The organism is Desulfuromonas svalbardensis (genome assembly GCF_055389415.1).
This window is the reverse complement of sequence record NZ_AP042416.1, coordinates 747411-862753: the sequence shown is the minus strand read 5'-3', so window position 1 is coordinate 862753 and position 115343 is coordinate 747411. Positions and strand designations below refer to the sequence as shown.

At 43.4% G+C, this 115343-nt stretch carries 104 protein-coding genes, 1 tRNA gene, 1 other RNA gene, 1 pseudogene and 1 riboswitch (2 of these 108 cut by a window edge); of the genes and pseudogenes, 40 read left to right on the top strand and 67 right to left on the bottom strand.

The window, feature by feature from the left end:
• From ACZ5KY_RS03785 to ACZ5KY_RS03775, 3 genes are all read left to right on the top strand, one after another.
• Nucleotides 1–122 carry the 3' portion of a pilus assembly PilX family protein gene (locus ACZ5KY_RS03785; RefSeq protein ID WP_464242575.1) on the top strand. The gene continues 493 nt to the left of window position 1, outside the view, so the window shows 122 of its 615 coding nt (coding positions 494–615); the start codon falls outside the window, past its left edge; its stop codon occupies nt 120–122.
• A gap of 92 nt (nt 123–214) precedes the next feature.
• Nucleotides 215–3481 carry a pilus assembly protein gene (locus ACZ5KY_RS03780; RefSeq protein WP_464242574.1) on the top strand — a complete coding sequence of 1089 codons (3267 nt, stop codon included), beginning with the start codon at nt 215–217 and terminating at the stop codon, nt 3479–3481.
• Nucleotides 3482–3600: 119 nt separating this feature from the next.
• Nucleotides 3601–4041 carry a single stranded DNA-binding domain-containing protein gene (locus tag ACZ5KY_RS03775; protein ID WP_464242573.1) on the top strand — a complete coding sequence of 147 codons (441 nt, stop codon included), beginning with the start codon at nt 3601–3603 and terminating at the stop codon, nt 4039–4041.
• Between the two features lie 1022 nt (nt 4042–5063).
• Here the strand turns inward: ACZ5KY_RS03775 and ACZ5KY_RS03770 are convergent.
• Nucleotides 5064–5540, bottom strand: a complete 477-nt coding sequence (locus tag ACZ5KY_RS03770) for a ferritin family protein (RefSeq protein WP_464242572.1) — start codon at nt 5538–5540, stop codon at nt 5064–5066.
• Between the two features lie 103 nt (nt 5541–5643).
• Between ACZ5KY_RS03770 and ACZ5KY_RS03765 the strand changes: the two are divergent.
• A pseudogene (locus ACZ5KY_RS03765) lies at nt 5644–6392 on the top strand (DUF1847 domain-containing protein).
• 23 nt (nt 6393–6415) lie between these two features.
• On the opposite strand, the gene ACZ5KY_RS03760 reads toward ACZ5KY_RS03765, so the two are convergent.
• Together ACZ5KY_RS03760 and ACZ5KY_RS03755 are read right to left on the bottom strand one after the other, a co-directional pair.
• Nucleotides 6416–6976 carry a GNAT family N-acetyltransferase gene (locus ACZ5KY_RS03760; RefSeq protein ID WP_464242571.1) on the bottom strand — a complete coding sequence of 187 codons (561 nt, stop codon included), beginning with the start codon at nt 6974–6976 and terminating at the stop codon, nt 6416–6418.
• A gap of 33 nt (nt 6977–7009) precedes the next feature.
• A complete protein-coding gene (locus ACZ5KY_RS03755) occupies nt 7010–8482 on the bottom strand; it encodes an RNase H family protein (RefSeq protein WP_464242570.1) in 1473 nt (490 codons plus the stop codon).
• A gap of 346 nt (nt 8483–8828) precedes the next feature.
• On the opposite strand from ACZ5KY_RS03755, the gene ACZ5KY_RS03750 reads away from it, so the two are divergent.
• Nucleotides 8829–9488 carry a hypothetical protein gene (locus ACZ5KY_RS03750; protein WP_464242569.1) on the top strand — a complete coding sequence of 220 codons (660 nt, stop codon included), beginning with the start codon at nt 8829–8831 and terminating at the stop codon, nt 9486–9488.
• Between the two features lie 88 nt (nt 9489–9576).
• Here ACZ5KY_RS03750 and ACZ5KY_RS03745 read toward each other — a convergent pair whose 3' ends face one another.
• The 7 genes from ACZ5KY_RS03745 to ACZ5KY_RS03715 all read right to left on the bottom strand — a co-directional run bounded on the left by ACZ5KY_RS03745 (nt 9577) and on the right by ACZ5KY_RS03715 (nt 16779).
• A complete protein-coding gene (locus ACZ5KY_RS03745) occupies nt 9577–10065 on the bottom strand; it encodes a hypothetical protein (protein WP_464242568.1) in 489 nt (162 codons plus the stop codon).
• A 271-nt stretch (nt 10066–10336) separates the two neighbouring features.
• Nucleotides 10337–10609, bottom strand: a complete 273-nt coding sequence (locus tag ACZ5KY_RS03740; protein WP_464242567.1) for a GIY-YIG nuclease family protein — start codon at nt 10607–10609, stop codon at nt 10337–10339.
• 1 nt (nt 10610) lies between these two features.
• Nucleotides 10611–11087, bottom strand: a complete 477-nt coding sequence (locus ACZ5KY_RS03735; RefSeq protein ID WP_464242566.1) for a hypothetical protein — start codon at nt 11085–11087, stop codon at nt 10611–10613.
• A 201-nt stretch (nt 11088–11288) separates the two neighbouring features.
• Entirely contained in the window at nt 11289–11813 is a 525-nt protein-coding gene (locus ACZ5KY_RS03730; protein WP_464242565.1) for a DUF6691 family protein, read from the bottom strand.
• Nucleotides 11813–12355 carry a YeeE/YedE thiosulfate transporter family protein gene (locus ACZ5KY_RS03725; RefSeq protein WP_464242564.1) on the bottom strand — a complete coding sequence of 181 codons (543 nt, stop codon included), beginning with the start codon at nt 12353–12355 and terminating at the stop codon, nt 11813–11815. Before ACZ5KY_RS03725 ends, ACZ5KY_RS03730 begins: the two co-directional genes overlap by 1 nt.
• A 72-nt stretch (nt 12356–12427) precedes the next feature.
• A complete protein-coding gene (locus ACZ5KY_RS03720) occupies nt 12428–15289 on the bottom strand; it encodes an EAL domain-containing protein (protein ID WP_464242563.1) in 2862 nt (953 codons plus the stop codon).
• A gap of 113 nt (nt 15290–15402) precedes the next feature.
• Entirely contained in the window at nt 15403–16779 is a 1377-nt protein-coding gene (locus tag ACZ5KY_RS03715) for a dihydrolipoyl dehydrogenase family protein (protein WP_464242562.1), read from the bottom strand.
• 335 nt (nt 16780–17114) lie between these two features.
• On the opposite strand from ACZ5KY_RS03715, the gene ACZ5KY_RS03710 reads away from it, so the two are divergent.
• The gene (locus ACZ5KY_RS03710) at nt 17115–17894 is read left to right on the top strand and encodes a lysophospholipid acyltransferase family protein (RefSeq protein WP_464242561.1); all 780 of its coding nucleotides are present in this window, start codon (nt 17115–17117) and stop codon (nt 17892–17894) included.
• Between the two features lie 87 nt (nt 17895–17981).
• Here ACZ5KY_RS03710 and ACZ5KY_RS03705 read toward each other — a convergent pair whose 3' ends face one another.
• The 4 genes from ACZ5KY_RS03705 to ACZ5KY_RS03690 form a co-directional block, all read right to left on the bottom strand.
• Complete coding sequence (locus ACZ5KY_RS03705) at nt 17982–18173, bottom strand: hypothetical protein (protein WP_464242560.1); 192 nt, start codon at nt 18171–18173, stop codon at nt 17982–17984.
• 172 nt (nt 18174–18345) lie between these two features.
• The gene (locus ACZ5KY_RS03700; protein ID WP_464242559.1) at nt 18346–18651 is read right to left on the bottom strand and encodes an ArsC family (seleno)protein; all 306 of its coding nucleotides are present in this window, start codon (nt 18649–18651) and stop codon (nt 18346–18348) included.
• Between the two features lie 175 nt (nt 18652–18826).
• A complete protein-coding gene (locus ACZ5KY_RS03695) occupies nt 18827–19276 on the bottom strand; it encodes an outer membrane lipoprotein (RefSeq protein ID WP_464242558.1) in 450 nt (149 codons plus the stop codon).
• 55 nt (nt 19277–19331) lie between these two features.
• Entirely contained in the window at nt 19332–20162 is an 831-nt protein-coding gene (locus ACZ5KY_RS03690; protein ID WP_464242557.1) for an MBL fold metallo-hydrolase, read from the bottom strand.
• Nucleotides 20163–20411: 249 nt separating this feature from the next.
• On the opposite strand from ACZ5KY_RS03690, the gene ACZ5KY_RS03685 reads away from it, so the two are divergent.
• The 9 genes from ACZ5KY_RS03685 (at nt 20412) to ACZ5KY_RS03645 (ending at nt 28503) form a co-directional block, all read left to right on the top strand.
• Nucleotides 20412–20488 (top strand) — tRNA-Ile (locus ACZ5KY_RS03685).
• Between the two features lie 126 nt (nt 20489–20614).
• The gene (locus tag ACZ5KY_RS03680) at nt 20615–21748 is read left to right on the top strand and encodes a Nif3-like dinuclear metal center hexameric protein (protein ID WP_464242556.1); all 1134 of its coding nucleotides are present in this window, start codon (nt 20615–20617) and stop codon (nt 21746–21748) included.
• A gap of 57 nt (nt 21749–21805) precedes the next feature.
• The gene (locus ACZ5KY_RS03675) at nt 21806–22519 is read left to right on the top strand and encodes a zinc ribbon domain-containing protein (protein ID WP_464242555.1); all 714 of its coding nucleotides are present in this window, start codon (nt 21806–21808) and stop codon (nt 22517–22519) included.
• A gap of 36 nt (nt 22520–22555) precedes the next feature.
• Nucleotides 22556–22928, top strand: an RNA gene (rnpB, locus tag ACZ5KY_RS03670) — RNase P RNA component class A.
• Nucleotides 22929–22982: 54 nt separating this feature from the next.
• Nucleotides 22983–23525: a hypothetical protein gene (locus tag ACZ5KY_RS03665; RefSeq protein WP_464242554.1), complete on the top strand. Its 543-nt coding sequence runs from the start codon at nt 22983–22985 to the stop codon at nt 23523–23525.
• 36 nt (nt 23526–23561) lie between these two features.
• Nucleotides 23562–24590 (top strand): LOG family protein, encoded by a 1029-nt coding sequence (locus ACZ5KY_RS03660; RefSeq protein WP_464242553.1) that lies wholly within the window; start codon nt 23562–23564, stop codon nt 24588–24590.
• Between the two features lie 10 nt (nt 24591–24600).
• On the top strand, nt 24601–26439 hold the full coding sequence (locus ACZ5KY_RS03655; RefSeq protein ID WP_464242552.1) for a UbiD family decarboxylase: 1839 nt from the start codon (nt 24601–24603) through the stop codon (nt 26437–26439).
• Nucleotides 26440–26537: 98 nt separating this feature from the next.
• Entirely contained in the window at nt 26538–27461 is a 924-nt protein-coding gene (locus tag ACZ5KY_RS03650; RefSeq protein WP_464242551.1) for a PLP-dependent cysteine synthase family protein, read from the top strand.
• Between the two features lie 61 nt (nt 27462–27522).
• On the top strand, nt 27523–28503 hold the full coding sequence (locus ACZ5KY_RS03645; protein WP_464242550.1) for a beta-ketoacyl-ACP synthase III: 981 nt from the start codon (nt 27523–27525) through the stop codon (nt 28501–28503).
• Between the two features lie 5 nt (nt 28504–28508).
• Here the strand turns inward: ACZ5KY_RS03645 and ACZ5KY_RS03640 are convergent, their stop codons facing one another.
• The 6 genes from ACZ5KY_RS03640 to ACZ5KY_RS03615 form a co-directional block, all read right to left on the bottom strand.
• Nucleotides 28509–30425, bottom strand: coding sequence for a RecQ family ATP-dependent DNA helicase (locus ACZ5KY_RS03640; protein WP_464242549.1), 1917 nt, complete (start codon nt 30423–30425; stop codon nt 28509–28511).
• Nucleotides 30426–30601: 176 nt separating this feature from the next.
• A complete protein-coding gene (locus ACZ5KY_RS03635) occupies nt 30602–32233 on the bottom strand; it encodes a diguanylate cyclase domain-containing protein (RefSeq protein WP_464242548.1) in 1632 nt (543 codons plus the stop codon).
• A gap of 135 nt (nt 32234–32368) precedes the next feature.
• Nucleotides 32369–32635 (bottom strand): ATP synthase F0 subunit C, encoded by a 267-nt coding sequence (atpE, locus tag ACZ5KY_RS03630; RefSeq protein WP_464242547.1) that lies wholly within the window; start codon nt 32633–32635, stop codon nt 32369–32371.
• An 85-nt stretch (nt 32636–32720) separates the two neighbouring features.
• A complete protein-coding gene (atpB, locus tag ACZ5KY_RS03625) occupies nt 32721–33395 on the bottom strand; it encodes a F0F1 ATP synthase subunit A (RefSeq protein ID WP_464242546.1) in 675 nt (224 codons plus the stop codon).
• A gap of 15 nt (nt 33396–33410) precedes the next feature.
• Entirely contained in the window at nt 33411–33779 is a 369-nt protein-coding gene (locus tag ACZ5KY_RS03620) for an ATP synthase subunit I (RefSeq protein WP_464242545.1), read from the bottom strand.
• Nucleotides 33769–34044 (bottom strand): AtpZ/AtpI family protein, encoded by a 276-nt coding sequence (locus ACZ5KY_RS03615; RefSeq protein ID WP_464242544.1) that lies wholly within the window; start codon nt 34042–34044, stop codon nt 33769–33771. Before ACZ5KY_RS03615 ends, ACZ5KY_RS03620 begins: the two co-directional genes overlap by 11 nt.
• Nucleotides 34045–34309: 265 nt before the next feature.
• On the opposite strand from ACZ5KY_RS03615, the gene mnmH reads away from it, so the two are divergent.
• Nucleotides 34310–35371, top strand: a complete 1062-nt coding sequence (mnmH, locus tag ACZ5KY_RS03610) for a tRNA 2-selenouridine(34) synthase MnmH (RefSeq protein ID WP_464242543.1) — start codon at nt 34310–34312, stop codon at nt 35369–35371.
• Nucleotides 35372–35396: 25 nt separating this feature from the next.
• Nucleotides 35397–35555, top strand: coding sequence for a hypothetical protein (locus ACZ5KY_RS03605; RefSeq protein WP_464242542.1), 159 nt, complete (start codon nt 35397–35399; stop codon nt 35553–35555).
• A gap of 7 nt (nt 35556–35562) precedes the next feature.
• Here ACZ5KY_RS03605 and metX read toward each other — a convergent pair whose 3' ends face one another.
• The 19 genes from metX to ACZ5KY_RS03510 form a co-directional block, all read right to left on the bottom strand.
• Entirely contained in the window at nt 35563–36678 is a 1116-nt protein-coding gene (metX, locus tag ACZ5KY_RS03600; protein ID WP_464242541.1) for a homoserine O-acetyltransferase MetX, read from the bottom strand.
• Between the two features lie 111 nt (nt 36679–36789).
• Nucleotides 36790–36898, bottom strand: a riboswitch (SAM riboswitch).
• 120 nt (nt 36899–37018) lie between these two features.
• A complete protein-coding gene (locus ACZ5KY_RS03595; protein ID WP_464242540.1) occupies nt 37019–37696 on the bottom strand; it encodes a type 1 glutamine amidotransferase domain-containing protein in 678 nt (225 codons plus the stop codon).
• A gap of 1557 nt (nt 37697–39253) precedes the next feature.
• The gene (locus ACZ5KY_RS03590; protein ID WP_464242539.1) at nt 39254–40192 is read right to left on the bottom strand and encodes a GNAT family N-acetyltransferase; all 939 of its coding nucleotides are present in this window, start codon (nt 40190–40192) and stop codon (nt 39254–39256) included.
• A 3-nt stretch (nt 40193–40195) separates the two neighbouring features.
• The gene (locus tag ACZ5KY_RS03585) at nt 40196–41521 is read right to left on the bottom strand and encodes a radical SAM protein (RefSeq protein ID WP_464242538.1); all 1326 of its coding nucleotides are present in this window, start codon (nt 41519–41521) and stop codon (nt 40196–40198) included.
• Nucleotides 41522–41656: 135 nt separating this feature from the next.
• The gene (locus ACZ5KY_RS03580; RefSeq protein ID WP_464242537.1) at nt 41657–41944 is read right to left on the bottom strand and encodes an NHLP leader peptide family RiPP precursor; all 288 of its coding nucleotides are present in this window, start codon (nt 41942–41944) and stop codon (nt 41657–41659) included.
• A gap of 446 nt (nt 41945–42390) precedes the next feature.
• Nucleotides 42391–43620, bottom strand: a complete 1230-nt coding sequence (locus tag ACZ5KY_RS03575) for an ABC transporter substrate-binding protein (protein ID WP_464242536.1) — start codon at nt 43618–43620, stop codon at nt 42391–42393.
• Nucleotides 43621–43643: 23 nt separating this feature from the next.
• Entirely contained in the window at nt 43644–46556 is a 2913-nt protein-coding gene (locus ACZ5KY_RS03570) for an NHLP bacteriocin export ABC transporter permease/ATPase subunit (protein WP_464242535.1), read from the bottom strand.
• A gap of 37 nt (nt 46557–46593) precedes the next feature.
• A complete protein-coding gene (locus ACZ5KY_RS03565) occupies nt 46594–48792 on the bottom strand; it encodes an NHLP family bacteriocin export ABC transporter peptidase/permease/ATPase subunit (protein ID WP_464242534.1) in 2199 nt (732 codons plus the stop codon).
• A 4-nt stretch (nt 48793–48796) separates the two neighbouring features.
• Nucleotides 48797–50050: an NHLP bacteriocin system secretion protein gene (locus ACZ5KY_RS03560; RefSeq protein WP_464242533.1), complete on the bottom strand. Its 1254-nt coding sequence runs from the start codon at nt 50048–50050 to the stop codon at nt 48797–48799.
• 38 nt (nt 50051–50088) lie between these two features.
• Nucleotides 50089–51756, bottom strand: a complete 1668-nt coding sequence (locus ACZ5KY_RS03555; protein WP_464242532.1) for a TolC family protein — start codon at nt 51754–51756, stop codon at nt 50089–50091.
• A gap of 174 nt (nt 51757–51930) precedes the next feature.
• Entirely contained in the window at nt 51931–52311 is a 381-nt protein-coding gene (locus ACZ5KY_RS03550) for an integrase core domain-containing protein (RefSeq protein WP_464242531.1), read from the bottom strand.
• 487 nt (nt 52312–52798) lie between these two features.
• Nucleotides 52799–54100: a Tol-Pal system beta propeller repeat protein TolB gene (tolB, locus tag ACZ5KY_RS03545; protein ID WP_464242530.1), complete on the bottom strand. Its 1302-nt coding sequence runs from the start codon at nt 54098–54100 to the stop codon at nt 52799–52801.
• On the bottom strand, nt 54097–54942 hold the full coding sequence (locus ACZ5KY_RS03540; RefSeq protein WP_464242529.1) for a TonB family protein: 846 nt from the start codon (nt 54940–54942) through the stop codon (nt 54097–54099). The genes tolB and ACZ5KY_RS03540 overlap by 4 nt, the downstream gene beginning before the upstream one ends.
• 18 nt (nt 54943–54960) lie before the next feature.
• Nucleotides 54961–55377, bottom strand: coding sequence for a protein TolR (gene tolR / locus ACZ5KY_RS03535; RefSeq protein WP_464242528.1), 417 nt, complete (start codon nt 55375–55377; stop codon nt 54961–54963).
• Nucleotides 55377–56051 (bottom strand): protein TolQ, encoded by a 675-nt coding sequence (gene tolQ, locus ACZ5KY_RS03530; RefSeq protein WP_464242527.1) that lies wholly within the window; start codon nt 56049–56051, stop codon nt 55377–55379. The genes tolR and tolQ overlap by 1 nt, the downstream gene beginning before the upstream one ends.
• A gap of 63 nt (nt 56052–56114) precedes the next feature.
• Entirely contained in the window at nt 56115–56774 is a 660-nt protein-coding gene (locus ACZ5KY_RS03525) for a TIGR04282 family arsenosugar biosynthesis glycosyltransferase (protein WP_464242526.1), read from the bottom strand.
• A 56-nt stretch (nt 56775–56830) separates the two neighbouring features.
• Complete coding sequence (folE2, locus tag ACZ5KY_RS03520; protein WP_464244621.1) at nt 56831–57604, bottom strand: GTP cyclohydrolase FolE2; 774 nt, start codon at nt 57602–57604, stop codon at nt 56831–56833.
• 5 nt (nt 57605–57609) lie between these two features.
• Complete coding sequence (gene queC / locus ACZ5KY_RS03515; RefSeq protein ID WP_464242525.1) at nt 57610–58296, bottom strand: 7-cyano-7-deazaguanine synthase QueC; 687 nt, start codon at nt 58294–58296, stop codon at nt 57610–57612.
• Between the two features lie 395 nt (nt 58297–58691).
• Entirely contained in the window at nt 58692–59354 is a 663-nt protein-coding gene (locus ACZ5KY_RS03510; protein WP_464242524.1) for a GntR family transcriptional regulator, read from the bottom strand.
• Nucleotides 59355–59569: 215 nt separating this feature from the next.
• Between ACZ5KY_RS03510 and ACZ5KY_RS03505 the strand changes: the two genes are divergently transcribed.
• Entirely contained in the window at nt 59570–60580 is a 1011-nt protein-coding gene (locus tag ACZ5KY_RS03505) for a potassium channel family protein (protein WP_464242523.1), read from the top strand.
• A 79-nt stretch (nt 60581–60659) separates the two neighbouring features.
• On the opposite strand, the gene ACZ5KY_RS03500 is transcribed toward ACZ5KY_RS03505, so the two are convergent.
• The 16 genes from ACZ5KY_RS03500 to rpmH form a co-directional block, all read right to left on the bottom strand.
• Entirely contained in the window at nt 60660–61067 is a 408-nt protein-coding gene (locus tag ACZ5KY_RS03500) for a F0F1 ATP synthase subunit epsilon (protein ID WP_464242522.1), read from the bottom strand.
• A gap of 54 nt (nt 61068–61121) precedes the next feature.
• The gene (atpD, locus tag ACZ5KY_RS03495; RefSeq protein WP_464242521.1) at nt 61122–62528 is read right to left on the bottom strand and encodes a F0F1 ATP synthase subunit beta; all 1407 of its coding nucleotides are present in this window, start codon (nt 62526–62528) and stop codon (nt 61122–61124) included.
• A gap of 41 nt (nt 62529–62569) precedes the next feature.
• Nucleotides 62570–63436, bottom strand: a complete 867-nt coding sequence (gene atpG, locus ACZ5KY_RS03490; RefSeq protein WP_464242520.1) for an ATP synthase F1 subunit gamma — start codon at nt 63434–63436, stop codon at nt 62570–62572.
• 22 nt (nt 63437–63458) lie between these two features.
• Nucleotides 63459–64967, bottom strand: coding sequence for a F0F1 ATP synthase subunit alpha (atpA, locus tag ACZ5KY_RS03485; protein WP_464242519.1), 1509 nt, complete (start codon nt 64965–64967; stop codon nt 63459–63461).
• 9 nt (nt 64968–64976) lie between these two features.
• On the bottom strand, nt 64977–65519 hold the full coding sequence (atpH, locus tag ACZ5KY_RS03480; RefSeq protein WP_464242518.1) for an ATP synthase F1 subunit delta: 543 nt from the start codon (nt 65517–65519) through the stop codon (nt 64977–64979).
• A complete protein-coding gene (locus ACZ5KY_RS03475) occupies nt 65516–66118 on the bottom strand; it encodes an ATP synthase F0 subunit B (protein WP_464242517.1) in 603 nt (200 codons plus the stop codon). Before ACZ5KY_RS03475 ends, atpH begins: the two co-directional genes overlap by 4 nt.
• Complete coding sequence (locus ACZ5KY_RS03470; protein WP_464242516.1) at nt 66118–66546, bottom strand: ATP synthase F0 subunit B; 429 nt, start codon at nt 66544–66546, stop codon at nt 66118–66120. Before ACZ5KY_RS03470 ends, ACZ5KY_RS03475 begins: the two co-directional genes overlap by 1 nt.
• 193 nt (nt 66547–66739) lie before the next feature.
• Nucleotides 66740–67594, bottom strand: coding sequence for a ParB/RepB/Spo0J family partition protein (locus ACZ5KY_RS03465; protein WP_464242515.1), 855 nt, complete (start codon nt 67592–67594; stop codon nt 66740–66742).
• On the bottom strand, nt 67587–68357 hold the full coding sequence (locus ACZ5KY_RS03460) for a ParA family protein (RefSeq protein ID WP_464242514.1): 771 nt from the start codon (nt 68355–68357) through the stop codon (nt 67587–67589). The genes ACZ5KY_RS03465 and ACZ5KY_RS03460 overlap by 8 nt, the downstream gene beginning before the upstream one ends.
• Before the next feature lie 67 nt (nt 68358–68424).
• The gene (gene rsmG / locus ACZ5KY_RS03455; protein WP_464242513.1) at nt 68425–69084 is read right to left on the bottom strand and encodes a 16S rRNA (guanine(527)-N(7))-methyltransferase RsmG; all 660 of its coding nucleotides are present in this window, start codon (nt 69082–69084) and stop codon (nt 68425–68427) included.
• A complete protein-coding gene (gene mnmG / locus ACZ5KY_RS03450) occupies nt 69084–70943 on the bottom strand; it encodes a tRNA uridine-5-carboxymethylaminomethyl(34) synthesis enzyme MnmG (RefSeq protein ID WP_464242512.1) in 1860 nt (619 codons plus the stop codon). Before mnmG ends, rsmG begins: the two co-directional genes overlap by 1 nt.
• A gap of 30 nt (nt 70944–70973) precedes the next feature.
• Nucleotides 70974–72335 (bottom strand): tRNA uridine-5-carboxymethylaminomethyl(34) synthesis GTPase MnmE, encoded by a 1362-nt coding sequence (gene mnmE / locus ACZ5KY_RS03445; RefSeq protein ID WP_464242511.1) that lies wholly within the window; start codon nt 72333–72335, stop codon nt 70974–70976.
• An 89-nt stretch (nt 72336–72424) separates the two neighbouring features.
• Nucleotides 72425–74038, bottom strand: coding sequence for a membrane protein insertase YidC (yidC, locus tag ACZ5KY_RS03440; protein WP_464242510.1), 1614 nt, complete (start codon nt 74036–74038; stop codon nt 72425–72427).
• A gap of 8 nt (nt 74039–74046) precedes the next feature.
• On the bottom strand, nt 74047–74259 hold the full coding sequence (gene yidD / locus ACZ5KY_RS03435) for a membrane protein insertion efficiency factor YidD (RefSeq protein WP_464242509.1): 213 nt from the start codon (nt 74257–74259) through the stop codon (nt 74047–74049).
• Nucleotides 74249–74599, bottom strand: a complete 351-nt coding sequence (gene rnpA, locus ACZ5KY_RS03430; protein ID WP_464242508.1) for a ribonuclease P protein component — start codon at nt 74597–74599, stop codon at nt 74249–74251. The genes yidD and rnpA overlap by 11 nt, the downstream gene beginning before the upstream one ends.
• A 5-nt stretch (nt 74600–74604) precedes the next feature.
• Nucleotides 74605–74754 carry a 50S ribosomal protein L34 gene (gene rpmH / locus ACZ5KY_RS03425; RefSeq protein ID WP_464242507.1) on the bottom strand — a complete coding sequence of 50 codons (150 nt, stop codon included), beginning with the start codon at nt 74752–74754 and terminating at the stop codon, nt 74605–74607.
• A gap of 235 nt (nt 74755–74989) precedes the next feature.
• Between rpmH and dnaA the strand changes: the two genes are divergently transcribed.
• From dnaA to nth, 9 genes are all read left to right on the top strand, one after another.
• Nucleotides 74990–76345: a chromosomal replication initiator protein DnaA gene (gene dnaA, locus ACZ5KY_RS03420; protein WP_464242506.1), complete on the top strand. Its 1356-nt coding sequence runs from the start codon at nt 74990–74992 to the stop codon at nt 76343–76345.
• A gap of 203 nt (nt 76346–76548) precedes the next feature.
• The gene (dnaN, locus tag ACZ5KY_RS03415; RefSeq protein WP_464242505.1) at nt 76549–77655 is read left to right on the top strand and encodes a DNA polymerase III subunit beta; all 1107 of its coding nucleotides are present in this window, start codon (nt 76549–76551) and stop codon (nt 77653–77655) included.
• Entirely contained in the window at nt 77656–78732 is a 1077-nt protein-coding gene (recF, locus tag ACZ5KY_RS03410; RefSeq protein WP_464242504.1) for a DNA replication/repair protein RecF, read from the top strand.
• Nucleotides 78733–78751: 19 nt separating this feature from the next.
• Nucleotides 78752–81136 carry a DNA topoisomerase (ATP-hydrolyzing) subunit B gene (gene gyrB / locus ACZ5KY_RS03405; protein WP_464242503.1) on the top strand — a complete coding sequence of 795 codons (2385 nt, stop codon included), beginning with the start codon at nt 78752–78754 and terminating at the stop codon, nt 81134–81136.
• A gap of 43 nt (nt 81137–81179) precedes the next feature.
• Nucleotides 81180–83708 (top strand): DNA gyrase subunit A, encoded by a 2529-nt coding sequence (gene gyrA, locus ACZ5KY_RS03400; RefSeq protein WP_464242502.1) that lies wholly within the window; start codon nt 81180–81182, stop codon nt 83706–83708.
• A gap of 35 nt (nt 83709–83743) precedes the next feature.
• Nucleotides 83744–84742 (top strand): NAD(P)H-dependent glycerol-3-phosphate dehydrogenase, encoded by a 999-nt coding sequence (locus tag ACZ5KY_RS03395; RefSeq protein WP_464244620.1) that lies wholly within the window; start codon nt 83744–83746, stop codon nt 84740–84742.
• 17 nt (nt 84743–84759) lie between these two features.
• Nucleotides 84760–85320: a peptidylprolyl isomerase gene (locus tag ACZ5KY_RS03390; RefSeq protein WP_464242501.1), complete on the top strand. Its 561-nt coding sequence runs from the start codon at nt 84760–84762 to the stop codon at nt 85318–85320.
• A gap of 36 nt (nt 85321–85356) precedes the next feature.
• Entirely contained in the window at nt 85357–86079 is a 723-nt protein-coding gene (locus tag ACZ5KY_RS03385; RefSeq protein WP_464242500.1) for an endonuclease/exonuclease/phosphatase family protein, read from the top strand.
• A 65-nt stretch (nt 86080–86144) separates the two neighbouring features.
• A complete protein-coding gene (gene nth / locus ACZ5KY_RS03380; protein ID WP_464242499.1) occupies nt 86145–86789 on the top strand; it encodes an endonuclease III in 645 nt (214 codons plus the stop codon).
• A 105-nt stretch (nt 86790–86894) separates the two neighbouring features.
• Here nth and ACZ5KY_RS03375 read toward each other — a convergent pair whose 3' ends face one another.
• The 3 genes from ACZ5KY_RS03375 to glmU are packed head-to-tail and all read right to left on the bottom strand — an operon-like array spanning nt 86895 to nt 92571.
• Complete coding sequence (locus ACZ5KY_RS03375) at nt 86895–89291, bottom strand: penicillin-binding protein 1A (protein WP_464242498.1); 2397 nt, start codon at nt 89289–89291, stop codon at nt 86895–86897.
• A 26-nt stretch (nt 89292–89317) separates the two neighbouring features.
• Complete coding sequence (glmS, locus tag ACZ5KY_RS03370) at nt 89318–91147, bottom strand: glutamine--fructose-6-phosphate transaminase (isomerizing) (protein ID WP_464242497.1); 1830 nt, start codon at nt 91145–91147, stop codon at nt 89318–89320.
• A 47-nt stretch (nt 91148–91194) separates the two neighbouring features.
• Nucleotides 91195–92571, bottom strand: coding sequence for a bifunctional UDP-N-acetylglucosamine diphosphorylase/glucosamine-1-phosphate N-acetyltransferase GlmU (gene glmU / locus ACZ5KY_RS03365; protein WP_464242496.1), 1377 nt, complete (start codon nt 92569–92571; stop codon nt 91195–91197).
• Between the two features lie 119 nt (nt 92572–92690).
• On the opposite strand from glmU, the gene ACZ5KY_RS03360 reads away from it, so the two are divergent.
• Nucleotides 92691–93227, top strand: a complete 537-nt coding sequence (locus ACZ5KY_RS03360; protein ID WP_464242495.1) for a hypothetical protein — start codon at nt 92691–92693, stop codon at nt 93225–93227.
• Nucleotides 93224–95077, top strand: coding sequence for a B12-binding domain-containing radical SAM protein (locus ACZ5KY_RS03355; RefSeq protein ID WP_464242494.1), 1854 nt, complete (start codon nt 93224–93226; stop codon nt 95075–95077). The genes ACZ5KY_RS03360 and ACZ5KY_RS03355 overlap by 4 nt, the downstream gene beginning before the upstream one ends.
• Here the strand turns inward: ACZ5KY_RS03355 and ACZ5KY_RS03350 are convergent.
• From ACZ5KY_RS03350 to pal, 5 genes are all read right to left on the bottom strand, one after another.
• Complete coding sequence (locus ACZ5KY_RS03350; protein WP_464242493.1) at nt 95074–95310, bottom strand: response regulator; 237 nt, start codon at nt 95308–95310, stop codon at nt 95074–95076. The genes ACZ5KY_RS03355 and ACZ5KY_RS03350 overlap by 4 nt on opposite strands.
• Nucleotides 95298–95846 (bottom strand): GspE/PulE/PilB domain-containing protein, encoded by a 549-nt coding sequence (locus tag ACZ5KY_RS03345; RefSeq protein ID WP_464242492.1) that lies wholly within the window; start codon nt 95844–95846, stop codon nt 95298–95300. The genes ACZ5KY_RS03350 and ACZ5KY_RS03345 overlap by 13 nt, the downstream gene beginning before the upstream one ends.
• Nucleotides 95847–95925: 79 nt before the next feature.
• Nucleotides 95926–96825, bottom strand: a complete 900-nt coding sequence (gene hslO, locus ACZ5KY_RS03340) for an Hsp33 family molecular chaperone HslO (protein ID WP_464242491.1) — start codon at nt 96823–96825, stop codon at nt 95926–95928.
• Between the two features lie 7 nt (nt 96826–96832).
• Nucleotides 96833–97747 (bottom strand): tol-pal system protein YbgF, encoded by a 915-nt coding sequence (ybgF, locus tag ACZ5KY_RS03335; protein WP_464242490.1) that lies wholly within the window; start codon nt 97745–97747, stop codon nt 96833–96835.
• A gap of 78 nt (nt 97748–97825) precedes the next feature.
• Nucleotides 97826–98356 (bottom strand): peptidoglycan-associated lipoprotein Pal, encoded by a 531-nt coding sequence (gene pal / locus ACZ5KY_RS03330; RefSeq protein WP_464242489.1) that lies wholly within the window; start codon nt 98354–98356, stop codon nt 97826–97828.
• Between the two features lie 248 nt (nt 98357–98604).
• Here pal and nadA point away from each other — a divergent pair, with 248 nt between their 5' ends.
• The 7 genes from nadA (at nt 98605) to ACZ5KY_RS03295 (ending at nt 108427) form a co-directional block, all read left to right on the top strand.
• The gene (nadA, locus tag ACZ5KY_RS03325; protein ID WP_464242488.1) at nt 98605–99519 is read left to right on the top strand and encodes a quinolinate synthase NadA; all 915 of its coding nucleotides are present in this window, start codon (nt 98605–98607) and stop codon (nt 99517–99519) included.
• Between the two features lie 75 nt (nt 99520–99594).
• On the top strand, nt 99595–103077 hold the full coding sequence (gene mfd, locus ACZ5KY_RS03320; RefSeq protein WP_464242487.1) for a transcription-repair coupling factor: 3483 nt from the start codon (nt 99595–99597) through the stop codon (nt 103075–103077).
• Nucleotides 103078–103152: 75 nt separating this feature from the next.
• Nucleotides 103153–104064, top strand: coding sequence for a SurA N-terminal domain-containing protein (locus ACZ5KY_RS03315; protein ID WP_464242486.1), 912 nt, complete (start codon nt 103153–103155; stop codon nt 104062–104064).
• 199 nt (nt 104065–104263) lie between these two features.
• Complete coding sequence (locus ACZ5KY_RS03310) at nt 104264–105214, top strand: hypothetical protein (RefSeq protein WP_464242485.1); 951 nt, start codon at nt 104264–104266, stop codon at nt 105212–105214.
• Nucleotides 105190–105585 (top strand): hypothetical protein, encoded by a 396-nt coding sequence (locus tag ACZ5KY_RS03305; protein WP_464242484.1) that lies wholly within the window; start codon nt 105190–105192, stop codon nt 105583–105585. Before ACZ5KY_RS03310 ends, ACZ5KY_RS03305 begins: the two co-directional genes overlap by 25 nt.
• On the top strand, nt 105582–107090 hold the full coding sequence (locus ACZ5KY_RS03300; protein ID WP_464242483.1) for a sensor histidine kinase: 1509 nt from the start codon (nt 105582–105584) through the stop codon (nt 107088–107090). Before ACZ5KY_RS03305 ends, ACZ5KY_RS03300 begins: the two co-directional genes overlap by 4 nt.
• The gene (locus ACZ5KY_RS03295) at nt 107087–108427 is read left to right on the top strand and encodes a sigma-54-dependent transcriptional regulator (RefSeq protein WP_464242482.1); all 1341 of its coding nucleotides are present in this window, start codon (nt 107087–107089) and stop codon (nt 108425–108427) included. The genes ACZ5KY_RS03300 and ACZ5KY_RS03295 overlap by 4 nt, the downstream gene beginning before the upstream one ends.
• Before the next feature lie 75 nt (nt 108428–108502).
• Here ACZ5KY_RS03295 and ACZ5KY_RS03290 read toward each other — a convergent pair whose 3' ends face one another.
• From ACZ5KY_RS03290 to ACZ5KY_RS03280, 3 genes are all read right to left on the bottom strand, one after another.
• Nucleotides 108503–109540, bottom strand: a complete 1038-nt coding sequence (locus tag ACZ5KY_RS03290; protein WP_464242481.1) for a TonB-dependent receptor — start codon at nt 109538–109540, stop codon at nt 108503–108505.
• Between the two features lie 97 nt (nt 109541–109637).
• A complete protein-coding gene (locus ACZ5KY_RS03285; protein ID WP_464242480.1) occupies nt 109638–109964 on the bottom strand; it encodes a hypothetical protein in 327 nt (108 codons plus the stop codon).
• Nucleotides 109965–110269: 305 nt separating this feature from the next.
• The gene (locus ACZ5KY_RS03280; RefSeq protein ID WP_464242479.1) at nt 110270–110632 is read right to left on the bottom strand and encodes a diacylglycerol kinase; all 363 of its coding nucleotides are present in this window, start codon (nt 110630–110632) and stop codon (nt 110270–110272) included.
• A 298-nt stretch (nt 110633–110930) separates the two neighbouring features.
• Here ACZ5KY_RS03280 and ACZ5KY_RS03275 point away from each other — a divergent pair, with 298 nt between their 5' ends.
• From ACZ5KY_RS03275 to ACZ5KY_RS03260, 4 genes are all read left to right on the top strand, one after another.
• A complete protein-coding gene (locus tag ACZ5KY_RS03275) occupies nt 110931–111296 on the top strand; it encodes a hypothetical protein (RefSeq protein WP_464242478.1) in 366 nt (121 codons plus the stop codon).
• Between the two features lie 390 nt (nt 111297–111686).
• The gene (locus ACZ5KY_RS03270; RefSeq protein WP_464242477.1) at nt 111687–113336 is read left to right on the top strand and encodes an L-lactate MFS transporter; all 1650 of its coding nucleotides are present in this window, start codon (nt 111687–111689) and stop codon (nt 113334–113336) included.
• A gap of 81 nt (nt 113337–113417) precedes the next feature.
• Nucleotides 113418–113816, top strand: coding sequence for a hypothetical protein (locus ACZ5KY_RS03265; RefSeq protein ID WP_464242476.1), 399 nt, complete (start codon nt 113418–113420; stop codon nt 113814–113816).
• Between the two features lie 116 nt (nt 113817–113932).
• On the top strand, nt 113933–115168 hold the full coding sequence (locus ACZ5KY_RS03260) for a glycosyltransferase (RefSeq protein WP_464242475.1): 1236 nt from the start codon (nt 113933–113935) through the stop codon (nt 115166–115168).
• On the opposite strand, the gene ACZ5KY_RS03255 is transcribed toward ACZ5KY_RS03260, so the two are convergent.
• A protein-coding gene (locus ACZ5KY_RS03255) for an LrgB family protein (protein WP_464242474.1) crosses the window boundary here: on the bottom strand, nt 115165–115343 show its 3' portion. It continues 523 nt past the right edge of the window; only the last 179 of its 702 coding nucleotides appear in the window; its start codon lies beyond the right edge, outside the window; its stop codon occupies nt 115165–115167. The two genes, ACZ5KY_RS03260 and ACZ5KY_RS03255, sit on opposite strands and share 4 nt — an antisense overlap.

Here is a 115343-nt window from a genome sequence, read left to right as displayed (position 1 = left end):
GTGGCTATAGTGCGATACTGATGATTGCCCGCTACGCAATCACCAGTTATTCGAATGACAATAATAGAAATACGGTGCTGCAAGAGGGTGCTTATAAAGTGTACCAACAGAGCAACCAATAGCACGTAAAGTAAGGTAGTAACGCGCGCAGTTGAGTACAACCGTCCAATACGTCGATGAAACGCCATATTTTTACACCGTAGGAGTCTGTAATATGAAGAAATACTTAATTTTGTTGCTGTTGCTTTTCTTTGGGCAACCGGTTAATGCCGATGACGTTGATATTTATGGTGTTTCAACCATCAATGTTAAACCCAACGTTCTCATTATTTTTGACAATTCTGGCAGCATGAGCGAAAACGATATGCCAGTTGACGTGTACGATCCATTAGTAAATTATTCTGGACATTATACTAGTAATAATGTGTATAAGAAAACATGGAGTTATTCAAGGAGGTCTGGTTGGTCGTACAGTTGGGAGTATTTTTTCAGCAGCATCGATACCAACTCTAAATGGCAATGCTCTACGGCAAAAGTTTCCTTAATAGCAGATGGATATTACGCTGGTGATTTATCTAGAACCAGAAGTGGTTATGTTAATTGCGATACGGGAGATGTTCAAGAATATCGGCTGGGTAATTATATTAATTTTGACAATAGCGGTAACGCTTATGAACGGCGTATGGTCGTTGCAAAAACCGTGATAGCCAAGCTTATTTATGACAATTCTGCCAACGTAAATTTTGGTGTCATGAAGTTTCATTACGATGAGGGTGGTTTTATTGTTAAAGGTTGTGGTGCAACCCAAGCTGAGCTTATTGGCAACTACAATCCTGCGACAACAATTTTTACCGATAGCAATCAATCATATTCCTTTGGAGCAATCGGGGGTATGTACCATCAAGGTTGGACCCCTCTAGCAGAAACGATGGCAGAAGCTGGGCTTTATTTTGCTGGCAAGAAAGGTTGGTTTAACAATACTACCTATACTAGCCCAATTGATTACCGATGCCAAAAAAACTACATAATACTAGTAACTGATGGTGAGCCAACAAGAGATGGTCATTACATAAGTGCTACGACTTACTTAAATAACAAAAAAATTCCCGCCTTGGGACACGATGGTGACGGAACCTACGGCAGTGGTTTACCAAGCTATCTTGACGACGTCAGTCACTTTTTAGCTAATGAGGATCTGCGTTCCGATCTAGGCAGTGCTGGTGACTTTGAAGATCAAAATATCACCACATTTACGATAGGAATGCTTGGCACCAAAAGCGTGAGCGGCTCTCTTGATTTTCTGAAACAGGTAGCCACTAACGGTAACGGTCAATTTTATCCTGCAACCTCTGCCGCAACTCTAGGTGAAGCACTCAATAATATCATTACAAATATCGGCGCCCAGAACGAACAATTCTCTTCAGCAGCAGTACCCGTCAATAGTGACGATGGCTTTACTGCAGGTAATTACGTGTATTTTGGCTTATTTCAGCCACTGAATACTGGTGGCTGGGCGGGAAACCTGAAAAAATATGCCCTAAGCAATGGGGTTATCAAGGACGCTAATGACAATGATGCATTGCTTGGAAATGGTAAATTTTCTGACAACGCTATTTCATTTTGGAGTTCAACGGCCGATGGCAATACCGTAACAGCAGGTGGCGCTGGTGAACAAATAAATGGTGTGCTTCCCGACCGTAATATTTATACCTATACTGGCACTAATAATCCACTAACGGATACCAGCAATCTTTTTGTTCCCACGAACACAGTATTAACTGGGGGTACCTTTTCTGGATTGACGACTGAAGTAATTTCGGCAGTACGTCATGATGGAACCAATCCAACTTGGCCGATGGGCAGCCTGATCCACTCCGAACCACTTATTGTGCATTATAGCTCGACCCAGTCCATGATTTATGTCGGCGCCAACGATGGTATGCTACATTGTATTGATGATGAAGATGGCAGTGAACAGTGGGGCTATATTCCGAATGATTTACTGGGCAACCTTAGTGTTCTTGAGGCTCCAACGGGGTTACATTATTTTGTTGATGGTTCGCCCACTTTATACAGTTACGATGAGACAGGAGAAACCCACAGAATATTGATTTTTGGTGAACGACGAGGTGGTTATAGCTACTCAGCACTTGATGTATCTAACCCATTATTGCCACGCTATAAATACTCTATAAATCCTGGTTTTTTAACTGAAGGCTTGGGTCAATCGTGGGGTAAACCACAACGGTGCAAGATATCCAGTGTTGCATCAAGCACGACCACTGATCATTTTTTGCTCTCTGGCGGATATGATACAAATCAGGACAGTTTAACCCCTACAGCGACCGATACCATTGGTCGCGCGGTCTATGCTATAGACAGCAAAACAGGAACACTTTCTACCAGCCTTAATTTCAATAATTCCAATTTTAGCAGTATGACTCATTCTATTGTTGCCGCAACTGCCTTTGAGAATCCATTATCTAGAGTCGTATCAAGGGTTTATGCTGGTGATATGAATGGTAATATGTTTGCCTTTCGTGATGACGATTATTGTAATGTTGACGATACTAGTTGCGTTGCTGCGGCAAATGGCGTTTGGCAGCAAAGATTGAAGTTATTTTCCAGCCCTGGTAAAAAAATATTTTATCCCCCAAATATCACAAATGAATATTTTTGGGTCAAATACCCATTTACTGGTACAAGAAGCGACCCACCCCACCTCAAAAGGGTAGCTGGCGACTATGTTTTTTATGGGACTGGTGACCGTGCTCACCCAACCCGAACGGATATTGTCAATGACTTTTACTCGATTAAGAACAGTTGGCAATGGGAAGACACAATTACTGGCGCAGCAACAGAAACACCTACTATTATCAGAGCGTATGTTGATAAAACTGATGGGAAAATTAAAACGGTAGGCACTACCGCCGAAATCAATACAGACGACTTATTTATTCTCGATGTCACGGATGATTTATACCAAAACACCGAAGCTGACAGCGCGACACAGAGCCGATACTCCAATTACATAAAAAATGCTATTGGTAAGTTAAATAACCGTGGATGGTATTTCCGTTTGGAGGAGATTAGTGGAGCACAATTGGGTGAAAAGGTGGTATCAACACCCATTATATTTGCTGGCTATGTGATTTTTACTACCTATATACCCGACGCTGATACTGGAACAACAAGTAGCGACCCTTGTGCTAACCCTGGAGCTAGTGGCACAGGATATTTATATACTTTAGATTATAAATATGGAGGAGCAGTTCTGAAATTTAGTACCTCTAATCCCGGTAGTGAGGAAGTGCTAGAAAGAAAAGATCGCAGGCTGAAACTAAAAACAACAGGTGTGCCACCCGAGCCGCGAATAATTACGTCGGCAAAAGGTGACCCGTTTCTTATCATCGGTAAGCAAAAAATTGCTTTGCCACCAGCGAAAAGTATGGAGAGTTTTTATTGGCAGCAATTAGACTAACTAAGACCTCGCAAATATTTACACTCATTATGACGACAGGGGCTTATAATTGTGCCCCTGCCGTCATAAACACAGTCAATGATTCATAAAATCACAACCTAAACAAGGAGCGTCTTCCCATGATTGACATACAAAGATATGGAGCTAAATTTTATTTCTGCATAATTATTTATTGTGTAATTTTTTCTGCAACCCCGTGCATTGGTCAGCAATTAAATTTAGCTAACAATCAAGCTGCACAACAAAATAATAATCCTGTAAACGAGCAGTCAATTCTGGCTACGATACCAGTAAACATCAAATCGTTTAAGTTTGATGCTAGAATAATGGAGATTGATTTAAGCAACAGCTTAATCATTGTTGCGGAAAAGGCTATAAAAGTTCCTACGTACATAGATCAAGCAGGGCAGACTCAGTATATGGTAAATTTAGTCAATGATAATGGGAATAAATTAGTTATCTCAGATTTCAAAATTGGAGATCACGTAATTGTTGAAGGTTACAAAACCTCCCCTGATGAACTCACTGCAAATTCTTTAATGTTATTGCCCCAGCGTTAATTATTCGTGGTCTACATAACTGCTGATGTGACCTATTTTGCAATGGTCAACTAATTTCGGATAGTAAGTTAGGTTCTTTTTCTGCAACAACTGGAGCAAGCCCATCATTTCTCTGATGTGACCGTTGCCAACTGTAGTAGTTCATCAAGTATTGACCGATGGCTTTTTTGCCTCGCTGAATGTTGAATAGATTTTTAGTGGTATCCATTCACTTTTATAACAACTAAATACGCGTTATATTGTGGCGTTGTCCCAACAATTTCTTCGCCAATCATGTTTTTCTTTATCTGGTAACGCCATAACCTCTATCAAAAACATTTACTGCTGTATTGACAACCATAATCTGAATGGAACATCACACCCTGTGGTTTTCCCCGTAATTGATATGAATGATCCAGAACTGCAATGGCTAGATCAGCACCGACTTTTTAAGATACACTCCATCCAACGGCTCAGCGCGTACAAAGATCCAAAACGACAGCAAGGTATATCCATCGTCATTGTGCCAAAATATAGGTAGTATCTCCGCACCATACTTGACTTGGCTACTTAACATCGAACTGTCAGTCTAACTGGTTCGAGATGTCTGGCCACTCCACCTTTGCTACTTTTTGTGCGGGTGGTTTATTAACTAAGTTGGCTTCCTTCCTCAAGCGACTAACATTAAACTCATCAATGATTTCTCCCTGTTCACGTAATTTGATGACAATACTCCGACTACCCACTGATTGACGGCTAGCATTGAATGTTTCTATGCTCTATTAATTGGATGATCAACCTGAACGTTTTATATCGTCCGACATCAAGAGAGCGGTAACCCTTTTTGTATCATTTTGTCGGCCCTAACTCTTTGGCACATGCTCGTCTTCCCATAGCTATGAGCACTCATTTTAGGTGGATCAATATACCACTTTAAGTGTGTCCGGCTTTAGTAGACCACTACAACATTATAAAACAACAACGCCGAACTGATGGATATCCTCCAGTTCGGCGTTGTTAATTTGTAGAACAATTCTAAAAACCTAATTCTCAGTCAAAAAGTGCTCCTCATACATGTCTTCAGCTTGCTGTAATTGCCTGCGTACACTCGTACTCAACTGCTTGTAAATCGGAGCCATGGGCGCTCCTTCGCAACTACCAACCAGTTGATCATAAAAATCGATACTGTTTTTTTTCATATGAATGATATATGCCAGAGCCTCACGAGCCGTGGCATCAGCATGAATGCTCTCCTGTTTGAGCAGCATATCAAGTTGCATGATTGGCACCTCTTTTTGCATCTGATGCAAGTACTGGGCGCTCCCTTCAAGAAGAGCAATTTCGAGCTTTTGCTTATGCTCTGAAACTTCGATCGCAGCATCTTTCAATAACGACTGTGCCGCTTTGTCTTTAACAAGACGCAGAGTATTTAAATAAGCTCGATAGCAACGCTCTTCCATCGATATTGCCATATCCAATGCGGTCTCAAAAGTGTAGCAAACTTCTGATGTAGTGGTCATAATACACCTCGCCATAATAATTAAACTTCCACGATTGCTTTTCATTAATTTTATCATGACACAATCCACTGTCAACATAGCGTATCAAATATGGAGAACGAACATGACCACTGAACATAAATTGCAATGTAGTAACTGCAGCACTGTCATGCAGATAAAAGGCAAAACCCACTGCTGGAGCAATGACCCACAATCAAAGGCACCACGTTATTGCCCTGAGGGGCAGCGCCAAATCATCGAGAATTCATTTGCACAGTATCAAAATAAGAAAGGTGGAGAGGAAGAATCTTCGGATGCCAAAATAGCGCGTGTTGCTGCTCGCGTTGAGGGATTATGTTATCAGAAAATACCAGGTAGTAGTGCCATGAACGCACGTTGGACGCGGGTTGAAGATACCATCGCCTTTGCAAGCTGATGGGCTATCGCACCATTGGTATTGCTACCTGCCTTGGCCTACTTGCCGAAACTCAGCAAATGGTCAACATCCTCAAAGCACAAGGATTTGACCCACTCAGCGTATGCTGCAAAGCGGGCCGGATTGATAAAGGTGAACTCGATATCGATGAAAACGATAAAATCAACCCTGGGACATTTGAACCAGCCTGTAACCCTATTGCTCAAGCCGAGTTACTTAATGCGGCGGGAACTGATATGAACATCATTATCGGCCTATGTGTCGGCCACGACATGCTGTTCAGCAAATATTCCCACGCCCCCGTGACAACACTGGTTGTTAAAGATCGCATGACGGGTCACAACCCTGTAAGTGTGTTATATGGTCAAAATACCTATTACAAACGACTACAAACGCAACCGTTGGTGATTGAACCGGATCCAAGCGCTAGCGAATAATGTCAGTCGATGGTAGGTGGCTACTATCGACTTCGTTTCTGTTTTCGGCCGCCCTGATTCGTTGCTTTTGCTTTTCCTGCTGAAGCAGGCTTACTTGACACCATGCTTGCAGCAGTAAACTCTGCCTCATAACCAACAGTGAAGCTATGTTGTGATGGGTTGCGTAAACTAAGAAAGTGGCGATTGTTTTTATCAAACGGGCAGACAGGTTGCTGGCACGGCTCAAAACCGAATTTTTTATAATATGCGGGTTTACCGAGAACAAACAACGGCTGGCTTTTAATTTCACCTTGGCGCAGGGCAAAATTAAGCAGTTCGGTACCAACCCCTTGTTTTTGCAGATCAGGGGCCACCGCCATAGGTGCTAAATGGAGACCACATAAGAGATTGCCATGAAACGCATTTGAAAAGGCGATATAGGCAATCGCTTTATTGCGATGAATACACACCCAATCGTGAATTGGTCGCTTATTCTGATGTAATTTTTCCACCAGCGTTGCTTCATAGTCACTACCTGGAAAAGCTTGACGCAATAGGGCATAAACCTTTGCTTGATTGTCCGCATTGACCTTTTGTATTTTCATATACTATCTACCTATCTGTTGTTTGTAGTACCACTAATAAAGGCTAAATTGGCCCTCATCATCGGAATTAAATTGTTGTTCTCTATCATTATCCTCTGCATCAGACACGCTAGGAATTTCGGGAACCGTCGTCGTACAATCAGCCACCTCAGCTTGACACGGAACAACGGGTGTTGGCTGTTGCTGCTCTTGTCCACGAATTCCATCAACTACAGCCTGCTTGGCCAATTTGTCGCACCGTTCATTGAACGGATGTCCGGCATGACCTTTCACCCAATGCCAACTAACGCGATGTACTTTTGACAATGCGTACAACTGCTTCCACAGATCCTGATTAGCCAGAGCAACAGAACCATCAGGGCCTTCAGAACCATTAAGGCGGCCATTACGTATCCACCCCTCAATCCACTCATTCATTCCGCGTACAAGGTACTGTGAGTCGCTGAACACCTGAACTGTTTGCGGTTTGGTGATCGCTTCTAAACCTCGGATGGCGGCCAATTGCTCCATCCGCTGCGAAGTCGCCTGAGGCTCAAAACCACTGACATCTTTTTCATGTTCACCATAACGCAACACCACACCATAACCACCAGGGCCTGAAGCGGTACCAGAACCATCGCTATACAGTTCAACCACACCAACGGGCGGCGGGGTAAAAGCAACTTCCAGCTCATCAAACTCTAATTTGCGTAGTAGTGGGATTAACTGACCAAGGCTGGGCTTATGGCACCTGAGTTTCTCAAGATCAACAGCCAATTCAACATCGTAGCGCACGGTTGCCAATGTTTTAGATAACAGTGCTTGCTGCTCAAATTCAGTTAAATTTTGTCGCCGTTTTTTTCCATCAACAAAACGTTTAAGTCGTAACACCTCTTCAAGTGAGCCGAACTGTTGAATCAATTTAGCCGCAATTTTTTCACCAATACCGGGCACTCCAGGAATATTATCTGATGTGTCGCCTGCTAAACCTAATACATCGGCAACTAACGCCGCAGGGACTCCAAACCGATCAACCACATCGGCCGGGTAAGAGCGTTTATCCTTCATGGTATCGAGAAGACTGATATGTTCATCAACAATTTGCATCAGGTCTTTATCACCAGTCACCACGGTAACATCAATCCCCTGAGTAGAAAAACGACGCGCTAACGTAGCAATAACATCATCGGCTTCAAATTCTGGAGCTTCTAAGGCTGGAATATTAAACGCTTCTACCATCTGTTTAATATAAGGGATCTGATCGACAAGATCCGTTGGAGTCTCGTCCCGGTTGGCTTTATATTCAGCGTAGAGTTGGCGCCGAAATGTCTCTTCGCGGGGTCGATCAAAGACAACGGCTAGATAATCGGGATTGTTATCCTGCAAGAGCCCAAGAAGCATACGTGTAAAGCCGAAGATGGCATTAGTCGGCAAGCCTGCAGCCGTTGCACGATCTCGAATACCATAATAGGCGCGATAGATAAAACTGGAGCCATCCAATAGATAGAGTTGCGGCGCTATGTTCACATTGGTTCTCGAATTAAAGTTGTAGGGGGCTGTCGGCTTGGCAAAAAAGTGGTGAATCAATGGCCAGAATGAGCCTAACAGGCGGTTAGAATCGCATATTTACCAAAGAAAAAATAGGGGCATGGTTCAAGTGCTCTTTACACCCTTTACATTCTACGATTCAAAACGAGCAAACTCTAATAAGAATTGCACTTTATTGTCTCAAATCACTATCACCGCAATTTCAATAGCTCTCATATTTGTTTAATGGTAGCGTAACCGCGTCGAATAGCCGATAAGTACAGCATATTCTATATTTAATCCACCGAGAATTATCTCCGTTTCACACACTAAGAAAGAAATTGTTTTGCACCTACTAGACAGGCTCCGCACTCTTGACCAAGATCTCTTCTGCTACTTAAACGATGGCCCACTCAAGAGCGCTTTACTCGAAATCTACCTTGATGAAGCAGATGCCCATAGCGATATTATGGAGTTTGAACTCGATACATCGTTGTTGCTCAAACACAACGCAAGTGCATCAACAACAATAACTCTACGTTTAGAATGTGATGAATTCCTTTATCAGACGACCCTCGACCCGAATGAGTTAGATGTGGAGCAGAGCAACGAATTACTTGAACTCCTGGACCTTCATTGGCCGAACCAATCGACAACAAAAACGAGTCCAAGTGAAAATATTATCCGTAAAAAACATGGCGAAAATCTACTCAATATTGCTCAAGCCTCTAAGTCACTCGGTCTGTCTCAGCGACAGATAAAAACGATGATTCCGTGTAGTGAAATTCGCATTGTTGAAAACGATTCCAGCAAGAGCATTGAGGGTTACTACTGGGATACGCGGTTAGTTCAACGCTTTATCCTTATGCGCGAGAATCAGCAACAAGGCTGTCGATACAGCGACGACGACATCAACTATATTGCTGCAAACTGTTGTGAAGACGATGTCAAATGGGCGCGTGACACCATTGCTAACTACCTGAAGCAATGCATCATCTCGACTTGAAGCAGCGGTACAGAAACAAAAATGCTTGCCATCCATTGTTCGGTAGCAAGCATTTATATATACCCATGTGTCAAATTCTAGTGGTGGACTAAAACTGCTGAGTTAATGACACAGGTTCATTCCCATGTAGATGCTGATACGCTTCAGCAAGCCCACTGAGGTGCTGACTATCATAGGTGCCAAGCGACATAAACAAATTACGCAGTTGATCATCGTGAAACTCAACAGAGCTTCGTGAGTGAACCACCATCGCTTCCACTTCAATTTCTACGGCCAATCTTACTGCTTCGCCATCGCAGATAGGTCCATTCTTAATAGAACAATAAATCTTATTGAGATGGTTAAGCAATTCATCCAACAAGCCAAGCGGGATCGAGGTGCTTAAATGCTCATTTTTCAACGAAATACGACTTGCGAGTTCTAAATCAAGAGCATGGCCCTCTTCATCTTGACTTAACTTTGTCCACATCGAACGCCGTGATTCGTCGTAATTTTCATTTTGAGCAAATTGGGCATAAATCGACCCAATAAGTCGTTCAATTTGAATGCATTTTGAAAAGAAATTACCGGGAATCATCTAGTGCCTCCTGAAAGTCATTTATGCAGCCAATAATATCTGACACCACGAAACCAAGCCCAAGTGTAAAAAAAGCACAGGACAAAAATCCCCCACTGTTGCGCCTTCCATGAGCTATAAAACCAAAAGGGCTGGCCTATAAGTCCAAAAACACAGGAATAACGACGACAACTTTCCCGCTTATCCTGACTTAACCAGATCGCGGTAACTCCTGTTAAGGCGATGGCAATTTGTTCCAATGGACAACTCCTGTTACTGCAGAAAGCTCAAATTAACCCGCAAACTTTTCAATCATGCGCCTTTTAGTAACAGGCGATAATTTTTTAATTTGTCCCTCGCGTTTACTGGCGGTACTACGATTATGACCCATCTCTTGGTACACAATCTGTTCAGGTTTGTGTGCACGAAAATACTTGGCCCCAACTCCTGATTCCTGTTGCTTAAAACGCCGCTCTACATCGGTGGTAATACCAGTATAGAGTGAATCGTCATGACAGCGAATCATATAAACATACCAATTTAACGCTGTGGCTGTTGTTGACACCTTACGACTCCGAACATGTCATTTCACTCGCAAGTTTATTGACTGTTTCTATCTCTTTTTCATCAAATTCTTCGACCCACAAAGCGGTCGCTAAATATAAACGGATATATGGATTATCTTTAAATTTACAGCTCAACTGAGCATAAATCGACAGCTTAGTCTCGGGTTCTTCATTGTCGCCACTCTCTAGAATTTCAAGATACTGGCTATTAATTTCGGGAGCCATTCCAGTGAAAAATGCAACCAATAAATCAACGGCAAGATGTCCCTCTTCCGCTTTAAAAAGCACCGCGTCAAGCCGCGATGCAGAACCCGCTTTACGGCTAATCAATGAATCGTGACGGAAACTTTTTAAGCCTGCAGCAGTACTCCAGCGATCAAAAATCATTGGTTGTTGTTTAGCGCACAAACGACAGATCGCGACTTTATTTTTTTCAGGCAGATCGAGCCAAGCAGTCGTAACAGATACTGGAACCATTTGATTGAACCTTTCGTATATAAATTAGTGAGATAAGTAGCGGAAGCAGGAACCTTTACAAGGTGAGAAGAACCACCTTTCTTAACTGTGTACTATGCCACTATCGCGCGTTGAGAACAAGGCCCGATTCGCTACAAACAACACGGGCCCCATTGCTAACAATGTGGCCCGTGTTGTTTCAACTTATTTTATAAAACGACATTACAACCCTTTTTTCTCCGCCCAAACAAAAAAAACAACACCAGCGAAAATCCACGCTAAAATAATAATCCACGGTGAAACACTCAATACTTCAGGCAGGGTCAGCTTGCCATAATTCCCCCACGTTAATACACTCGTTTTCAAGGCAGGATAAACTCGAGCATAGGCGGCAGCACCAACAAACATTCCAACAATCGCCCACAGTGCATGCCAACGTCCTTCTGCCAGAGCCCCAACCGAAGTACCCGGACAAAACCCTGCTATGGCCCAACCTATACCAAAAATCAAACCACCAATCACTAACGCACCGACATTCGTTGCTTTAGGACTCAACGCAATCAAACCTGCCTCATGACACGCATATATACCAACCATACCGACAAGCACAGCTGTCATCATAAATTTAATAATCGTCATATCCTTAAGCAGCATAAAACCAATCTGCTTTTCAAATCTAAGGATTTGCGCCTTTTGTAGTAAAAAACCGAAAAATATTCCGGTGATTACGCCAATGATTAATTCCATTATTGGCCCCCTTTTCGATACAAAATATTGGCGGTGACAACGCCGCCAACAATAAAGAAAATTAAGGCAATTAAGCTACTCAGCGAAAGCTGCATATTGCCAGACATTCCATGTCCACTTGGGCAACCACCGGCAAGCCTGGCACCGAAGAGCAACACCACCCCGCCAACAAAGGCACCAACAGCTCGCACCACAGCGCTTGAACCAAACCGATTGCGCCAAATCGGTGGTACAGATTCATTTTTTGCTGTTTTACCGAGACGAGCTGAAATAAATGCTCCCGCAAAAATCCCCACGACAAACAACATTTGCCAGTCAACCTTGACTTTTTTGCTTTGATAATAAGCATTATCGGCAACCAGTTCCGGTGAAACAGCCTGCTCGACCAATCCAGCTGCGCGAACAAAAGTGGTTGAAGCGCCAAGATACTTACCCTTATTCAACACCGTCGTCGTCACTAGTACCGACGCAAGAGCTAACAGACCAACCAGCGCTCCGGCAACATAAGGGCTCCATACTGGTGACTTTAAATAGTTCAACATTGTTACGGCTCCTTTTATCTTTGTAGTAGAGAGTGTTTCACGTGTTGGAAAAACACTCTTAGTCGGACTAAATTATGAAAGAAGGTATGTACGTTTGATCTCATCGGCATCAAGAGGTCGACTATATAAGAACCCTTGAACCTGGTCACAACCTTGATCGATTAAAAACTGTTTTTGCTCAACCGTTTCAACCCCTTCTGCAATGACTTTCAGTCCTAAACCATGACTCATAGAGATAATCGCTGTGACAATTGAAGCATCATTCTCATCGGCCGGCAAGTCACTGATAAAAGACCGGTCAACTTTCAACTTAGACAGAGGAAAGCGTTTCAAGTAACTCAGAGATGAATAGCCAGTACCAAAATCATCAATTGCCAACATCAAGCCCCGTTGTCGAATCGCTTGCAATGTTGCAACAGACGCATCCAACCGATTCATAATGGTACTTTCGGTGATCTCTAACTCTAAAAATTCAGCTGGAATATCCGAAATTGTCAGCGCATCATCAAGGACATCAATAAAGTCCACTTTTTGCATCTGTAAACTTGAAACGTTAACCGCTACGGGTACGACATTGAACCCCTCAGCGATCCATTGACTTATTTGTCGACACGCTTCACGAAGAACCCACTCACCTAAAGATTGAATCAAACCTGTTTCTTCGGCGAGAAAGATGAAATCGCTAGGTGGTACTGTTCCCTTAACGGGATGTTTCCAGCGAACCAATGCTTCCATACCAACCAGTGAGTTATCCTTTAAGTTAAATTGAGGCTGGTACTGTAAGTAAAGCTCATCTCCTGAAATTGCCTGTTTAAGCTCTGCTTCCATCATTAAAAATTCAGATGCTCTTTCGTCCATCGTATCGAGGTAGTGCACAGCAATATCACCACCTTGATTTTTCGCACTATACATTGCAATATCGGCAAACTTCATCAAATCAGAAGGCGAATCGCTATGATCTGGGAAAATCGAAACACCAACACTAGCGGTGATATTAATTTCACGGCCATTTAAATCAATACTCTTTTTTAGAGCGGATAAAATATTACCAACCACAAGGTCAATGTTTTTCCCATCATCAATACTTTCTAAAACAATAAAAAAATCATCTCCACCCACTCTAGAAACGGTATCACCAATCCTTAAAGTATTCTGTAACCGCCGGGAAATTTCCTGTAGGACCTGATCACCAGCCTGGTGTCCGAGAGTGTCATTTATTTTTTTAAATCGATCCAAATCTAGACACAGCAATCCGACATGTCTACTTTGGTGTTTAGCCCAGTAGATAGCTTGAGATAACCTGTCATTCAATGCTGTCCGATTTGGTAAGTGAGTAAGAGGATCGTAATGAATGAGATCGTGAATCTTACGCTCATTTTCTACCAACACCTTTTCTACATTTAATCGCTGCGTAATATCACGAAAGCACTCAATAATTCCGACAACATTTCCCTCATCATCGAGATAAGGAGATGCCAGAATTTCATATGATTTTTGTACCTTTTCAAAATGACGAATTACTGTTGTTGCCTTACCTGTGGAGAGCACTATTTTTAACGGGCAGCCATCATTTACTTCATCGCATATTAGATGCTTTCCCATTAAGGCTTCGTAGCAACACCTATCCTCTTGTGGCCCGCCCACTTGGCCGACAAGTTTTTCCCCCGCAATATTTGCAACCTTTATTTTATAGTTGAGTCCTAGAACAAATATCGGATCAACAATTCCGTCAATGACTGTTTGGAAAAATTTATGCTCATCATGAACTTTGGTTTCCGCCCGCTTTTGCTCGGTGATATCGTTTACAATGGTAAACAAGCAGGTTGCATCATCTACTTCAACAGGGCAACTCCTAACCTCTACATCGCGGATTTCCCCACTTGATAACCGATGACTATATTGCATATAATTTTTCATTCCCAGCATACTATCGCGCAGTTCTGCACTCACTTGATCAACGGGAAGAAGGTTTATTTCACTTAATTTCTTCTGTCGCAACTCTCGTTTAGTAAATCCATAAAACTGCTCAGCGGCTAGATTCACATCAACAATGGTATGATCATCAGGATTTATCAATAACATGACCGATTTATGATCATGAAACATGCTATACGCTTGACGATGCTTTTTCCCTAAGTCCAACTCCCTTTTTTTAATCGCTTTCTGCATCTTGGCAAAGATGGCCGTCAATTTGTCAATCTGGTTATCACTCTCACCTAAATACTCAGGTAATGATTCAGAATAATCCCCTTGAGTTAATGATTGAGCAGCTTTCGTCAAACGGTCTAGACGACGCATCACTGTTGAATTAAGCAAGGCGGCCAAACCAAAAAATGCAATCAAATAACCCGATCCCGTAATAAGAGCTAAGTTGATAACTTTTGTCTTTTTCTCTGCGCTAACACGATTAAATGGTAGATCAACCATCATTACGGTGTTATCCAAATCATCTGAACCAATACGCTCATGACAGACACGACAACTCTCGCCAAAATGGACGACTTGTGCATAACGCAACAATTCGCTGCCATCGTCCGCAGTAATTATTTTTGAAAATTCGTCTAAATCACGATTTTGTTCAAATTGAGAAAAAAATTCTTGCTCGAGTGCCGAACCGTGATTATGCGGATCAAGGGGATACCTTGAGATATATTTTATCGAAATACTACTATGGTCTAGTTCTGACAGGTTTATTGAAATTTGTGCCACTGGCTGAGAGAGGTGACGAACAGCAGAGACGTCTTGTGGCGAGGGTTGATTTGCTTGGCACTCATATTGAGAGGATTTGAGTAAAGCACAGATTCCACGTGCTTCTGAGACGAGTCTTCCTTCGATATTCTCATTTACCTGTCGATCAAACCAAAACAGAGTCAAACCGAGCGATACAACAAATACCGTTACGAGAACTAAAAAGAACTGACTACGTATACTCATATGCCTTACTCCAAGACCATCCATTAAGTAAACTTTGCCACGATTAATCAGGTTAAACTTATAGTTTAAATTAATCTACACTTATTTCACTATAAGAATAAAGCAATGCTCCTTTACAGTTTTGTGTGCGCATCACGAGCTGCATCGCGAACTAACTCAGGGAGGGCAGGATGGATAAAAATCATGTCAAGCAGATCCTGTATCGTACCGTTTTTTTGCAATAGGACAATAAGCATATGGATCATATCTGAAGCTTCTTCACCAACAATATGGGCCCCTAGAAGATGTTGAGTTTCTCGATCAAACAGTAACTTCACGAAACCATGATCGAGTTGACGCGCCAAGCCCATGTTACTATCTACGTAGTTTGATTTTCCGACCACAAAATCCACATGGTTGTGCAAAAGATCGGCTTCGCTGGCACCGACTGCAGCAACCTCAGGAACGGTAAACACGGCTCTTGGCATCGCGCCGTAACGAATCGGAGTCTCAATGGGAGAGTCAAACACCGTGCGCATCAAATATTCCCCTTCAAAATTTACACTATGGCGGAACATATAATTACCAACACAATCCCCAAGAGCATAAACACCCTCAACCTCTGTTTCAAGGTGCTCGTTAACCGAAATAAAACCCTTTGGGTCACGGGATATTGCTGTATTTTCCAATCCTAATTCAGCCGTCGCAGGCTCAACACCAACACTGATCAATAGTGCTTCAGCCTCTAAAATTTCCTCTTTACCGCTGTTCTGATGACGGACCGTAACCGCAAAAACACCATTTCGCCAGCTAACGGAATGCGGAACAACTCCCTGATGTATCTGATGTTGTTTTTGAAAGCACTGAGTGAATTCGTTGCGAACATCTTCATCCTCTTTGCGCAATAATTTGCTGCGCACCAAGAAATGAGTTTCTGTTCCAAAAGCTCCATATACGTGACCTAATTCACAGGCAATATAGCTTGCCCCAATAACGATCATTCTCTTCGGCAATTCTCGACACCGTAAAGCTTCATTACTCGTCATATAGGGTGTATCTGCCAACCCGTCTATCTCCGGAATAGCTGGAACAGCGCCCGTAGCGATAAAAACTTTATCTGCCTGCAACAACCTTCCATTCACTTGAACAACTTTATCGCTGACAAACTTAGCTTGTCCTTTGATCAGTTCAATATTACTTAATTTGCTGACCTGATCAGCCATCTGATTTGACATTTGAGATACGGTGCTGTTAACTCGCTCTACCATTGCGGTAAAATCTGCACCAATTGGTTGTTTTATTGACAAATTGAGTCGATGCGCTTGCTTCAATAGCAGGATGACATCGGCGGGGTAAATTAACATTTTAGATGGGATGCAGCCTCGATTCAAACACGTGCCACCAAAGGAATCCTGCTCAATTAACGCCGTTTTTAATCCCCGTTTCGCAGCGGGCAGAGCGATCTTTGTCCCACCACCTGAACCAATAACAATGACATCAAAGTTTTCCACACCACCTCCAAGGTTAACTTAACCAACAAAAACTAACAATAACAAGGCTTTGGCCGCCCCCTGTCTTTTATTAAAGATTACCTCAAAACAGACTTGGCGGTCTAATCACTTAGTTCCCCTTACCGTTCCCGAAAAAACCACAAACAGTTTGAGATCAGATTGTTACAAACAACATACCGGCTTCCAGTTCCTTATACTTTAATATAATCGATCTATTGTGAAATGCGAGCATGGGGCGGAAAAAGATGCTAGAATCACATGGCTTAATCTGGCAACAATAAGTTGCTATCTGTTTTAATTTACCGTTATTTGTATTGATCGCGAGGAGAACCACCATGCTAACGCTACCATTAATCGATGGCTCCTATGACTCACCTACCTACGGTGGCATTTGGCCGTGCAACAAAATTCCAACGGCCTGCTTCTATCCTCAAGCATTTTATGTTATCTGGAAAGCAGCTCAAATGGCCAAGCAAGGGATTTATACCGACGGTGATTGGGCGAAAAGTAGCTTTGATATTATTAAAGCACTTGAGAGTTGTGGTGTTCAACTTCAGGTACGAGGAATGGAACATGTCATGGCGAATACAGGTCCTTGTGTTTTCATTGGTAACCACATGAGCACACTAGAAACATTTGTGCTACCCACACTCATTCCGCCGTACAAGCCTGCGACCTTTGTTATAAAGAAAAGCCTTATCGATTATCCGCTCTTTAAGCATGTCATGCGCTCCCGCAACCCTGTTGTAGTCAATCGAACTAACCCTCGCGACGACCTTAAAACAGTATTGAGTCAAGGCTGTGAGAGGCTCGAAGCAGGAACATCGGTGATCGTTTTTCCACAGACAACCCGAACGACCACGTTTGATGCTGAACAATTTAACTCCATCGGTATTAAATTAGCTCGCAAAGCCAAAGTGCCCATTATCCCTTTAGCACTTAAAACAGATGCATGGAGCAATGGCCAACGGTTGAAGGATTTTGGCCCGATTTTGGCGGATAAAAAAGTTTATTTTGAGTTTGGCGCTCCAATTGATTCAACGGGCAACTCAAAAGAGGTTCAAGAAACTATCATTCAATTTATTCAGCAAAACTTAAATGACTGGAAAGAATAGAAGTCTTCAATACACACAAGATCAAAACAAAAAGAGCCGTCCTATTTAAGGACGGCTCTTTTTGTTTAAAACGATATGAGCACGCAATTAGCCGCAGCTTCCGCCACAACTTGAACCACAGCCACCACCCTCTTTTGCGGTAATGGTGAAACCATCTTGTACATAGTGGATCACTTGATCATCGGCAAAACGGACAACCTGAGCATCAAGCAACACTTCAATTTCATTAACAGTAACGACTTTATCTTCATCAGTTGACTCATCCAGAGTCAATCCCAAAGAGGGACCACCTCAACCAAAGCCTGCCATGGTTACCCGTAATGATTTACCTTCATTTTGCTCTAAAATACTTTTCAGCTCAGTACGAGCCTCATCAGTAATGGTCAACATGTTTCTCGTTCCTTTCACGTTATAAAAGTCATCTTACACAGACAGAAGCTTATCATCCATATCACTCTTGTAACTGGGTGACATACATCTCTTCGTTAAATCCAACCACATAATAATCTCCCACCTTAAAGGTTGGAGCACGTAACTTTCCAGAGGGGCCAATCACACTTGCTAAAATTTCTTCGTGGTTTCGTTCTGAAACAAGCAAATCCTTAAGCACGGTTCCCTTAACGACGACAACCCGCTTCGCGTCTAGAATTTTCTGCCAAGCAATTTCAGCATCGATGGGTTCCTTACGAGGGTCAACAGACACCTCAATTTCTACATCATTTTGCTCAAAAAACTTTTGAGCTTTTTTACATGACACTCATCCCTTACGGAAATAGATCCATTCAATTTTTTTCATGGCACTCTCACCCCGTTAGAATAGGCTACACACATCAATATTCATTTTTCTATATATAAAACCGATAGAGCTAAAAAGTCAAATGCATTATTACCTAAATAGTAAGTAATCATAACTCGGCGGACAATCTAAAACATTATTGACGAACACGCGTAACGCCACCAGGCCCACGAATGATTCTTACTCGATCCCCAACCCCATAAATATCATCGGCCTCTTGTACGATCGCAATCACTTCACCACTATCGAGCTCTACGGTAATCTCAACACCATTTTTTCGTGTACTACCCTCTTCCACGGCGGTTCCAATCAACGCACCGCCAATCGCGCCGACAGCTGTTGCTAGAGCACGACCATGTCCACCACCTACAGTGTTACCAGCAATCCCGCCAAGGACTCCGCCCGAAACGGTACCTAGGCCTGTTTGTGAACCTTCAATGGTAACGGTATCAACAACCAAAATTGTGCCATAAAACACTGACAACTGACGTTGAGTTTGTGTGCGACTATAAACATCACCCGATTGACTCGCACAACCAACTAACGAAACAACGCATATGATTAGTAGTAATCCAACTTTTTTCATCTCATTCTCCTCGTCGCTATAGCGGTGACGTTTTATAAATCACCACAATTCGAGTTTAATTTACCTCCAATACAGCGCCAACCGACCCGTAAAAGAACCGCTTACCAAACTCATTACGCAACAGTGCAGCACGGGGTTGACCTGTACAATGCGAAACGCCAATTTTTTGTATATTAAAACGCTTCAGTTCCAACAACGTACGATTAAACTGCTCGGTACTAACAGGGCCAAGGTGCGTACCACCGACAACAGCGTAAACCTCATCACGATTAAATTGGTTACAGACATAGTCAAGAGTATTAATAATTCCTGCATGGGCACAACCGAGAACGACGACCAATCCCTTAGTGCTATCAAACACCACAGCCATATCATCATTGAAAGGATCAGGTTCAAACTGGCCGTCCTTTTTGCGCTGGACAAGATTTGCATCTCCCTGTTCAAAATCATTAACGCGTGGGATTGTACCCGTTACATACAGGTTTGTTGCAATTTGCTGAAATTCTGGCGTGAAAGTAAAGCGAGCACCCAAGGTTTCAAGCAGTTCACGACGCTGCGGTATGCCTAAAAAGCGTAGAGTATGCGATCCCTTTGAATAGCGCTCGGCAAAAATATCTGGATGTGCGAAAACTTCGAGACTATCTACATGACGCAACACCTGATCCAAACCGCCAGCATGATCATAATGTCCATGACTAATAACCGCTGCACTCAATTGAGTGAGTGGTAGATCAAGCACCTGGGCATTTTTAATAATCCCTAAACCTTGACCGCTATCAACAAGATAATGCTTATCATCCATCTCGATCCAACAAGCGAAGCCATGCTCGCCGATTACAGGAATCGCCCGGCCGACACTATTTTCACATAAAATTGTTATTCGCATTAAACCCTCCACTATTACCAATAAAAGTGTACCATCATAGCTTCATACTACAACGGTTCAGGCCATGCGTCAGCCAATTTTGTTTTTCGTTAGCTATGCTAGCAAGCTATTTTTTGCAACAGTTGCCATGTCCGATAGCTCTTTTTAAAAATGAATCCAGAGAAAAATAGCGTTACACGCCGATAAATCGTTATTTTTGTTTGACAATAAGCAATGGAAACATCTACACTCGATCCTCTGTTTTCATGTGGGCCTATAGCTCAGTTGGTCAGAGCCACCGGCTCATAACCGGTTTGTCCCAGGTTCGAGTCCTGGTGGGCCCACCACTTTTGCAGACGGCAAAGGGTAGTAATGGTTAAGATACGAAGGCGATTTCGCCACCAACATAAATGCAACAAAATAAAGGGAGTGCAACCATACCAGAGTTGCACTCTCTTTTTTTGACGAGCACTATGATGAAAAAAACACCCAGCATTCGGCTGCAGGATTTGATCGGTCTCCTCAATAGCCACTACCCACAGGACCTAGCAGAAGACTGGGATAACGTTGGACTGCAAGTCGGTGATCCTAAACAACAAATCAGCAAAACCATGATCGCCCTTGATCCAACCCCTAGCACCATTCAGTCTGCCATAGCGCAGCAATGCCAAGCTCTCATTACTCACCATCCCCTGATATTCAAACCACTCAAAAAAATATCAACCGACAGCGAAACAGGTCAAATTCTCTTCGAAGCCATCCGCAACAACCTTGCTATAATCAGCGTACACACCAACCTTGATCGTGCAGCAGATGGTCTCAACGACTGGTTAGCCCATGCGCTTCAAGTTGAACACTCCAAGCCGCTGTTGATGCCGAAGTCAGGAGATCTTGTTAAGATTGCCGTGTTTGTTCCTCCTGAGAATGTAGAGATGCTTTCTCTGGCACTCTTCAACGCTGGAGCTGGTCATATTGGTCGATACGATCAATGCTCATTTCAGCATGAAGGGTTCGGAACATTCCGCGCCCAAGCGGGATGTACACCCCATATAGGTACTATTGGTGAACAAGAAAAAACAGCTGAGATTCGCCTCGAAACGATTGTGCCACGCGCATTAGTCAATCGAGTGGTGACAAAAATGATTAAAGCACACCCTTATGAAGAGGTTGCCTACGACCTTATCCCCCTAGATAACCAACGCGGCGACATTGGCCTCGGTCGGATTGGCACCATCTCTAAACAAAAAAATCTGGCCGAATTTGCCAATGATTGCATGCAGCAACTCGGCTGCAGTGGAATGCGCCTTGTTGGTGATTCTGATTCGAATGTCCGCAAGGTTGCCGTTTGTGGTGGCAGTGGCGCGATGTTGATTCGCGAAGCAGCCCGTCAGGGCGCCGATGTTCTCGTCACTGGCGATATCAAATATCATGAAGCCCAAACAGCTCAATCTCTCGGTATCTCTCTCATTGATGCTGGACACTTTGCTACTGAACATTTGATGGCAAAAGTATTAGTTGAAAAGCTTGAACAACACGCACTACAACAGGCTTGGCCTGTTCAGTATATTGTCGCACCGAATGAGCGTGATCCATTCACGTTTATCTAAAGATGCGAAACCTATAATTAAGCACGTAAATATACAACCGACCACGGAGGTAACAGGGTGAAAGAAGACGTACTGCTGCTAATTGACTTACAGGAACTTGATCAAGTGATCATCAAGGGGCGCAACCAACAAAAAAAATTGCGCGCTGAGAATGAACTTCTCAATGCTCAAGCAGGAAAGCTCGTGACACTTATTGAGCAACTAGACAAAGAGCTTGATGCGATCAAACAGGATCGGGGCGAAGTAAATCAAGGCCTGTTGCAAGAGATGGACAACGTCGAAAAGGCAGAGTCTCGTCTCCCTGAAATTAAAACCCAAAAAGAATATCTTGCGGTTTTAAAAGAGGTTGATGTTGCTAAAAAACAATGCAAAGACCTGCAAGACCAGCTAGATGGCAGCGAACAAGCATTTGTGACCCTCGAAGAAGATCGTGCTGAAAAGCAACAGCAACTCGACGATTTGCAGCTGAGCAACACCAGTCGTGCCAGTGAGATCAAAGCAGAACTGACCAAAATTGACAACTCTCTCAAATCAGAAGATGGTAAACGAGAAGGCTTGGCAGAAAAAGTTCCAGCTAAAATCCGTAAGAACTATGAGCTGCTTTTGGTTCGTCGTAAAGGCTCTGCCCTTGTTGAAGCACATAAAGGTACTTGTTTGGGCTGCAACATGCACCTGCCACCACAGTTTTTCAACTCAATGCTTAAAAAGAAGGGAATTGACAGCTGCCCACACTGCAATCGTCTCCTTTTTATTCGCCCCATGGAAGGCTAACCACCTCCTGCAGGTAATAAACAAATGAAACATGGTCGAAGAAGCACAGATGATCGCCGGTTTCGCAAGAAACGGGAGGAAAGTCCGGGCTCCATAGGGTAGGATGGTTCTTAACGGGAACCGGGGGTGACCCCAGGGCTAGTGCCACAGAGAGAAGACCGCCTGCCACTGGTAGGTAAGGGTGAAAGGGTGAGGTAAGAGCTCACCAGCTCTGATGGTGACATCAGAGGCTAGGTAAACCCCATCCGGAGCAAGGCCAAATAGAGAAGCGCTTGAAGGCTACCCGCCTGAAGCTTCTGGGTTGGCTGCTTGAGGCCGTCGGCAACGGCGGCCCTAGAGGAATGATCGTCCCCTGATTTTGGGTAACCGAAATCAGGTACAAGACCCGGCTTACGAGCTTCTTCGACCACCTTCAATTAAGAAACGAGCCTGTTCCATTTAGCTCGTTTGATGATATGAATTTATGACTAGTACAGTATCGCCCAGTGAACGCTGGCAGAACATAACCGTTGCGATAAGCAAGGAACTTTCCTGCTTACCCGAATCGGAACGTCAATGGATTGAGCAACAGATCGCCCACATCCATCAATTACAACGACAGCTTCACGCCCTATTTGTTCAAGCACAGGGATTGAAGCACTGTCAAAGTTGCCTAGGTTCGTGTTGCGAACGAGGCAATAACCACATGACCTTGGCTAACGTTCTCAGTTGCCTCCTTGATCACACACTCCCTGCAGCCGACTTTAGTCAAACCTGCCCATTTCTAACCGATCATGGTTGCGCTTTACCTGCCCAATCGCGTCCATTTAACTGCGTTACCTTTATTTGTGACACCATCGAAGAGTGTTTAAGTCCTGAAGACCAACAACAATTTTACTCTTTTGAGCGCCAACTACGGGAACACTATACCGCATTTGATCAACGCTATATTGGCTCAAGCCTGCAAGGGCTGTTAATCCGATCTCAGAGTATGCCAGGCAGCCAATTTCTTGCGCATAGACTTTAACCGGAAACGATCACTTCAGGAGCCAACCTCGTCGCTATGGATATAAAATTCACACGCAATAATGGTAAGCTAGACACCCTCGTCGATGAACTGATTGATCATGTGGGTGTCCACCATCCTTACATTATTCGCGAAATGATCCTCAGCGCCCTCAAGGTTGGCCAAGATAGTGACTATCTCGCCGACCTAAAACTGATCCGAACTACCATGAAAGAGATGCGCTATACCAGTAAGGTTTTTGCTCCGTACCGCTCACGGCGCAAGGTGACCATTTTTGGTTCTGCTCGAACAAAACCTCACCAGCCTATCTACCAAAAATGTTTCAAATTCTCTCAACTACTGGCACAAAATAACTATATGGTCATTACTGGCGGTGGTGGTGGTATTATGCAAGCGGGAAACGAAGGCGCTGGCGCCGAAAACTCCTTTGCCGTTAACATTGAATTACCGTTTGAACAAGACACCAATAGTGTCATGCAAGACAGTGATCGCGTGTTGATGTACAAATATTTTTTCAATCGTAAAGTTGCCTTCTTAAAAGAAGCTGATGCAGTTGCGCTATTTCCTGGTGGCTTCGGTACCATGGATGAGGCGATGGAAACCTTAACCCTGCTGCAAACAGGCAAGAATCCACCGATTCCATTGGTGTTAATCGATGATGATGAGGGCAGCTATTGGGAAGAATGGCTCGAATTTGCCCGCGACACCATGTTAACTAAGGGGTTAATTTCAGGCGAAGATTTCGGCCTATTCACCATCACACGCAGTGCTGAAGAAGCCCTCGAAGTGATCCACTCTTTCTATAAGATCTATCACTCAAGCCGATACGTAGACAAACTTCTTGTGATTCGCTTAAATAGGGCGCTTACCGGCGAACAGATCGAAACACTTGAAAGTGAGTTTGCTGAGATTTTACGGCCAGGCACACGAATAAAAGCAACGGGGGCCTTTGTCAAAGAGAAAGATCAACCCGACTTATGGCATCTACCACGTTTAGCGATTGAATTTAATCGCCGCAGCTACGGCTTGCTGAATTCATTTATTCGTCGCATTAATTCGTTTTAGGAGATTTGTTGTGGGTTATAAAAATCTACAGACTTGCGTTCGCGACTTAGAACAACATGGCAAACTGCTTCGCATTAATGAAGCGATTGATCCACATCTGGAGGCCGGTGCGATCCAACGTCGTGTCTATGCTGCGGGTGGTCCTGCACTGCTATTTAGCAACGTGACAGGCAGTCAGTTTCCGATGCTCGGCAATCTATTTGGCACCCTTGAGCGCACTCGCTTTATCTTTCGTGACACCCTCGACACGGTCCAGCGTCTTGTCGATGCCAAACTCGACCCTGCTGCGGTGATGAAACGGCCATGGCAATTTATGTCGGCACCACGCGGGGCATGGAACCTGTTACCCAAACGGGTCAAAAAGGGACCAAGCCTAGCAAAACAGACCACCATTGATCAACTCCCTCAATTGGTTTCATGGCCAGATGATGGTGGTGCCTTTATCACCCTGCCTCAAGTTTACAGTGAAAATCCTCTGCAACCAGGTCTACGTCACTCAAACCTCGGTATGTACCGTGTTCAACTGGGCGGTAATGACTACATCCAAAACAAAGAGATTGGTCTGCACTACCAAATCCACCGTGGCATTGGCGTTCATCACGACACTGCCAAACAGGGCAATCAACGCTTGCCTGTTAACATTTTTATTGGCGGTGCTCCGAGTATGTCCGTTGCGGCAGTGATGCCTCTGCCCGAAGGGATGCCAGAGTTATCTTTTGCTGGTCTACTTGGTGGCCATCGTATAGCGATGGTTCAACCAGCCGATCTACCGTTTCCCGCCGAAGCTGATTTTGTCATCTGCGGCTCTATCGATCCCACAACTACGCGCCCTGAAGGCCCCTTTGGTGACCATCTGGGATACTATAGTTTAACTCACGAGTTTCCCGTTATGCAGGTTGATGCGGTTTACCACCGTAGCGATGCCATTTGGCCATTCACCTCCGTTGGACGGCCACCACAGGAGGACACCAGTTTTGGCGCTTTCATCCATGAACTTACCGGTGATTTAATTCCCACAGTACTGCCCGGCATTAAAGCCGTTCACGCTGTCGACGCTGCGGGAGTTCATCCGTTGTTACTGGCCCTTGGTAGCGAGCGTTATACACCGTACAGTGCTGACCAGCAGCCACAAGAGTTACTGACCCAGGCCAATGCCATCTTAGGACAAGGGCAACTCTCGTTAGCCAAATACCTGATGATTGCCAACAGTGGCGATTGCCCGCAACTCGACTTGCATCACATTGATCAATTTATCGGCCATGTTCTGCGTCGTTGCGATTGGCGCCGTGATCTCCATTTTCAAACCTGCACCACCATCGATACCCTTGATTACAGCGGCAGCGGCCTCAATCGCGGCTCCAAAGTGGTGATTGCTGCCAGTGGCCCTGAGCTGCGCACTCTACCAACCGAACTCCCTGTTGATTTACGCTTGCCTGACGGTTTTAACGCTCCACATGTCGCGCAACCCGGTATCTTGATTCTCCAAGGTCCAGCCTGCCAAGAGCACGACAGTATTCCGCAGCAGACGATGGATCAACTGAGCACATTCTTCAGCGCGACGGATAGTATCAACCAATTCCCGCTTATTATTGTCAGCGACGACAGTGGTTTTGCCGCGCAAACACTGAACAATTTTTTATGGACCACCTTTACCCGCTCCGACCCAGCTCAAGATATTTACGGCATCGAATCGTTTACCGACAACAAGCATTGGGGTTGTCGTGGTTCATTGCTTATTGATGCACGACGCAAAGCTCACCACGCCCCTCCCCTCATCGACGATCCCGCTATGGAAAAGCGCGTTGATGCTCTCGGGTGTAAGGGTGGACCATTACACGGGATTATTTAGCGCCCGAATCTCGGTCTATCCATTTTATATAAATGCGGTGGATCACTTTTTTCAACCCAGAAGCTGTTTCAACACCAATAACAGCAACGGATGACAGCATGTCAACAAACACTTATTCACTTCCGCAAGCCATTGGCAATACACCACTGGTTGAGCTTAAAAATATCAATCCAAACCCTAACGTATTGATTCTAGCGAAGCTGGAAGGGAGCAATCCCGGTGGCTCGGTTAAAGATCGTCCTGCATGGTATATGATTAAAAATGCCATTGAATCGGGTCAATTAACGCGTGACAAAACAATTTTGGAACCCACCTCAGGCAACACCGGTATTGCGTTGGCAATGATTGGCGCATCGCTGGGCTATAAAGTAAAACTGGTCATGCCCCCCTGTGTCAGTGTTGAGCGCCGTCGTGTTCTTGAGGCTCATGGTGCCGAGGTGGTGCTATCAGCACCAGGGCAAGCAACGGATGGTGCCATCCGCCTCGCTCATCAAATCGTCAATGAATCACCTGAGCAATACTTCATGCCCAATCAATACAGTAACCCTAACAACCCATTGGCCCACTATGAAACAACTGGACCTGAAATTTACCGCCAATGCGATGGCAACATCGATGTCTTTATTGCAGGGATTGGGACCTCGGGCACTCTTATGGGTACCGGTCGCGCTCTGAAAGAACGCAACTCAGCGATCCGCATCATTGGTGTTGAACCGACCCTTGGTCATAAAGTTCAAGGGTTGAAAAATATGAAGGAAGCGATTGTGCCGGCCATCTATCACGAGGAAAACCTTGATGAAAAAATCGTTGTCGAGGATGATGAAGCCTTTGAATGTGCGCGTAAATTAGCCAACGAAGAAGGATTGTTTGTTGGCATGTCGAGCGGCGCAGCGGTTGCTGGCGCACTACGCATCGCTGCAACTATGGAGCGTGGTGTCATTGTCACCTTGCTGCCTGACCGTGGTGACCGCTACCTCAGCACCTCATTGTTTCGCTCAACCTGTGCCTGCTGCCCACCATAAAGAAATCGCTCACAGTTAACATGTTTATTTCAATCATTTTCCTTTGACGGGAGACCTTCACATGCAACCTCACAATCAAATCCTTGGCACGGGTCACGCTGTCCCCGAACGAATACTAACCAATGCCGAACTTGAAACCATGGTCGACACCACCGATCAATGGATTGTTGAGCGCAGTGGAATTCATCAACGTCATATCTGCGAACCGGGCAGTTGCCTCTCCGATCTGGCAACTGCAGCGGCGAAACAAGCACTTGCAGCGGCCGACACCAGCGCCGAAGAGATCGATCTTATTATTGTCGGTACAGTAACGGGTGATATGAAGTTTCCGTCAATGGCCTGCTTAATTCAGCAAAAAATCGGTGCGGCTAACGCTGCCGCTTTTGATCTTTCTGCAGCCTGTAGTGGCTTCCTGTACGGTTTACACTTAGCCGACAGTTTAATGCGTACCAACGACTATCGACGGGTTCTGGTGATTGCTGCCGAAATGCTCTCTAGTATGATCAATTGGCAAGATCGCAATACCTGTGTGTTATTTGGCGATGGCGCTGGTGCGGTGGTCCTTGGCCCAGCGGATAGCTCATGCGGCCTACTCAGTAGTTACATCAAAAGTGATGGTAGCCACCACGCGCTACTTTTTAACCCTGCCGGCAGTCAACATCCGCCGACCCATGAAAATATTGATTCAAATCTAGCCACCATCAACATGGCAGGTCGCGAAGTGTTCCGTCACGCGGTGGTATCGATGACCGATGCGCTCCACGAGGCCCTGAAACGCGCAAATTTAACCCCTGACGACCTCGACCTCCTCATACCACACCAAGCCAACATTCGCATTATTGAGGCCATTGGCAAGAGATTTAAGATCGACAGCAGCAAAGTCTATGTCAATGTCGACCGCTTTGGTAACACCTCAGCGGCAACCATCCCCATTGCCCTCAACGAAGCGATCACCACTGGTCGGATTCAGCCCGGTGATATCGTTGGTCTGGTCACCTTTGGTGCTGGGTTAACGTGGTCATCATGCATTGTTCAATTTTAGCAAACTCACTGACTCTCAATCGCAGCCATCACCTGCGAAAAGAGCAAATGAGCGCAACAACCAAAACGGCGGTCTTTCGTTAACTTCGCTTTGGTTGTTGCCGGGCTGCTGATGCCACACAAAAACCGTCCAAGTTGTCTTGGTTGTTGCAATGCGCCATGTTGTTCGGCGCTAAGCTGATGGATGATTTTTTCATCGTCAGCAGTTAATTTTTTCAGGGTCGGCTTCTGCTGCGGCTCGTCCTCCACGGCTAGACACCGGCTGCATTGACCACAGTCATCACTGAGCTGCTCACCGAAATAATTCAATAGATGACGGACAACACATCCTTTTGCCTCAACCAGAGTTCGAATTTGCTCAGTACGCTGTAAATTTTGTTGCTCTTGACGATAAAACGATTCAACCATTGAATTGATCAACGGTTCTGGATTCTCTGGTGAATTCGCTAACCGATAGCCATAGCGTAATCCCGAGCTTTGCAGCACAATCTCCCCTTTTTCTTCCAAATACGTTAATGCAGCCGTGATCCGATCGCGCGGTTGGTCTATTTGCTGTGCGACCTGATCAGGTATTAAGTGATTCCATACTCGTCCACTTTTAGCGCTGGAAAAAATGGCCGCGAGGAAGGAACTACGGTTTTCATCATAATCGGCACAAATCTGTTGCGCGCTTCGATTGAACTTAAACTTGTATCCTTCATAAAATGGTCCGAGCGGATCAAGGGTGCCATTTAGCTCTAAATAGGTAAGCACAGTTGCTACGACTAAAGGTCGGATATCATAGTCAGAAGACAACTGGTAACGGGAGATATCAAATCGTTGTCCCTGGCTCAGAAGATAACGGATCATGCCATTCAACGCTTCAAATGTTGGCGTGTCACCATAGCTGAAATTTTCCAGCACAGTATAATCGTCATTACATGCCAACATTTCACAGCACGACGGCAAACCATCACGGCCCGCACGACCAATCTCCTGCATATAGTTTTCAATGGTTTTGGGTAAGTTATAATGAATAATAGTGCGGATATCAGCCTTATCAATTCCCATTCCAAAGGCGATCGTAGCAACGATGACAGCACAACGCCCCTGCATGAAGGCTTCCTGTACACGACTGCGTTGCTCATCACCTAAACCGGCATGATACGCCTGAGCATCAAAACCATGTGCCACCAATCGCTGCGCCACCTCTTCGGCGGTACGCTGCAAGGTAACATAAACAATCGTTGCTCCCGATTCCAACGCCTTAAGCCGTTGCACCAGTAACCCGGGTCGCTGATTAGCCGTACACGCAGTGATACTTAACGCGAGGTTTGGACGATTAAAACCCGTCAGGACTTGATCTGCAGAATCAATCGCAAATGCCTTGCGGATATCGTCTGCAACCTGTGGCGTTGCCGTCGCCGTTAAGGCCAAAACACGTCCGACACGCAACTGCTTCGCCAAACGAGCAATTTTCAAATAATCTGGCCGAAAGTTGTGGCCCCATTCTGAAATACAATGCGCTTCATCGACCGCGAGCAAATCAATGGAAACGTTGCGCAATCGAGACAGAAAACGCTCATTTGCCAATCGTTCGGGGGCAATATATAGAATTTTCAAACTTCCATCTGCCATACTGCGATAGATCTGCTGCACCTCATCATAGGCAATACTCGAATCAAGCCGTGCAGCAGCCACACCCGCACTCTTCAGGGCATCCACCTGATCCTTCATCAATGCGATCAGTGGCGAAATAACGACAGTCAAACCATCGAACATCAATGCTGGAAGCTGGTAGCATAAGCTTTTCCCGCCACCTGTTGGGAAAATTGCTAACGCTGATCGCTTAGCCAACAACAGATCAACGACCTCTTCTTGGCCTCGGCGATACACGTCAAATCCAAAGGTATCACGCAAAACCGATACAGCATTTTTCTCCATGGAACATCTCCTACTCTTAAGAAATCAACGAATGAGGTATGGTACTCACACAATGTTTTTGAAAACTCTAATGTATAGTTCGGAAAATAACGCGCGCTTCAGCACCGTTGAAACGATGCAGGTAAGATTTAATCTAACTAGTTATTATAATGGAATAAAACAGCGACTGATTCCGTTCAAACACCATCAAAGGTTTTAAACGATCCCTTGTTGTTCTGTTTGACAAAATACATTGCTTGATCAGAACTCTTGAGAAGTTCTTCGACCGTTTCACCATGAACGGGATAACAACTAATACCAATACTAACGCCAATTTTGACTGGATGTCCCTTAATCGTGAATTGACGACTTAATTCTCGATTTATTTTATCTGCAACAAGTTCGGCGTCCTTCTCGTGTTCAATTTTAGATAGAAGAATAACAAACTCATCACCGCCAATTCGAGCAACGGTATCTGCACGGCGTGTTTGATCAATCATACGAGCTGCAACTTCAATCAAAAGATGGTCGCCAATATCGTGGCCGAGTCCATCATTGACGGCTTTAAATCTATCTAAATCTGCGAATAAAATAGCGAATTTTTTATTATAGCGCTTACTTTGGTGAAAAACTTGCGTTAGACGATCATCAAGCAATGTTCGATTCGGTAAATTAGTTAACTTATCGTAGTTAGCCATACGGACTAACTCAAGTTCTTTCATTTTTCGTTGCGAAATGAATTGGGCAATAAACCACGATGATACTGTTGCTAACAGAAATAGCAGAATAGTTAAAATAGCAAGTCTTGCGAGTAATTTACCACTGTGGGCAAAGAGAACATCAGCAGGAATATATGCGATCAGAATCCAACAATAATCAAAACTTGCTACTTTACCCATTCCGAGAGAACAACTGGTTCCAGAATTGGCTTCATTGAGGATGGGGTAAATTGTCGAATACGTAAATAACCCGTGCTGGTTCACGATCTGACCTGAGCTCTCGCCATTAAGTTGCTGCCATTCTAGCGGAAATTCATCCTTAAATTTCCTCTGTCTCTCTTTGGCATACATAAATCCCCATTCATCGTCTACGGACAATCCACGTAACCAGTAGCCATCGAGATTTACTAGCAACATCTTGCCATACAGCAAACGATCAGCACTAATGAGTTCATCGAGAAGATTTTGGCCAAGATAATTTAAAATCACCACGCCACGTTTGTTGCCATGCCTATCAAACACTGGAGTACCAAAGCGGATCATTGGCTTCAGTGGCAACTCAATGGCACCTTGTTCCATATTGAGATCAAATGGAGAAACAAACACCTGTCCAGCATCTAGTGATAATGTGTCATCAAAATAATACCGTCCGCGCTTATTTTGCAACTGTTCCGCAGGTACAACCACAGCTTTACCATCGACATAGTTCACCCGAACAATCTCATTGCCGTCTAAATCGATATAACGGATCTGATCATAGACACCACGAGCATTAATAAGAGCCGAATATTCGTCTGCACAAGCGTGTTTAATATTTAAATCAGCTGATTCGAGATACGTATGGAGTTCATTTTGTTGCGAGAGGAAAGTAATATCGGAAATGATGGTAGAAAATTTACCTGTAACAATTTGTTCAACAACATCAACAGCGTGCTTTTCTTGCAACTGAGTACGCTTCAAAAAATCATGACTCTCTAAATTATAAAGAATCGTAATCACACCAGTAAGAATTGCACCAGCCAGTAAAAAAATACGAATAAAATAATACAGCACACTTTTATGGCTGCGATTCAATACATCATTATCACTTAAATGTTCTGCGTGCTTCATTCTGAATGCCTCTTAGTCGATTAACTTCACCCTTCAATATTTCATTAAGATAGCACCCAGTTGTATTGTTGTACATCAACAAAAAAAGGCACCCAAATAGGAGTGCCTTTTCCAGTAAAACTATGTTCGTGCTGATTACTTACCAGCTAATGCCATTACCTGCTCGGTAAATGGGTTAGCGAACAAGATGATCATTGCTACAACGAATACGTAGATAGCAAGTGACTCGATCATTGCAAGACCGATCATCATTGTAGTAAGGATTTTACCGCTTGCGCTTGGGTTGCGAGCAACACCTTCAACAGCAGCTTTAATAGCAAGACCTTGACCAAGACCTGTACCGAAAGAACCAATTGCCATACCAAAACCAGCTGCGATCATACACCATGCGAAAAATGTCATGTGAATCTCCTTGAAACAAAAAAAGTGGGTTATTTTTCCTATACAATATAGGACTTATCTAAACGTATAAACGTTAAGAACGAAATTAATGCGCCTCTTCCAACGCGCCAGCGATGTAGATCATTGCCAGCAAGGTGAAAACGAATGCCTGAATAAATGAAACCAGAACACCCATCAACATCATTGGAACAGGTAGGAACAATGGAACCAAAGCAAAGAAAATCATCAGGACAATTTCATGACCGTACATGTTACCAAACAAACGTAACGATAATGAAAGTGGACGAGCCAAGTGGCCAATGATTTCAATAATGAAAATCAACGGAGCTAAGACAGCAATAGGGCCCATAAAGTGCTTGAGGTAGCCGATGCCGTGCTCTTTAATACCAATGATATGGGTCATAGAAAAAGCAGTCAGAGCTAAGGCCGCATTGGTATTAAGATCTGCTGTTGGAGGATACATACCCGGTACCAAACCGATGAGGTTGGATACGAGGATAAACAGTGAAAAGGTTGCGATCAACGGGAAGTACGTCTTCCCCTTAGGCCCCATGGTTTCAACCATTAGGTTTTCAATGCCGCTAACCACACTCTCCATTAGGTTTTGCCAACCACTCGGAACCATTTTGATTCCACGTGATGCGACGAATGCCACCGCAAACAAAATCAGCATAACCAACCACGTATAGGTCACATGCTGGCCAATGTGGGTGTTTAGTTGTTGTTCAACCCATTGTAGTAATAAAAAAGGATGTACCATTTAAGTCGTGCCTCCCTACTTGATAGCGCGCATAACCGTGGTCATCATAATATTGATCACCACAACTGAAAGTCCAATAATAAGTCCCAGTGGATTAACCTTAACCACCGCAATTAGTAATACCAGCATGACTGCAAGTGCACCCAGCCTGAGAATATAACTAACTTGAAACCCTTTAACAGCTGGCTGACCCGACTCAGCAAGAGCCCTTGTCAGCGAGCGATGTAACCATTGATAGCCACATACTGCAACCAAACCACCACTAGCAACACCGATGGTAAGATCTTTATTCCTAAACAGTAAGCTCGCAGCAACAAGCCCGATCAAAATAATCCAATTACGCCGAGCTATTTGCCCCAGCAATTGATCATCGTTATCGGTCACAGTCCACACTGCTTTCCTGTTTCTGACGTCGCAGTTCGCGATTGGTCAGGATGAAAATATTCCGAAAACCAGAGACAATACCAAAACCAAGAAAAATCAACAACATCCAAGGTTCGGTTCCAAGCCACTGATCCAGATAGTACCCCATCGCCATACCGATAAGAATCGAGGCGACCATACAGATACCAACGCTTGAGAGAAATCCGAGAGATTTATATAGCTCCCGACGCTCAACTGCCCTTTTTTCTTTATCATCGCAGGTCATGTGAGCCTTCTTACTCCTCAATTTCAATGTCTAATACAAACGCGGTTTTGTACCACAGCGGCCACTATGTGTCAATTTGTTTTCTGCATTGTATACAGTTTAACGGTGTCTATTCGTGACAACTTCATCATCATAACAACTCCAGAGAGCCAATTAAAATCTGCCCTTTCTTAACGATTAAAGAAAATCGTCCTTTCAACTCGGGTAACCATTCTGCTACACTTCATCAACTTTTATTTGACCCATTCAAGAATGACACCCCACTATGTTTAATGATTCATTTATTGTCGATATTGAAACAGCCCTGAAACGGCGCGCAGATGGTGCTCTGCTTGTTGATGTTCGCACTGCGTTAGAATTTAACGAAGCGTCCATTCCCGGAGCTGTGAACGTCCCTATCCTTAATGATGCCGAACGCGTTGAAATTGGCACCTTATATAAAGAACAAGGCTCTGATATTGCTCGCATTCGCGGTGTCGAACTGGTTGCGCCCAAGATTCCACAATTGATCCAAACGATCAACAGCCTACGTACCAACCAGCGCCGCCCTATTGTTATCTTTTGCTGGCGCGGTGGTCTGCGCAGTCGCGCCATGACCGCATTTTTACAGCTCGCCGGCTTTCCAGCTTTTCAGCTACGCGGTGGGCATAAAGCATTTCGTCGCCATGTGGTAGACTTTTTTGATCATGGTGAGTGGGGCCGCATGTTGGTGTTACGCGGCTTAACAGGTGTTGGCAAAACACGTGTTTTGCAACAACTCTCGAAGCAAGATCAACCGGTGATTGATCTTGAAGGACTCGCCAATCACCGTGGCAGTGCCTTTGGCGGTGTCGGACTTGGTCAACAACCAGGTCAAAAACAATTTGAATCGCTGCTATGGGAGGCCCTACAAAGCGTACCAAAGGGGAGCTGGGCCTTAACTGAAGGGGAAAGCCGTCATATTGGTAAGATTATTTTACCGGCGCGTTTTTTCCAAAGCCTACAAACAGAAAGAACGCTGTGGCTTGAAACAGAGCTCGAAAAGCGGATCCAAATTATTTTAGAAGACTATACGGTATCAGAACTTGCCGAAGAAACATTTATTCAACCGATTCAGTCACTACAGCGCCGATTAGGCATAACTGAAGTTGAAAATATGCTTGAATTGTTGCGCCAGAAGAATTGGCATGAACTGGTTTCTGAGCTGATGTTGAAATATTATGATCCGCTCTATTGCCACACCAAACCTGACAATCGAATCACGGTAGAGATTGACCCCTTTAACGACGACCACACGGAGTTACTAGAGGCCGCTAAAACTGTTTTAGCCACCGATCCGGCAGCATAGCAATCACTATGTCGAGGAGGAAAGTGTGAAATCAGAATGCGTTGATCAATTCAATCCACTGTGCGAAAAATGTATCCGCAGTTGTCGCCAGCCCGCAGGGTGCAAACTGCTCGAATGTCCCCGTTTTTCACCACGGCCGTTCAAATTAAAGCCACAACCGAAAAAGCAGCTCAATCTTTTTTAGACGAAAATTACCCCTCTAAACGGGCAAGGAATTCCGCCACATAGGGGGTGAATTTTTCGGGTTCAACCAAAAAAGAGTCATGGCCATAATCGGACTCGATAAGGTGGTACTCTACCGGCTTCTCTAACTGGCGTAAAACCTCCACCACCTCTTCTGTTTGTTCAGGCCGATACAACCAATCAGAACTAAATGCAAACCATAACGACGGGCACGTCAACGGCTCCAAACCATCCTCTAAACAACCGCTCTCCCACGCCACATCGTACAGATCAAGCGACTTCGCCAAATACAAAAACGAATTGCAATCAAAACGCCCGGGAAAGCTGTTGCCGTTATATTCAAGGTAGCGCTCCACCTCAAACTGACCAAACAGATCAAATAAGCCGTCACGGGCTGAAAAACGGCGGCCAAACTTCAGCGCCATCGACTCTTCCGACAAAAATGAGATATGACCCACGGATCGTGCTAAGGCGAAACCACTCATCGGCGGATGTTCAGGCCTATAGTTACCTTTTTTCCACAGTGGATCATTATAGATCGCCTGTCGCGCCAAGGAATTCAGCGAAATAGCCATCGGCGAGGTGCGTCCTGTGCCAGCAATCGGGATAATGGAACGGACGAAGTCAGGATAAACAAGCCCCCATTCCAACGCTTGCATAGCCCCCATACTGCCACCGATTACCGTCACCAGTTTGGTCACACCGATCTTATCCAGTAACAACTTTTGCGCCCGCACCATGTCGCGCACCATCACAATGGGGAAGTTGAGGCGATAAGGCCGCCCCGTGGCCGGATTAATACTGGTTGGCCCTGTTGAACCTTTACACGAACCGATCACATTCGAACAGATCACCTGATATTTATCGGTATCGAGGACCTTACCTGGACCAATGAGGTTATCCCACCACCCTGGCTTGCGATCATCCTCATGATGACGACCCGCAGCGTGAGCATCACCGGTCCACGCATGAGTGACTAAAATCGCGTTATCACCCTGATCATTCAGTTCACCATACGCTTCATAGGCAAGAGTGAGAGGTCCAAGCAAACGACCGCTCTCCAAGCGAAGCTCTTGATCAATGGTAACAGTTTGAGTTGTAACTAATTCAATCGCTGTAGACACAACCTACTCCCATAACGAAATATATGACGTGGAGTAAATAAAAAAAGCCCCACTCAAAAGATGAATGGGGCCTTGCGAATACGTCGATGGATACGGGTATCGTAAGACTCCGTCTCATCTTTCCCCTATAAACAGGGGTTGGAATTAGCACCTGGCATCCCCTAAGGGATCGGTTGCTGTGGTTTCAAAGGGCCAATCCCTCCACCACTCGAGATAACACGATGTCGATGTCTTTCTAACCTAGAGGATAGCGAATCGGTTGTCAACAGATGTTAAATAGTGTGATCAGGATAATTCATTGCTACGATGAGAGAGCGAACCGCTCTCAGCACCCAAAAATTCAGCCGAAAAATGCCAACAAAGCCCTCGCCGCCGCCGCTGACGATGCCGGATTTTGACCGGTAATCAGCATGCCATCGCAAACCACATGGGAGTGCCAGTCCGCAACTTTTTCATACTCACCACCGTTGTGTTTGAGCATATCCTCCACCAAAAAAGGGACCACTTCGGTCAAACCAACGGCCTTCTCTTCACTGTTGGAGAAACCGGTGACCTTCTTACCCGCCACCACCGAATGACCATCGGCTTTACGTGGGTAGCGCAACACACCGGGCGCATGACATACCGCAGCAACAGGTTTCTCGGCGGCAACCATCGCTTCGATCAAGGCAATAGAATCTGTATCTTCGGCCAGATCCCACAAGGGGCCATGACCACCCGGATAAAAAACACCATCGAAATCATCAGCGATAAGTTCAGATAATTTAACGGTGTGTGCTAAAGCAGCCTGCCCCGTACTATCGGCCTTGAACCGCCGTGTCGCTTCTGTTTCGGCATCGAGATCATCACTCTTAGGGTCGATAGGCGGGTGACCGCCAAGAGGCGAAGCCAGCGTGATCTGCGCGCCCGCATCTTTAAACACGTAGTACGGAGCAGCAAATTCTTCCAGCCAAAAACCGGTTTTTTCTCCGGTATTACCAAGCTTGGCGTGTGAAGTCAGAATCATCAGTATTTTCATGTTATCTCCTAACCTGAGCAACGAACTGTTGTTAACGAGGTGAATATTCAGTTTAGCAGAGATATTACTTATGAGAAGGTTGGGGAGGTTTGCTACTTAGAAGCGTGGGATGTGATCAACGGTGCGATTGTGACAGGCGGTAACTTGGGCTGAAGTAAACTGGGGTTGCGCCCCCAGACCTCGCCCCACTTTTTGCACCGTCAAAAAGTAGACAAAAAACGGCCCACAATTGTCTGGCCCTGCGGGTTCCCTCACTGCAATAGATTACAGCCGAGCGTGCCAAAAAACTCGCGTTGCTCAAACAGTTTTGGCACAAGCAGCTCAGCTGACGCTCATTGCGTTCGGCGGCGGCAAATGGGGGAGTTTGGTTCATAAAAGTCATTCAATTGTTTTCGAATAACGGAGAATGATAAAACAACCAACAGGATCTGGTACTACAGCACCACGGACAGAATAGAAAATACCATCACAACCAAACTATTTAATGCCACAATAAGGCAAAGGAATCAAATCAGTCGGCCGAGAGGTCCGACTTACCGCCATGGTATAGCATTACGGAAACCGACTCATTGTAGGTGGATTGGCGCCCCCCCCGGAGGGAAGAACTTAAAGCCCATTTTTTGCTTACTTTTTTGGGGCCAGTCAAAAAAGTACGTCGGCTGCGGGACGAGACCCGCGAACTTGAACTGGGTTTAATACTTCAATACACCACTCTGTCATACCACAATGAAAAAACGGCTGATGCATTTCTAAATGCATCAGCCGCTTATCTAACAAATCGGTAAAAATAAAAGACTCTTAAGCCACCAGCAACCCTACCAACTTTTAGATCAAGCCGGATGGCTACAATTCCCCTGAACAGTCGAAATCTGCCGCTGGCGTCACCGTCATCGCGCATCGCAACAATTGTCTTCTTTCTTTATTGTTTCAGCCCTTGTTACAGCCAAGCTTTCAATTATTGAGTTCATTGGGGTCTACCATCGGATTATGTAGATGACGGGACCAGTACTATGATGGCGGTTTGCTCTTGCCATATCAGTTACCCCTTTTAAACACCAATTTTCACCCTCAAATGGGCCTTCTAAGGCTGTTTTTGGCCCACATGTTGTACATAATCGCTGTCATATTATTCAGTTGGCTTGGTCCGACCCCACCACACCCAAAGAAAACTGCCCCTTCCGCATAATCTGTGAACAAGAGTTGCCCGCCATTTCCAGACAAGAATCCATAAAAGGACGAGGGAAGCTGATTTGCCCAAGGCGGTTCAGCAACCCATTCTCCAGACCAAAGATGATTGCTAGTGGGCATCGCTACGAAAGTGGCAGCCTGATTGTCACATCCAATCAACCCTTCAGCCAATAGCGGTAACTATTTCCCGATGCATTAATGACCATGGCTACGGTCGATTAAATTATTCACTACACCATTATTATTGAGATCGAAGGAGGGAGTTGTGAGAATAAAACACTTAGCAAAATAGCGAAACACAACCAGTCTTCTTAATTATCGTCAAACCGGACAAGATATTTGACGCGAGAAAGGATCCCTTAATTGAAATCAACAACAGTTCTTTTGTGCAAGAAATACCTTCTTTATCTCAGGATTAAATCCCTTTAAAAAATAATGGAAACGAAATGGTTTAACTCGGGCAGGAGAAATATAAAAGGTTACGTTAGGGTGCCCGCTATCACACCAACGTCTGGCAGAATCTAACAAAAGCAGCATTCCCCATTGTTCACTACGGAATTGCTTATTCACATAAAGTGATTCAAAAACACAAGATCCATCCGATTCCAGTCTAGTTATCATCCATCCGACAATTTTCCCCTTATGGCACAATCCAACGCTGGTGTAAGGATCAATCCTATCTATAAAGGGTGAAAGATACAGTCCGTCATCTTTTCTTATCCTAGACTCTGAATCCTTTAACTGTTTTAGGTTCGCCACACTCAGCTCTGTCCATTTAACTAGCTGGAAAATATCAGATTTTTTTTCACTACCGCCAAAACGTTCCGTGAAGGCCGCAGAAGGATATATTTTAAATAATAGATATTGAATTTGAGGGTCACCCCAACCGCATCTGTTTAATGTGGCCTCGACAGACAGACCTTCATCTTGTTGTGACTTGATAAATCTAAAGTAAATACATTTAGTTCCAGATATGGAAAGGTGTTTTTCTATTTCATTCAATAGCTTCGACCCAACTCCGCGTTTGCGAAATTTTCGTGCAACAGATAGAAAAACAATCAGTGCATCGTTCGATCCTGATTTCTTGCTCGCAATAACAATACCCACAGGTTTTCCAAAACATGTCGCCCCCATCGCAAAGTAGTCTAGACTAGAGGCGTTCGTTTTAACTTTATCGTAAGTTGAACTAGGCAAGAGGATCTTAAAATCATTTAGACCTTCGTCCGAAATCATAAAAACGTCGACCGGCAATTCTACTGTGGATTTTTTTTTTACCGTACTCGCAATGCTACAGTGACCTTTATGCATAACTTACGACTCCGTTGTCATTTTTTTAATGTCGTAGTAAATTGATAGCAAGTCAGAAAGTTTTCCCTTGAAAAACGAACAGGAATATGGCGCATTTTCAATCTCTGCACCCATAAACTTTTTCTGGTAGCGCAGTTCGGGGCAGCCACCATCACAGACCGGCAAGTAAAAGCAACGTCGACACTCATAATCGTTAAAAATATCAGTACCAACAATATAGTTTGCGATAGTGTTAATATCCCAATGAGTATCAGGATTGATGTTTCCTATAATTTTATCTTGCACCCCGACGTCTCGCCAGCAAGAATATGTCTCACCATGTGGGCCAATTATAAAGCCATTATCTTTCGTAGCAACACATCCAGAATTGTCTTGTTTTGGGAAAAACCGAAGATCTTTAATGCCATGTTCTCGGTATTGTTCAATATTAAATTCAGCTGCCTCCTCGCGGTTAAATTGACAACTAGATTTAGAGGAATTCTCTAAAGAACATACAAATCCTGGGGTAATTGTAATATTATTACCTTTGAATTTATCCTTAAACAATGTGTAAACATGGTGGTATTGGTGTTTGTTTGTCTCGTCAATATTAACGCGGATATTAAGCTTGCCGCTCCAAACTTCCAGCAGCTTATCTATATTTGAAATAATTTGATTGTAGGTTCCCCCCCCAGTGCGCGTACGGCGGCGACTGTCATGCATCTCCTTGTCCCCATCAATGGTTATTTGAATATCCCTGATTTTCAACTCATCAAGCCTGTTAATGATCCGACTTGAAAGCAGGTAGCCATTTGTAACAATGGAGGCGACAAAGGGGATATCAAGTTCCTTTATTTTCTTAGTAATGCTTTCTATTCTGTCAAAACAAAGGAGAGGTTCCCCGCCATACCAATTGATGTCAATATATCGTAGTGGCTTAAATCGCTCGATAAAGTTAATAAGCATCCCCTCAACCTCATCATCCATAGAATGATTCAACGTTGATTCTTCGAAACAATATGAACAGTTAAAATTACAGTCAAGTGTTGGGGCGATTGTGAGACTTAAGATTTTATTGTCAAATTTACGTCGTGATCTGTTGTAATTTATCACATTCAGGAGAGTCTCCTCTTCTCCTTCGCTGACAATGACTTTAGCCGTTGAAAGTTGCATAAAAAAAGCTGGGTCTTTGCAAAAATCGATCAGATGAGGAGCGTCTTTAATCCGTAAAAGCTCTGCATGGCTTTCATCGTCAAGCTCTAAAAATGAATTGGTTAGAGAGTTATATAAGAGTTGACCATGTTTTTCACTTTCGAATAAGTGGTTAAATCTCGAATATTTCATAGTCATCTTTATCTCGCTCCCTAGCGTACGACGAATATTAATGAAATGGGCTGCAGATTAATACGACCTGCAGCCCATAGTGTGGCAGCGATGTAAACATTAACAAATGACCACTATTTTAGGATATTATTAATCTCACCATCAGCCCTTATGGGAGAGGCAAATACCATCTCCCCCTGCGATTTTATCCAGATCATTGTCAGAAAGCTCTCCACCCTGAAAATCTGGCAGGACATAGGTTTGATCTATACCAGGTTCGTTTTCTATCACCTTAATATTGAAACCAGCAGGAACCGCTATGCCACCAACACGGGCAATAGCCTCTTGTGGATTGGAAAGAAGTTCCTTCCGGAACTCCATGTCTAGGGCAGATTTTTCCTGAACCTTTTGAATTGCAGCTGCAATTGTTTCTGGTGTTAGTTGGGTCATTGTATAACTCCTTTTGGTATGTATTATACATTTCTTCGTCTTCTAAGCTTACCGGTGCGAAAAAACGCATACGTTTGAATCACATTAAGTCTGTATCTCTCGGGTACGATACGTTTCCCTAGCCTAACCTGACAATTCAATGTTCTGCCATCGTCACCCCCTTTTAAATACCCTGCTGTTTCACCAGGACACGCTTCCTGCCCGTGGTTTGCGAAAAGACCACATTCGGCACTCGTCGCATCAGCAGGTGAACCATAAGTGGAAAAACCTTCTTTAAACGCAACTCACTGTCAATTTTCACCGCTTCCCATTTGTCTTACAGGGGCGCATTGCTATTCCCCTCCAGAAAAAACGCTTAATGACTAGTATTGCTGTGCTTATTTCGGCCAATAATTGTCGGCACTCTCCTCGTTGAGGCCAATGGAAATCAGGCCGCTGTTTTCACATCATTGTTGCCTTTGGTGACCAAATTTTTGACCGTCGACGAGACCAACAAATTGACCATTTCTGACGATCTTTTGTGTAATCGCCTTATTGATCAGATCCCCGTTGGTGGCGAAACTGTGGGCTCCAGTGACCCCTTGCCAGCCCTTGACCGCCCGAAAGGCTTCAGACACTCGTTCAGGTTCTGTTGTCCCAGCCTGCGCCATGGCAAAAACTAGCAGCTTAGCCGCATCATAACCCTGAGCGGCTGTCGAATCAGGCAGAATGTCGTAACGATCCCGGTAGTCTTCATTAAAACACTGGACCTCAGGCCGCGGATCGTCTGGATTGAAAGTCGAGGCGACAATTGTTCCATCGGCCGCTGAATCACCAGAGATGAGCAGCTGATCGGTATCCATACTATCACCGCAGAGTATCGGAACCTCTATCCCCATCTCCCTGACCTGCTGAATAAAGGTCAGGCCTTGCGGAACCATCCCGACAAGAAAGAGGGCATCAAAAGAAAAATTTTGTTTCCAGATTTCAATATCTCTTTGGAAATCGACCTTGTTATAAGTGTTATCGTAAGAAAGGCGGTCGACGACATTGAGGCTCAGATCTTGAGCTTTTTTCTCAAAAGCGTTGGCCAGACTACGACCGTATTCTCCCTGAAGATAATAAATAGCAATTTTTTTGTATCCTCGATCGCGTGCGAAGCAGGCCATTTGTTCACCGATACTCTCGTCACTGGGGACGTTACGGAAAACATGCCTGTAACCCTGTCGGGTGAGCTTGGCGCTGGTTGCCTGAGGCGATAGCATCACCAGTCCATAATATTCATAAATGACGGATACAGGAATCGAGACGCGTGACGTAGGATGACCAATGACGGCCACGACGTCGAGATTTTCTGCTAGTTCCTCAGCGACCCTTCTTCCCTGAGCAACGGAGCCACCATCGTTCTTAACAATAATCTCGATATTTCGCCCCAATACCCCGCCTGCGATATTGATCTCCTGTACAGCCATTTTAATGCCGTGTAAAATCGGTTTTTCGCTCTCATCATCCCAATCTCCGGCGACACCCAACAGAATCGGCCCTGCCGCCTGTAGAGCCCGCTCAGAACGTGCTTCTGCCACGCCACGACGCATGTTTTTGTCGGCAGTTGTTCGAATGACCAAGACACCCAACCAACTGATACAGGTTGCGGTGAGGATTAAGAAAACAGTCCAAAAAATAATTTTCAGTGCCATGTCAAATTCTCCTGCTCTATATTTTAAGCTATCTGCCGCTTGGCCAACTCGGAAAACAGACCTTCTTGACTGACCAAATCCTGATAACTGCCGTTTTGTACAACCTTGCCCTGATCAAGGACATAAATACGATCAGCATTTTTAATCGTACTCAGGCGGTGAGCGATGACTATTCGGGTGGTCTGTAGCTTTTCAATACTCTCATTGACGATGGCCTGAGTTTTATTATCCAGGGCACTGGTCGCCTCATCGAAGAAGAGAATACGCGGCCTGTTTACCAGAGCGCGGGCAATGAGCAGTCGTTGCCGCTGGCCACCAGAAAGTGTGCCACCACCTTGGGAGATAACAGTATTCATCCCCATAGGCATGCTCTCAATATCCTTATCAAGCCCGGCCATACGGGCCGCATCCCAAGCATCGTCAATGGTCATCAGGGTGGCTCCAACGATGTTATTGAAAATATCTCCGGCCATCACCTGCCCATTCTGTAATACCGTCCCCATCTGTCGCCTCACTGAACGCACGTTGATGCCGGACAGCTCCTGTCCATCGTAATAAATCCCGCCATAATTGGGCATTTCGAAGCCGAGAAGCAGGCGAAAGAGGGTCGATTTACCCGAGCCAGAGGAACCGACCAGCGCAATGAACTCGCCGGATTTAATATGCAGTGACACATCATCAAGGATCAGGGGGCTATCATCGCTGTAACGGAACGAAACCTTGCTGACTTCGATCTCACCGGCCAATTCCCCAGGATCGGCCTGCGTCGCATCCACCTCAGGAATCGCTTTAAAAATCGGCTCACAGCGTCGATAGAGGGGAATAATTCCCAAGACCGAAAGCAGGCTGGAGCTTAGCGACATCATGCCGCTTGAAAACTGTACGAAGGCCGCGTTGAATGCCAGAAACTTGCCCGTCGAGAAAGTCCCTACCTCGATGAACCAAACCATACTGGCAAAAATAACGACGCTCGATAATAACGAATAAACACTATTGAAAGTGCTGGTTATATTGCTGACATTGCGTGCCTTGCACGCTAAGCGTCGTTGCAATATGAAGTATTCTGACCACCGGACAAAAGCACGTGACTCTGCACTAGAGATCCTCAACTTAGCAATTCCGCCGATAAGCTCCAAAACCATGCCGGAAATTTTACCCTGAATCGCAATGAGCTGACCTTGATACTGCAATTGAAAATATCCACCTGCCGTGAGGACAATCAGAGCGGCAAAGGTGACAGCAATAGCGATTAAGGCCATCTTTACGCTGTAGTAAAAAAGAAGTGCGAGACTGAAAACCGAAAAGACTCCTGAGAGGATCGCGTTGATGGTTGTTGCAGAGAGGGTTTGCCGAATGCTGTTTATTCCCATGACCCGCTGGGCGAGATCACCCGCGGTATAATCCCGGAAAAATGTAACCGGCAACTCCAGCAGCCGATCAATAACCGCACTCTGAACATGCTGATCTACGCGCCCCTCAAGGCGCAGAACAGCGATATTACGGGTAAACTGGAAAATCATTGTCGCTATAGCACCCACAATCAGGGCCAGGGTCACGACAAGGAGCTGGTTTAGTTCAGCACCAGGAATAATCGTGTCGAACATCACTTCGGTAACCAACGGGGTGACTATCCCCAGTATGCCCACAGCTAATCCCATAAACAGGATCATCATGAAATCACCGCTTCGACCCTGGATGGCAAATTTGAAGAGATCCCATCCTGTTAGAGAGTGTGAGGGCAATGAGCGATAGAGAATTTGGCCGAACGGGCTTAGCTGGCCCGCAAGCTCAGGGGTAATCTTCTTTCGGCCAGTTTCCGCAGGGTTTACAAGTACGTAACTGGTTGCAGATCTCGGAAGTAAGGCTACCGGGTGCTCCCCCTCCGCCAGATAACCGATCATGGGGCCATTGTCTTGCTGCCACCATTTGTCCGACAGAATAACTCTGCGCGTACGAACCCGTGAAGCCTGAGCAATAGCTTCAAGAGGGTTCAGGTTCTCGAAACTGCCGTCACCGCCAATAGCGGGTGTCATCTCAATCCCCAGAGGCTTGGCTACGGCACAACAGACGGCAAAGAGCGCATCGTTGGTTCTGTGATCAATTAGCTCATCTTTTTTCTCTAGAACAGTGGACAGCCTTCCGATTGAGGCTCCAAAGTTTAGGCGGTCGGCTTCATTTTTTCGAAAAACACACTCTCTCTCCTCAGAGCGGGCATCATCGACAGATTGCCGAATTCTCTGCAGTGAAAGACGGTGAAACTCTTCCAACCCTATCCATTCAGGATCCTCCTGTAACCAGGTAGGCGTATCAATCGCATGCAGGCTGTTGTGATCGGCAGCTTCCAGCCAGGACTGACGGGAGAGGGGGAGGTAGCCCCTGATATTGATCGGTTCAAGGCTCTGGTCGCTGCAATAATGGGCTGTCCCTTGTTGGTGGGTAACCCAGAGAACTCCCTGACTTGGCTTGGCGAATTCACCGAGACCGAGCATTAAATCCTGGCCAGCGACCAGTTCTCCCTCAAAAATCTTCGGCATAGCGTTGCGCCGTAATCCCAAAATAAGGCTTTCAACCCAGTTATTCACCAGAGCCGCAACACAACCACAACCCTTTTTGGTTCGGGCTATTGCCTTGAGCTGGTCATGTTTGAAGCCCAGCAATCGGGTGCCGATTGCACCACAGGCCAAAAGTCCAAGTCCCTCACTAGCGATGTTTTCCCGAGGGAAACTGAACATGGCCTGTCCCTTTTTCAGGCGGATAACATGGCGGCGCGCACCGGAGGGCAGACCATGTTCAACTCGCACGGCAAAGATGTCTACCCTTCCCTCCTGAACCACAAAAACGGATTGAGGGTCGTCTAAAAGAAGAGGACTCCCCCCGCTGATATCCAGAGTGACGTTTTCTTCTCCGATGAGGTCTAGAATTTTCTGAATCAACATCCATCTCCAAGTCTATTCACTCTATTCGGCAAACACTTTATCCAGCTTGAACCAAACTGGCATAAAGGCCCTGAATTTCTATAAGATCTGCGTGAGTACCACGTTGGACAACTTGTCCTTTATCCAGAACGATGATCTCGTCACAGTCCCGTATGGTACTAAGTCGATGAGCGACTATAAGGCAAGTGCAGCCCCGACGCCGTAAATTGTCATCGATAATCTTCTCTGTCACCGGATCGAGAGCGCTGGTCGCCTCATCTAGGACCAGAATGGTCGGGTTCTCCACCAGAGCTCTGGCTATCTCAATGCGCTGTCGTTGCCCTCCACTAAAGTTTCGGCCCCCTTCGCTAACGACACCGTCGTATCCTCCGTTACGAGAAGAGATCATGTCATGGATGCAGGCATCCTTTGCGGCGGCAATGATCTGGCGTTCGCGGACAGAGTTATCCCAAAGGGTAAGATTCTCGCTGATGCTCCCTTCGAACATGCAAATGTCCTGATCGACCATGGCCATTGAATTGCTGATCACGGAACGGGGAAATTCACGGCGAGGCTTACCATCAAAAACGACCTCACCTTTCCAGGGTTCGTACAGACCGGCGATAATTTTCGAGATAGTCGATTTTCCGCAGCCAGAGCCACCGACAAGTGCAACACGAGAACCAGGTTGTAATGTCAGACTGAAATTCTTGATCAGCGCTGGTTCTAGACGGTTGTAACCAAAGGTGATATTACGTAACTCCAAAGCTCCGGAGAGCTTGTTATGTAATGTGGATTCAAGCGTGTCCACATCGTCATCGGTTTTGTGACAGGCCTCATCATAGGTCACCTGAGAATCTAGACCATGGGCCAGTACATCGTCGAGCCGATTCAAGTCGCCCTCTACCTCCTGAAGGGTGCTACCCAGTCCGACCAACTGGTTGACTGGATCCAGAAAGCTCAACATCAGGCTCTGAAAAGCCACCAACATCCCCATACTGAGATGACCATCCATTACGCGAATGCCGCCCACACCGAGAATCAATGCAGAATTCAGCGCGGTTAGAAAGAGGGGGACCATATTAAGCATGTGGGACGAGAAACCAAGTCGCTGTTCGGCATCCAGAACTTTAGCGTGACAACCAGCCCATTTTGCAAAAAAATCGGATTCACCTCCCGAGGCTTTAAGGGTCTCAATAAGCTGCAACCCACCCATCGCCGTTCCCATAAGTTTGCCCTTTTCCTGTAACCGCTTTTGATTAGCATCTACACGCTTACGTGACACTAATTTGAGAAAAACGAGGTTCATTGTCGCAACGGCGATGCCTGTCACAGTAAGGACAGCGTCATATTGAAGCATCAGAAGTGAATAGAAACCAACCACCAGGATGTTGAGCAGATTGGTCGCTAGGACCCCGGAGATCAAGTGGGCCAGCTTATCATTTATACCAACGCGGGTGCCGATTTCACCCGCGTAGCGTTGGGTAAAAAAGTCCATCGGCAGCCGCAGCACATGCCAGAAGAACTGACTGGCCGCACTGAGTGCCAGCTTAGTTTCCAACCGCATCAGATAGTACTGCTGGATCCAAGTCAGACCACCTCGCAATGCAGCTGTGAGGGTCATCCCGATCAACAGGGGCTTGAGCCAGTCCTCCATGCCACCTACGAGAATATTGTCGACAAATATACGGGAAAATGTTGGTATCACCAGCCCCGGAATAACCAACATCAAACTGACGAGCATGACAAAGCCAAGCGCCATTCTGGAACCTGGGAGTCGCGAAGTCAGCGACCGGATCAGACTGCGTTTTTTACCGTCCTTCTTAAAACCAACCTCTTTTTCAAAAACCAGCACCACTCCGGTAAAAGATTGGTCGAATTCTTCCTCACTTACCGTCCGTGGCCCCGCAGCAGGGTCATTCAAGTAGACACGCCCCTTGCTAAACCCCTCGACCACCAAGAAGTGGTTGAAGTTCCAAAATACGATCATAGGCAGGGATAGCGATCGCAGCCCCGCTGGCTCTTTGCGATAACCCTTGGCCGACAAACCATACTTGCGGGCGACCTTGAGAATATTGCTTGCCTTGCTGCCATCCCGCGAAACCCCACACTCAACCCGCAGCTCCTCCAGAGGGACGATTCTTCCGAAATAGCCCAAGACGATACCTAGAGCTGCTGCTCCACACTCTACCGCCTCCATCTGAATAACCGTTGGCGTTCTGACTCTTCTGTTTTTCTTAAACTCTCGGGGTTGCATGCTGTTATATCCCCAGAGTTTGCTTGAGGTAAGGAATAACGAAGCTTATAGGTAGACGATTCTCGACAATGATTTCACCGAGGCACAGAGTTCCACCCTGTATGGTCGTATCGGGCCCCTTGCCTGATGACCACTTATAGCCACTAACAGTTTTACTGTCGGGAATCATGTCGGCATAAACAACCATCGGTGCACCGGATTCGGAGAGGGTTTGCACGAGCTGTTCATTGCCGAGCATATGAACCATCCCCCTGTAAGTGGCCGGATATTCGGACACATAAGTGACTAATCCCAGCAGGCTACCATGCTCCTCTTTCTTGACCGTGGAAGGTACCAAGTCAATTTCCATTCCTGATTTGATTTTCTTCCCATCGGCCGAAGGAACAAAGAGTATTGCTTGAAGTGTTTTATCCATGAATTCCATGTTTACGACAGGATCCCCCGCATTGATCACTTGGCCAGCAGATACCAGAACCTCGATCACTCGCCCCGATATTTTGCTGACTACTCTGGATTCAAACGCAAGCCTTTTTTCCAGAAGAGAAACTTTTCTCGCGCAAAGGCTGAGATTTTCCTCACTCTTATGAATCAATTGGCGGTGACGATTTTCCAAGGTATACCTCTGGATCGTAATATCTTCCAGTTTGATGCGCAGACCATCGATCTGTTCCAGAGTCAAATTCAAGTTCTTGCGGGTACCCTCCACCTTGACTGGAATAATGAGCCCTTTTTCAAGCAACCCTTTTTGCTTGAACAGCTGCCCCCTGTAAAATTCAACCTGTTTTTCCAAACTCTCTACCGAAAAGCCAATACTTTTTCGCTGGGCACTGAGCCTTTCAAGTTGGTATCCAATATCTTCATTAGAGAATTTTTGCAGTTGGGCATGTTGGATCTTTGCTTCCTCTTGTTCGCTGCGAGCATTGCGTAGCTCTGCTTGCAACAACGGCTGTGAAAGTCGGGCCACGATCTGACCGTGACGTACAATATCCCCTGGCTCCACCACGACCTCAGAAATCTGCCCTTCCCCCAAGGTAACGACACTCTGAATCCCACCATGACGCATAAAAATGCCTTGGCCTTTCACCTTGACTGGTATATTGCCAACAAATCCCCACATGAGGGCCATGCCCAGAAGCATGCCAAGAGTGAGCAATGCATACCAGCCCGTTGGTGTCGTTACTCGAACTAACATATCGAGTTGCTCAGGCGATGAAAGCCGAGCCAATGAAACCTTGCGGAACAGTTGCTTTTGAACCATGATAAATCTTCTCCTGTGGATTTTTCAGATAGTCAAAATCATCTGCGCGCCGGCAGTGTAGTCAGTTCAGCTAAGTCGAGGGAATATCCTTCTGCAGCGCTGCGGACCAAGGTTCCAGTTTCAAACCGTAGCTGAACCAGGGAACCGGCCAAGCGCTGTCGAGTAGAGATACGGTTCAGCAGGACGGAATCCATGCGATCTTGGATATTTATGAAATCCAGCAGGGTGGCTTCCCCCATTTGAAACCTCAGTCGCTCATTTTCTACTGCCTCCGAGTATGCCTGGGCCGACTCATCCAATTTCTCTAATTCAGCAACAACGTTCGTTAAGCTGTTAACGACAACCATCACATTCGACACGATGATGCGAGCCTGGTTTTCGATCTGCACCTGTTTCTGCCGATATCTGACAAGATCTTGTTCTAAATTCCCCTTAGCGAGGTTATTGCCGAGATTGTATTCGAAATTCAAGCCGACAGACCAATCCATTCCGCCTTGCTTGGACTTGAGCGCATCGATATAATCCTCCCCCCGACTTCCAGAAGAAAAGCCGTTGTAGCCGCCCATCGCCCCTAGGTCGAGTCTCGGTTTGAGGCGATTGCGTGAGGCCTTTATTTGAGCATTTATGGCTTCGACCCGCCTTTTTTCAGCTCGAAGATCACTGCGTTTAGACATGGCCAGATTGGTGTAGGTCGAGAAATTGAAAACCATTTTGGCCTTTGAGCCGTCCTTAAGTTGCGGGAATTTCTCTTTCGGTGCAGGCAACCCTGCAATGACAGCGGCAGGGGTACCCATTGAAATACCAAGTGCAAAGCGGGTTTCAATGGCCACCTGCTCTGCGGCAATGCGCATGCTTGCCTTGTCGGCCAAGTTGGCTAGAACATTCTTGATGTCCGATGCAGGTAGTTGCTCGGCCTGGATCAGATCTTCAGTCTTTTCCGCTAGAAGCCTGGCCCTATCCTCGGACTGTTGAAAGATGGTAAGTCGCTGATAAGATGCAACAAAATCCCAATAGGCCAACGTCGTATCCAGAACCGCCAACGAGACCCTGTGCAGTAAATCATTCTGACTGGCTTCAAGCTCATACGCTGCAGAAATTTCACGAGATGCGACATTTTCCTGGCCGAACCCCTTGAGCAACGGGATAACAACTTGAAACGTGATCCTGCTAGCGTTCTGAAATTCGTCCGCTGAAGATGGCTGCTGGTCGACCTTTGTAAGTTCAAGCCCAGAAATCAGTTGCGGACCGGAACGGAATTGCTTTATCAAGCTCAGGTTAAGTATCGTGGTGTCTCGATTCTCTACAACGCTAGGCGAGTTATTCTCTTCAAATCTGGCTGAAGCTTGCAATCGCAGGTCAAAATCACCAGCAGTGCTCTGTAGGATGCTACGGCTTAAATTCACCTGCTCTTCCTGAATGGTGATTTCCGGCTGTAGCAACAAGGTGGATCTAGCCGCATCCAGCAAACCAATTGCCCCCCCTGTTTCAACTCCTGAAGCAAAAGTAGCTAACGGAAAAAACAGACTCAAAAAAGTAAAAATAAAAAAATATATAGTGGACAGAACTACGCCCCGACTACATGCTGGAAACAGTTCCAATAAGTCGCTGCCAATCGGGTTGGGGGTCAATTCAATAATGGCAGATACGATCCTTGTAGGTTTCTGTCCAGCAAAGATGGTTCTCGCCTTTTCACTCCCTTTTCCCAATTTAATACTGCCTCCTATTGATTTCATGAATCCGTGAGTACTCGACGGCTAAGAACCGTAGTTATTGTCTTGCTTAAGCGTCAAAAAAAAATTAGTGAGCCTGCTATAAACTGTCATAGAGGAACCCAGAGGGGACATTCTCTGTAGAGGTCAAGCAAACTGTCGTATTTTTGCCTATCCATTTGCTCGGAGTAACAACTGCACATTTTCCGTTTGCTCATAGTTCAATGTAACAACTTCAAGTCGTTCCGAATTTCTAAAGTTTCCTGACCATCTCTCTGGTCGTAGGTTTTTAGCTGCAGCGTAAAGTTCTTTCCTTGGTTGCAGAATTTCGCGATCATCACCACGGTGGCGTTGCGCTGGGGTTACAACTTTAATCGCGCTCTGTTGATGTTCCTCATGGTACCAATCTACAAATACTGCTGTCCACTGCCGTGCTTGGCCTACAGAGGCAAATGTTTGTTCTGGAAAGCAGCGGTGATATTTTACCGTTTTAAATAATACTTCAGAATATGGATTATCGTCACTAACAGGTGGACGGCTTAATTCAGGCAATTTATTTTGATCGCCACCACAAATAAATACAATTTTTGGTAGAAAGTAGTGGAGGTTTGTGAGTTACCATGGAAATGGATCTGAAATAAATTTTTGTTTTGCGAGCAGATATTGTGGGTGGGAAACCTAAGTCATAAAAAAAGATCCCTATTATTCACTGCGAACACATATTTGTTGAATACGAGAACCGAAGTCTTTGGCAAACATGTGTTGACGAGATTCAAACAATATATTCGGGTCGGCTATACACCCACCACAGAAAGGACCGCTAATCTTTCCTTTCAACTAAGGACCTTAAATACACTACCATAGTAGATTTAGAATTAAATAAAAATGTATATTAATTAACAAAATAACAACATAGTTTATGTTCAAACTGTTATTGAACTCACGAGAGTAAAACAAAAAACGGCTGATGCATCAAAAAATGCATCAGCCGTATTTTTAGCAGATCAATATAAAGGGTAAGACACTCAAGTCACAAACCCTACCAACTCTTAGACCAAGCCGGATGACTACAATTGCCCTCAACGGTCGAAATCTGCCGCTGACCACTACCATCCACCCGCATCACATAGATCGCCTTCTTGCCTGAAATATCGTTGGAGAAAGCGATAAAGCGACTATCGGGACTCCAGCGCGGATGCTCTTTATTGCCAGCACCAAAAGTCAATTGTCGCTCATCGAAACCGTCGGGATCAATACTGAACAGATTAAAGACTCCACCCTCAAGACGGCTAAAAACGATGAGTTTACCATCGGGACTCCATGCTGGGGTGGCATTGTAGCGGCCTGCATGGGTTAACCGGTGCGTTTGCCCTGACAGGACATCGGTAATGAAAATATGGGGATTGCCTTGGCGGTCGGAAACAAAGGCGAGTTGATCACCAATTGGATTCCAGGTCGGATCAACATCGATACCCCAGGCGTTGGTCATCCGCTTGTGAATTTTGCCATCGAGTCCGATCAGATAAAGTTCTGCATTGCCATCGCGCGACAAGGTGAGCGCAACTTCCTTACCATCACCGCGATAACGACCAGCGATATTCAACCCTTTGTGGCTGGAAATTTTGGCTTCGCGACCAGTGTAGATCTCTTTACGATACAGATCGGGATTGCCCTGATGGTACGAGGTAAAGATCAGTTCGTGACCAAGTGGGGAAAAATCAGGATTAAGGATCAAGTTTGCATGATTGGTCACGCGCTGACTATCGTAACCATCGGATTCGCACAGATACAACTCTTTATTGCCGGTGCGATCACTGATAAAGGCGATGCGGGTATTGAACGAGCCGAGCTTACCGGTGAGTACTTTCATGATTTGATCGGCAAAGCTGTGGCCCATCCGCCGAATTTCGTGCGGTTGACCTTGGTAATTGTGGCCGATAAGCAAGCGCCGTGTCATGACATCGAACAGACGAACTTTTAATTCGAGTTTATTGCGGCGTAATTTATAGGTTCCCTTGAGTAATACTTGGGCGCCAAGCATCCGCCATTGGGGGAAGTTGATATCAGTACTATTTAAATCATCGTTTTGGGCATCATCGAGAAAAGCTCCTTCATCGACAAAGTCAAACAGACCACTGAGGTCGAGATCGGCCTGGATGACGTCGTGAAAGGTTTGTGCTAATGCGGCATCTTCAGCTGATGTTGCTAAAAGTGGTGCATGAGCTAACGGGATGGTCTGCCGTCCCGGTGTGGTAATGACGATCTCTTTGGCTATGGCGAAGGTGTTGAATAACATGAGCAATAACACCCCACCGATACAATAGTTTATTTGTTTCATCATTGGGCTAACATCTCCCTTGGATCAAAGGTCACACTGAGTTCCAATTGTTTTTTAGGTTCGTTGGGTAAGCGTTGTAACTGCTGTACCGCACGTTTGACGCTGGCATCGAAAAAGCCATCACCAGAGGAGCGGAGCATCTCGGTATAGATCAGTTGCCCTTGGCGGTTGAAGCGCAACAACATAGTGGCGACCAAACCGCGCTGACGGTAATGGGCTGGCAGTGCCCAGGCTTGCGACAGGAACGACTTAATCCAGCCATCGAAATCAACACCAGCTTGATCACCGCTACCGCCAACCACGCCAACCGGTGCAGTGGAAGGTTCGGTGGCTAAGCGCGACAGTTTTTCCTTCAAATCGGCAATCCGTTGTTTGCGCCGCATCTGCTCGATGGCATCCATGGGATCGCTGACCACTGGCGCGACAATCGGAGTGAGTGTCGGTTCAACCTTTTTCGGCGGAGTAACCCTCGCTTGCTCCACGGGTACAGTCTCGACCACTTTTTTGACGACAGGGGGCACTTTTTTAACGGGAACTGTTTTCTTCACTGGCGGCTTCTTTACCGGTGGTTTCTTTATGGCCGGTTTCGCCTTTTTCTTCGCTGGTATTTTCTTTTTTACGGCTGGTGCATCGGGGCGGCCAGCACGGGGATTTGCCACGGGAGGGTTGATCAGGTCGACATAGTAGACCGGCTTGTTATTCTCTTTAATACGCGGGACAACGAAACCACCGAAGATAAGAAACACCACCACATGCAAAGTAAATGACAGCAATAGCATGCGGCCAATACCTGGGGTACGATTCTGTGTTCGACTTGTTTTTTTATTGGTTGCGGGCTGCGACATAATGAACCTTGTAGTGACTTATTTTTCTGGTTCCAATGCAACCATTCCAAGACGTGTGACACCAGCACGGCGCACGGCGGCCAAAACCTGAACGACTCGCTCATAGGGTACGACCCGATCAGCCTCAAGGTACACCTGTTTATCGCCATTAGGTTGTAACACCTGTTGCAACACAGCGACCAATTTATCGGTGCTGTCAACTCGCTGTTTACCGACTGAGATCTGGCCTTTGCGATCAATACTGACAATCAAAGAGTTTTCAGAAGCGTCTAGGTTTGGCGCATGGGTGACTTCGGGCAGGTCGACATCTACCCCCTTTTCGAGCATTGGCGCGGTCACCATAAAGATGATCAACAATACCAACATGACATCAACAAAAGGGGTCACGTTGATTTGTGACAGCGAACTTCGTCGTCGCCTTGGTCCGACCTCCATTAGCCCCTCCGTGTCATATGTTCGACAATATTGAGAAACTCTTGGCTAAAATTATCCATCTCACCAATTAACACATCCACTTTATTGAGAAAGTGATTATAGGCGACGACGGCAGGGATCGCTGCCATCAGGCCAATAGCTGTGGCAATGAGTGCTTCGGAGATCCCTGGTGCGACGACAGCCAACGATGCGCTACCCGTTTGACCGATACCATGAAACGAATCCATAATGCCCCACACGGTACCGAACAGGCCAATAAAGGGGGCTGTTGAACCAGTAGTGGCTAAAAAAGTGAGGTACTTTTCAAGACGATGGGTTTCCTGTGTCGTCGCTCGTCGTAACGCGCGGGCAACGTTATCGGCACCACTTAAACCGGAAGTGAAACTCTGCGCTTCACCACCACTTTGGGTTCGCTGGACCTTGAGTAGCTCTTGATACCCTTCGCGAAAGAGGGTCGTCAATGGCGAGTTGGCGTAAAGCTTTACATCTTGAGCAACGGCATCAAGACGTTTTTTTTTCCAAAAGGCCTCAAGAAAGGCATCAGAATCATGGATAGCCCGTTGCACTACTCGAATTTTGTAGAAAATAATTGTCCATGACACGACGGAAAAATAGACAAGAATAAGTAATACCAGTTTTACGACGGGTCCAGCATTCCATATAAGATCTAACAAGGTGATTTCTCCTGTAGGGTGATCAGGTCAGTTGGCTGATTATCTTAGATCTCCGTGTGCAAGTCAATCCTTGCCCAGGGAGCGTAAACAACGCTGTGCATAACGGCCGGTTGGTGTCGAATCACTGCGCTCTATAAATGAACGCAAACTTGGCAGATCATCGATATCCTGCCATTGATCTATTTCTCGGTAGCTATATCCAAATTCTTTAGCCCGTTGACATGTTTGCTGTAAAACCTCAGCGCTACTCCAGCTGATCTGCTCAAACAGTGGTGCGCAATCGCATCGAGCGCCAAGAAGGACATAGCCACCATCAAGTGCTGGAATGGTGACAGTATCGCAACAGTTTAACTGGTCAAAGGCCTTTAACACCCAATCTGGTGGAAGATCTGGGCTATCAGTGCCGACAACACAGATTTTATCCACATTCTGGTTGAATTGGTGGCGAAACATTCGCTGCAGCCGTTGACCTAAATCGCCATCACCCTGAGCCATAAGCTGACACTCTGGATAGCGTTGCTGAAAGTAAGCTTTTTCGCCACTGTAACAGATGACAGTCGAGTAATTCACATGTTGCAGCTGGTGAATGGTTTCACCTTGTGCGAATGCATATAGGGTTGCAGCTTGCGGCCCCGTTAATGGTGGTGTGAGTCGGGTCTTAACCTGACCACTGATCGGTTGTTTTGCAAAGATCAGTAACACCTGTGCATTGCTTGATTTCATTTGAGCGTCAAGACTGCCTGTGGATAACTTTGGGCATATCACAGAGTTATCCACAGCTATCCTTGCTTTTGATATTCGAGTGTGGCATATGCTGAATGATTATGGATTGATTCAAAATTCTCACATTCGACGCAAAACCAATCGACGGCCTCTTTTTGTTTTAACAGCTCTGTCACCGAGCGAACGATATCTTCAACAAACATCGGATTCTCATATGCTTGCTCAGTAACAGCCTTTTCATCTTCACGCTTGAGCAGTGAATAAACGGGTGCACTACCACACTGCTCAATCCAAGAGATAAGGTCTTCGATCCATACCATCTCATGGGCGCGAATCGCAACGGTAACGCAACTACGTTGGTTGTGGGCACCATAGTCACTGATCTCTTTTGAACAGGGGCACAGTGAGGTCATGGGAACTTTGACTTCGAGGACAAAATCTTTAGTTTCGCGTAGAGTACCAATAAAACGGCACTCGTATGACATCAACCCTTTGGCCAATGAGACCGGAGCTGTTTTTTCAATAAAATAGGAAAAGCTCAGTTCCATATGAGCACAATCAGATCCAAGTCGATCCTTCATCTCCTGAAGAATCTTATCCATATTGTGAAAGGTTACTTCGCCGCGATAATGATTTAAAATCTCAACAAAGCGACTCATGTGAGTGCCTTTAAATTGATGGGGTAATTCGACGTACATGTTTACATCGGCAACGGTATGTTGACTGGCGTGATTTTTATCCAAAACCACAATCGGATAGCGCACCCCTTTGACACCCACTTTATCTATGGCAATTTTTCTCGTATCAGCCGATTGTTGCATATCTGGCATTGCCATCAGCAGTTCTCCATATAAGGGACAGGGTCAGCTTGACCGGCTTCACTAAAACCTTTGAGACGTAAGATGCACGAATCACATCTACCACAGGCAAGACCATCATCACTGGGATCGTAGCAGGAATGTGTCATGGCGTAATCAACACCAAGCTGTGTTCCTTGACGAATAATTTCCGCTTTAGTCAAATGAAGTAATGGTGTGTGAATTCTGTATTGTCCTTGCTTGGTAACCCCGGCTTTTGTTGCTAAGTTGGCCAGTGTTTCAAAGGCGCTTATAAACTCAGGTCGACAATCGGGATAACCCGAATAATCAAGCGCGTTTACACCGATATAGATATCAAAAACACCAAGGACTTCTGCCCACGCTAATGCATATGACAGAAAAATAGTATTACGTGCGGGAACGTAAGTAACCGGGATCTCTTCATCTATGGCACGATCTTTCGGCACATCTATTTCTGCGGTTAATGCACTGCCTCCAATTTTACGCATATCAATATCTATAACTAGATGCTGATCAACACCAATGGTTGGAGCAAACTTTTTTGCTTTATCAAGTTCGATACTATGTCGTTGGCCATAACTAAAACTCAATGCATTGGGTTCAAATCCATCGGCTTGAGCCATGGCAATACAGGTCGTTGAATCAAGGCCACCACTGTAAAGTACAATTGCTTTTTTTTTCATATTTATCTTTCATGATCGCTAGCAGGCTGTCGGACTTAACGGGCCGTAGCGAGAGATAGACTGCTTAAGACCAGATTTTCGATAATTTCAGAGCGAATAGTTGGCCTATTTGTCGAAATTATCGGCAATATGGGCCAAGTCATGCTATTTCGCAGTAGGTCCATGTTAAGTCCGACAGTCTGCTAATGGTTAAACATTTCTGACACAATTATCTATTTAACATTTTAGGCCGTGCAACCACACATAAAAATGTCTGCTACTCCACCTTTTACCTAGTTATAACATTTCAGTGTTCTTATCAGCCGATAAACACCATTTTTGTATATATTTTAATACAAAAAAAGGCTTGCTGAGTTTACTCAGCAAGCCCTGATCTTTATTCTTTAATCAAACAATTAATCTTCAGACATGCTCTTGATCAATACTTGACCACCATAAGCTGCATTCTTTTGCACTAATTGGTCAGCGGTATCGCCATCGTGATTCTTAAACGCTTCAATGATTTTTTCGTGTTCTTTGACTGAAATTTCCATGCGTCCAGGAAGAGATAATGATGCCACCCGTAGACGATCAAATTTTTTCAACAATTGTTGGATCAGTTCGAGTAGTTTTTCGTTACCAGAAGCCTTGATAAACAGCTCATGAAACTCATTATGAATCCGAAAAAAAGACTTCACATCTCCAGCAGTTGCTAACCGCCCCAATCGTTCGTTAATTGTCTCGAGACGTTGTAGTTCTTTTACCGTTAACTTTACGGCAGCTAACCGTGCGGCATAACCCTCTAAAATACTTTTTATCGAATAAAATTCCTCAACGTCACGTTCCGACAGAGAGGTCACTACTGCGCCTTTACGCGGTACAACCGTTAGATACCCTTCCGACTCAAGCTGCCTAAATGCTTCACGAATCGGGGTACGACTAATTCCGTAACGTTCAGCAAGATCTGGTTCCGATACGCGCTCTCCAGCCTTTAATGTTCCCTTAAGGATCGCATCACGGATATTTTCTAATATTTTTTCACGTAATGTTTGATGGCGCTCTATTGGTTTCTTTTTCATCTATTCCTCAATGACTTAAATTACTATTTTTACTTAACAACTAATTTTATTGATCTTTTTTATGATTATATATGTATACAGTATACAGCACAACAACTTGTTTACAAAATTAAACTATACTCACCTTTAAATTATTTTATTTGAATTACGTCCTTAACTAAGACAATCCTTGAAAAACGACAATCACACCGTTATTGTCAAAGAATGGAGGTGTTATGAATCCTGTCCGAAATATTATTGTTTCCTTGTTATGCTTAGTATCAATTCTTATATTTGGTACAGTGAGTTACCGGTACATTGAAAACTGGTCGTATCTCGACTCTCTATATATGACAGTTATCACCCTCTCAACTGTTGGTTTTCGTGAAGTACATCAACTTTCTGATGCGGGTCAAATTTTCACCATAATCATTATTTTATGTGGTACTGGAATTGTTGCTTATGCGGCAGGTAGTGTCATTCAATTAATTGTTCAAGGGCAATTTCGCCAAATTTTGGGGAGAAAGAAATTGTTACAGAAAATTTCAAACCTTGAGAATCATTATATTATTTGTGGTTATGGTCGAATTGGAAATTTTATCTGTCATGAATTTCAGGCCAAACCAGTACCATTTGTTGTTGTGGAAAATAATCCAGAATTATGTGAAAAACTTCTTGATGAGGGTATTTTTTTTATTCAAGGGGATGCAACAGTTGACGACACACTTATAAAAGCAGGTATTACACGCGCAAATGGTCTAATTACAGCCGTTACCTCGGATACTGCTAATGTTTTTATCACCCTAACAGCGCGTGGCTTAAATCCGGATCTTTTTATCCTCGCTCGTTCTGGAGAAAAGAGTACTGAAAAGAAACTGATTCGTGCTGGTGCAAGCAAAGTCATATCACCCTATACCATTGGTGCTAATCGAATGGCACAAGCGATATTACGCCCATCTGTTATGGATTTCATTGAAATTGCCACGGCACATCAAAACCTCGAATTACAAATTGAAGAGATCTGTATCCATTCAAGTTCTAACTTAGTCAATCACACTTTGATGAGTTCAGATATTCGAAAGGAACTGGACATCATTATTGTGGCTATTAAAAAATTGGACACGGGGAAAATGCTATTTAATCCATCGTCTCAATCTCTTTTTGAGGATGGCGATACGTTGATTACCCTTGGTGATCCGGTCGCAATTGAAAACTTAGAAAAAAGAGCGAGAGGGATATCTAAATAGGTTTTTTCACTATATTTGTTGCATAAAAAAAGGCAGCCAAGGCTGCCTTTTTTTATTTAAAACTATGTAAAATATACCGTTATTTATGGCCAGCAACTTGAATACGAATAATCGCGCGCTCAAGTGCCGCTTCCATAATACGGAAATCTTTATCTTCAGGCTCAAGCTTCTTCAGTGCATCTTCCGCACGACCTAACGCTGCCTTAGCCCGAGCAAGATCAATTTGATCTGACGGTTCTGCTGTTTCTGCGAGAATAATAACTTTATCATCCTCAATCTCAACATAGCCCCAGTTTAGTGCCACGTAAAACGTGTTACCACCTTGACGATAGGTTAATTCACCAATCTTTAAGGTCGTCAACAAAGGAGTGTGGTTCGGTAAGAAACCGAGCTCGCCAGCAATGCCAGGAGCAATAATTTCGTCAACCTCTTCACTGAGAACTCGTTTGTACGGAGTTACCATCTCCAATTTAAGTGTATCTGCCATGAGCATCATCCTTTATGGTTGCGGGCGACTTAAGCCGCCCTCAAACTCAATCGATTAAGCTTCCAAAGATTTGGCTTTTTCAATAGCCTCTTCAATGGTACCCACGAGATAGAAAGCTTGCTCAGGTAGATCATCGTGCTTACCTTCGAGGATCTCTGTGAAACCCTTGATGGTGTCTTTAAGCTCAACATATTTACCAGGTGAACCGGTAAAGATCTCAGCAACAAAGAATGGCTGCGAGAGGAACTTTTGGATCTTACGTGCACGAGCAACAACTTGCTTATCTTCTTCTGAAAGCTCATCCATACCAAGGATAGCGATGATATCTTGCAGATCCTTATACCGTTGCAGTACGAACTGAACTTCACGAGCAAGCTTATAGTGAGCTTCACCAACAACTTGAGGATCAAGAATACGACTTGATGAATCAAGTGGGTCAACCGCAGGGTAGATGCCAAGCTCGGCAATTTGACGCGAAAGAACTGTGGTCGCATCCAAGTGAGCAAATGCTGTAGCAGGCGCAGGGTCAGTCAAGTCATCAGCAGGAACATAGATCGCTTGAACAGAAGTGATTGAACCTTTATCTGTTGTTGTAATACGCTCTTGAAGCTCACCCATCTCAGTACTAAGAGTTGGTTGGTAACCTACCGCTGAAGGGATACGACCGAGAAGCGCCGAAACCTCAGAACCAGCTTGTGTAAAGCGGAAAATGTTATCAACGAAAAGAAGAACGTCTTGACCTTCTTCGTCACGGAAGTATTCCGCAACAGTCAACGCCGAGAGTGCAACACGAGCACGCGCTCCTGGAGGCTCATTCATCTGACCATAAACAAGGGCAGTTTTATCAAGAACGCCTGACTCTTTCATCTCTTCCCAAAGGTCATTACCTTCACGGGTCCGCTCACCAACACCAGCGAATACAGAGAAACCACCATGTTGCGAAGCGATATTATTGATAAGCTCCATGATAAGTACAGTTTTACCAACACCCGCACCACCAAAGAGACCAATTTTACCACCACGTGCATATGGAGCGAGGAGGTCGATAACCTTAATACCTGTTTCAAACGATTCAACTTTTGTCGATTGACTAACAAAATCGGGCGCAGCACGATGAATGCCCCACTCTTTATCATTGCCAACAGGACCACACTGATCAATCGGCTCACCAACGACATTAAGAATACGACCGAGAGTCTTTTTACCAACCGGCATTACAATTTGCTTGCCAGTATCTAGAACATCCTGACCACGGATGAGACCTTCTGTGGCGTCCATTGCGATCGTACGGACAGTGTTCTCACCTAAATGTTGTGCAACTTCAACAACAAGGTTCCACTCACCACCATCAAGTGACGGATTGGTAATTTTAAGAGCATGATAAATTTCAGGAAGCTTACCCGCTTCAAACTGGACGTCTACGACAGGACCGATGACCTGTACAATCTTACCTTTGTTCATGAGAAGTACTCCTTTTATACCCCAACGTGTGGAGATATTCGTTACTTAATTGATTCAGCACCAGAAATGATTTCCATCAATTCACTGGTTATTGCAGCCTGACGAGCGCGGTTATACTGCAAGGTGAGTTTATCGATCATCTCTGCAGCATTTTTACTTGCACTGTCCATACTACTCATCCGAGCACCTTGCTCCGAAGCAACAGATTCGAGCAATGCTCTAAAAATCTGAACTTCAATGTACTTCGGTAGAATTGATCCAAGAACTTCATCACAACTTGGCTCGTAGATATAATCTGCTACATAACCTTGCTCCTCAGAAAGTTGCGGATTAATCGGCAACAATTGAGTAGTTGTGACTTCCTGGTTTAAAACACTGAAAAAATGGTTATAGATCATGAAAACGCCATCGAACTGACCATCGATGTAATCTTCAACAATCTCACGGCCCAGCAACGAAGCCGTTGCATACGTGATATTACCCGTCAAATTCTCATAGACTTTGTCGATCACAATATTAGGACGATTTTTTAGTGCTTCTTTGCCTTTACGACCAATGATCCGTACAGAGTACTCATCAAACCCTTCGGTCTTCTCTTTTACGAATGCCTCGGCTGCCTTGGCAATGCTGCTATTAAAACCGCCACAAAGACCACGATCCGCTGTCATAATGACAATAAGCGCACGCTTTTTTTCACGCGTTTCTAATAGAGGGTGCTCGCTCTCAGTATTTCTCTGCGCCAAGCTGGACAGTACGTCCTGCATTTTATTGGCATAAGGGCGAGCAGCGACTACTGCTTCTTGTGCGCGTCGCAATTTTGCAGCAGAAACCATTTTCATAGCTTTGGTTATCTGCTGTGTATTTTTAACGGATCCGATCCGTTTTTTTATGTCCTTCAGATTTGCCATTTTTGCATCCTCAGGTAATAGTCTAAGCTACAAACTGACTTTTGAATTCGTTAAGTGCAGATTTAATGCGCTCTTCTAACTCGGCATTAATTGCTTTCTTTTCATCAAGTTCAGCCATAACTGCAGCATGCTTACTATCCATAAAGGACAACAATTCTGCTTCGTAGCGTTGAACTGACGTCACTTCATACTCATCAACGAAACCATTGTTTACCGCATAAATAGCGATAACCTGTTTGGTTACAGTCAAGGGCTGATATTGACCTTGTTTGAGAATTTCGACCAAACGCTCACCACGGAACAACTGTTGCTGAGTTGCCGCATCAAGATCAGAACCAAACTGAGCAAACGCTGCCATTTCACGATATTGAGCCAAGGCGAGACGCAAGGTACCAGCAACTTGTTTCATCGCCTTAACCTGAGCACTACCACCAACACGAGATACGGACAGACCAACGTTGATTGCTGGACGAACACCGGAATAGAACAGATCAGTTTCGAGGAAGATCTGACCATCTGTGATCGAGATTACGTTCGTTGGGATATATGCAGAAACATCACCCGCTTGGGTTTCGATAATTGGTAGAGCTGTCATTGAACCAGCACCTAACTCATCATTAACCTTACAAGCACGCTCTAGTAGTCTACTATGGAGATAGAAAACATCACCAGGGAACGCTTCACGTCCAGGTGGGCGACGGAGCAACAATGACAACTGACGATAAGCAACAGCTTGTTTAGAAAGATCATCATATACAATCAATGCATGCTTGCCGCTATCACGGAAGAATTCACCCATGGTAACACCAGTATATGGTGCGATAAATTGAAGCGGTGCAGGGTCTGAAGCTGTCGCAGCAACAACAATGGTGTAATCCATTGCGCCGTGTTGTTTCAGCTTATCAACCACCTGAGCAACCGTTGAACGCTTTTGACCAATCGCGACATAGATACAAACAACATCTTGTCCCTTTTGGTTAATAATCGTATCAACAGCAACGGCTGTCTTACCTGTTTGACGGTCACCGATAATCAACTCACGTTGGCCACGGCCGATTGGTACCATTGCATCAATCGCTTTAAGGCCAGTTTGCATTGGCTCATGAACCGACTTACGAGCAACAATACCAGGAGCCTTAACTTCGACCTGACTGTAGGTGTCTGATTGAATCTCACCTTTGCCATCGATAGCAATACCGATACCATTAACAACTCGACCAATCAAAGACTCACCAACAGGAACACGAACAATTTGTTCGGTTCGCTTAACAGTGTCACCCTCTTTGATATGCTCAGAATCACCAAGGATCGCAGCACCGACATTGTCAGCTTCAAGGTTAAGAACCATACCCATGGTACCACCAGGGAACTCAAGAAGCTCACCCGACATCGCTTTGTCCAAGCCATGAATACGAGCGATACCATCACCAACTGAGATAATGGTGCCTGTTTCACTTACTTCAACCTCACGGCCAAAGTCCTGAATCTGCTTCTTAATGATTGCGCTAATTTCTTCTGCTTTAATTTCCATGAGTACTTCCTAACCCTTCTTTAAGGTATCTTCAATCCGCTTTAACTGGGTTTTAATGCTACCATCAAATACTTTGCCACCGACTTCAGCTTTCATGCCCCCTAGCAATGTTGCATCAACCTTTGTTTGCAGATCAATTTTTTTGCCAGTTTGCAGTTCAAGTCCTTCTTTAATGCTATCGGACTGAGCTTTAGTCATTTCAACTGCTGAGGTGACACATGCCCGAACAACTCCGGAGATCTCATCAGCAAGGGCTGTATAATTATCATAAATTTGTCCGACATACTTGAGGCGGTCTTTAACCGTCAATAAGCCAACAAATTTTTTCATACCATCTGACAACTCTAGTTTAATGCCGATATCGGACATTATTGCTGATTTACTTTCAACCGCAACAGTCGGACTCTCCATTAAAGATTTCAAGTCATCTTCACGAGCTAACAGGGCACTGACACTACCTAACTCAGTACCGTATTGCTCTACCAATTTTCCTTCAACAGCTAACTCGACAAGAGCCTGAGCATACCGTTTTGCTATCGCGCTAGTACTCAATGTAGTTCTCCTACCTTAAGCTTATATTCATCAACCAATCGAGATTGATCTTCCTTAGTAACCGCTTTTTTCAATACATCTTCAGCAATCTGCACTGCCATGGTGACAGCTTCCTGCTGTAGTTGCAGACGAGCTTTTGCAATCTCATTTTCAGATGTATTTTTTGCTTCTTGTTTAATCTTATCTGCCATCTCACGTGCTTCAGCAATAATACGCAGTTTTTCGACTTCAGCTTCTTCTTTAATTGAAGCCTTGATAGCTTCAATTTCAGATTCCGCAGCGGTGAGTTTTGCATCATATTCTGCATATTTAGTTTCAGCAGCTGATGCTGCATCACTTGAAACCTTCAATGCTGTCTCGATCCCCTCGCGGCGACCAGCCAATGCATTTTTTAAGGGCTTTGATACAAAATAAATTAGAATTCCAGCTGTGATCCCAAAGTTAAAGACACGCCATAAAAAATCTTTGAGTAAAACGCCACTATCAACATGGTGTGCATCACCTGACGCAATGGCTACGCTAGCTCCAGCAGCAAGAAATCCAAAGCTTGCCGCTGCTGTCAGGGCTTTTTTACGTCCCACAATCTTATCAGCAAACATTACTTAACATTCCTTCCTAGAACTTTAGATGCAATCGCACTGGCAATAGACTTTGACTCTTTTGTCAAAATCTTACGCGCTTGATCGGCTTCTACAGCAACACTACCCTTAAGGTCTGACACACTTTTGTCAGCAGCACTACGTGCCTCACCAAGAATAACTGATTCCTCTTTAGCTGCTTCAGCACGTAATGTTGCGGCCTGAATACTGCCCTCAACTTTAGCTTGTTGCAACTTGGTTTCGTAACGTTCCATTTTCTCGTTTATTGAATCTTCGAGATCACTTGCTTTTTTGTGACCACCATCAATTGCATCCTGCCGTGCACTCATCACACTGCGTAAAGGACGATACAATAGAATATTGAGTACTGCCATCAGTACCAGGAAATTTACGAACTGCACCAACATGGTCCAATCAATGCTTATCACTACGTTACCTCTTTTCTTCCTTTTTCATTCAACTTGATTTAAATTTACTAGAAATACTCTAGGAACGCTCCACTACAATAGTTGATACAAAAATACCCTACTGATTAGAGCAGGGCATTCCTATCATGCAGTAACGTCTTTTGTCAACATATTTTGAATATTGTATACAGTTTAACATCGCGTAAACGCTTATCTACACAACATTCATGTAATCCAAAATTCGCTGTAGTTCTTCATTATTGTAATAACTGATCTCGATTTTGCCACCATCGTTTTTTTCTTTTATTTTCACCTGTGTTCCAAGGTTCTTTTTTAAAATATTTTCTAAATGCTGAATTTGGGGATCAATTACGACTTTCTGTTTGGGCTCATCCTCTAATTTTTCAAAATTTTTTATTTTTGCCACCAGAGCTTCTGCTGCACGTACTGACAATTTTTTGCTTTGGATCTGACTACCCACTTCAACCATATCATCGTGCTCATCGAGAGAGAGTAAGCATCGAGCATGGCCCATACTCAACTGGCCATTCAAAACGCTTTCCTGTATCGATTCTGGCAAATTGAGTAGCCGTAAAGTATTGGCCACAGCTGATCGACTTTTACCCACCCGCTTAGCCACCGCTTCTTGCGATAATTCAAAGTTATCGATTAAGTATTTATAAGCAATTGCCTCTTCAATAACATTTAAATCTTCACGTTGAATATTTTCGATCAGGGCAATCTCTAAAGCCCAATCTTCAGATACGTCTTGTATGGTAACCGGAAGTTCCGTTAAACCAGCTTTTTGCGCGGCACGCCAGCGTCGTTCGCCAGCGATAATCTGATAGTGATCGTCAACCCTGCGAACGACCAAAGGCTGAATAACCCCTTTTTCACGTATCGAAGCAACAAGTTCATCCATTTTTGTGTCGCAAAAAAACTTTCGCGGTTGATTAGAGTGCGGTTTTAGCTCCTCAATTGCACACAAAAAGAAACGACCGTTGGTATCTGGAGTTGCGGCACTAAGCAGTGCCCCCATCCCTTTTCCTAATGCAGGTCTTTTAGCCATGACTTCCTCCAACGAGAACCTCTCCTGCTAGCTCCAGATAGGCCTGTGCTCCACGAGAGTTGATATCATAAAGCAACACTGGCTTTCCATGGCTTGGTGCCTCAGACAGCCTAACATTGCGAGGGATAACGGACGTAAAAACTTTAGGTCCAAAATGATTACGAACTTCCTCACTGACCTGATGCGACAGATTATTCCGTTTATCAAACATCGTCAGAACAATTCCTCTTAATGTCAATTTGGAATTAAGTCCTCGCTGTATTAAATCAATCGTTTTCATCAACTGACTCAATCCCTCCATTGCGTAGTATTCGCATTGCAACGGAACAAGAACAGAACGTGCAACAACCAGACAATTAATTGTTATCAACCCAAGTGAAGGTGGACAATCTATAATTATATATTCGTAATCATCCTGTATTAATTCTATTGCCTGCTTTAAGCGATACTCTCGTTCACCAGCATTAACCAATTCCAACTCTGCGCCAATTAAATCTGTATTTGAGGGCAGTACAGTTAAGCAGGACAATTCCGTTGGAACGAGGCACTTTTTTACCAAGGAAGAATCATGAAGAGCATCATACACAGTATACTCAAGTGTATCCGTTACTACTCCAACACCACTACAGGCGTTACCCTGAGGATCCATATCAATCAGGAGAGTTTTTTTTTCGGCCGCAGCAAGAGAGGCAGCAAGATTGACAGCGGTTGTGGTTTTACCCACCCCACCTTTTTGATTCGCAACGGCTATAATATCCGCCATAATTGGCTCCTATAAAAGTGATAGGTTCCGATATTAACACACTCGTGTTTTCGAAAACACATAAAAGCTATTGAAAGGCTGGCTCGTCTATACGCTTAATTTCAATCAAAACTCTCTTACTTTTTGAAGGTGACAAAACGACCTCTTTACGGCTCACTACCGTCAACCCTAAACGCTGTAGCGAGACTTGTGCGAGCAACAGTTCATCATCAGCAGCGGAACCTTTCATTGCTAAGATCTTCCCTTTAGAATTCAAAAAAGGAGCCGCTATCTCTACAAATTGAATCAGTGAAGTAAATGCTCGCGATATAACGACATCAAACTTTCCCGCCATCTCTTCCTGCAAGGCTTCAATTCGTTCGGCATGAGCACTAAAATTTTTAACACCCAAATTACGAATGCAATGACGCTGAAAACTTATTTTTTTACTAACGGAATCAACGGAATCAACAACCAAACCTTCATATACAATTTTTAAAGGAATCGAAGGAAACCCTGCTCCTGAACCAATATCTAGAACATGTTCATTTCCATCAATAAAACAACTCGCCAACAAGGAATCGACAATATGTTTCTCCCAACACTGATCTATATCAACAATTGACGTCAGATTTATTTTACGGTTCCACTTCAACAATTCAACTAGGTACCATTGCAACTTTTCAAATTGTTGAGGGTCCACAGTTACATTCGGCTCTAGCTGTTCATTTAGTTTCTGAATATCCATCATCGCGACCTAAGCATCACTGACAAAATAGAAATAGCAGCGGGTGTTACTCCAGGAATCCTTCCCGCCTGCCCTAAAGAAATAGGCCTTACCTTTTCAAGTTTTTCTCTTACCTCAGCTGACAAACTACTCACGGCAGAATAGTCAAATTCAGCAGGTATTCTTACAGACTCAATCTTACTATACTTTGCAACCTGATCTACCTGTCGCTTTATATAGCCTTCATATTTTGTCGCAATCTGCAATTGTTCCGTAACTTCACTAGATAATTTTGCTAAGTCATCACACCGTTCGACCAATTGAGAGATGGTTACATCTGGGCGTTTCAAAACATCACGATACGACTGACCATTACTAATAGCATCAATACCCAAATGTTTAAGCATTCCTTTATCACTAGGCACAATCCGAGCTTCAGACAATATTCTATTGCCAACCTCAAGTTGTTCCATTTTGGTTTGAAACAACCGCCAACGTTTATCGCAAACCAGTCCCAATTTTCGACCTATTTCGGTTAAGCGTTGATCAGCATTATCCTCACGCAACAATAGCCGATATTCTGCACGTGAAGTAAACATACGATAAGGCTCCTTTGAGCCCAAACTAACGAGATCATCGATAAGAACGCCAATATAACCCTGATCCCTTTTTAAAACTAAAGGGTCCTTATCTTGTATTTTCATTACCGCATTAATTCCAGCAATCAATCCTTGTGCCGCAGCTTCTTCATAACCTGAGGTTCCGTTTATCTGACCGGCATTAAACAGACCACTAACAGCTTTTGTTTCCAAACTAGGTTTTAATTGAATAGGATCGACATAATCATATTCTATGGCATAACCAGGCCGCATTATTTCGGTATTTTCAAGTCCAGGGATCGTACGCAAGAACCTTAATTGAACATCAGCCGGCAAAGACGTAGGCAGTCCATTTGGATAAATTTCAGCCGTATTCATACCTTCAGGTTCTAGGAATATCTGATGGGTATTCTTTTCAGGAAACCGAACAACCTTATCTTCAATTGATGGACAATATCGTGGACCAATTCCCTCAATAACTCCGCTATATAATGGCGACCTATCTAGGCCAGCACGTATTTCATCATGAGTTTGCTCATTTGTCGCAGTGATAAAGCAAGACACTTGTTTGGTATTTATTTCATTAGTTAAAAATGAAAAAGGACGAATAGGCACATCACCTGGCTGTTCTTCCGTTTTTGAAAAATCAATACTACCACTATATAATCGTGGTGGAGTTCCAGTTTTAAGCCTACCAACATCGAGACCCAATACTCGTAACTGCTCAGATATTCCAAAAGACGGCGGTTCACCAGCCCTACCCCCAGAATAATTATTTAAACCAACATGAATAAGTCCTCGCATAAAGGTCCCAGTCGTTAAAATAACAGAACTTCCAGAGAAAACAATACCATCCCTTGTTTCAACCCCAGTTACACAATCATCATCAATCAGCAATTTGACAACTGACCCCTGCTTAAGGTCAAGTAACTTCTGATTTTCTACAATTTGTTTCATCCGCTGTGAATACTTAGCTCTATCCGCCTGAGCTCGAAGAGCTCGAACTGCTGGGCCCTTTTTAGTATTTAATGTTCGAAACTGAATGCCCGTTGCGTCTATATTGTGGGCCATCTCACCACCCAATGCATCAATCTCTCGCACGAGGTGCCCTTTAGCTAAACCACCAATTGCGGGATTACATGACATTTGAGCCACAGCATCTAAACTCAAATTCAACAATAATGTTTTACAACCCAGACGAGCAGAAGCTAGAGCAGCTTCACAACCAGCATGACCTGCACCAACAACAATCACATCATATTTAACGCCATACGTTGACATACTTCACCCTCCATGTTTCACGTGAAACACTTATTTACCTACGCAAAATCTAGAAAAAATAGTGTTCAATATTTCATCAGGTGTGGTTTCACCGGTAATATCACCCAAAGCAGATAAGGCATCCCGTAGGTGAATCGATAAAAATTCAGGTGAACAACTGTGAAGAAAATCCTGCTTAAATTGAAGCAAATATTGCTGACAGCCAAAAAGAGCATCACGATGTCTCCGATCTGAAACCAGATAACTTTCTCGTTCTTCAGAGCCACTAATTTTAAAAACATCTAAAATCTCATCAGCAAGATGATCAAATCCTGAACCATCTTTTGCCGAAAGCAATAAGGAACGATGCTTACTTAAAAAACCAGGGGTAGCACAACCTACAACATCGGCCTTATTAACCAAAACAATCACAGGAACATCACTTAGTAATCCATAAACTTCATTAAAGCCAGCTAAATCTTCTCGCGTTCCATCAACAACATACAAAACAAGATCAGCACTATCTATCTGTGACTTAGCACGATCAACACCGACACTCTCAACAGGATCATCCGTATCTCGAATACCAGCAGTATCTATGAAGCGTAAAGACAAACCTGATAATGTGACACTTTCTTCTATAAGATCACGAGTAGTACCTGCAATATCAGTTACAATCGCCCGCTCTTGACCTACTAAACGATTTAAAATAGAACTCTTACCAACATTAGGTTTACCCAATATCAAGACAGACAAACCATCTTTTATAATACGTCCCTCTTCAAAACCACATATAAGAGAATCAATATCGCAAAGCAAAACCGATAGATCAGATTCAATACTATCAATATGAGGAGCATCCATATCATCTTCAGGAAAGTCAATATAGGCTTCAACTAAAGATAAAATACCGATAATAATATCTCTAAACTCATATATTTTCTTAGATAAACAGCCTGATAACTGATCAGCAGCGATTGAAGCAGACAACTCAGAACGTGACGCAATAATATCTGCTACCGCTTCAGCTTTTGATAAATCAATTCGACCATTTAAAAAAGCACGCTGGGTAAATTCACCAGAGTGAGCCATACGACAACCATTTTCCAACAATGTATCAAGAATAAGTCTAACAACTACCCGACCACCATGACAATGAATCTCAACTACATCTTCGCCAGTATAAGATCTAGGCGCAAACATACACACACACATTACCTCATCTAATACATTGCCAACAACATTGTGGAAATGACCATAATAAAGGGTGTGACTACAAAAATCACAAGATCCAGATGGTGTGCGAAAAAATGGTTTAACAGAAGATAAACAGTTGATTCCAGATAGTCGTATTATAGCAATACCACCATCACTTACAGGGGTAGCTGGAGCAACAATAATATCAGTCATCATTTATCGCCTCTCTATAATAATGATAAATAAAAAAGCCGACTTAGATACAAGATCTAAATCGGCCATTAATTATAAACAAGAAACCGACACTAAGCGGGTTTTTTGTAAATTAAGTACTGTTGGAAAATAGTAAGTAAATTATTAACAAGCCAGTAAATTACAAGACCCGCAGGGAAATTTAAGAACATGAACGTAAAAACAACAGGCATTGCCATCATCATTTTAGCCTGCATAGGATCCATTGTACTTGGAGTTAGTTTCTGCTGAATAAACATGGTAAGCCCCATAACCAGAGGCGTAATATAATAAGGATCTTTTATAGATAAATCGGTGAGCCAAAACATAAAAGGTGCGTGACGTAACTCAATTGTATCGAGTAGCACTTTATATAAAGCAAAAAATACAGGTATTTGTACGAACATCGGCAAGCAACCCCCTAAAGGGTTAACTCGATGTTCTTTGTACAATTCCATCATCTTTCTATTTAAACCTTCTTTATCATTCTTAAATTTCTCACGCAATTTCTTCATCTCAGGCTGCAAAGTTTGCATCGCCTTCATAGAGACATAACTTTTTTGAGTTAATGGCCAAAAAATCAATTTAAGAATCACAGTAAGTAGGATTATTGCGATACCATAATTACCCACATACTTATAAAAGAAATTTAAAACAATATGTAAAGGCTTTGCTAAAATTTTGAAAAAACCAAAATCAATGGCTTCTGACAAATTAGAACCAACCGACTTGAGTATGGTTACATCTTTAGGTCCATAATATAATGTGAAATCATATGATTGAATCTGAGATGAAGATAAATTTATAGGTGTAAAATCAAATGAATTTACAATTTTTCCATTCTTTTTAAAAACTGTAAGTTGAACCAAATCATCATTATTGGAAACGATCATAGCTGAAATAAAATATTTATTTTCAAAACCAGACCACTGAACTAAATTAGTGTAATTAACTGCTTGTTCGGCAATATCTTCCACATCATCAGTCGATAATTCGTCATTTGAAAAGCTAACAGGACCAACAAATTCCAGCCTATTACCCTCCATTTCATCATTCCAGAATGAATTTAACGATATTTCAACCGATCCATTTAATGGCATAGTTGAAGTATTTTCTAAAAATACTTCATATTTCATATCATAAGTATCAGAATTAAATTTATAGATTTTAGTAACGAGTAAACCGGAAGATGTAAGTGCCCTAAACTGAAGAGTCTCAGTATTTTTTACAATTATATTTTCAACAGATTCAACTTCATAAACAAGTTTATCGTGAATAGATAAATTTCCCGTAGAAATCATAGCTGTTGAGGGTACCTGGTTCGAAATATCTATAACCGAAACCAAATCAGAATCTAAATCATTAGCAACGCGATAATCTTTAAGTTGTAAAGAAACAATCCGACCGCCAACAGTTGAAAATGTCGCAATAAACTTTTCATTTTCTACAGAAAAAGTTGTTTCAATTACTGGTAACGTTGAAACTACAGGTACTGATTCAACAATAGTTTTATCTGAAATACCTGTAAGAGATTGTTGCGCCTCGACTAATGTAACATCAGACACGGTGTCTGCAATTGAACCATTATCACTAATAGAATCAACAGTATTAGGAGGAAACAGATACGTAAAACCAGACCAAACAAGAAGCATTAAAACAAGTGCAACAATTGTATTTTTATTTTCCATATTATCCTCTAATCGACCGGATCATATCCGCCTTTAAACAGTGGGTTACATCTCAATATACGAAAAATGGACTTATACAAGCCCATTAATAAACCAAATTTTTTAAACGATTGCAGTGAGTATTCTGAGCAGGTAGGGGTAAAACGACAAGCTGGAATAGTAAAGGGTGAAATTGCTTTTTGATAAAAGACTATTATTAATACAAAAAACTTAGCTAACATTGTAATTTTTCACCCGACTACATATGGCAAAAAGTTCTTGATTCAGTTGTTGATAATCAAGGAAACTTGCATTTTTTTTTACTACTATCATTATATCGGTATTTATAAGACTAGATGATATTGATAATCTGAAAAGTTCTCTCAACTGTCTTTTAATTCTGTTTCGTACAACAGCCCCACCAACTTTACGGCTAACCGTTAAACCAAGTCGAGTGGGGCCATCATTTTTTTTCATAGTAAAAACTATCAAATGTTTTGAATGTTGTTTAACACCCTTATCGAATAATATTTTATACTCAGACGATTTACGCAAACGCATAGAAGGTGTAAAACTGAACATAAATTCTACTTAACTGGGATAGTTACTACCAAATTTTTTCTACCACGACTACGACGACGCTTGATTGCATTTCTACCATTACTAGTAGACATCCGTTGACGGAAACCATGGGTTCTTTTTCTACATACACGACTTGGTTGATACGTACGTTTCATTTTAAACTTCCTCCAATTATTTTTTTTCTAAGAACTGATTATTATATTCCCAATTATAAAATAAAGTCAAATACAAAAAACTATCCACTTTATAAAAATATTAAACCTTGCTAGGTTAGGTCTTGTTTGGTAATTTTATTCACAGGAAACGTCAAAACAGAATAACATACTGAATTTAAGTATAAATATAAAAAGATAAGCTGTTTATAACTTGTTGATAACTAGGTAAAATAATATGTCGAACACGCAATTATGGAACAAAGTAATTATAGAAATTGAAAAAAAAATAAGCCCACAGCACTTTAAAACCTGGATATCACCAATAAAATGTAAATCAACAGATAAAGAATCAATAACTATTACAGTAAACAATAAATTTATAAAAGATTGGGTACTTAAAAATTTCAACACAATTATAATCGAAACAATTAAAGAAATAACAGGCTTAAATTACGATATTATTATTGAAATAGATATAAACAATAATATTGTTAGGGAAGATAAAACAAATAAGCCAATTGAAAAAAAAACAATTGTAGAAAACAATAATATTAAACCACAAAATAAAATTTATAATATAAATAGAGAATATACATTCAGTAAATTTATTTCTGGTTCATCAAATCAATTTGCATCAGCTGCTGCTATGGCTGTGGCCAATAGTCCTGCCACTATATACAATCCGCTATTTATTTATGGTGGAGTTGGTCTTGGTAAAACTCATCTCATAAATGCAATTGGTAATGAGATAATAAAAAATCATAAAAATATAAATGTAAGTTATTATTCATCGGAAAAATTTACAAATGAACTTATCAATTCAATAAGATATGGAAAAATGGATGAATTTAGAAATAAATTTAGATCCATAGATGTTTTATTAATAGATGATATCCAATTCATAGCAGGTAAAGAAAGAACTCAAGAAGAATTTTTTCACACATTTAATTCACTATATGAATCACATAAACAAATTGTAGTTACTTCCGACAAATTTCCAAAAGAAATTCCAGGATTAGAAGAAAGACTAAGGTCTCGATTTGAATGGGGTCTTATTGCAGATATTCAACCACCTGATATTGAAACCAAGCAAGCTATCCTTGAAGCAAAAGCAGATCAAAATAAAATAATACTACCTAAAGATGTTTCTCTATTTTTATCTAATTCTGTTATAAATAATATTAGAGAATTAGAAGGTTATTTAGTGAGGATTGGTGCTTATTCAAGTTTAACATCAACACCAATAACCATTGAAATGACAAAAAACATTCTTAAAGATATTATAGTTGAATCAAGTAAAGAATTAACAATAGAAGACATACAAAAAAAAGTATCAATCCATTTCAATATAAAAGTATCAGAAATGAAATCTGCAAAAAGAATAAAAAGCATTGTCATGCCAAGACAAATAGCAATGTACCTATGTCGCCAATTAACTACGAGTTCCTTTCCTGAAATTGGTGACCATTTCGGAGGTAAAGACCATTCAACCGTTATTCATGCTATACGCAAAATAGAAAAGAATATGGAAGAAGATAATTATCTCCGAACTACCATAAAAACAATTAAGAATACACTTTTACCAACCTAGTGGATAAATTGTTAAAAAAATGGTGTATAAAATACAAAAATAATAATAATCAACAGTAATTTAAGTTATGAACAATTTATCAACAAAATAAAATTTAAAAAATAAACGTAAAAACAGCACTTTGCGATTAAATAACATTTCAACAGCGCCTACTATATCTTTACTATAAAAACTAAAAAACAATACTAAGAAAGGTGTATAAAATGAAATTCAAAATTAAGAAAAATATTTTGCTTAAAGGATTAACTCTGGTTCAAGGAGTAATTGAAAAAAAGAAGACTTTACCTATATTAGCTAACGTACTGATTGAAGCTGAAAACAACGTTATTACCCTAACAGCTACAGATTTAGAAATTGGTATTAAAAGTAAATATGAGTCAGAAGTAATAGTTAATGGAAAAATAACAGTTTCAGCAAAAAAATTATTTGAAATAGTAAAAGAATTATCTGATTCAATCATTGAAATTGAATCAAAAGATAATAATTGGATTGAACTTAAATGCGGCAATGCAAAATTTAATATTGTTGCATTACCTCCTGAAGAATATCCTTTTATAAATGATGTTGAAGAAGGAGCTAATTTAAAGATAAACGCTAAATTAATAAAATCACTTATTGATAAAACTTTTTATTCTATTTCAACTGATGAAAGTAAATATAATCTAAATGGTTTATATATTCATAATGTTGATAATAAATTAAAAGTTATTTCAACTGATGGGCATAGATTATCAATGTTTCAAACAGAAATTAATGGATCAAACATAGATAAACTTAATAACGGCGTAATAATTCCAAGAAAAGGAATAATTGAATTAAAAAAAATCACTGAAGATTATGGAGATGACTTAGATATTAATTTTATAGATAACAATATTATTGTTAATAACTTTGAAACTACTCTTATAATGAGATTAATAGACGGAGATTTTCCCGATTACAATAGAGTTATTCCTGAAAAACTAGAAAATTTTGCAATTATTGAAAGTAATAATTTTTTACAGACTTTAAAAAGGATTTCTATTCTTGCTAACGAAAAATCACGTGGCATCAACTTAAATCTAAGCGAAGGAAAACTAGAAATTACTTCTTCAAATCCTGAATTCGGAGATGCAACAGATTTTATTGATATTGAATATAGTGGACCCGAAATTTCTGTCGGTTTTAATGCAAAATATTTACTTGATGTAATGAATACACTGAATAGTGGTTCAATTAGGTTTTTTATTAATGATAATATATCTCCATGCCTAATTAAATCATTAGAAAATGATCAATACCAAGCTGTTATAATGCCCATGAGATTATAGATGTATTTGAAACACTTAAATCTTATTAATTATAGAAATGTTGAAAATTTAAATATAGAATTTGATAAAAAATACACTATTTTTCATGGAGATAACGCACAAGGAAAAACAAATATAATAGAATCTATATATTTATTTGGTTATTTAAAGAGTTTTAGACAATATAAAAATATAGATCTAATTGGTCCAAATTATAATGAAACAAGTATCACATCATGTTTAAATGATACTTATTCAGATTATAAATATAATATAAAGATTAGTAAGAATAATAAAAAAATTTATATAAATAATAATTCAATAAACAATAACGAATGTTTTAAATATTTAAAATCAATTATATATTTTACAGATGAATTAAATGTCTTAAGAAATTCAAACACCTTAAGAAGAAATTATATAGATAGAGGTATTTTTTTAAACGATAAAAGTTATCTTAATTTAGTAAATAGATATTTATTTGTAATTAAGTCTAGAAATACTTTACTTAAAAAAAATAAAATTAAAGATTTAGATGTGTGGACAGATTTATTAGTAGAGATAGGTACAGAAATAAGAATTAAAAGATATAATTATATATTGGAAATTAATAAAATTATTGAAAATATATATAGAAAAATATTTAATAATCTAACCTTTGTACATATAGAAAACAGTGATTTTTCTTTGTCGGTAGACACCCTCAAAAATAAATTTCATACTTCACTACTAAATAAAAGAAATTATGAAATAAGTTATGGTAAAACACTTGTTGGTCCACATTTAGATAAATTCGATTTTTTAATAAATAATAAAAATGCTCGTTTTTATGGTTCACAGGGTGAATTAAGGGCTCTTCTTTTTTCTCTTAAATTTAGCCAAATATTTTTACATAAAAAAATATTTGATGAATTTCCAATTTTTTTAATAGACGATATTTCAAGCGAAATAGATGATAAAAAATTGTGTTCTTTATTTGATTTTATGGATAGTGAATTAGGTCAAATAATAATAACAACTACAAATAATAATTTTATAAATTTTGATAAGTATAAAAAAAAATTAAATTATAAAATAGTTGATGGGCATATTAAATAAATTATTTTCAGAGGTATAAATGACAACTAATAATGATAATTACAATGCTGATAATATAAAAGTTTTAGAGGGACTCACTGCAGTTCGTAAAAGACCAGCTATGTATATAGGTTCAACAAGCAGTCCAGGGTTACATCATTTAGTTTATGAAGTTGTTGATAATTCTATTGATGAATCACTTGCTGGTTTTTGTGATGATATAAATGTAACACTAAATTTAGATGGCTCGGTTACTGTTTCAGACAATGGACGAGGTATCCCTGTTGATTGGCATACCAGTGAAAATAAGTCAGCAGCAGAAGTAGTTATGACTGTTTTGCATGCTGGAGGAAAATTTGATAGCGACACCTATAAAGTTTCTGGTGGTCTTCATGGGGTTGGAATTTCAGTTGTTAATGCGTTATCTAGTCGTTTAGATCTTGAAATATACAAAAATGGCAGAGTTTATAAACAACGATATTCTTGTGGCATACCTGAAACTGAACTTATTGATTTTTCGGATACGATAAAAAAAGGTACAAAAGTAACTTTTTGGCCTGATGACTCAATTTTTGAAACAGTTGAATTTTCATTCGATATTCTATCTAAACGTTTAAGAGAATTGGCTTTTTTAAATGCTGGTGTAACTATAAATATTACCGATGAAAAAAATGAAAAAAATCATTGTTTTAATTATGAAGGTGGAATTAGCTCTTTTGTAGAATATTTAAATCGCGCTAAATCTCCTGTTCATCCCAATGTTATTTATGTTGAAGGTGAAAGAGGGGGGGTTCAAATTGAATTAGCTTTTCAATATAATGATGGCTACGATGAAAAAATATTCACATTTGCTAATAATATAAATACACATGAAGGTGGAACCCATCTTGTTGGTTTTAAAGCCGCTTTAACACGTACGATGAACACCTATGCAGCTAATAACAATTTTATGAAAAATATTAAAGCAACGGTATCGGGGGATGATCTTCGAGAAGGTATTGTTGCTGTTATTTCAGTTAAAGTTCCAGATCCACAATTCGAAGGTCAAACGAAGACCAAATTAGGTAATTCTGAAATAAAGGGTTATGTAGAAACCTTATTAAATGAAAAATTAGCAACATATCTAGAGGAAAATCCTCAAATAGCTAGAAAAATACTAGAAAAAGGTATTGAAGCGGCTAGAGCACGTGAAGCCGCTCGTAAGGCGCGCGACTTAACTCGTCGTAAAGGTGCTTTAGATGGATTATCTCTTCCGGGAAAATTAGCTGATTGCCAAGAAAAAGATCCAGCTCTAAGCGAAATATATATAGTGGAGGGCGATTCTGCGGGTGGAAGTGCAAAGCAGGGTCGCGATCGTTCTAATCAAGCTATTTTGCCACTTAAAGGTAAAATATTAAATGTTGAAAAAGCTCGTTTTGACAAAATGCTTACGTCAAATGAAATTAGAACTCTTATTACAGCAATGGGAGCTGGTATTGGAAAAGATGATTTTGATGTCGCTAAATTACGCTATCATCGTATCATTATAATGACGGATGCGGATGTTGATGGTTCGCATATTAGAACATTACTTTTAACCTTCTTTTTCCGTCAAATGCCTGAACTTATTGAACGTGGATATCTTTATATTGCTCAACCTCCTTTATACAAAATTAAAAAAGGTAAAAAAGAAACTTATTTAAAAGATGAAGATGTTCTTCTTGAATTTTTACTTACTATTGGAGTTGAAAATTGTACTCTTGAAATGAATAATGGCGACAAAGTAATAAGAGGAAAGCAGATAATTCCTACTTTAAAAAATATTATAGAATATAATAACTTATTTGAAAAACTGATAAAAAAAGGTATAAAAAAAGAGTTATTAGAAATTTTTGTCACTGGAAATATTCAAGGTAATCTTGTTGATTTAATTGATTTAAATCCTTTAGTTGAAAAACTACATGACGTAGCACCTCATGCTGAATTCAAATTACATAGTGATCCTACTCGAATTTTATTTACTCTTGGTAGTGTTAGGGCACGTATTGACCAAAAAAGTTTGGATATACTTTCTACAAACGAATATAAATCATTACTCCATTCTTATAGGGCTGTTGCTTCACTGTGTAAAAATGAAAAAATAAAGATAACTCAAGAAGCAAAAGAATCAGTATTTGTTGATGATGTTTTTGAGTTACTTAACTTTTTTATAGATAAAGCAAAAAAAGGTCAATATATACAAAGATATAAGGGATTAGGTGAAATGAATCCCGATCAACTATGGGAAACAACCATGGACCCCGAGAAACGAGTACTCCTTCAAGTTAAAATAGAAGATGTTGTTGCCACGGATGAGATTTTTACCATTTTAATGGGTGATCAAGTTGAACCACGCCGTGAATTTATTGAGACGAATGCTCTTAACGTGTCCAATCTTGATATTTGATTTATAATTTTCCATTTTTGGAATTTTCGGAGGAAAATAGTAGATGCTTTCACAACCCAATAAAGTAAGTGTTAATATTGAAAGTGAGATGCGTAAATCGTATATGGATTATGCGATGAGCGTTATTATAGGACGCGCTTTACCTGATGTAAGAGATGGTTTAAAGCCAGTACACCGTCGTGTACTGTTTGCCATGCATGAATTAGGCAATGAATATAATAAACCTTATAAAAAGTCAGCGCGTGTCGTAGGCGATGTTATTGGTAAATACCATCCGCATGGTGATACCGCGGTATACGACACAATTGTAAGGATGGCTCAAGGTTTCTCTATGAGAAATATCTTGATTGATGGTCAGGGTAATTTTGGTTCTGTCGATGGCGATTCGGCAGCGGCGATGAGATATACAGAAGTTCGTATGTCAAAATTATCATCTGAACTTCTTGCTGACCTTGAAAAAGAAACCGTTGATTTTGGCCCTAACTACGATGATTCCTTAAAAGAGCCTTTAGTTTTACCGTGTAAGTTCCCTAACCTATTAGTGAACGGTTCTGAAGGTATTGCTGTAGGCATGGCAACGAAGATACCGCCTCATAATCTCGGTGAAGTGATTAATGCTCTTGTCTCAATTATTGACAATCCGACATTAAGTTTTGATGAATTGGTCGAAATAATTCCTGGTCCTGATTTACCTACCAGTGGTTTTATTTTAGGCCAAGATGATGTGCGTGATGCTTATCGCTGTGGACGTGGTATTTTTCAGATGCGCGCAAGAGCTTTAGTTGAGATTGATCGTCGCACGAGTCGCGAAAGTATTGTCGTTAACGAAATTCCGTATCAAGTCAATAAAGCAAGATTGATTGAAAAAATTGCTATGTTGATTAAAGAGAAGAAAATTGAGGGCATTTCTGATTTACGTGATGAATCAGACCGCGATGGCATGAGAATCGTTATTGACCTTAAAAGAGATACCGTAGCCGGTGTCGTTTTAAACCAACTGTACAAAATGACTATGATGCAAACGTCATTTGGTATCATCATGTTAGCCATTGTTGGTGGGCAGCCTAAAATATTATCATTGCGCCAAGTTCTTGATCATTTTATTGATCATAGAAAAGAAATTGTAACGAGGCGCTGTGTTTTCGAACTGAAAAAAGCGGAAGCACGAGCCCATATTCTTGAGGGTTTGAAAATTGCTCTTGAGAACCTTGACGAATTAATAACGATAATTAAATCTTCAGCTAATTCATCTGAAGCTAAGATGCGCTTGATTGAAAGATTTAGTTTTTCGGATATACAAGCTCAAGCTATTCTTGAGATGCGCTTACATCGATTAACAGGTTTAGAGCGCGATAAAATTCTCAATGAATACCAAGAAGTTTTAGGACAAATTGCACGCTTAAAAGAGATTCTTGGTAGTGAAATAGAAATTCTTAAAATAATAAGAGTAGAATTACTTGAAATAAAAACTAATTTTGCCAATGAGCGGCGTACCGAGATCATTGCAAAAACTAAAGATTTATCGATCGAAGATTTAATTGTTGAAGAAGATATGGTCGTTACCGTGTCGCACACTGGTTACATCAAAAGAAATGCTGTTTCACTTTATCGCTCACAACGACGTGGTGGTAAGGGCAAAACAGGGATGCGACCTAAAGAAGAAGATTTTGTTGAGCATCTATTTATTGCTTCAACACATTCGTATATTTTAGTATTTACGGACAAAGGTAAAGTTTATTGGCTTAAGGTACATGAAATACCACAGGGCGGTCGTGCAGCTCGTGGCAAAGCCATCGTAAACCTTTTACAACTTGCACCTGAAGAAAAGGTGATGAGTATTCTTACTGTTAAAGAATTTGTTGATGATAAATTTATTATTGCGGCAACAAATAATGGTGTAGTTAAGAAAACTGAACTTATGGCGTATGCTAAACCTCGTCAAGGTGGAATTATTTCAATGACCATAGACGAAGGTGACCATCTTGTTTCTACTCGGATAACAGATGGTACTATGGATGTTGTTTTAGCCAGTAATCATGGGAAGTCAATCCGTTTTGCTGAAAAAGATGTTCGACCTATGGGACGAACAGCTCGCGGTGTTCGCGGTATGCAATTAGAGGGTAGCGATCATATTATTGGTATGGAAGTGGTTACGGATAATACCTCAGCAACGTTAGTTAGTGTCACTGAAAATGGGTATGGTAAACGGACAAACTTGGATGAATATCGTGTTCAAAGTCGTTCTGGAAAAGGTATTATTACGATTAAAACATCAAAAAGAAACGGAAATGTTGTTGATATAAAACTTGTTTCTGACGATGAAGATTTGATGTTTATTACCGACAGAGGAAAAATATTAAGAACTCGGGTCGCTGCATTATCTATTATTGGTCGCAATACTCAAGGTGTCCGTTTAATGGTCCTTGAGGACGATGAACGAATAGTGGCGGTAGCGAAACTAGCTGAAAAAGAAGAAGATGAAGAGTTAGACGTTCAAGATATTGATGATTTAGCTGGTGAAGAACAAGAGATTGATGACCAAGAAATTGTTAGTGATGATGGCGCTGAGTGATCATTATGAATGCGAATAATCAATTAGGTAAAAACATGAAAATTGGTGTGATAGGAGCCGGCAGCTGGGGAACAAGTTTAGCCAACCTTCTCGCAAAGAAGGGGTACTCTGTTGTTTTGTGGGCGTATGAAGAAGATCTAGTTGAGAAGATGTCACGAACTCATGAAAATGATCGTTACTTAGCTGGTATTCAATTATCAAACAATTTAACTTTTAGTTCTAATATTTCATTTGTTTCAGGCTTGGATTTGCTGTTGCTGGTTGCACCATCACAAGTGATGCGCTCGGTGGTTAAGCAAGCCGTTGCAGGTATACGATCGGATGCGATTATTGTTTCAGCATCAAAAGGGATTGAAAATGAAACCCTTTTACCCATGTCGGATGTATTAAAAGAGATTTTGCCAGTTGAACTCCATGACCGGATGGCTTTTTTATCAGGGCCTACTTTTGCAAGAGAAGTGGCCCTTGAACAACCTTCTGCTGTTGTTGCTGCTGCTGAAAACAATGATATTTGTAATCAGGTACAGGAGATCTTTAACACAGAGTATTTTCGTGTTTACACCAACAATGATGTTATCGGTACTGAACTTGGCGGAGCACTAAAGAATGTGATTGCCCTGGCGGCTGGTGTCTGTGATGGTTTGGGATATGGCTGTAATACTCGGGCAGCGTTGATAACACGTGGGTTAGCTGAAATGAAAAAGTTAGGCATGGCTATGGGAGCCAAAGCTGAGACTTTTTCTGGTCTCGCAGGTATGGGTGATTTATTGTTGACCTGTACAGGTGATCTATCGAGAAACAGAACCGTTGGTATTGCGTTAGGAAAAGGGCGTTCTTTGGATGAAATATTGTCCGAAATGTCGATGGTTGCAGAAGGGGTAAAGACGACTCTATCAACCTATCAATTAGCACTTAAGTTAAATGTTGAAGTACCTATTATTTCGGAAATGCATGCTATTCTTTATGAAGATAAAGATCCGCGCCAAGCTGTTGTAGAATTAATGAAGCGTGAATTAAAATCTGAATATATTTAAAAATAAGGATCTCGCACATGAAAGCGTTTTTGATTTTTTTAGTATTATTGGTTCCTACCCTCTGTATTGCTGAACCATTTGTTATTATTAAGACCGATATGGGTAATATTGAGGTTGAATTAAATCAACAACAAGCACCGATATCTACAGAGAATTTTTTACACTATGTTGATACAGGCTTTTATAGCAATACTGTTTTTCATCGTGTTATTCCAAATTTTATGGTTCAAGGTGGTGGATTTACAAGAAGTTTATCTGAAAAGATTACTGGCGCACAAATTAAAAATGAAGCTGCTAATGGTTTAAAAAATGAGCGTGGCACCATTGCAATGGCACGAACCGGCGTGGTTGATAGTGCGACAAGTCAATTTTTTATAAATCATGCGAATAATAGATTTCTAAATCACCGCTCTAAAACTACTTCGGGATATGGTTATGCGGTGTTTGGTCGAGTAACATCAGGGATGGATGTTGTCGATGCGATAGCAACTGTTGCGACGGGGAGAAAAAAAGGGATGAGTGATGTTCCTTTAAAACCTGTAATGATTCAAGCGATTGAGCGACTTGAGAAACATTAATTAGTCGTATGGCTCAACGCGGACAATGAGGCCTTTATGACCACGATCCGCATCATGTCGTACAACCTAAAAGGATGCCACGATACATCGGCATTATTTAAAACGATACAAAATTGGCAGGCTGACTTGATTACATTACAAAATGTAGTTAGTTTGTCTGCTTGTCGTCGTTTGGCTAATCAAATGGGATATTCGTTATATTCGAACACTCAAGAGAACCATCTCGGCGTCTTAGTTTTATTATCTAAACAAGCGATAAAAATTAGTCACACCTATGATTTGGGATCTGGTGCGAGATGTATGTACTCTGAACATACAAACGAAGAGTCCCGCTTCAATCTATTTAATGTCGATATGACGGGTGGTTTTTTTAAGCGTCCTGATCAGATTGGTAAGTTTTTAAACCTTAGTCCTTTCCAGTCACACAGCCTTCAATTCCCGACAATTGTTTTGGGAGATTTTTACGATAGTGTTTGGGTTTCAGGTCACTTTCGTTTTCAAGATAATTTTACACGCCTATCGCCTACATTTCTGCGCGGTACTTATCCGTCCTATTTCCCTTTTTTAAGTCGTGACCGTGTTTATGCTACAGATCATATCAAATTATTAGCCATACATATTGATAGAAGTCGGCCTGCCCGTAAAGCGACCCTTCACTTGCCGATAATATTGGATTTTGAGGTTCAAGATAATCGTATCTCTGTATCGGCAGAGCATGCCTTACAGTCAAGGATGGAAGTTGCACCTGGTCCTTTATAGGGCTGTGGATAACATTGTGTATAAAGTGGATAAACTAATGCTTACTGGATTAGAAGTGGTCTCGTATGTCAAAAAACAAAAAAAAGTTAACTAAAAAATCCGTCGCTAATACCCTTGACGTACTCAATCAAACTTATCCAGATGCTCGCTGCTCATTGAACTTTAGCACCCCCTTCGAGTTGTTGGCTGCCACTATTATGTCAGCACAAGCGACTGATGTTCGGGTAAACATTGTTACGCAACAACTGTTTCAAAGGTATCGAGCTGTAGAAGAGTATGCTGCGGCGAGTGCTGAAGAGGTTGCTGAAGTGATTCGTACGGTGGGTTGTTTTCGCAATAAGGCTCGAAGTGTTGTTGAGTCAGCGAAAATTATTTGTGATCGTTACGGTGGAGTTGTTCCCGAGACGATGGCTGATTTAGTGACCCTGCCTGGCGTTGGCCGAAAAACGGCAAATGTGGTGTTAAGTAATGCATTTAATGTCGCTGGATTCGCTGTCGATACCCATGTCAAGCGTGTCTCATATCGGCTTGGATGGACAACTTTATTGGATCCAGAAAAGATAGAAAAAGAGTTGTGCTCATTGATTCCAGCACAGCAATGGGGTCACACATCTCATCTGCTTATTTATCATGGTCGAGCTGTGTGTAAAGCTCGAAAACCCGACTGTGAATGTTGTCCTGTGGAAAATCAATGCGCAAAATGTTTTTAATAACAACTTGAAGGCTTAAAAAGACACCGTGTTCAATGTATAACGCCCCAACCATCACTAAGTATGGCTGGGCGTTTATTTTATCATAGAAGCGATGTGAAACGTTTAGTCGAGACGGAAAAAGTCTTGAGGTTTCAGTTTGTCTTCGTCTAAGGCATAACGTGTTGGTGCCGTACCAGGTGCAAACATCTCGATATGGGCTGTAACGCTATCTTCAGGTTCAAGCAGCCCCGTTTTGGGATCGATGGGGTGGAATTCCATACTATCTGGAATTGAAAAATTTTCAGCAGGAAGTTGCGTTATTGCGTGTTTCATAAAGTCAACCCATGCTGGTGCGGCCGCTTTGGAGCCAGTTTCATTTTTACCAAGATATCTTTCTTGATCGTAACCTACCCATGAAACAGTCACCAATTGCGGAATATAACCCGCAAACCATGCGTCTTTAAGGTTGTTGGTTGTTCCTGTCTTGGCAGCGACTGGCCTTTTAAGGGCTTTTGCGCGCCACCCTGTTCCCTTTTGAACAACGCTTTCAAGCATATTTGTTATAAGAGAAGCTGTATGTTTAGAAATTACCCGTTGTCGTTCAAGTCGAATTAGTTTTTGATCCTCAGCAAGACCATGTGGAAAATCAGCGGGATCAATTGATTGTAAAATCCGCCCATTTCTGTCGGTGATTCGAGTGATATAGTTTGCCGCGGTCTTGACTCCGCCGCTGGCGAAAACGGAATAGGATGTTGCAAGTTCAAGTGGGGTAACGGCGCTTGAACCGAGTGCCATAGTGAGATCACGGTTTACGGGTGATGTGATACCTAATTTTTTAAAATATCGGGCAGTGTAACCAATGCCAATTTTATTTAATAATTTGATAGTGATAATATTATATGAGTGGGTCAGAGCTTTACGTAATGAGGTTGGGCCGGAAAATTTATTGCCATAATTTTTTGGTTTCCACTCTCGTTCTTCACCGTCTGCGGTTGTATCTTTATATATCAGGGGAGTATCAAGAATCACAGATGCCGCAGTGTAGCCCTTGTCTATTGCAGCAGAGTAAATAAGGGGTTTGATGGCTGATCCAGGTAAACGATTGGATTGGAGGACCCGGTTAAACTGGCTGGTTGCAAAATCGTATCCACCCACCATTGCTTTGACAAAACCAGTGTGTGGATCCATGGCAAGTAAAGCACCTTGAGCGAGAGGTTGTTGAAATAGGTCAACATCAAGAGCTTGGTTTTCAATTTTTAAAATTTTGACCAAAATTACTGAACCAATACTTATGATTGATCCTTTTGATTCAGTTTCTTGAATAATAGGTTCTTGTGTCGCTGAAACGATTGTAAAAGGACCTGCCCAAGCTATTTTTTTACGTGCTAGAGATGTAGAAAATGAACCGACTTGAAGGGCTAAGTCAGTGTCGGAACTCCCCGTAATGATCGCTTCAACGATTTGGCCCACCTTAATTGGTGATTTTTGGTGTAAAGTTTCTTGCTCTTGAATTGCCGCAATGGCTTCTTGCTCACTAAGCTGACGCACCACACCGCGATACCCTTGCCGTTTATCGTGGTTATGTAAATTCAGACGAACTGCTTGTTGGGCGGCTTGTTGCATTGTTAAGTTCATGGTCGTATGAACTTGTAGCCCGCCCGTATAGAGGCTTTTCTTGCCATATTCTTTTTCAAGGTAGCGGCGAACTTGCTCTGAAAAATACCCTGTTCCTGCAGCAGAATTGTCTATGCGAGGGTGAATAAGTAACTCGGTTGCGTAGGCGCTTTGGGCTTGTACTTCGTCAATGTAACCATTGGCGAGCATCCGTCTCAGTACATAGAGTTGACGGTCTTTAGCCCGCTTATAATGTCGATAAGGTGAATATCGACTTGGTGCTTGGGGTAACCCCGCCAAAATACTGCATTCAGCGAGTGTTAAATCCTCAACATTTTTATCAAAATAGTTTTCAGAGGCCGCTTGCACCCCGTAGGCACCATGGCCGAGATAAATTTGATTCAGATAAAGATAGAGAATCTCACGCTTAGAAAAGCGTTGTTCCATTCTCCATGCAAGAATGGCTTCTTTGAATTTTCGTGAAAATTTTCGCTCTGGAGTTAAAAGTAAGCTTTTCGCCACTTGTTGGGTGATGGTACTGCCACCTTGAACGATTCCGCCAGCTTTAATGTTTTTCAGTGCTGCGCGAAAAATCGAAATAATATCGATCCCTTGATGCTCAAAAAAATTAGAGTCCTCGGCAGCAACAAAGGCTTGGATTAATTTTTGTGGCATGTGGTTTACGGGAACGACAATGCGCCGCTCTTCGTAATACTCAGCAATTGTTTGGCCATCTTCACTGTAGACACGGGTGATCGCAGGTGGTTGGTAATCTGCAAGAGTGGCGAAATGTGGTAACGAACTGGCGACGTAGAAGTAAGCACCAGCTACTGCAGAGAGTGAACCGATGCCGCCGGCGAGGGTTAACCACGCCAACCAGCGTAATATTTTATAAAGTGTTGTCATGAAAGGTTTACTCAGTCTTCAGGTTTTTATTCAACAGTTACGCTTTTAGCAAGATTACGCGGTTGATCAACATCGGTCCCTTTGAAAACGGCAATATGGTAAGACAATAACTGGAGCGGGACCGAGGTGATGATTGGCATCAAGTCATCGCAGATGGTTGGAACAGGAAATGCGACATTAGATGCGGCGAGTAAGCTTGGACAATTGGAATCACTAATAGAGATGATCTGACCACCGCGAGCACGAACCTCCTCCATGTTGGAGATCACTTTCTCGTGGGTTGCATTAATTGGTGCAATGACCACCACAGGCAGTTCTTCATCAATTAAAGCAATCGGTCCATGCTTCATTTCGCCCGCAGGGTAGCCTTCAGCATGAATATAAGAAATCTCTTTAAGCTTAAGAGCCCCTTCTAGCGCGATGGGATATTGATTGCCGCGACCGAGATAGAGAAAATCGTGCACGTGGATGAATTGACGCGCAGATTGTTCGATAGTGCTGTCAAGTTCGAGGGTTTCTTCTAACTTGCGAGGTAGCGTTAATAGCTCGCTAATCAACTCTTTTGCCTTGGCTGTTGTTAGGGTTTTTCGTGTTTGAGCAAGATGAAGAGCGAATAAAAATAGTGCGACGAGTTGAGTTGTAAATGCTTTGGTCGATGCAACGCCGATTTCGGGGCCAGCATGGGTGTAGATTACCCCTTCACTTTCTCTGGCGATGGATGATTCAACGACATTACAAATAGCAACAACTTTGCCGCCACGCTCATGTGCCTCGCGCAGTGCTGCGAGAGTGTCCGCTGTTTCACCACTTTGGCTGATGACCAAGGTTAATGTTTTGTCGTTGACCAACGGTTGCCGGTAACGAAATTCGCTCGCAATATCAACCTCAACGGGGATACGTGCATGTTTTTCGATAAGAAATTTGCCCACTAACGCTGCGTGCCACGATGTTCCACAGGCGACAATATAGAGGCGTTCAAATCCATTTAGTTCATCAGTACTGAGGTTAAGTTCGTTCAGTAATATAGCACTTTTGTTTTCGGTGATCCGCCCAGCAATGGTATCAGCAATAGCGCGTGGTTGCTCATGGATCTCCTTAAGCATGAAGTGGCGGTAACCACCCTTCTCGGCCATTGTCGGATTCCAGGTAATGGTTTTAATTTTCGCTTCTACTGGGTCACCTTCGAGGGTTGTAATTTGCATCCCCGCTCTATTGAAGAGTGCCATCTCGCCATCATTCAAGAAAACCATGTCGCGGGTGTGGGAAAGCATTGCCGGAATATCAGAGGCAACAAAGTATTCACCCTGCCCTTGCCCGATAACCAGAGGTGAACCAGCTTTTGCAGCAATAAGCTGGTCTGGGTGTTGGTCATTAATGACAGCAATTGCAAATGCGCCCCTGAGTTGTTGTAGGGTGTCGCGTACTGCTTGTTCAAAGTTGTTATTTTTTTGGAAATAATCTTCAATAAGGTGGGCAATAATTTCACTATCGGTTTCCGAATTGAAATGATGACCACTTGCAACGAGCTGTTGTTTGAGTTGAAGATAATTTTCTATAATTCCATTATGGACGACTACAAATCCACCCGCACGATGAGGGTGAGCATTCTCTTTAGAGGGTTTACCGTGGGTCGCCCACCGGGTGTGGCCAATACCAAGAGTCCCCGATAATGGACTTGTCTTTAAATGTTGCTCTAAATTTGACAGCTTGCCTTCGGCTCTTAGGGTATTTATTTGACCGTTGTTCAGCGTTGAAATACCTGCCGAGTCATAGCCACGATATTCAAGACGGCGCAGTCCCGCAAGTACGACATCGACTGCCTGTTGTTCACCAATATATCCAACAATTCCACACATATATAAAAATACACTCCTAATGATTCGGGGACAGATCTTTCGTTAGGTTATTTTTTGTCTCGATTACGCCAACCAGAAATTGTTTTCTGTGTTGTTCTCGATAAGGCGAGTGCATCGGCAGGAACATCTTTAGTGATCGTTGATCCTGCACCAATTAGGCTGTTGCGACCAATGGTCACAGGAGCAACAAGTTGCGAGTCACTACCAACGAAAACATCGTCTTCGATAATTGTTTTATGTTTGTTAACGCCATCGTAATTACAGGTGATGGTGCCACAGCCGAGGTTCACATTTTGGCCCAACTCTGCATCACCAATATACGTCAGATGACTCGCTTGAGAATAAAGACCAATAGTTGATTTTTTTGTCTCAACAAAATTGCCAATTTTATTGTGCCCTTCGAGAACCGTGCCGGGCCGCAGGTGTGCCATCGGCCCGATTGTTGAATGTTCACCAAGTGTCGATTCCTCTAGAGCACTTCCCGCTTTAATGATGCTGTGGTCGCCAATAGCGCAGGAATCAATCACCACACCCGCTTCAATGGTGCAATGGCAGCCAATTGTCGTAGTGCCACGCAGTTGAGCGCCAGGATAAATTATGGTGTCAGCTCCGATCATCACCTTTGAGTCGATGTAGGTGGCGTCAGGGTCAATCAGTGTTACGCCATTGACCATATGATCATGATTGATGCGCTGGCGGAGAATCTTGGCGGCTTGTGAAAGTTGCACTCGGTCGTTGATCCCCATGCTTTCAGCAGAATCGTTAAGAATCGATGCCGTAACTTTATGGCCCAGTTCTCGAGCGAGGGAGATGATGTCGGTCAGGTAATATTCCCCCTGAGAATTTTGATTGCCGATTTGAGCGAGAAGTTCAAAAGCTAAAGGTGCTTCAAGGGCATAGAGACCGGTGTTGATCTCTTGAACCTTTTTTTCTTCGTCAGTTGTGTCTTTTTCTTCGACAATTCTGTCAACACAATCACCATTGCGGATGATGCGGCCGTAACCCGTGGGGTTTTCAATTTTAGCCGTTAATACACTGACGACCGCTCCTGCTTGTTGATGTTCCGTGAGCAGTTGTTGCAATGTTTCTTGGCGTAGGAGTGGAACGTCACCACATAACAGCAACAATGTTCCTGAAAAGTCTTTTAAAACAGGTTGAGCCATTTGTACGGCATGTGCGGTACCAAGTTGCTGTGCCTGCTCAACAAAGAGTATATCCTGAGCGGAAAAAGTCTCTTGAACCAGCTCTGATTGGTGACCAACAACCATGACAATTGGTGAACAGCCCAAATGTTGAGAACTTTGAATTGGATAAGCTGCTAAGGGGGAGCCTGCTAAAGGTTGAAGAACCTTTGGTAGGCTTGATTTCATGCGGGTTCCCTTGCCGGCAGCAAGGATGATGGCCGCTAGATTATGTGTAGGCATCGTATTCCTTTTTAGGTTATGGTAAACTCTAATTTTAAGCTTAAAATAGGCGGTTCGTCAAGCGGCATACGTGTTACTGCGTGGTTAACGGTTAATTTATATAAGGAAAGAGAATGGTTATGAATGATCGTGATGACCGCAGCAATATTATCCGACAAATTACAGAGATAGAACACAAAATAAAAACATTGCGAATTCGTTATGAACAGTACTTTGCTGGGGTCGAAAAACGAGCGCCTTTGCGCGAGCGCGATGCCTTGGAACGCGATATGCGCGAGTTTAATAAACGTACAATTATGCAGACCGAGTTGCGCTATAAATTTCAGAATTTATCGAGCACATTTCATTCGTACCAAGGGATGTGGGAACGAGTCCAGCGTGAGATGGATGAGGGACGTTATCATCGCCATGTCAACAAAGTGAGTTCTATTGATGATGTAAGCCATGCGAGACCTGAAATGGAGAGGCTTTACCAAGATTACGAAGCGGTATGCAAACAAAGTCAGTCAAAGCCACCGTCACGCGGTCAGTTGGAGGTTTTTATCGAGCAACAAAAAGAAAAAATACGGAAAAAATATGGCAATGTTGATTGTCAATTTAAGGTGACAAATGACCATGGTAAACCAAAAATTACAGTGAGTTTTAAACGATCATGACACAACTTAGCCAAATTTCTTTTGTTACCCTCCATGTTCGTCGTTCCCCTCAAGCGGTTCCTTTAGCCGCAGCATCTGTTGTTGCTTCACTGCCACCAGCTTCTCGTGAGATGACCCAGCTCATCGATGCCTATCTGTGTGAACAAGATGATGAAATCCTTGGTCGGATTTTTAGCACAAACCCCGACTGTGTTGCTTTTAGCTTGTATGTTTGGAACAAACAACGAGTTCTTGGTTTGGCCCAAAAAATTCGCCAGAAAAATTCAAAGATCGTATTAGTCGTTGGCGGACCTGAAGCGACAGCTTGTGCTCAACAAATCGAAGATCTAGATCTTTTTGATCGTGTTATCTCAGGTGAAGGAGAACGCGTTTTTAGTGCTGTCATTCAGGGTGATATACAGCAAGGTTTGTTGACACAACGAGGACTTGATCTTTCACCAGGAAAAGGAATTGACCTGAGCAAACAGGTTTCCCCTTGGTTGAGTGGCGTTTTGGAACCTGAACACGGTGTGTTGTGGGAAACGTCGCGAGGCTGTCCTTTTCAATGTTCTTTTTGTTACGATGCCCGCGGCAGTTCAGGAGTCCGCGAAATCCCTTTTGATCGTTTAGAGAAAGAGTTGAAACTTTTTGTCCGTCATGGGGTTTCTCAGGTTTGGGTGCTTGATTCTACGTTTAACTTCCCTGCCGAGCGGGGGAAGAAGTTATTACGTTTGATTATTGAGCACGCGCCACAACTTCATTATCACTTAGAAGCTAAGGCTGAGTTTCTTGATCCGGAGACGGTGACATTGCTTCAACATGTCTGTTGTTCGGTGCAGGTTGGATTGCAGTCGGCACGACCCGATGTTCTCAAACATATCAATCGCTCGTTGGATGTGCAGGGTTTTAGTGACAAGGTTAAGATGTTGAGTGACGGGGGCATCACTTTTGGTATTGATCTGATTTATGGTCTACCGCATGATGATTATTCTGGATTATGCGAAAGTATTAACTATGCTCTTGAGTGTTGTCCGAATCATGTCGAAATATTTCCTTTGGCATTGTTACCTGGAACAAAACTGTTTGATCAGCGTGAGCAGTATGGTCTTCAAGCTTTGTCCGTTCCCCCTTATACCGTGACTCAGAGTTCCCACTTAAGCCCGCAGCAATTCCAGAAATGTCGGGAATTGGCTTTGGCCTGTGACCTGTTTTATAACACCGGACGTTCGATGGCCTATTTCCTACCGTTGTGCCGTGCTAGTCGGTTGAGTGCTGTGGAGTTTTTAGATCACTTTAGTCGCTGGTTGATTGAACAACGCAATGAAGGAGAAGATGACGACACGACTTACAGCCCAGTGCAGGTTTTTGCGATGCAACAAGCCTTCATCGAAGCGTTATTTTATCTACAACAGGTTGAAAATCTAATCCCTATTGCCCTTGATCTGATTCGTTTTCATACCCATTGGGCTGATACGCTACTCGGCTGCGAAACTCTTCCTTGTCAATCACCCTTAACAGAGGAGAAAATGTCCCTGTTGGAACGCTGTTGGTGTTTGTCGCCTTCGTTACGGATTGAATCATTTTACTATGATGTTGAAGAAATCGGTATGCTCGGAGACGTTGATTTGGTTGAGTTTGTTGTACTCGCTGACCAAAGTGGATCGACGGGATTGTTTTTGCGACGTGGTGAAGAGGTTTATTGTGAGTCGATTGATGATGTGTTTGCAACGCTGCTCGTTCAAAGTGATGGCAAAACAACGCCAGCACAAATCTTTGCGCCGTTTTCAATGGCACTCACGACGGAAGATTGTGCTGACTTAGTGCATTTTGCAGTGAGTGAGGGGCTGATTGTTTCCGCTACACACTCTTAAATCTTAGCCGGTGTTTCGAGGCTTTCATAACATAAACGTAGGGCACTTTTTGTTCGTGTAACAAGGCGGATTGCGTTAACAGGCTTAGCAATGAAATCAATAAAGCCTAGATCACGTAATTTTGCTTCATCGTTAGCTGTCGATCTGTTTGAGCACGTAATGACGGGAATCTGTCCTGTCTGTGGGTTTTTTTTCAGGGATTTAAGGAGTTCAACACCACCTATTCCGGGCATAGATACTTCAGTGATGATGAGGTGGGGAATTTTTGATGGATCATTGTTAATGCTTCATCAGGCTTGGATACTTTTGTCACCTCAAAACCTTCTTTACTCAATGCTGCTGCTGTTGCCGACAAGGCTAGTTCTTGATTGTCAAAAACGAGAATTCGCCACCAGTCGCCATGATTAGGGCTATTCATCGACTTTAAATAATGACGATTGATTGCAGCATGAATCTCTTTGGCGGTGGTTAAGTAGGGAACAATTCGTAACCCTGTGCCAAAGGATAGCGTGTCGAGAGGATTAACCATGGCGAGATACATGGTTTTATCTTCAATGCGTAGAGGGAAAATAAGTTTTTGTAACGCTTTTTTACTATTCACTAGATCAAGCAGTGATTTTGGGAAATCATGCCCTGAGATGTTCCTAACTGTTTTGAGCCAAAAATGACGAGCTAAGCCAAGGGCAATGTCTCGTTCTGAGATAACACTTTGTTCTTCAGGTACTTGACCAAGCCGTTGACCGCTTTGAGATTGTTGTTCTAGTGCCAACTCGAGGTTACTTGAGTCGATAATCCCCTCTTCAATCAATACTGTATGAAAGCTGCACGCTTTAACTTTTCTTGTTGTCTTAAGCTAATAGTTCTTTAAGTTCAAGAGGTGAAAAACTGTAATTATTATTACAGTATTCGCAAGTTATTACAGTATTTTCACTGCGCTCCGAGAGCTCCAGTAAATCGTCGAGTGGGATACTTTGTAACATATTGACAACTTGCTGTTGGCTACAATGGCAGCTAAAGTTAAGCGGATACTCTGCATGAACTGTAAAGGGTATGCCAGTCATCAGCTTGTCGAGAATCTCTAGCGGAGTGGCTCCGTCACGTAACTGGGTTGAGATAGCGGTAAAATTTGTGAGTGTGAGTTCGAGATGGTCTAAAAGTGAGTCGTCACAGTCAGGCAGTGCCTGAATTAGGAAGCCACCGCTTGCCGCAACTTCAGCATCTATATTCAGTGTAACCCCGAGCGCAACAGAAGTTGGGGTTTGTTCGGAGGTGGTAAAATAATGGGCAAGGTCCTCTGCCACTTCACTGGTCGAAAGTTGAACCATGCCACGATAAGGTTCTTTGAGGCCTAAATCCTTTACAACATGAAGAAACCCAGCTTTGCCGATGGCGTTGGCAACATCAAACTGGTTGTCGACGGGGGGAAGATTGCAGCAAGGCACTTTAATCGTGCCACGTATTGTACCCGTCGCATCGGATTCGGCTTGAAGTTTCTGTAATGGGCCGTTGCCTTCAATGCTTAAGGCAACACGCTGATCATCCTTCAGTAGGCTGCCCATGAGGGCAGCTGCTGTGATGAGGCGGCCTAAGGCGACTGTCGCTGTGGGGTCAGTTTGTTGCCGTTGACAGATCTCTGCGACAAGTTGTGTTGTGCTGGCTACCGTGGCGCGCAATGAGCCATCATCGCTCATGATTCGTATTAATTGGTCTGAAATTGGGTTGTTTTTCATAGAAATAGATTCTTTCATTCGTTGCTTATTGCCATGTGGGTAGGCGGGTTTTGGCTTTTTGAGCTTCTGGACTTTCGGGGTAATTTGAAATGACTTTTTGTAAGATCACTTGGGCGTTGTTGGTATCGCCAAGAGCATAAAATGCCAACCCTTGTTTCATTAAAGCTGCGGGTATTTTTTGATGTTCGGGGTGTTTTTGAATGACATCCTGAAATTGGAGAATAGCACTTTCGTATTGCTTATCGCCGTAATAGGTTTCGCCAATCCAGTACATGGCATTAATAGTTAGATCGTGCGCAGGATATTGTTGGATAAATTGTTTAAACAGATTGCGAGATTGACCAAAGTCACTGCTTTGTTGCACTAATTGTAGGGCGTGTTGGTAAAGTTCATCCGCTGAGGCGGGTGCGTTTTGTGTCGTGACAATGGGTTGTTTAACCGCAACAACTGGTGTTTGTACCACGGCTGGTGTTTGTACCACGGCTGGTGTTTGTACCACGGCTGGTGTTTGTACCACGGCTGGTATCTGAACAACCGGTTGCTCCAAATTCGCAGCAGGGGGTGGCGTTGAACGGGTTGTCGTTCTATTTTCTAGTGTGGAAACCTGTAAGCTCAAGTCATTTTGGGCCAAAGTGAGTTCGTCGCGTAGTTGTTGTATGCTGTGTTGTTGATCTTCAAAACGACCAGCAAGGGTTTGTACGTCAACACGCAAACTGTCCATCTCGGCATTAAGGTTGGCCTGTTGGTGACGTATGTTTGTTAGCTGGTTGTTGTCTAATGATTGTGGTGTTTGCTGAATTGGTCGTTGCTCTATTGATCGCAAGCGTTGATCCAATGATTGGATGTCTGATTGAAATTGAACTTGTTGCTGCGGCAAAAGACAGCCTGTTAGGAGGGTTGCGAGGCCGCTGATGATCATGATTTTTTTGATTTGGGACATAGAATATACTCTCCTAAAAAAAAGAGGGCTGCGCATTTTTATGCACAGCCCCGAGTATCAATTTTGAGTCACGATGGTTTAAAACTGAGGAGTAAATTCAGCACGACGGTTTTTAGCCCATGCTTCTTCACTTCTTGCCATATCGACTGGCTTCTCTTCACCGTAAGAGATGGTGTTGATGCGCTGAGAAGAAATCCCCATTGAAACGAGATAGTCGCGTGTTGCAAAAGCACGACGCTCGCCCAAAGCTAGGTTGTACTCATCAGAGCCACGCTCATCGCAATGACCTGAAATGGTAACTGTTGCGCTTGAGTTAACCTGTAGGTAGCGGGTGTTTTCGTCGAGAATTGTGCGAGCTTGCTCGGATAGGGTGTGCTGGTCAAAAGCGAAATGAACATTTTGTAAAACAGGAGTGGCCACGACTGGAGCTGCGATTGGCGCAACAACTGGTACAACAACAGGCTCATCTTTGTAGGTTGGTACGACAGGTGTTGGCGCGGTCACGATGGTCTCACAGGCCTCACCAGAAGTGTCCGCCGTTAGGCTGGCACAACCAGTTGTAAGTAGAACACTAAGAGCCAAAAGTGATAATAATTTAAAAGTTTTCATTGCTGAAGTTCTCCTTAGGTTGAATCCAAATTAAGTCTTTAACGTTAACCATTAGTTACATAGTCTCTAATCTAATAGCAAGTATACAGACAACGAACTAAAAAACAAGAAATTATACGGTTTTTCCTCTTGCTTTTGTTGTCCTACGTACTTATACATACCTAGTGTTTGATACAGAGAATTCCTTTTCATTATTGATCCGCAGACTTAAAAATAAGTTCGAATAAAATATATAGGGAGAGCAACCTATGGATACAAAGCAGATAGTAGAAGATATTTTACGTTTGGCCAAAGAACGCGATGCGTTAATTCTGGCCCATAATTACCAGCGTGATGAAATTCAGGATATTGCTGATATCACTGGTGATTCACTTGCTCTATCTATCGCTGCAGCCGAAACAGATAAGAAGGTAATTGTCTTTTGCGGCGTTCATTTTATGGCGGAGAGTGCTGCTGTCCTTGCACCCGATAAAACGGTTTTGTTGCCAGTCGAAGGGGCTGGGTGTCCGATGGCAGATATGGTCACCCCAGAGGCTCTACAGACGATGCGCGATGAATATCCTGGAGCGCCAGTTGTTGCTTACGTTAATACCAGCGCTGCGACCAAGGCTTTAAGTGATATTTGTTGCACCAGTGCCAATGCAGTCAAAGTGGTTGCCTCGCTTCCCGAAAAAGAGGTAATTCTGGTGCCAGACCGTAATCTCGGTAATTACATTGCCACTCAGGTCGATAAGGAATGTCACCTGTGGCCTGGCTTCTGCCCGGTGCATGATCAATTGCTACTTAAGCAGATTCAGCAATGTAAGGCTGAGCATCCCGATGCGATCTGCATGGCGCACCCTGAATGTCCGCCAGACGTTCTCGAAGAGGTGGATCAAATTCTTTCCACCGGCGGTATGCTTGAATTCGCTCGCACCAGCACTCACCCTCAATTTATTATTGCTACGGAACGAGGTATCCTTTGTCAGCTGCGAAAAGACAGCCCAGATAAAGAGTTTATCTTCCCGAACTATGAATTTATTTGCGAGGATATGAAACGGATCACTCTCAATGAGTTGTTGCGTTGCCTGCAAACCATGGAAACACAGATTACCGTTCCTGAAGAGATTAGTGTTGCTGCACGCCGATCGTTAGAACGGATGTTGGCGATACCAAGAGATTAGTGGCATCACTTAGTAGCTGAACGATAAGGGCGTGTTTCGACACGCCCTTTATTTTTATGCTTTTGGAGGCGCAGCGTGGCCGAGGAACAACAGTCCTATACAACTCTGCATTCCTTTGTTGATGGAGTGAATACATTTACCGGCCCCTCTGAAGTCCTTGGCTTGACAGGTTCTAGTGGTGCGCGATTTTTAGCAGGTTTGCTGCCACGGAAACAGCCGCTACTTATTTTGGTGGCAAACCTAGACCTTGCTCGACAAACAGTACAAGAACTTCAATTTTTTTCCCCCTCTCCGAGTCAAATTCATCTTTTCCCGCACTGGGAGATGGCCCCTTATGAACCGTTAACACCTCATTGTGAACTTGAAGCAACACGGTTAGCGACATTGCAAGCGTTACTTGTTGGTCAAGCCCAGGTTGTTGTTGCCACAGTTGCTGCCTTGCAGCAAAGGGTGATTCCCCGGACTGTATTACAGTCACTGCGTGAGGAATTGCTGTTTGAAGAGGAATATCCTCGACCAATTTTGCAACAACGGTTACATGATTTAGGCTATCGCTGTGTTGCTCTCGTTGAGGATCGTGGCACCTTTTCATTTCGTGGTGACATTGTTGATATCTTCCCGCCAACGCAAGATCAACCAATCCGCATCGATTTTTTTGGCGATTATGTTGAACGGATGCGTTGTTTTGATCCCGTAACCCAGCGTAGCAACGAGCAGGAGATCAAACGGTTAGAGTTGTTGCCGTCACGCGAGATGGTTTTGGCAGGGGAGCATCTGGATCATTTTATTAGTAGCTTGAAACAACGCTGCAACGATTTGGAACTTTCACGGACAAAGCGTGAATCAGTATTAGAAGAGGTGCGAGAGGGGATTTTATCTCCCGGCCGTTCTTTTTTGCTGCCATTGAACTATTCTAAACTCGACACTCTTTTTGATTATCTCAACGCCAAACAATTTATCGTGATCGATGCACCGGCGGTTGAACAGGCAATGGACGAGTTTAGTCAGCAGGTTCAACATGGAATTACTCGTATGGCTGCTGGTGATGAGCCCTATGTCGAGCCTCATTGTTTGTATTTGGCGCCGCAGGAGATCGAGACGCAGCTGCAGGCCATGCGCCGCATCGATCTATCCAATTTGCATGTTTATCAGCTCGAACAACAGCGAAATGTTTATCACATTCACAGCCAAGGAAATGCCGAGTTTAGTCAGCACGATGATGCAACACAGGCCGATGGTGGCCGCATTCAGCATCTGGCTGATAAATTGGAAGTTTGGTTACAGAATCAGTGGCGTGTGGTGCTTGTTTGCCGTCAGGCTGGTCGGGCGCAACGGTTGTGCGATCTGCTTGAACCGCACTCCTTAGTGCCGGCCCTGTCCGCTGGTCAGCGCTGGAAAGAGAGTCAAACTGCAGGATTAACCCTGTTAATTGGGGATCTTAGTCGTGGTTTTCAACTCAGTGATGAGCAGTTGGTTGTTTTAACTGAGGAGGAGATCTTTGGCCAGCGTGTTCGCCGTCATCGTCGCTCCGAGTTGCGCTCCAAGGTGTCCCTGTCATCGTTGGCTGAACTAAAAGAAAACGATTACGTTGTTCATGCTGACCACGGTATTGCTCGCTATCATGGCTTGCAACAGATGAGCAGTGGTCATTTGAATGGTGATTTTTTACAACTTGAATACTCAGGTGGCGACAGGCTGTTTCTCCCCATTGAACGAATCGAGAAGGTACAAAAGTATGCCGCTGGCGAGGGCCAGAGTGTTCGTCTTGATAAAATGGGCGGAACGGCGTGGGAAAAAACATGTCACAAGGCCCGCGCTGTGGTCGAGGAGATGGCTCGTGAACTTCTTACCATCTATGCCCGCCGTCAAATGGAGGAGGCGCAACCCTTCTCAGCTCCCGATGAAGTGTTTCGCGAGTTTGAGGCGGCATTTCCTTATGAGGAAACCGCCGACCAAATGGCCGCGATTCAAGATGTTCTAGAAGATATGCAGTCGGGCCGACCAATGGATCGTTTGATCTGTGGTGATGTCGGTTACGGAAAAACAGAAGTCGCTATTCGGGCGGCGTTTAAGGCGGCACTCGATAGCAAACAAGTCGCTGTGGTCGTGCCGACGACAATTCTCGCCCGACAACATTTTGCTACCTTCCTTGAGCGTTTTAAAGATTACCCTGTGAATATCGAGATGGTCTCCCGTTTTCGCACCCCAGCCGAGCAGAAAAAAGTGATCGCTGGCTTAGCCGATGGTTCTGTCGATGTGGTCATTGGCACTCATCGCTTGCTTCAACGCGACATCTATTTTAAAGATCTCGGTTTAGTTGTTATTGATGAAGAGCAGCGATTCGGCGTTTCCCACAAAGAACGTTTGAAAAAAATGCGTGCTCAAGTGGCTATGTTAACCCTGAGTGCCACACCAATACCCCGTACTCTCAATATGGGGATGATCGGCATGCGCGATATGTCAATTATCGACACCCCGCCGGTGGATCGCTTGGCGATTCGAACCTACGTCACTCGCTTCGATGATGATTTGATTCGCAGCGCCATCATGCGTGAGTTACAACGGGGCGGCCAAGTCTACTTTGTCCACAATCGGGTTAAATCGATCGAGGCCATGGCTGAATTTTTACGCACATTGGTTCCTGAAGCTAAAATTGCAGTCGGTCACGGCCAGATGGGTGAAAAAGAGCTTGAGAAGGTGATGCTCAGTTTTATTGATGGTGAAACCAACGTCCTCGTCGCCAGCACTATTATTGAAAATGGTCTCGATATATCGCGAGCTAATACCATTATTATTAACCGTGCCGATTGTTTTGGCCTGTCGCAGCTCTATCAATTACGCGGCCGTGTCGGTCGCAGTAAAAATCGTGGTTACGCCTATCTCCTCATTCCGGGTGAAAGTACTTTGACCAAGGACGCTCGCTCACGTCTACAAGTATTGCAGGATTTGACGGAGCTAGGAGCTGGTTTTCGGGTGGCTAATCACGATTTAGAATTACGTGGTGCAGGAGATCTCCTCGGTGGTAAACAAGCTGGGCAGATTGTTGCCATCGGTTTTGAGATGTACACTGAACTGCTCGAAGAGACCATTCAGGAGCTTAAAGGGCAAGAGAAAGAGGGGCGTATTGATCCTGAAATTCGCTTGCGTATGGCAGCGTATTTACCCGATAATTATGTGGTTGATCCCAATCAACGCTTAGTGTTCTATAAAAAACTGGCTGCTGCGGAACAGGATGAGCAGATTTATGACGCTATCGATGAACTTCAAGATCGCTACGGCGCACTACCTGAACCGGGAAAATTGCTATTAGAGCTGATGAAACTTCGTGTTCATCTGAAGCGTTTACGAATCGACCTTGCTGAGTATGATGGTCGCCGCTTAACTTTTGGTTTTCATGCGACCACTACCGTGGCTCCTGAAAAGATTTTGCATCTGATTCAAACTGCCCCAGAGCAGTATAGTTTGTCACCAGACTTCAAATTGAGTATTCTTTTGGAGCGTAGCGATGATTATCAGTTGTTGCGTGATGCTAAAAAGCAATTGCAGCAATTTTATTGACCGTGATAACGTAAGCGGCTCTGAACAATCGGACCTTAACTGTGTCGAGTTAACCCCATTAGGAATGGTATTCATATGTTGAAAAAAATTGTTTTCGTTAGTCTTGTTCTCGGTTTAATGGCAGCAACTGCTAGTGCTGAAACATTGAGTAAAATTGCCGCAGTCGTCAATGAAGAGATTATTACCACTAGGCAGCTGGACTCGCGCCTCAGCGCCGAAGCTCCTGGAGCCAGTGCGGCTGGGCAACAGCGCCAGATGCTCGATGTGATGATCGGTGAATTGTTGATGCAACAACGTGCCGAGGAGATCGGTATTGTTGTTAGCGACGAAGATGTCGAAAAGGCGATCACAGATGTTGAAACTCAAAACAATATCAGCCGTGAACAACTTGAGCAGGCGCTGATCGCTCAAGGGTTAACGATGACCCGTTATCGCAACCAATTAACAAATCAAATATTACGTTACAAATTGATGGGTCGTGAGGTGCAAAGTAAAGTCGATATTACCCGTCAAGAGGTACGAAATTACTACCAAGAGCACCTTGAGGATTATCGCCAATCTGCCCATACCCGTTTAAGCCGACTCTCTTTTCCTGTTACTGCCGATAGTCAGCAAGCTCACCAAGATGCTGATCTTGCGCGGCGTAAACTGGTTGAAGGAGCAACGGTCGACCAGGTGTTACTCGACCTTTCTGGTCATACACAGGTTGAAGGCGGTGACATGGGTGCCTTTAAACCTGGTGAACTGTCTCCTGCGTTTGAAGAGGCGATTTCTGTTCTCGAGCTCGGTGGTATCTCAGAGATTGTAACCCTTGGTGGTATGCTGCACTTGCTTAAAGTTGAAGAGCGCAGTAGTGGTGGTGTGGCTGATCTCGCCAGCGTTGAAGCTGAAATTGGTGAGTTGTTGCGTAAGAAGAAGATGGATGAAAAACTTGAGCAGTGGCGCAGCGATCTTAAAGGTGAGGCGTACATTGATATTCGTTTGTAATAAAGCGCCAAAGGAAAATTAGATGATTAAAGCCCCGCTGTGTGTGATTCATAGAGCGGGGCTTTTTTTTATGCTACACTAACTCCGTTGTTTCAACTCTGGCGAGTAATTCGACAAAATTGTCGAGAGAATGTTCGATTTGTCGCCTTTTTACGAGTAATGGTAACTATTCACCCGTCTTTTAAGATTGGAACAAATTTTGCTTCAGTTATTATTACGCTTAGTTTTCGTACTGATTGTGATTGGAATTGGGTTACTAGAACCAGTTTACGCATTGACGGCCTCAGTTGATGTTTCGGCAGGCTACAGTGACAATGTTTTAGCTAGCTCCGATAATAAAAGCTCAGGCTATTCGCAATACCGTATTGATGTGGATCAAACGCTAAGTGAAAACGATAATTGCTCCTATGGATTGTACGTCGCGGGGCGGTATCGCGATTATTTTCGTTTTACCAATCAATGGCAAGCAACGGTTGGTACATCGAGTTGGAATCGGTTACTGGATGGGAAACTGCATAGCTATAATTTTATTGAAGTCAGTGCTTTTCGTGATGATTTGATCCCAGAGGACGATAACGATATTGTCAGTGTTGGCAGTCAGTGGCGTTGGTTTTTTGATGATAAAATGAGTGCTTCGGTTAAGGCCGATTATCAGTTCAGTGATTATCGCATTAAGGTGGTCGATCGCCAGCAATTGTTTTTGAATGGATCGGGTAGCGGGAAAAAAAATAAAGGATCCAGTGGTCGTGATGCTGGTGCAGATATCGAGCAGCGCACTGATCACCTGTGGCGTGTTGTTATGAATGGTAAATATCTCTTTAGTGCCGACTTGAGCTCAGAGCTGGCAGTGATTGTGAGTCATAATGATTCAAGTCTTGATTCTGAAGCTTACGATGCTATCGGTGTCAAAAACCGTTGGCTTTATTATCTTTTAAACGATGTCAGTCTTGTGTTGGCCGGCAGTCACGTGTGGCGTGATTATGATGCGTTTTCTGAGCGCGAATTTATTTTAAACTCAGAGTTAACGTGGCAGTATTCTGAGTCATACGTTGTTTATCTACGCTGTGATAAACGATGGAATGACTCTCCCATAAACCATGATAGCTATAGCGAGTTGGTGAGCGAATGCGGTTTAATCTGGTCTTTTTAAGTCTTATGATCATCATGATGACAGGGGTTTCTCACGCAGAAACTCTCCGTGGTCGTGTGATTAAGATAGATCGAACCCCATCTGGAGTTAACCTTGGCCTTGAAATGGTTGATGCTCTAACCCAAGCTGACCGGCAGGTGTTTTTAACACTGCCTAACCTTCCTAGAGATATTCAATTAAATAGTCGTATTGCGGTTGAGGCCACTCCCCGTGAATCGGGTACTAATCAAGGTGCACGCTATAGTGCTACGGTAGTTTGTTTTGATACAGCCGATAAAAAAGGGCAAGATAGGACAGGCGTTCGTTCACGCATGAAGCAGTCGCAAGGAAACCGTTCCTCGAATCGTGGTTCACAGCGGGGTCGAAATTGATTGATTCACTCAAGCATCGAAATGGCCCCCTGAAAATTAATTTATTGATTTTTGGTTTGCTGTTTTTTCTGGTCTTAAGTTATTTTTATTGGCAAATATATCAGTCACGGCAAGCCTTCGAGGATCATGTTGGGGAACATGCGAATCTTGTTTCAGAGGTGGTTGCCACCAACCTAAATAGTACTCAGTTGTCGTTAGGGGTGATTGAGAAAGTGGTGACTTCATTTCTAGCTAATACGGCCCGTTTTATTAGCTATCTCGATGAAATTGAACCTTTTTCGACGAATGAGTTGGCTGCTTATATTGAGGAAAATGGTTTGGCTGGAATTTTGATTTATCGGCAGGGGCAACCGATTGTTATGGCCCCCGATAATTGGTTTACCATGGCTCAAGGTCGTGATTACGACCATCAAGAGCTCGTCCATTTAGCTCAGCAACAACTCTACGTTTTGATCTGCCCCGATCCTGATCATCAGCGAACTATTGTCCTCGGTCTTCCATCCCAATCTATTGAGCAGCTTAAAAAGCAGATGGAAGTTCCGCAATTACTCCAATCACTAAGTCAGTTAAGTGGTATTGCTCAATTACGCTTAGAACCATCATCAACGTTGAGTTTAGAGCCTTCCAATACGCATGAACGTCATCTTCCCATGGGTGACAAAACGGTCGTTTTAGAGATTGAATCAGAACTTTTGAGTGTGCGAGAAGCGGAGTTGTGGCAGCAGTTTCTGGTGTTTAGTTCCTTATTGGCGTTTGCTGCAGTCATATTGTCGTGGGTGTTGCAACGCTACCAGAACCGACATACTCATTATTTGCTCGGCTTGCAACTGGAATTAGCGCAACAACGGGAAGATGCATCATTAGGGCGAGCCGCAGCGACTATTAGTCACGAAGTTCGAAATCCGCTTAATGCCATTAGTATGGGATTGCAGCGGCTTCAGCTTGAGGTTAAACATTTAGATGATGATCATCAGTCACTGATACGAGCAATGGGTGAAGCGGTGCAGCGTACCAATGGCATTGTTGTTGGTTTACAGCGTTTTGCACAACCACTGCAGCCGCGCTTGCAGACCGTTGATGTCGACCAAAAGATCCGTCACGTCATGGCGTTGTATCGCCCTCAGGCTGAGAAACAACAGGTAGCAGTTGCCTGTACGATGGAGTCTATTCATTGGCGTATTGATGACGAATTGTTGGGTTTACTACTGGAAAACTTAGTTAAAAACGCCCTTGAGGCACAGCTTATAGGCGGTTTTGTCCATGTAGTTTTACAGCTTCAAGGGGACGAGATGGTACTGATCGTTGAAAATGGTATCGATGAAGAGTTGAGTAACGTCGCTGATTGTTTGGAGCCTTATTATACTACCAAAACTCGTGGTACTGGTCTCGGTTTGACAATGGTACGCAAAATTGCTGTTGCCCATGGTGGTGAGGTGGTGTTGGATCAACCTGATTCCGACTGCTTTCGGGTTCAGGTTAGTTTTCCTTTGAAAGAGATCGTATGACAATTTTAGTTGTTGATGATGAAGCTGTTCAACGTGAAATTTTGCAGGGATTTCTTGAAAAAAAAGGGTATCACGTGTTAACGGCTGTTGACGGAGAAGATGCTTTGAGGTGCTGCGCCCGCTATCCTCTCGATTTAGTATTAATGGATCAGTGTATGCCGGGTTTGCACGGTGACGAAGTCTTAGCGCGTTTACACCAGTCGAATCCACAACTTCGAGTGATTTTAATTACCGCTTTTGGCAGTGTTGAAACGGCGGTGAAGGTGATGAAACTTGGAGCGATAGATTTTATTGAAAAGCCTGTTGATTTGAGTCTGTTGGCTGAAAGAATTGATTCAATTGAACAACAGATCGTTGTCGATAGTGATGTCGAAGCATTACACGAAGTGTTTATTGAGCAATCTCTTCCGTTTACCGTTATTGCTGAGAGTGAAGTGATGCGCGAACTGTTGTCATTGGTTCGCCAAGTGGCTGGTAGCCCTTGGACCGCGCTTATCCATGGTGAGACAGGCACTGGAAAAGAACTCGTTGCTAAGTTGGTTCATCAGTTAAGTCGACGAAGCAAAGCTCCTTTTGTAGAAGTCAATTGTGCGGCTGTTCCAGAAAATTTGTTTGAATCTGAACTGTTTGGTCACGAAAAAGGGTCTTTTACGGGTGCGACAGCATGCCGTTCGGGTCGTTTTGATGCCGCTGAAGGGGGCACCCTGTTTCTCGATGAAATTAGTGAATTACCGTTGTTGCTGCAATCGAAGCTATTGCGTGCGTTGCAGGAGAAAAGGATCTGCCCAGTTGGTGGGGATCGAGAGCATCAGATCGATGTTCGAGTTGTTGCAGCAACCAACGCTGATCTACCCGCTATGGTCGCCGCAGGAACCTTTCGCGAAGATCTCTATTATCGTTTAAACGTATTTGAAATACCATTACCGCCGCTGCGGCGACGCCGTGGTGATGTACCGTTGTTGATTAATCATTTTCTTACTAAATATTCTAAACACACCATGCAATTTGATCACGATGCTTTGGATGCGTTGGTTAAATACGATTACCCGGGTAATGTCCGTGAGTTAGAGCATCTAGTACAACGCCTTGTAACGCTTGTTCGCGGCACGTTGATCCGTCGTCGCGATCTCCCCATGTCGGTACTACAACCTGCCGTTACTGGCCCTGATTGCGAGTCTCTCGATGCACGTTTGGAGGCGGTGGAGCAGCAGATGATGTTGGAAACATTAGAGCAACATCGTTGGGTTCAAACCCGTGCAGCAAAGGCCCTTGGTATTAGTGAGCGCGTGTTACGCTATAAGATGGCCAAGTATGGTATCAAGCGAATGGTGAACTAATTAGATTTCTAAAAAGGACTTCTGAGGATAAAATAATGGCCCATGTTACTTAAAATGTAATATGGGCCATTTTTATTAGAACATACGGTATGAGAGTTGAGCTACAGCGTAGAGGCTTTTGTCCTCATCATCGCCTGTTTCTTGACTGTATTCAAGGCTGGCACGGGCGGTCCAGTGGGGGGTGATTCTATATCGAGCGACCAGTTGACCTTGATTCAATATTGATTGTTCATCATCTGAGTATTCAAGTTGGTATTCAATTTGAAATGTTAGATCTGAGCTGACCTGTTTTTGGTAGCGCAGGCATAAGTTAATCAAAGTATCTTGCTCTTCGGTGTAGTAACCGACACCGAGAGCGGTTTGTAATCCTGCAAGCCAGAGTGGTTTATGAGTCAACTCGGCGGTGTAGTTGAGTTGGTCAGGTCGTGTTGAACCATACGCTTCATAATACAAGCCAACAGCGGTTTCCCATTGTGGAGTCCACATTTTACCAACAGTCAAACCGACTAATTCTTGCGCACTGATATCGAGATCAACACGGTCATTAATTGCATCATAAATCGGTTCAGGATCACGGTTACGCGCATAACTTAAATTAAGCCACCATTGCATGTCGGAATAGCGCAATGAACCATAACCTGTCCATAAATCTTTATCTTCATCGAGTTGATAAAACCCGGAATTGCCATCATTGCTAAAGCTTTCAAAGCGAATTTTTGTATAAGCAGTAATCTGTGGTGAAAATTTCCAATCAGCTAAAATGAAAAGAGCTGTTCGTTCTAAGGCAAAGTCAGTATCGTTGAATTGTTCATTTTCCTGCTTGATGGTTCCTTCACTGTAGCCGAAACCAAATCTCCCAGATTGAAATGTTTTAGCAACCTCCACGGTAGTACTGCGCTCTTTCCATTGATAGGCATCGGCATCGATTTCGGGAATAAACTCTGTTTCGTCTAGCCAACTATAGTGCGTGCTTATCTCAATCCCTTTGCTAAATTCCATAAGAGGTGTTGCTCGAAGAATCTCGGGCCAGTTACTACTTGTTGAGTCTGCGAAACAGGGGGTAGTGAAGGAAAATAGTGAGGCAAAAAGTCCGATAAATAAGGGCAGCTTCATAGAGTGTGATATCCAGTTTATGGTGGCAGGTTATCAAAAAAGGAAACCCATGTTAGTGAATGTTTTCACTAACATGGGCACGTTAAACTGGGTTGGCTTAATTCCGACCGCGCTGAGCACGAGTTTGAACACGAGTAGCGGTTGCATCAAGAGAACCTGAACCGTCTAGTAGTTGTTGGCCGCCAGCCTCATAGGTGTCGCATAGTCCGTTATCGTCGCTATCAACAAAGTTTGTTGCCGCTGCGCCAACCCCTGTACCTGGTTCAGGGCGAGTATCGCCAATGCCGTCGTCATTGGTGTCAATCATGTTTAAGCACGTGCCACCATCGGCTCCGCGAAATTGAGATGCCTCAACGTGTGCAGGTAGGGCAAAGAGAGCGAGTGTAAGAGTTGCGACAGCTAATTTTGTGAGTGTTGTTTTCATGTTTTGTCCTTTCGTGACAAGTAAGGTGAAGTACGTACAGTTAAAATTTAATCAGCGCTGTGTTTGTACTTACCTATAGAGCAATGGCTGTGCCAATCGAAAGGTTAAATTAAATATGAATGATTCTGGGTGCTTAGCGTCTTTAGTGCTTGTTGAGTCGAGGCTGGGTGGTCGACAAATCTGGGATCTGGTCGACAGTTTTGTCGAACTAGGAGGGGGGGGGGACCTGATATTTCATGACGAGAATGAACGGAGAATTATGGGAGCGCGCGTGTCGTGTCTTAAATGGAAAACGGTGGAGAGGGTTAGAGATGGCTCCATAGGACAGTGCCCCAGACGTAGGTCATGAGGAATAAGCTGACAAGTACCGCAGCAGAGCCGATATCTTTAGCGCGCCCTGAAAGTTCATGATGCTCTGTACCAATTCGATCAACGATCGCTTCAATTGCAGAATTTATCAGTTCAACAATGAGGACTAGTATTAACGTTGCCACCATAATAAGTCGTTGCGTTATATCGATATCGAACAAAAAAAGCAAAGGGAGGAGGATGACTGCCAGCAGAAGTTCTTGGCGAAACGCCGCTTCATTCTTAAACGCCGATCGAAGTCCCGCCAGTGAGTAGCCAAAGGCCAGAACAATTCGTTTCACTCCTGTATTCTTAACCATGACGTTTTTCCATTCTTTTTGTAGTGGTGTAATCGTGAATTTGATGTTGGTAAGATTACCATAATGGCTGCGGTTAGAAGAAATAATTAAATCACCACTGTCAATCATATCGAGTAGAAAATGTAAAACATGGTTTGGCTGGTAATGTGCATTGATGTATCAAAGGGAATACAAGTGTATTGCGATTCTCTGAGTTGATTGAATGCAGCGTTGCTAACTTCCGTTGTCAAGTTGGTACGGAATGGTTATAGTGTTTATGTTGTTCGTTGGAACCTGGGTGTGTTGTGAGGAGGTTGCTGTGTATACAAAGCTGAGTAAATTGATGACCTTGTTTGGCCTGTGTGCCATGGGTTTTTACGCTATCATGCTGTCATCAGGGAATTTTTCACTAAATGTAATGCCGCAATTCGCCATCTCGGCCGTGATGTTTTTAAGTTCTGGGCGGATCATGAGAAAGATTGCCAAACGTATTCGCGCAGGTCAGGGTAAGGAAGAGGAAGAGAAACATCAAGGGATGGACGTTCAATTGCTCAGTTGGGTGATTGGTATGTTTGTTTTAATGGTTGTGTCGTTGATGCTGTTAGTTCCGTTTGGCGTATCTCTTGAAGATACTTACCTTTTCCGCATAACTCACCAGTTGTGTGATAGTGGTTTAATCCCTTAAGTTTCTTTTACGCCTAGTTTAGCCTCTCAATTTCGCAAAAATGCAAATTAACCCTGTTTCGCATCACAAATATGCAAAACAGGGTTTTATATTTCCGGCTATATCGTCTGTAAACCCGTTTAATCCCTGCCTCTGCCACATTTCACCCGTATACGCTTAGATTGTACTGTGCTGCCCCCTCTTGTTATTCAATTCCACTACAAATGTGCAAAAGTGCAAATCCGCTCAGATTACGAACTCAGTAAATCACAATAAAATTACCGGTTAACCTGTCGTTATTATTCGTTTATATTTAAAAAAAATCCATTTTTTAAATGTTGGTATACAGGTTGCTATTACTACTAGGTAACGTCTCTGTAGGTCACATCGTTATATTTAACTGAGGTGGTTATGCCCGATCAAGGTGTTTGCCCGTTTTTTCGTCAAGATGAAAATAAGTGTGATGTTGGTTGCGGTCATATTTCGACCCACGATGTCAAAATGATTATCTCCTATTGCGATCGACGTTATACGGAATGTTCAAAGTATCAACAATTAGAGATGAAGTACCCAGCAGAGCACTGCCAACATCAGTTGGAGCCAACTGTTACACGAAAACAAATGGTAGAGGGGGGTCACACTGTCGCAACGAAGCCCGTTGTTGCCCCTTTTAAAGTTAAGTGGCCAAGCGCATTTCAACTTAAAGATGTTACGGCCCAATATAATGCAGATACTAATTACTCACAGGAGAAACAAACCATGGCACAGCAAATCAAGAACAAAGGGTTGCAGGTCGTTATCGCCGCAACAGGTATCAACTTAGCACTGGGCATCCTCTATACTTGGAGTATTTTTAAGGGCGCTATCGCTGATTCAATCGCAGCAGGCGGTCCAGGGGCATTTAATTGGGATAAGTCTTCAATTAATGATCCATATGCGGTTGCGTGTTTAGCATTTGCTGTATCAATGATTATCGCTGGTAAGTTACAACAAAAATATGGCCCTAAGGTGACCTGCGTTCTCGGTGGTCTAATGGTTGGTGCTGGTTTTATTTGGATCTCACAAACAACGGACTACTGGTCATGGATCGCTGGCTTTGGCATCATGGCGGGTATGGGTATTGGTTTTGGTTATTCAGCAACCACCCCTCCTGCACTGAAGTGGTTCTCTCCTGCTAAGACAGGTTTGATTGCTGGTATCGTCGTTTCAGGTTTCGGTCTTGCTTCGATCTACATTGCTCCTTTAGCAAAAACATTGTTGGCAACTCAAGGGCTACAACAGTCGATGTTCATTTTCGGTGTTGCGTTTGCTATCGTTGTCAGTGTTCTTGGTTTATTCATTGAAAATCCACCTGAAGGTTTTGTTCCTGCTGGTACACCTGCCGTAGCCGCGGCAAGCACGAGTGTTGACATGACTGCGGGTCAGGTTTTGAAAACATCTAAATTCTACATCCTCTGGACCTGCTTCTTTGTTGGTGCGGGTGCTGGTCTGATGGTTATCGGTAGTGCAAAAGGTTTGGCAAAGGCAAGTATGGGCGAGATGGCTTTCCTTGTTGTTGCTATCATGTCAGTGGGTAACGCTGCGGGTCGTCTGATTGCGGGTATCGTTTCTGATAAAGTGGGCCGCGCAAACACCCTAACCTTCATGCTCGCTTTTCAAGCATTGTTGATGTTTGCTGCCATCCCTGTTCTTGGCAGTACTGACAGCAGCCCAGTATTGGTTGTATTGCTTGTTACCTTCATGGTGTTCAACTACGGTACCAACCTCTCACTCTTCCCTTCATTTGCTAAAGACCTTTGGGGTGCTAAAAACCTTGGCATGAACTACGGTATTCTGTTCAGTGCTTGGGGTGTGGGTGCATTCGTTCTGGTACGTGTTTCACAAATGATGGTTGTTAATACTGGTAACTTCAACCTGTCCTTTAAATGCGCAGCGGTCATGTTGCTCGCAGGTTCAGCTCTGTCGTTAACTCTGCGTGCCAAAAAAGCAGTTACTGCTACCGCAGCAGCGCCTGTTATGGACACCGAGGAGTACGAAGAGGAAGATCTCATCGAGAACTAAATTACTCAAGACGTTACAGTTTGATTCATAGAGTTATGGATGGTTGATGGCAACCATCCATAACTATTTCTAGGGGGAATTATGGATTACCAGAACATCATGTTGAGTTACTCAAATCCTGATCGCGATACGGAAGCATTGCACGCAGCTCTTGATCTTGCTTATCGTCATGAAGCACAGTTGACGGTCCTTCAAGTGAACGGTCAATGCGATAATGACAACTGCACCCGCCATTATCTCTACTCAGTAGATGAGTTAGCTCTGCAGGTTGACAAGGCCAATGGCCATGGCGTACCTGTTGAATATCTTGTTGCTGATTGTGGTAACCTGGTTCAGGCAACTCTCGATCAAGCGGCTGATTTCGATCTTCTCGTCGTTGCAGATAGCCATACATCCTGTTTTGCTGATCAACTTGATCCATCACTGAGTCAAAAGCTTACTTCACCCGCTCAATTGCAACAATTAGAGTTGGCCGTGTAATTCTCACCCAGCCATTGCATTGTGGTTGTAAGCATGATTAATTAAAGCCGTTCTCCGTTGGAGGACGGCTTTTGTCGTTTAAGATCATCCTTTTTTGTTTGTTGAAACGAGTCAAAATGAAAGCGTATCAGGATTATCAACGCAAGAAACTACTCGATGGGCCGTGGACCCTTGAAGGCGATACTCATGCATGTCAACAAGCGGTAGTTATTCCAGCGCTGGGTGAAGGGGAGCAGTTGTGGGCAACGCTTGAGAGCTTAGCAACCAATCCTGTTGATGTATTAGGCCACTGCGTTGTGGTGGTGGTGATCAACTCTCGTTCTGATTGCCACGCTGAATTGATTGAGCAAAACAAACAAGATCTCAATGAACTTCGCCAAGGACGCTCTTTTGGTGAATTACGTTTGGCCTGGGTGGATGCCACCTCTCAGGGGCGCGAACTTCCGTTGAAAACTGGTGGTGTGGGCATGGCGCGTAAAATCGGAAGTGATTTGACCCTGCCCCTATTGAGTCGCGGTGGGCAACTGATCCACCTCGATGCCGATACCATTGTTGATGGTAACTACATGGCAGCCATTGGCGCTTCATTCAAAAATGCACCGTTTGGTGGTGCTGTGATCCCCTACTGTCATCAACCCAGTGGTGATCCAGACCATCATCAGGCAATCACCCTTTATGAACTGTATTTGCGCAGTCACGTGCTTGGTTTGCAGCACGCAGGATCACCTTATGGTTACCACACCATCGGTAGCACTATGGTCAGTACGCGTGAGGCCTATATTAAAGCAGGGGGGATGAATTGCCGTCTTGCTGGTGAAGATTTTTACTTTATGCAACAACTGGCGAAAACCAGTGGTGTTGGCCATGTACGTGGCACCGTTGTTGCCCCAGATTCGCGCGTGTCGCAGCGCACTCCCTTTGGTACCGGACAGGTGGTACTCGAACTGAGTTCGGATAGCGCTGCCTCGCAGCGTTTCTATGCGCCACAGTGCTATCAAGTGTTGCGGCAATGGCTAACCCTTGTTAAACGCGAACAGAGTGCTGACGCGGATGCCCTACTCTTTCAGGCTGGTGAGATCTGTTCGGTGTTGCAGGACTTTCTCAAACAGGAGAAGTTTGTCGCAACATGGCAGAGAATCTGTACGACCCATAAAGATGTAACACGACGACAACGGGCGTTTCACGAATGGTTTGATGGTTTAAAAACCATGCGTTTGATCCACGCTCTGAGTGATCAAGCGTATCCCGTCGCTGAGGCGGCCGAACATGTGCCGAGTCTATTGAATTTAACCGCTATTGAGTGTGGCGAAAATGCTGAACAATGGTTAGCCGCCTTACGCAAGCAGGTTTAGTTAACACTCAGAACCATAGTAAGTAGTGGCATCAGTAGCGCAGTGATCATTCCACTGAGGCCAATGGCTAACCCCGCAATCGCCCCACCGAGTAGATCGATCTCAAGCATGCGGCCCGTACCAATTCCATGCGCTGCGGTTCCCATCGCCAATCCCATTGATGCCGGATCGTTGA

Excerpts from the sequence above, each read along its gene's own strand:
- ACZ5KY_RS03780 (WP_464242574.1), top strand. The coding sequence starts at position 215 with ATGAAGAAATACTTAATTTTGTTGCTGTTGCTTTTCTTTGGGCAACCG.
- ACZ5KY_RS03775 (WP_464242573.1), top strand. The coding sequence starts at position 3,601 with ATGATTGACATACAAAGATATGGAGCTAAATTTTATTTCTGCATAATT.
- ACZ5KY_RS03770 (WP_464242572.1), bottom strand. The coding sequence starts at position 5,540 with ATGACCACTACATCAGAAGTTTGCTACACTTTTGAGACCGCATTGGAT.
- ACZ5KY_RS03760 (WP_464242571.1), bottom strand. The coding sequence starts at position 6,976 with ATGAAAATACAAAAGGTCAATGCGGACAATCAAGCAAAGGTTTATGCC.
- ACZ5KY_RS03745 (WP_464242568.1), bottom strand. The coding sequence starts at position 10,065 with ATGATTCCCGGTAATTTCTTTTCAAAATGCATTCAAATTGAACGACTT.
- ACZ5KY_RS03735 (WP_464242566.1), bottom strand. The coding sequence starts at position 11,087 with ATGGTTCCAGTATCTGTTACGACTGCTTGGCTCGATCTGCCTGAAAAA.
- ACZ5KY_RS03730 (WP_464242565.1), bottom strand. The coding sequence starts at position 11,813 with ATGGAATTAATCATTGGCGTAATCACCGGAATATTTTTCGGTTTTTTA.
- ACZ5KY_RS03725 (WP_464242564.1), bottom strand. The coding sequence starts at position 12,355 with ATGTTGAACTATTTAAAGTCACCAGTATGGAGCCCTTATGTTGCCGGA.
- ACZ5KY_RS03720 (WP_464242563.1), bottom strand. The coding sequence starts at position 15,289 with ATGAGTATACGTAGTCAGTTCTTTTTAGTTCTCGTAACGGTATTTGTT.
- ACZ5KY_RS03710 (WP_464242561.1), top strand. The coding sequence starts at position 17,115 with ATGCTAACGCTACCATTAATCGATGGCTCCTATGACTCACCTACCTAC.
- ACZ5KY_RS03695 (WP_464242558.1), bottom strand. The coding sequence starts at position 19,276 with ATGAAAAAAGTTGGATTACTACTAATCATATGCGTTGTTTCGTTAGTT.
- ACZ5KY_RS03690 (WP_464242557.1), bottom strand. The coding sequence starts at position 20,162 with ATGCGAATAACAATTTTATGTGAAAATAGTGTCGGCCGGGCGATTCCT.
- ACZ5KY_RS03680 (WP_464242556.1), top strand. The coding sequence starts at position 20,615 with ATGATGAAAAAAACACCCAGCATTCGGCTGCAGGATTTGATCGGTCTC.
- ACZ5KY_RS03665 (WP_464242554.1), top strand. The coding sequence starts at position 22,983 with ATGACTAGTACAGTATCGCCCAGTGAACGCTGGCAGAACATAACCGTT.
- ACZ5KY_RS03660 (WP_464242553.1), top strand. The coding sequence starts at position 23,562 with ATGGATATAAAATTCACACGCAATAATGGTAAGCTAGACACCCTCGTC.
- ACZ5KY_RS03650 (WP_464242551.1), top strand. The coding sequence starts at position 26,538 with ATGTCAACAAACACTTATTCACTTCCGCAAGCCATTGGCAATACACCA.
- ACZ5KY_RS03645 (WP_464242550.1), top strand. The coding sequence starts at position 27,523 with ATGCAACCTCACAATCAAATCCTTGGCACGGGTCACGCTGTCCCCGAA.
- ACZ5KY_RS03640 (WP_464242549.1), bottom strand. The coding sequence starts at position 30,425 with ATGGAGAAAAATGCTGTATCGGTTTTGCGTGATACCTTTGGATTTGAC.
- ACZ5KY_RS03635 (WP_464242548.1), bottom strand. The coding sequence starts at position 32,233 with ATGAAGCACGCAGAACATTTAAGTGATAATGATGTATTGAATCGCAGC.
- atpE (WP_464242547.1), bottom strand. The coding sequence starts at position 32,635 with ATGACATTTTTCGCATGGTGTATGATCGCAGCTGGTTTTGGTATGGCA.
- atpB (WP_464242546.1), bottom strand. The coding sequence starts at position 33,395 with ATGGTACATCCTTTTTTATTACTACAATGGGTTGAACAACAACTAAAC.
- ACZ5KY_RS03615 (WP_464242544.1), bottom strand. The coding sequence starts at position 34,044 with ATGACCTGCGATGATAAAGAAAAAAGGGCAGTTGAGCGTCGGGAGCTA.
- mnmH (WP_464242543.1), top strand. The coding sequence starts at position 34,310 with ATGTTTAATGATTCATTTATTGTCGATATTGAAACAGCCCTGAAACGG.
- ACZ5KY_RS03595 (WP_464242540.1), bottom strand. The coding sequence starts at position 37,696 with ATGAAAATACTGATGATTCTGACTTCACACGCCAAGCTTGGTAATACC.
- ACZ5KY_RS03590 (WP_464242539.1), bottom strand. The coding sequence starts at position 40,192 with ATGCATAAAGGTCACTGTAGCATTGCGAGTACGGTAAAAAAAAAATCC.
- ACZ5KY_RS03585 (WP_464242538.1), bottom strand. The coding sequence starts at position 41,521 with ATGACTATGAAATATTCGAGATTTAACCACTTATTCGAAAGTGAAAAA.
- ACZ5KY_RS03580 (WP_464242537.1), bottom strand. The coding sequence starts at position 41,944 with ATGACCCAACTAACACCAGAAACAATTGCAGCTGCAATTCAAAAGGTT.
- ACZ5KY_RS03575 (WP_464242536.1), bottom strand. The coding sequence starts at position 43,620 with ATGGCACTGAAAATTATTTTTTGGACTGTTTTCTTAATCCTCACCGCA.
- ACZ5KY_RS03570 (WP_464242535.1), bottom strand. The coding sequence starts at position 46,556 with ATGTTGATTCAGAAAATTCTAGACCTCATCGGAGAAGAAAACGTCACT.
- ACZ5KY_RS03565 (WP_464242534.1), bottom strand. The coding sequence starts at position 48,792 with ATGCAACCCCGAGAGTTTAAGAAAAACAGAAGAGTCAGAACGCCAACG.
- ACZ5KY_RS03560 (WP_464242533.1), bottom strand. The coding sequence starts at position 50,050 with ATGGTTCAAAAGCAACTGTTCCGCAAGGTTTCATTGGCTCGGCTTTCA.
- tolB (WP_464242530.1), bottom strand. The coding sequence starts at position 54,100 with ATGATGAAACAAATAAACTATTGTATCGGTGGGGTGTTATTGCTCATG.
- ACZ5KY_RS03540 (WP_464242529.1), bottom strand. The coding sequence starts at position 54,942 with ATGTCGCAGCCCGCAACCAATAAAAAAACAAGTCGAACACAGAATCGT.
- tolR (WP_464242528.1), bottom strand. The coding sequence starts at position 55,377 with ATGGAGGTCGGACCAAGGCGACGACGAAGTTCGCTGTCACAAATCAAC.
- ACZ5KY_RS03525 (WP_464242526.1), bottom strand. The coding sequence starts at position 56,774 with ATGAAATCAAGCAATGCACAGGTGTTACTGATCTTTGCAAAACAACCG.
- folE2 (WP_464244621.1), bottom strand. The coding sequence starts at position 57,604 with ATGCCAGATATGCAACAATCGGCTGATACGAGAAAAATTGCCATAGAT.
- queC (WP_464242525.1), bottom strand. The coding sequence starts at position 58,296 with ATGAAAAAAAAAGCAATTGTACTTTACAGTGGTGGCCTTGATTCAACG.
- ACZ5KY_RS03510 (WP_464242524.1), bottom strand. The coding sequence starts at position 59,354 with ATGAAAAAGAAACCAATAGAGCGCCATCAAACATTACGTGAAAAAATA.
- ACZ5KY_RS03505 (WP_464242523.1), top strand. The coding sequence starts at position 59,570 with ATGAATCCTGTCCGAAATATTATTGTTTCCTTGTTATGCTTAGTATCA.
- ACZ5KY_RS03500 (WP_464242522.1), bottom strand. The coding sequence starts at position 61,067 with ATGGCAGATACACTTAAATTGGAGATGGTAACTCCGTACAAACGAGTT.
- atpD (WP_464242521.1), bottom strand. The coding sequence starts at position 62,528 with ATGAACAAAGGTAAGATTGTACAGGTCATCGGTCCTGTCGTAGACGTC.
- atpG (WP_464242520.1), bottom strand. The coding sequence starts at position 63,436 with ATGGCAAATCTGAAGGACATAAAAAAACGGATCGGATCCGTTAAAAAT.
- atpA (WP_464242519.1), bottom strand. The coding sequence starts at position 64,967 with ATGGAAATTAAAGCAGAAGAAATTAGCGCAATCATTAAGAAGCAGATT.
- ACZ5KY_RS03475 (WP_464242517.1), bottom strand. The coding sequence starts at position 66,118 with ATGTTTGCTGATAAGATTGTGGGACGTAAAAAAGCCCTGACAGCAGCG.
- ACZ5KY_RS03465 (WP_464242515.1), bottom strand. The coding sequence starts at position 67,594 with ATGGCTAAAAGACCTGCATTAGGAAAAGGGATGGGGGCACTGCTTAGT.
- ACZ5KY_RS03460 (WP_464242514.1), bottom strand. The coding sequence starts at position 68,357 with ATGGCGGATATTATAGCCGTTGCGAATCAAAAAGGTGGGGTGGGTAAA.
- rsmG (WP_464242513.1), bottom strand. The coding sequence starts at position 69,084 with ATGGATATTCAGAAACTAAATGAACAGCTAGAGCCGAATGTAACTGTG.
- mnmG (WP_464242512.1), bottom strand. The coding sequence starts at position 70,943 with ATGTCAACGTATGGCGTTAAATATGATGTGATTGTTGTTGGTGCAGGT.
- mnmE (WP_464242511.1), bottom strand. The coding sequence starts at position 72,335 with ATGATGACTGATATTATTGTTGCTCCAGCTACCCCTGTAAGTGATGGT.
- yidC (WP_464242510.1), bottom strand. The coding sequence starts at position 74,038 with ATGGAAAATAAAAATACAATTGTTGCACTTGTTTTAATGCTTCTTGTT.
- yidD (WP_464242509.1), bottom strand. The coding sequence starts at position 74,259 with ATGTTAGCTAAGTTTTTTGTATTAATAATAGTCTTTTATCAAAAAGCA.
- rnpA (WP_464242508.1), bottom strand. The coding sequence starts at position 74,599 with ATGTTCAGTTTTACACCTTCTATGCGTTTGCGTAAATCGTCTGAGTAT.
- rpmH (WP_464242507.1), bottom strand. The coding sequence starts at position 74,754 with ATGAAACGTACGTATCAACCAAGTCGTGTATGTAGAAAAAGAACCCAT.
- dnaA (WP_464242506.1), top strand. The coding sequence starts at position 74,990 with ATGTCGAACACGCAATTATGGAACAAAGTAATTATAGAAATTGAAAAA.
- dnaN (WP_464242505.1), top strand. The coding sequence starts at position 76,549 with ATGAAATTCAAAATTAAGAAAAATATTTTGCTTAAAGGATTAACTCTG.
- recF (WP_464242504.1), top strand. The coding sequence starts at position 77,656 with ATGTATTTGAAACACTTAAATCTTATTAATTATAGAAATGTTGAAAAT.
- gyrB (WP_464242503.1), top strand. The coding sequence starts at position 78,752 with ATGACAACTAATAATGATAATTACAATGCTGATAATATAAAAGTTTTA.
- gyrA (WP_464242502.1), top strand. The coding sequence starts at position 81,180 with ATGCTTTCACAACCCAATAAAGTAAGTGTTAATATTGAAAGTGAGATG.
- ACZ5KY_RS03395 (WP_464244620.1), top strand. The coding sequence starts at position 83,744 with ATGAAAATTGGTGTGATAGGAGCCGGCAGCTGGGGAACAAGTTTAGCC.
- ACZ5KY_RS03390 (WP_464242501.1), top strand. The coding sequence starts at position 84,760 with ATGAAAGCGTTTTTGATTTTTTTAGTATTATTGGTTCCTACCCTCTGT.
- ACZ5KY_RS03385 (WP_464242500.1), top strand. The coding sequence starts at position 85,357 with ATGACCACGATCCGCATCATGTCGTACAACCTAAAAGGATGCCACGAT.
- nth (WP_464242499.1), top strand. The coding sequence starts at position 86,145 with ATGTCAAAAAACAAAAAAAAGTTAACTAAAAAATCCGTCGCTAATACC.
- ACZ5KY_RS03375 (WP_464242498.1), bottom strand. The coding sequence starts at position 89,291 with ATGACAACACTTTATAAAATATTACGCTGGTTGGCGTGGTTAACCCTC.
- glmS (WP_464242497.1), bottom strand. The coding sequence starts at position 91,147 with ATGTGTGGAATTGTTGGATATATTGGTGAACAACAGGCAGTCGATGTC.
- glmU (WP_464242496.1), bottom strand. The coding sequence starts at position 92,571 with ATGCCTACACATAATCTAGCGGCCATCATCCTTGCTGCCGGCAAGGGA.
- ACZ5KY_RS03360 (WP_464242495.1), top strand. The coding sequence starts at position 92,691 with ATGAATGATCGTGATGACCGCAGCAATATTATCCGACAAATTACAGAG.
- ACZ5KY_RS03355 (WP_464242494.1), top strand. The coding sequence starts at position 93,224 with ATGACACAACTTAGCCAAATTTCTTTTGTTACCCTCCATGTTCGTCGT.
- ACZ5KY_RS03350 (WP_464242493.1), bottom strand. The coding sequence starts at position 95,310 with ATGCCCGGAATAGGTGGTGTTGAACTCCTTAAATCCCTGAAAAAAAAC.
- hslO (WP_464242491.1), bottom strand. The coding sequence starts at position 96,825 with ATGAAAGAATCTATTTCTATGAAAAACAACCCAATTTCAGACCAATTA.
- ybgF (WP_464242490.1), bottom strand. The coding sequence starts at position 97,747 with ATGTCCCAAATCAAAAAAATCATGATCATCAGCGGCCTCGCAACCCTC.
- pal (WP_464242489.1), bottom strand. The coding sequence starts at position 98,356 with ATGAAAACTTTTAAATTATTATCACTTTTGGCTCTTAGTGTTCTACTT.
- nadA (WP_464242488.1), top strand. The coding sequence starts at position 98,605 with ATGGATACAAAGCAGATAGTAGAAGATATTTTACGTTTGGCCAAAGAA.
- ACZ5KY_RS03315 (WP_464242486.1), top strand. The coding sequence starts at position 103,153 with ATGTTGAAAAAAATTGTTTTCGTTAGTCTTGTTCTCGGTTTAATGGCA.
- ACZ5KY_RS03305 (WP_464242484.1), top strand. The coding sequence starts at position 105,190 with ATGCGGTTTAATCTGGTCTTTTTAAGTCTTATGATCATCATGATGACA.
- ACZ5KY_RS03295 (WP_464242482.1), top strand. The coding sequence starts at position 107,087 with ATGACAATTTTAGTTGTTGATGATGAAGCTGTTCAACGTGAAATTTTG.
- ACZ5KY_RS03290 (WP_464242481.1), bottom strand. The coding sequence starts at position 109,540 with ATGAAGCTGCCCTTATTTATCGGACTTTTTGCCTCACTATTTTCCTTC.
- ACZ5KY_RS03285 (WP_464242480.1), bottom strand. The coding sequence starts at position 109,964 with ATGAAAACAACACTCACAAAATTAGCTGTCGCAACTCTTACACTCGCT.
- ACZ5KY_RS03280 (WP_464242479.1), bottom strand. The coding sequence starts at position 110,632 with ATGGTTAAGAATACAGGAGTGAAACGAATTGTTCTGGCCTTTGGCTAC.
- ACZ5KY_RS03270 (WP_464242477.1), top strand. The coding sequence starts at position 111,687 with ATGCCCGATCAAGGTGTTTGCCCGTTTTTTCGTCAAGATGAAAATAAG.
- ACZ5KY_RS03265 (WP_464242476.1), top strand. The coding sequence starts at position 113,418 with ATGGATTACCAGAACATCATGTTGAGTTACTCAAATCCTGATCGCGAT.
- ACZ5KY_RS03260 (WP_464242475.1), top strand. The coding sequence starts at position 113,933 with ATGAAAGCGTATCAGGATTATCAACGCAAGAAACTACTCGATGGGCCG.